103 protein-coding genes and 2 pseudogenes (1 of these 105 running past the window's edge) are annotated in these 113,747 nt (G+C 60.7%); 68 read left to right on the top strand and 37 right to left on the bottom strand.

Annotated elements, in window-relative coordinates:
• From ACTJK9_RS00245 to ACTJK9_RS00265, 5 genes and pseudogenes are all read left to right on the top strand, one after another.
• Nucleotides 1-385: pseudogene (locus tag ACTJK9_RS00245) on the top strand (type VI secretion system tip protein VgrG); the annotation flags it as partial.
• A complete protein-coding gene (locus ACTJK9_RS00250; protein WP_221399649.1) occupies nt 382-1,230 on the top strand; it encodes a DUF4123 domain-containing protein in 849 nt (282 codons plus the stop codon). The pseudogene ACTJK9_RS00245 and the gene ACTJK9_RS00250, both read left to right, overlap by 4 nt.
• A complete protein-coding gene (locus ACTJK9_RS00255) occupies nt 1,227-2,087 on the top strand; it encodes a hypothetical protein (protein ID WP_440811221.1) in 861 nt (286 codons plus the stop codon). The genes ACTJK9_RS00250 and ACTJK9_RS00255 overlap by 4 nt, the downstream gene beginning before the upstream one ends.
• On the top strand, nt 2,080-2,949 hold the full coding sequence (locus ACTJK9_RS00260) for a hypothetical protein (RefSeq protein WP_085611663.1): 870 nt from the start codon (nt 2,080-2,082) through the stop codon (nt 2,947-2,949). Before ACTJK9_RS00255 ends, ACTJK9_RS00260 begins: the two co-directional genes overlap by 8 nt.
• Before the next feature lie 13 nt (nt 2,950-2,962).
• A complete protein-coding gene (locus ACTJK9_RS00265; RefSeq protein ID WP_440811224.1) occupies nt 2,963-5,188 on the top strand; it encodes a lipase family protein in 2,226 nt (741 codons plus the stop codon).
• Between the two features lie 59 nt (nt 5,189-5,247).
• Here ACTJK9_RS00265 and ACTJK9_RS00270 read toward each other — a convergent pair whose 3' ends face one another.
• Both ACTJK9_RS00270 and ACTJK9_RS00275 read right to left on the bottom strand, forming a co-directional pair.
• Nucleotides 5,248-5,544 carry a hypothetical protein gene (locus tag ACTJK9_RS00270; protein WP_085611665.1) on the bottom strand — a complete coding sequence of 99 codons (297 nt, stop codon included), beginning with the start codon at nt 5,542-5,544 and terminating at the stop codon, nt 5,248-5,250.
• Between the two features lie 354 nt (nt 5,545-5,898).
• A complete protein-coding gene (locus ACTJK9_RS00275; RefSeq protein ID WP_221399647.1) occupies nt 5,899-6,036 on the bottom strand; it encodes a hypothetical protein in 138 nt (45 codons plus the stop codon).
• On the opposite strand from ACTJK9_RS00275, the gene ACTJK9_RS00280 reads away from it, so the two are divergent.
• Both ACTJK9_RS00280 and ACTJK9_RS00285 read left to right on the top strand, forming a co-directional pair.
• Nucleotides 6,029-6,289, top strand: coding sequence for a DUF2790 domain-containing protein (locus ACTJK9_RS00280; protein WP_064381740.1), 261 nt, complete (start codon nt 6,029-6,031; stop codon nt 6,287-6,289). The genes ACTJK9_RS00275 and ACTJK9_RS00280 overlap by 8 nt on opposite strands.
• 90 nt (nt 6,290-6,379) lie before the next feature.
• Nucleotides 6,380-6,778, top strand: a complete 399-nt coding sequence (locus ACTJK9_RS00285) for a hypothetical protein (protein WP_221399645.1) — start codon at nt 6,380-6,382, stop codon at nt 6,776-6,778.
• Here ACTJK9_RS00285 and ACTJK9_RS00290 read toward each other — a convergent pair.
• Nucleotides 6,775-7,044, bottom strand: a complete 270-nt coding sequence (locus tag ACTJK9_RS00290; protein ID WP_039768222.1) for a DUF1652 domain-containing protein — start codon at nt 7,042-7,044, stop codon at nt 6,775-6,777. The genes ACTJK9_RS00285 and ACTJK9_RS00290 overlap by 4 nt on opposite strands.
• A gap of 370 nt (nt 7,045-7,414) precedes the next feature.
• Between ACTJK9_RS00290 and eco the strand changes: the two genes are divergently transcribed.
• The 3 genes from eco to ACTJK9_RS00305 all read left to right on the top strand — a co-directional run bounded on the left by eco (nt 7,415) and on the right by ACTJK9_RS00305 (nt 8,648).
• A complete protein-coding gene (eco, locus tag ACTJK9_RS00295; RefSeq protein WP_011334035.1) occupies nt 7,415-7,900 on the top strand; it encodes a serine protease inhibitor ecotin in 486 nt (161 codons plus the stop codon).
• A gap of 20 nt (nt 7,901-7,920) precedes the next feature.
• On the top strand, nt 7,921-8,226 hold the full coding sequence (locus tag ACTJK9_RS00300) for an NIPSNAP family protein (protein ID WP_039768220.1): 306 nt from the start codon (nt 7,921-7,923) through the stop codon (nt 8,224-8,226).
• 83 nt (nt 8,227-8,309) lie between these two features.
• Complete coding sequence (locus ACTJK9_RS00305) at nt 8,310-8,648, top strand: DUF2834 domain-containing protein (protein ID WP_440811836.1); 339 nt, start codon at nt 8,310-8,312, stop codon at nt 8,646-8,648.
• Here the strand turns inward: ACTJK9_RS00305 and ACTJK9_RS00310 are convergent.
• Together ACTJK9_RS00310 and ACTJK9_RS00315 are read right to left on the bottom strand one after the other, a co-directional pair.
• Nucleotides 8,629-9,552, bottom strand: a complete 924-nt coding sequence (locus ACTJK9_RS00310; protein WP_440811226.1) for a magnesium transporter CorA family protein — start codon at nt 9,550-9,552, stop codon at nt 8,629-8,631. The genes ACTJK9_RS00305 and ACTJK9_RS00310 overlap by 20 nt on opposite strands.
• 7 nt (nt 9,553-9,559) lie before the next feature.
• Nucleotides 9,560-11,134, bottom strand: coding sequence for a RimK family protein (locus ACTJK9_RS00315; protein ID WP_440811227.1), 1,575 nt, complete (start codon nt 11,132-11,134; stop codon nt 9,560-9,562).
• A gap of 92 nt (nt 11,135-11,226) precedes the next feature.
• On the opposite strand from ACTJK9_RS00315, the gene ACTJK9_RS00320 reads away from it, so the two are divergent.
• The gene (locus ACTJK9_RS00320) at nt 11,227-12,330 is read left to right on the top strand and encodes a GNAT family N-acetyltransferase/peptidase C39 family protein (RefSeq protein ID WP_440811229.1); all 1,104 of its coding nucleotides are present in this window, start codon (nt 11,227-11,229) and stop codon (nt 12,328-12,330) included.
• A 6-nt stretch (nt 12,331-12,336) separates the two neighbouring features.
• Here the strand turns inward: ACTJK9_RS00320 and ACTJK9_RS00325 are convergent, their stop codons facing one another.
• The gene (locus tag ACTJK9_RS00325) at nt 12,337-13,482 is read right to left on the bottom strand and encodes a PQQ-dependent sugar dehydrogenase (protein ID WP_440811231.1); all 1,146 of its coding nucleotides are present in this window, start codon (nt 13,480-13,482) and stop codon (nt 12,337-12,339) included.
• Nucleotides 13,483-13,532: 50 nt separating this feature from the next.
• Nucleotides 13,533-13,874: a hypothetical protein gene (locus tag ACTJK9_RS00330; protein ID WP_163975123.1), complete on the bottom strand. Its 342-nt coding sequence runs from the start codon at nt 13,872-13,874 to the stop codon at nt 13,533-13,535.
• Nucleotides 13,875-14,065: 191 nt separating this feature from the next.
• Between ACTJK9_RS00330 and ku the strand changes: the two genes are divergently transcribed.
• On the top strand, nt 14,066-14,926 hold the full coding sequence (ku, locus tag ACTJK9_RS00335; protein WP_085611670.1) for a non-homologous end joining protein Ku: 861 nt from the start codon (nt 14,066-14,068) through the stop codon (nt 14,924-14,926).
• Nucleotides 14,927-14,968: 42 nt separating this feature from the next.
• Here the strand turns inward: ku and lpxO are convergent, their stop codons facing one another.
• Entirely contained in the window at nt 14,969-15,868 is a 900-nt protein-coding gene (gene lpxO / locus ACTJK9_RS00340) for a lipid A hydroxylase LpxO (protein ID WP_039768931.1), read from the bottom strand.
• Nucleotides 15,869-16,260: 392 nt separating this feature from the next.
• Here lpxO and ACTJK9_RS00345 point away from each other — a divergent pair, with 392 nt between their 5' ends.
• Together ACTJK9_RS00345 and ACTJK9_RS00350 are read left to right on the top strand one after the other, a co-directional pair.
• Complete coding sequence (locus tag ACTJK9_RS00345; protein ID WP_039768209.1) at nt 16,261-17,847, top strand: ABC-F family ATPase; 1,587 nt, start codon at nt 16,261-16,263, stop codon at nt 17,845-17,847.
• A gap of 144 nt (nt 17,848-17,991) precedes the next feature.
• Nucleotides 17,992-19,179: an MFS transporter gene (locus tag ACTJK9_RS00350; RefSeq protein ID WP_085611671.1), complete on the top strand. Its 1,188-nt coding sequence runs from the start codon at nt 17,992-17,994 to the stop codon at nt 19,177-19,179.
• 4 nt (nt 19,180-19,183) lie between these two features.
• Here the strand turns inward: ACTJK9_RS00350 and ACTJK9_RS00355 are convergent, their stop codons facing one another.
• Together ACTJK9_RS00355 and ACTJK9_RS00360 are read right to left on the bottom strand one after the other, a co-directional pair.
• The gene (locus tag ACTJK9_RS00355) at nt 19,184-20,221 is read right to left on the bottom strand and encodes an alpha/beta hydrolase family protein (protein ID WP_440811233.1); all 1,038 of its coding nucleotides are present in this window, start codon (nt 20,219-20,221) and stop codon (nt 19,184-19,186) included.
• A gap of 235 nt (nt 20,222-20,456) precedes the next feature.
• Complete coding sequence (locus tag ACTJK9_RS00360; RefSeq protein WP_039768205.1) at nt 20,457-21,068, bottom strand: FMN-dependent NADH-azoreductase; 612 nt, start codon at nt 21,066-21,068, stop codon at nt 20,457-20,459.
• A 127-nt stretch (nt 21,069-21,195) separates the two neighbouring features.
• On the opposite strand from ACTJK9_RS00360, the gene ACTJK9_RS00365 reads away from it, so the two are divergent.
• Entirely contained in the window at nt 21,196-22,104 is a 909-nt protein-coding gene (locus tag ACTJK9_RS00365) for a LysR substrate-binding domain-containing protein (protein ID WP_440811236.1), read from the top strand.
• Nucleotides 22,101-22,460 carry an MmcQ/YjbR family DNA-binding protein gene (locus ACTJK9_RS00370; RefSeq protein ID WP_085745773.1) on the top strand — a complete coding sequence of 120 codons (360 nt, stop codon included), beginning with the start codon at nt 22,101-22,103 and terminating at the stop codon, nt 22,458-22,460. The genes ACTJK9_RS00365 and ACTJK9_RS00370 overlap by 4 nt, the downstream gene beginning before the upstream one ends.
• Here the strand turns inward: ACTJK9_RS00370 and ACTJK9_RS00375 are convergent.
• Together ACTJK9_RS00375 and ACTJK9_RS00380 are read right to left on the bottom strand one after the other, a co-directional pair.
• Nucleotides 22,457-22,885 carry a DUF1294 domain-containing protein gene (locus ACTJK9_RS00375; RefSeq protein ID WP_039768201.1) on the bottom strand — a complete coding sequence of 143 codons (429 nt, stop codon included), beginning with the start codon at nt 22,883-22,885 and terminating at the stop codon, nt 22,457-22,459. The genes ACTJK9_RS00370 and ACTJK9_RS00375 overlap by 4 nt on opposite strands.
• A complete protein-coding gene (locus ACTJK9_RS00380) occupies nt 22,882-23,712 on the bottom strand; it encodes an undecaprenyl-diphosphate phosphatase (RefSeq protein WP_440811237.1) in 831 nt (276 codons plus the stop codon). Before ACTJK9_RS00380 ends, ACTJK9_RS00375 begins: the two co-directional genes overlap by 4 nt.
• Nucleotides 23,713-24,015: 303 nt before the next feature.
• On the opposite strand from ACTJK9_RS00380, the gene ACTJK9_RS00385 reads away from it, so the two are divergent.
• From ACTJK9_RS00385 to ACTJK9_RS00425, 9 genes are all read left to right on the top strand, one after another.
• A complete protein-coding gene (locus ACTJK9_RS00385) occupies nt 24,016-25,650 on the top strand; it encodes a methyl-accepting chemotaxis protein (protein ID WP_064596384.1) in 1,635 nt (544 codons plus the stop codon).
• 81 nt (nt 25,651-25,731) lie between these two features.
• Nucleotides 25,732-26,295, top strand: coding sequence for a nicotinamide riboside transporter PnuC (pnuC, locus tag ACTJK9_RS00390; RefSeq protein ID WP_221399634.1), 564 nt, complete (start codon nt 25,732-25,734; stop codon nt 26,293-26,295).
• A complete protein-coding gene (locus ACTJK9_RS00395) occupies nt 26,292-26,816 on the top strand; it encodes an AAA family ATPase (RefSeq protein ID WP_221399633.1) in 525 nt (174 codons plus the stop codon). The genes pnuC and ACTJK9_RS00395 overlap by 4 nt, the downstream gene beginning before the upstream one ends.
• 356 nt (nt 26,817-27,172) lie before the next feature.
• Nucleotides 27,173-27,622, top strand: a complete 450-nt coding sequence (locus ACTJK9_RS00400) for a hypothetical protein (RefSeq protein WP_064596378.1) — start codon at nt 27,173-27,175, stop codon at nt 27,620-27,622.
• A gap of 1 nt (nt 27,623) precedes the next feature.
• Entirely contained in the window at nt 27,624-28,196 is a 573-nt protein-coding gene (locus tag ACTJK9_RS00405) for an adhesin (RefSeq protein WP_221399632.1), read from the top strand.
• 70 nt (nt 28,197-28,266) lie between these two features.
• Complete coding sequence (locus ACTJK9_RS00410) at nt 28,267-29,265, top strand: hypothetical protein (protein WP_064596376.1); 999 nt, start codon at nt 28,267-28,269, stop codon at nt 29,263-29,265.
• A gap of 62 nt (nt 29,266-29,327) precedes the next feature.
• Nucleotides 29,328-30,008 carry a C39 family peptidase gene (locus tag ACTJK9_RS00415; protein WP_085611677.1) on the top strand — a complete coding sequence of 227 codons (681 nt, stop codon included), beginning with the start codon at nt 29,328-29,330 and terminating at the stop codon, nt 30,006-30,008.
• Between the two features lie 43 nt (nt 30,009-30,051).
• Complete coding sequence (locus ACTJK9_RS00420) at nt 30,052-30,798, top strand: hypothetical protein (RefSeq protein ID WP_085611678.1); 747 nt, start codon at nt 30,052-30,054, stop codon at nt 30,796-30,798.
• 45 nt (nt 30,799-30,843) lie between these two features.
• On the top strand, nt 30,844-32,148 hold the full coding sequence (locus tag ACTJK9_RS00425; protein WP_011334008.1) for a transporter: 1,305 nt from the start codon (nt 30,844-30,846) through the stop codon (nt 32,146-32,148).
• Between the two features lie 80 nt (nt 32,149-32,228).
• On the opposite strand, the gene ACTJK9_RS00430 is transcribed toward ACTJK9_RS00425, so the two are convergent.
• Nucleotides 32,229-33,554, bottom strand: a complete 1,326-nt coding sequence (locus tag ACTJK9_RS00430; RefSeq protein ID WP_039768186.1) for a sigma-54 dependent transcriptional regulator — start codon at nt 33,552-33,554, stop codon at nt 32,229-32,231.
• 346 nt (nt 33,555-33,900) lie between these two features.
• On the opposite strand from ACTJK9_RS00430, the gene ACTJK9_RS00435 reads away from it, so the two are divergent.
• The 3 genes from ACTJK9_RS00435 to nhaB all read left to right on the top strand — a co-directional run bounded on the left by ACTJK9_RS00435 (nt 33,901) and on the right by nhaB (nt 37,318).
• On the top strand, nt 33,901-34,167 hold the full coding sequence (locus ACTJK9_RS00435) for a hypothetical protein (protein WP_440811240.1): 267 nt from the start codon (nt 33,901-33,903) through the stop codon (nt 34,165-34,167).
• 284 nt (nt 34,168-34,451) lie between these two features.
• On the top strand, nt 34,452-35,741 hold the full coding sequence (locus ACTJK9_RS00440; protein ID WP_440811242.1) for a hypothetical protein: 1,290 nt from the start codon (nt 34,452-34,454) through the stop codon (nt 35,739-35,741).
• Nucleotides 35,742-35,815: 74 nt separating this feature from the next.
• Nucleotides 35,816-37,318 (top strand): sodium/proton antiporter NhaB, encoded by a 1,503-nt coding sequence (nhaB, locus tag ACTJK9_RS00445; RefSeq protein ID WP_440811244.1) that lies wholly within the window; start codon nt 35,816-35,818, stop codon nt 37,316-37,318.
• Nucleotides 37,319-37,364: 46 nt separating this feature from the next.
• Here the strand turns inward: nhaB and ACTJK9_RS00450 are convergent, their stop codons facing one another.
• The 3 genes from ACTJK9_RS00450 to gnd are packed head-to-tail and all read right to left on the bottom strand — an operon-like array spanning nt 37,365 to nt 40,671.
• The gene (locus ACTJK9_RS00450; RefSeq protein ID WP_440811245.1) at nt 37,365-38,174 is read right to left on the bottom strand and encodes an HAD family hydrolase; all 810 of its coding nucleotides are present in this window, start codon (nt 38,172-38,174) and stop codon (nt 37,365-37,367) included.
• Nucleotides 38,171-39,694, bottom strand: coding sequence for a glucose-6-phosphate dehydrogenase (gene zwf, locus ACTJK9_RS00455; protein WP_085611683.1), 1,524 nt, complete (start codon nt 39,692-39,694; stop codon nt 38,171-38,173). Before zwf ends, ACTJK9_RS00450 begins: the two co-directional genes overlap by 4 nt.
• Nucleotides 39,691-40,671 carry a phosphogluconate dehydrogenase (NAD(+)-dependent, decarboxylating) gene (gene gnd, locus ACTJK9_RS00460; RefSeq protein WP_064596363.1) on the bottom strand — a complete coding sequence of 327 codons (981 nt, stop codon included), beginning with the start codon at nt 40,669-40,671 and terminating at the stop codon, nt 39,691-39,693. The genes zwf and gnd overlap by 4 nt, the downstream gene beginning before the upstream one ends.
• 273 nt (nt 40,672-40,944) lie before the next feature.
• Between gnd and ACTJK9_RS00465 the strand changes: the two genes are divergently transcribed.
• The 4 genes from ACTJK9_RS00465 to ACTJK9_RS00480 all read left to right on the top strand — a co-directional run bounded on the left by ACTJK9_RS00465 (nt 40,945) and on the right by ACTJK9_RS00480 (nt 45,872).
• On the top strand, nt 40,945-41,127 hold the full coding sequence (locus ACTJK9_RS00465) for a DUF6026 family protein (protein WP_007957508.1): 183 nt from the start codon (nt 40,945-40,947) through the stop codon (nt 41,125-41,127).
• 210 nt (nt 41,128-41,337) lie between these two features.
• Nucleotides 41,338-43,089 carry a phosphoethanolamine transferase CptA gene (locus ACTJK9_RS00470; protein ID WP_440811248.1) on the top strand — a complete coding sequence of 584 codons (1,752 nt, stop codon included), beginning with the start codon at nt 41,338-41,340 and terminating at the stop codon, nt 43,087-43,089.
• 144 nt (nt 43,090-43,233) lie between these two features.
• A complete protein-coding gene (locus tag ACTJK9_RS00475) occupies nt 43,234-45,480 on the top strand; it encodes a TonB-dependent siderophore receptor (RefSeq protein WP_221399625.1) in 2,247 nt (748 codons plus the stop codon).
• Between the two features lie 185 nt (nt 45,481-45,665).
• A complete protein-coding gene (locus ACTJK9_RS00480) occupies nt 45,666-45,872 on the top strand; it encodes a hypothetical protein (RefSeq protein ID WP_085603949.1) in 207 nt (68 codons plus the stop codon).
• Nucleotides 45,873-45,993: 121 nt separating this feature from the next.
• Here the strand turns inward: ACTJK9_RS00480 and ACTJK9_RS00485 are convergent, their stop codons facing one another.
• The 6 genes from ACTJK9_RS00485 to ACTJK9_RS00510 form a co-directional block, all read right to left on the bottom strand.
• A complete protein-coding gene (locus ACTJK9_RS00485) occupies nt 45,994-46,575 on the bottom strand; it encodes a DinB family protein (protein ID WP_221399624.1) in 582 nt (193 codons plus the stop codon).
• Between the two features lie 16 nt (nt 46,576-46,591).
• Nucleotides 46,592-47,710: a cell division protein ZapE gene (zapE, locus tag ACTJK9_RS00490; RefSeq protein ID WP_440811250.1), complete on the bottom strand. Its 1,119-nt coding sequence runs from the start codon at nt 47,708-47,710 to the stop codon at nt 46,592-46,594.
• A gap of 22 nt (nt 47,711-47,732) precedes the next feature.
• Entirely contained in the window at nt 47,733-48,074 is a 342-nt protein-coding gene (locus tag ACTJK9_RS00495; RefSeq protein ID WP_007957516.1) for a nuclear transport factor 2 family protein, read from the bottom strand.
• Between the two features lie 51 nt (nt 48,075-48,125).
• Nucleotides 48,126-48,842 (bottom strand): helix-turn-helix transcriptional regulator, encoded by a 717-nt coding sequence (locus ACTJK9_RS00500; RefSeq protein ID WP_064381780.1) that lies wholly within the window; start codon nt 48,840-48,842, stop codon nt 48,126-48,128.
• Nucleotides 48,843-48,931: 89 nt separating this feature from the next.
• Complete coding sequence (speB, locus tag ACTJK9_RS00505; protein ID WP_221399621.1) at nt 48,932-49,891, bottom strand: agmatinase; 960 nt, start codon at nt 49,889-49,891, stop codon at nt 48,932-48,934.
• 26 nt (nt 49,892-49,917) lie between these two features.
• Nucleotides 49,918-51,009, bottom strand: a complete 1,092-nt coding sequence (locus ACTJK9_RS00510; protein ID WP_221399620.1) for a polyamine ABC transporter substrate-binding protein — start codon at nt 51,007-51,009, stop codon at nt 49,918-49,920.
• 99 nt (nt 51,010-51,108) lie between these two features.
• Here ACTJK9_RS00510 and ACTJK9_RS00515 point away from each other — a divergent pair, with 99 nt between their 5' ends.
• From ACTJK9_RS00515 to ACTJK9_RS00530, 4 genes are all read left to right on the top strand, one after another.
• Entirely contained in the window at nt 51,109-52,008 is a 900-nt protein-coding gene (locus tag ACTJK9_RS00515; RefSeq protein WP_440811253.1) for a LysR family transcriptional regulator, read from the top strand.
• A gap of 99 nt (nt 52,009-52,107) precedes the next feature.
• Nucleotides 52,108-53,574, top strand: a complete 1,467-nt coding sequence (locus tag ACTJK9_RS00520) for a nucleobase:cation symporter-2 family protein (protein ID WP_085611690.1) — start codon at nt 52,108-52,110, stop codon at nt 53,572-53,574.
• 69 nt (nt 53,575-53,643) lie between these two features.
• Entirely contained in the window at nt 53,644-54,117 is a 474-nt protein-coding gene (locus ACTJK9_RS00525; RefSeq protein WP_039768163.1) for an LEA type 2 family protein, read from the top strand.
• A 50-nt stretch (nt 54,118-54,167) separates the two neighbouring features.
• Nucleotides 54,168-54,725, top strand: a complete 558-nt coding sequence (locus ACTJK9_RS00530; RefSeq protein ID WP_440811255.1) for a GNAT family N-acetyltransferase — start codon at nt 54,168-54,170, stop codon at nt 54,723-54,725.
• On the opposite strand, the gene ACTJK9_RS00535 is transcribed toward ACTJK9_RS00530, so the two are convergent.
• Nucleotides 54,715-55,638: a carbon-nitrogen hydrolase family protein gene (locus ACTJK9_RS00535; RefSeq protein WP_440811257.1), complete on the bottom strand. Its 924-nt coding sequence runs from the start codon at nt 55,636-55,638 to the stop codon at nt 54,715-54,717. The two genes, ACTJK9_RS00530 and ACTJK9_RS00535, sit on opposite strands and share 11 nt — an antisense overlap.
• Nucleotides 55,639-55,722: 84 nt before the next feature.
• On the opposite strand from ACTJK9_RS00535, the gene ACTJK9_RS00540 reads away from it, so the two are divergent.
• Nucleotides 55,723-56,637, top strand: a complete 915-nt coding sequence (locus ACTJK9_RS00540; protein WP_085611693.1) for a LysR family transcriptional regulator — start codon at nt 55,723-55,725, stop codon at nt 56,635-56,637.
• On the opposite strand, the gene ACTJK9_RS00545 is transcribed toward ACTJK9_RS00540, so the two are convergent.
• The gene (locus tag ACTJK9_RS00545) at nt 56,638-56,892 is read right to left on the bottom strand and encodes a hypothetical protein (protein WP_007957535.1); all 255 of its coding nucleotides are present in this window, start codon (nt 56,890-56,892) and stop codon (nt 56,638-56,640) included.
• A gap of 153 nt (nt 56,893-57,045) precedes the next feature.
• Here ACTJK9_RS00545 and ACTJK9_RS00550 point away from each other — a divergent pair, with 153 nt between their 5' ends.
• Complete coding sequence (locus ACTJK9_RS00550; protein WP_007957537.1) at nt 57,046-57,363, top strand: DUF883 family protein; 318 nt, start codon at nt 57,046-57,048, stop codon at nt 57,361-57,363.
• A 55-nt stretch (nt 57,364-57,418) separates the two neighbouring features.
• On the opposite strand, the gene ACTJK9_RS00555 is transcribed toward ACTJK9_RS00550, so the two are convergent.
• Nucleotides 57,419-58,450 carry an Ldh family oxidoreductase gene (locus ACTJK9_RS00555; protein ID WP_440811258.1) on the bottom strand — a complete coding sequence of 344 codons (1,032 nt, stop codon included), beginning with the start codon at nt 58,448-58,450 and terminating at the stop codon, nt 57,419-57,421.
• A gap of 328 nt (nt 58,451-58,778) precedes the next feature.
• On the bottom strand, nt 58,779-59,048 hold the full coding sequence (locus tag ACTJK9_RS00560; protein ID WP_085646474.1) for a PepSY domain-containing protein: 270 nt from the start codon (nt 59,046-59,048) through the stop codon (nt 58,779-58,781).
• 154 nt (nt 59,049-59,202) lie between these two features.
• Here ACTJK9_RS00560 and ACTJK9_RS00565 point away from each other — a divergent pair, with 154 nt between their 5' ends.
• Complete coding sequence (locus ACTJK9_RS00565; RefSeq protein ID WP_440811259.1) at nt 59,203-60,207, top strand: FecR family protein; 1,005 nt, start codon at nt 59,203-59,205, stop codon at nt 60,205-60,207.
• Nucleotides 60,208-60,269: 62 nt separating this feature from the next.
• Here ACTJK9_RS00565 and pvdQ read toward each other — a convergent pair whose 3' ends face one another.
• A complete protein-coding gene (gene pvdQ / locus ACTJK9_RS00570; protein ID WP_440811261.1) occupies nt 60,270-62,606 on the bottom strand; it encodes a bifunctional acylase PvdQ in 2,337 nt (778 codons plus the stop codon).
• A 294-nt stretch (nt 62,607-62,900) separates the two neighbouring features.
• Here pvdQ and ACTJK9_RS00575 point away from each other — a divergent pair, with 294 nt between their 5' ends.
• Complete coding sequence (locus tag ACTJK9_RS00575) at nt 62,901-63,278, top strand: fe2+ zn2+ uptake regulation protein (RefSeq protein ID WP_085611698.1); 378 nt, start codon at nt 62,901-62,903, stop codon at nt 63,276-63,278.
• An 18-nt stretch (nt 63,279-63,296) separates the two neighbouring features.
• Here the strand turns inward: ACTJK9_RS00575 and ACTJK9_RS00580 are convergent, their stop codons facing one another.
• The gene (locus ACTJK9_RS00580) at nt 63,297-63,485 is read right to left on the bottom strand and encodes a hypothetical protein (RefSeq protein WP_007957552.1); all 189 of its coding nucleotides are present in this window, start codon (nt 63,483-63,485) and stop codon (nt 63,297-63,299) included.
• Nucleotides 63,486-63,642: 157 nt separating this feature from the next.
• On the opposite strand from ACTJK9_RS00580, the gene ACTJK9_RS00585 reads away from it, so the two are divergent.
• The 6 genes from ACTJK9_RS00585 (at nt 63,643) to ACTJK9_RS00610 (ending at nt 71,071) form a co-directional block, all read left to right on the top strand.
• Nucleotides 63,643-63,783, top strand: a complete 141-nt coding sequence (locus tag ACTJK9_RS00585; protein WP_178076145.1) for a hypothetical protein — start codon at nt 63,643-63,645, stop codon at nt 63,781-63,783.
• A gap of 262 nt (nt 63,784-64,045) precedes the next feature.
• Nucleotides 64,046-65,305: an MFS transporter gene (locus ACTJK9_RS00590; protein ID WP_085611699.1), complete on the top strand. Its 1,260-nt coding sequence runs from the start codon at nt 64,046-64,048 to the stop codon at nt 65,303-65,305.
• Entirely contained in the window at nt 65,305-66,435 is a 1,131-nt protein-coding gene (locus ACTJK9_RS00595) for a LuxE/PaaK family acyltransferase (protein ID WP_440811263.1), read from the top strand. The genes ACTJK9_RS00590 and ACTJK9_RS00595 overlap by 1 nt, the downstream gene beginning before the upstream one ends.
• Nucleotide 66,436: 1 nt before the next feature.
• On the top strand, nt 66,437-68,881 hold the full coding sequence (locus ACTJK9_RS00600) for an aldehyde dehydrogenase family protein (RefSeq protein ID WP_440811265.1): 2,445 nt from the start codon (nt 66,437-66,439) through the stop codon (nt 68,879-68,881).
• Entirely contained in the window at nt 68,865-70,154 is a 1,290-nt protein-coding gene (locus ACTJK9_RS00605; protein WP_440811266.1) for a phenylacetate--CoA ligase family protein, read from the top strand. Before ACTJK9_RS00600 ends, ACTJK9_RS00605 begins: the two co-directional genes overlap by 17 nt.
• Nucleotides 70,154-71,071, top strand: a complete 918-nt coding sequence (locus ACTJK9_RS00610; protein WP_085611703.1) for a GNAT family N-acetyltransferase — start codon at nt 70,154-70,156, stop codon at nt 71,069-71,071. The genes ACTJK9_RS00605 and ACTJK9_RS00610 overlap by 1 nt, the downstream gene beginning before the upstream one ends.
• A 40-nt stretch (nt 71,072-71,111) precedes the next feature.
• Here ACTJK9_RS00610 and ACTJK9_RS00615 read toward each other — a convergent pair whose 3' ends face one another.
• Complete coding sequence (locus ACTJK9_RS00615; RefSeq protein ID WP_440811268.1) at nt 71,112-71,645, bottom strand: hypothetical protein; 534 nt, start codon at nt 71,643-71,645, stop codon at nt 71,112-71,114.
• Between the two features lie 383 nt (nt 71,646-72,028).
• Here ACTJK9_RS00615 and ACTJK9_RS00620 point away from each other — a divergent pair, with 383 nt between their 5' ends.
• From ACTJK9_RS00620 to ACTJK9_RS00705, 18 genes are all read left to right on the top strand, one after another.
• Nucleotides 72,029-74,020 (top strand): methyl-accepting chemotaxis protein, encoded by a 1,992-nt coding sequence (locus ACTJK9_RS00620; protein ID WP_440811269.1) that lies wholly within the window; start codon nt 72,029-72,031, stop codon nt 74,018-74,020.
• A 164-nt stretch (nt 74,021-74,184) separates the two neighbouring features.
• Nucleotides 74,185-74,631: a DUF411 domain-containing protein gene (locus tag ACTJK9_RS00625; protein ID WP_007957572.1), complete on the top strand. Its 447-nt coding sequence runs from the start codon at nt 74,185-74,187 to the stop codon at nt 74,629-74,631.
• Entirely contained in the window at nt 74,631-75,065 is a 435-nt protein-coding gene (locus tag ACTJK9_RS00630; protein ID WP_221399609.1) for a YqaA family protein, read from the top strand. Before ACTJK9_RS00625 ends, ACTJK9_RS00630 begins: the two co-directional genes overlap by 1 nt.
• An 85-nt stretch (nt 75,066-75,150) precedes the next feature.
• Complete coding sequence (locus ACTJK9_RS00635) at nt 75,151-76,176, top strand: alpha/beta fold hydrolase (RefSeq protein WP_085611706.1); 1,026 nt, start codon at nt 75,151-75,153, stop codon at nt 76,174-76,176.
• 13 nt (nt 76,177-76,189) lie between these two features.
• On the top strand, nt 76,190-77,143 hold the full coding sequence (locus ACTJK9_RS00640) for a D-2-hydroxyacid dehydrogenase family protein (protein ID WP_440811271.1): 954 nt from the start codon (nt 76,190-76,192) through the stop codon (nt 77,141-77,143).
• A gap of 529 nt (nt 77,144-77,672) precedes the next feature.
• Nucleotides 77,673-79,259 (top strand): glycogen synthase GlgA, encoded by a 1,587-nt coding sequence (gene glgA / locus ACTJK9_RS00645; RefSeq protein ID WP_039768136.1) that lies wholly within the window; start codon nt 77,673-77,675, stop codon nt 79,257-79,259.
• A gap of 18 nt (nt 79,260-79,277) precedes the next feature.
• Nucleotides 79,278-81,080 carry a malto-oligosyltrehalose trehalohydrolase gene (treZ, locus tag ACTJK9_RS00650; RefSeq protein WP_440811273.1) on the top strand — a complete coding sequence of 601 codons (1,803 nt, stop codon included), beginning with the start codon at nt 79,278-79,280 and terminating at the stop codon, nt 81,078-81,080.
• Nucleotides 81,077-83,155, top strand: coding sequence for a 4-alpha-glucanotransferase (malQ, locus tag ACTJK9_RS00655; protein ID WP_440811274.1), 2,079 nt, complete (start codon nt 81,077-81,079; stop codon nt 83,153-83,155). The genes treZ and malQ overlap by 4 nt, the downstream gene beginning before the upstream one ends.
• Nucleotides 83,152-85,929, top strand: coding sequence for a malto-oligosyltrehalose synthase (locus ACTJK9_RS00660; RefSeq protein WP_440811275.1), 2,778 nt, complete (start codon nt 83,152-83,154; stop codon nt 85,927-85,929). Before malQ ends, ACTJK9_RS00660 begins: the two co-directional genes overlap by 4 nt.
• Before the next feature lie 29 nt (nt 85,930-85,958).
• Nucleotides 85,959-86,294 (top strand): DUF2934 domain-containing protein, encoded by a 336-nt coding sequence (locus ACTJK9_RS00665; RefSeq protein WP_440811276.1) that lies wholly within the window; start codon nt 85,959-85,961, stop codon nt 86,292-86,294.
• A 107-nt stretch (nt 86,295-86,401) separates the two neighbouring features.
• Nucleotides 86,402-88,561 carry a glycogen debranching protein GlgX gene (glgX, locus tag ACTJK9_RS00670; protein WP_064596299.1) on the top strand — a complete coding sequence of 720 codons (2,160 nt, stop codon included), beginning with the start codon at nt 86,402-86,404 and terminating at the stop codon, nt 88,559-88,561.
• Nucleotide 88,562: 1 nt separating this feature from the next.
• The gene (locus ACTJK9_RS00675; RefSeq protein WP_440811277.1) at nt 88,563-89,561 is read left to right on the top strand and encodes an acyl-CoA dehydrogenase family protein; all 999 of its coding nucleotides are present in this window, start codon (nt 88,563-88,565) and stop codon (nt 89,559-89,561) included.
• Nucleotides 89,558-90,316, top strand: a complete 759-nt coding sequence (locus ACTJK9_RS00680; RefSeq protein WP_039768129.1) for a PIG-L deacetylase family protein — start codon at nt 89,558-89,560, stop codon at nt 90,314-90,316. The genes ACTJK9_RS00675 and ACTJK9_RS00680 overlap by 4 nt, the downstream gene beginning before the upstream one ends.
• Nucleotides 90,313-90,912: an SAM-dependent methyltransferase gene (locus tag ACTJK9_RS00685; RefSeq protein WP_440811279.1), complete on the top strand. Its 600-nt coding sequence runs from the start codon at nt 90,313-90,315 to the stop codon at nt 90,910-90,912. The genes ACTJK9_RS00680 and ACTJK9_RS00685 overlap by 4 nt, the downstream gene beginning before the upstream one ends.
• On the top strand, nt 90,909-91,568 hold the full coding sequence (locus ACTJK9_RS00690; protein ID WP_440811282.1) for a glycosyltransferase: 660 nt from the start codon (nt 90,909-90,911) through the stop codon (nt 91,566-91,568). The genes ACTJK9_RS00685 and ACTJK9_RS00690 overlap by 4 nt, the downstream gene beginning before the upstream one ends.
• 183 nt (nt 91,569-91,751) lie before the next feature.
• Nucleotides 91,752-92,513, top strand: coding sequence for a PIG-L deacetylase family protein (locus ACTJK9_RS00695; RefSeq protein WP_064596291.1), 762 nt, complete (start codon nt 91,752-91,754; stop codon nt 92,511-92,513).
• 91 nt (nt 92,514-92,604) lie between these two features.
• Complete coding sequence (locus tag ACTJK9_RS00700) at nt 92,605-93,402, top strand: endonuclease/exonuclease/phosphatase family protein (RefSeq protein WP_440811284.1); 798 nt, start codon at nt 92,605-92,607, stop codon at nt 93,400-93,402.
• 391 nt (nt 93,403-93,793) lie between these two features.
• Entirely contained in the window at nt 93,794-94,864 is a 1,071-nt protein-coding gene (locus tag ACTJK9_RS00705) for an autotransporter outer membrane beta-barrel domain-containing protein (RefSeq protein ID WP_440811287.1), read from the top strand.
• A gap of 57 nt (nt 94,865-94,921) precedes the next feature.
• Here the strand turns inward: ACTJK9_RS00705 and glgB are convergent, their stop codons facing one another.
• The 3 genes from glgB to ACTJK9_RS00720 all read right to left on the bottom strand — a co-directional run bounded on the left by glgB (nt 94,922) and on the right by ACTJK9_RS00720 (nt 102,639).
• Nucleotides 94,922-97,153, bottom strand: coding sequence for a 1,4-alpha-glucan branching protein GlgB (glgB, locus tag ACTJK9_RS00710; protein ID WP_440811289.1), 2,232 nt, complete (start codon nt 97,151-97,153; stop codon nt 94,922-94,924).
• 2 nt (nt 97,154-97,155) lie between these two features.
• On the bottom strand, nt 97,156-100,497 hold the full coding sequence (gene treS / locus ACTJK9_RS00715) for a maltose alpha-D-glucosyltransferase (protein ID WP_440811291.1): 3,342 nt from the start codon (nt 100,495-100,497) through the stop codon (nt 97,156-97,158).
• 147 nt (nt 100,498-100,644) lie between these two features.
• Nucleotides 100,645-102,639 (bottom strand): alpha-1,4-glucan--maltose-1-phosphate maltosyltransferase, encoded by a 1,995-nt coding sequence (locus tag ACTJK9_RS00720; protein WP_440811294.1) that lies wholly within the window; start codon nt 102,637-102,639, stop codon nt 100,645-100,647.
• A gap of 216 nt (nt 102,640-102,855) precedes the next feature.
• On the opposite strand from ACTJK9_RS00720, the gene ACTJK9_RS00725 reads away from it, so the two are divergent.
• Nucleotides 102,856-103,014 carry a hypothetical protein gene (locus ACTJK9_RS00725; RefSeq protein ID WP_165369575.1) on the top strand — a complete coding sequence of 53 codons (159 nt, stop codon included), beginning with the start codon at nt 102,856-102,858 and terminating at the stop codon, nt 103,012-103,014.
• On the opposite strand, the gene ACTJK9_RS00730 is transcribed toward ACTJK9_RS00725, so the two are convergent.
• On the bottom strand, nt 103,015-103,551 hold the full coding sequence (locus ACTJK9_RS00730; RefSeq protein WP_039768121.1) for an MgtC/SapB family protein: 537 nt from the start codon (nt 103,549-103,551) through the stop codon (nt 103,015-103,017).
• Nucleotides 103,552-103,675: 124 nt separating this feature from the next.
• On the opposite strand from ACTJK9_RS00730, the gene ACTJK9_RS00735 reads away from it, so the two are divergent.
• From ACTJK9_RS00735 to mapR, 3 genes are all read left to right on the top strand, one after another.
• Nucleotides 103,676-103,924, top strand: a complete 249-nt coding sequence (locus tag ACTJK9_RS00735) for a DUF3203 family protein (RefSeq protein WP_440811298.1) — start codon at nt 103,676-103,678, stop codon at nt 103,922-103,924.
• Nucleotides 103,925-104,119: 195 nt separating this feature from the next.
• The gene (gene ccoG, locus ACTJK9_RS00740; protein ID WP_440811300.1) at nt 104,120-105,550 is read left to right on the top strand and encodes a cytochrome c oxidase accessory protein CcoG; all 1,431 of its coding nucleotides are present in this window, start codon (nt 104,120-104,122) and stop codon (nt 105,548-105,550) included.
• A gap of 131 nt (nt 105,551-105,681) precedes the next feature.
• Nucleotides 105,682-107,091, top strand: coding sequence for a GntR family transcriptional regulator MpaR (gene mapR / locus ACTJK9_RS00745; protein ID WP_039772397.1), 1,410 nt, complete (start codon nt 105,682-105,684; stop codon nt 107,089-107,091).
• Between the two features lie 60 nt (nt 107,092-107,151).
• Here the strand turns inward: mapR and ACTJK9_RS00750 are convergent, their stop codons facing one another.
• From ACTJK9_RS00750 to ACTJK9_RS00765, 4 genes and pseudogenes are all read right to left on the bottom strand, one after another.
• Nucleotides 107,152-107,898: an SDR family oxidoreductase gene (locus ACTJK9_RS00750; protein WP_440811303.1), complete on the bottom strand. Its 747-nt coding sequence runs from the start codon at nt 107,896-107,898 to the stop codon at nt 107,152-107,154.
• An 85-nt stretch (nt 107,899-107,983) separates the two neighbouring features.
• Nucleotides 107,984-110,060, bottom strand: a pseudogene (locus ACTJK9_RS00755) (putative bifunctional diguanylate cyclase/phosphodiesterase).
• Nucleotides 110,061-110,363: 303 nt separating this feature from the next.
• Nucleotides 110,364-111,833: an efflux transporter outer membrane subunit gene (locus ACTJK9_RS00760; RefSeq protein ID WP_085611726.1), complete on the bottom strand. Its 1,470-nt coding sequence runs from the start codon at nt 111,831-111,833 to the stop codon at nt 110,364-110,366.
• Nucleotides 111,830-113,747: the 3' portion of an efflux RND transporter permease subunit gene (locus ACTJK9_RS00765; protein WP_440811306.1), read on the bottom strand. 1,190 nt of this gene lie beyond the right edge of the window; 1,918 of the gene's 3,108 nt are visible here — the last part of the coding sequence; its start codon lies off the right edge, out of view; the stop codon is at nt 111,830-111,832. The genes ACTJK9_RS00760 and ACTJK9_RS00765 overlap by 4 nt, the downstream gene beginning before the upstream one ends.

Consider the following 113,747-nt stretch of genomic DNA (forward strand, 5'->3'; position numbering starts at 1 on the left):
GCATGTGAAGGTCGGCACCGGGCAGTTCGTGGAAGCGGGCACGGAGATTCACTACCACGCCGGCGACAAGGTCGTGATCGAGGGTGGTATGGAGCTGACGGCCAAGGCTGGCGGCAGTTTCGTCAAGGTCGATGCGGGTGGCGTGACCATCAGCGGTGCGGAAGTGAAGGCCAACACCGGCGGTGCGCCGGGTGTCGGAACAGGCATCGGGATTCTCGAACCCGTTATCCCGTGGCTAGCGGCCAAAGACAAGGCTGGCGCCTTGCTCGTCCCGGCTGCCGCCCAAATGGCATTGGCCAAAGCTGCGCGCAAGGCCGGTGACACCCGCTGCCCTATCTGTGAGGCCTGCCGCGAAGGCAAATGTGATCTGGGAGTCGTGGCATGAGTGATGCGTTCAATAACTGGCTGGGCGAACAGTCTCGCTTCAATCGCGTCCTGATCCTCGCTCTCGACAGCCTCGCCGAACCGAACCCGGTCACGCCGTTGTACAGCGCCGGTGTAATGCAGCGCTCGGTGCAACTCTACCGACGTACCGAGTTCGCCCAGTTCGCGTCCATCAGCCCATGGCTGACTGAACTCGAAAACTCGGGCAACGAAGCGTTCCGCAAGCTGCTGGATGATCCACAGCGTAACTGGGGCTGGATCGGCAGCATGGACAAGGCCGATCTCGACAGCCTGACCCAGCACTGGATCGCACGCATGGTCATCGATGAGGATGGCGACCGCTCACTGTTCCGCTTTCAGGACAACCGCGTACTCGCCCGTTGCCTGGCCAACATGAAAGAAACTGAATGGCCGCTGCTGCTCGGACCGATCAGCAGTGTGCTGTATTGGGATGAAGATCAGTGGAAGAGCGCGGCCAACGCCAGACCGGATCTGTATCCGGTACCGAATCCCGCGCCGTGGCTCCGTACTCCCGAGTCAGGCGAACAGGCCAGAAGCATCCTGCGTGACAACCTCAAGCGCTGGTTGCTGACTTACCACGTCGACGCCGCCGCTGCACTGGCAGAAACCCGCGTGGTCAGTGAATGGCTGGAAGAACAGATGGATTTGCTTGATGAGTGGGGCTGGCGAACCGAAGAGCAACGACAGCTGATGCTGAGCCTGCGCCTTTCGCCACCCTGCGCCGCTGACATTGCCTGGGAGCCCATCCCCGGGGAAACGCCGGAACAACACTTCGACCGATGCCAACGCGTGTTCGCGGATCCGAAAGCAGGTGCCACGGCTTGAGGACTCGACTGTGGATTGCAGTCGCGGCGGTGCCAATACTCGGTGGTTGCAGCTTCGCGCGTCAGATGGCTGAAAGCAGCGTGAGTTACTACTCGTGGGATCATTTCACGCTTGTTGCTACGGTGCCTGCCAAGTTTGGCTTCACCTCCAAGGCCCACTATTACCCGAAGGCGGGTGAAAGCTGCTTAAAGTACAGTCCTGGGCTGGGTGGAATGGTGACTCGTGAACAACAGATGTCCAATAACACGGTGGCAAAGAATGTAGCGCAGACAGTGTCCACTAAAATACCACTGGAGTTTCATATTGCAGATTGTTCTATGGAGCTTGGTGGGGTTATTTATGAAGTAAATGCGACTTATGGGCCGGACGCTTGGGACCACGGGTTGGCAGTGGCTGGGGGACTATCAGTAAGCGAAGCACCGCCAAGCGTCGTTGAAACGCCAGTTCCAGATCTTATTGAACAAAGAAGACTCTGCGCTTGGATGTTTCAGATCAGCAAGTCCAAGGCAAAACTCGACGAAATAGAAAAGCTTCTCTCATGTAAGGCCGCCGATGAACGCTGGTCAGTCTCAAAGAAAAAATACGAAAAACGTAACCCGGGTGGCTCCTTCGCAAGAAGTCAATTAGTTGGGAAAACTGTAAAAGTCGACTTTCGCCTATCCACTGAAGAGTATCCATCGGTGGGCGATACTTGGCTGAAATTTCCTGAAGGCTGGAAGCCTTGCCTTGGAGATGGGCTCAATGACCCTTATGGATTCTGCACTAAAAACAACAGAAACTTCAGAACCTTCAAAATGAATAAACGCGAGTGCACCATCTATCCTAATTGCGTTGAACAGGGAGTAGTTCATGACTAGCAAGTATTTTTCATGTGGTCCTCAAGCCGTGTTCTTCCTTGCTCTGCCATTGGTAGGTGCATGCAGCTTTGCGGGACAGATTGCTAAGGACTCCGTTGAAGGAGCTACCAGCTATTACAGCCGGGAACACTTCACGTTAGTTGCCACGATTCCTGCTAAATTTGGTTTCACATCCAAAGCCATCTACTCGCCTAAAAGTGGTGAAAAATGCGAGACCTACAGCCCAGGCCTCGGTGGAAATGTTACTCGCCAGCAACAAAATTCGAATACAACTGACGCCAAAGACATCGAGCAAACAGTATCCACAGACATTCCGTTGGAGTACCACATTGCTGATTGTTCAATGGAGCTTACGCGCGTTAGCTACGAGGTGAGCGCCAGATATGGGACGGGGTCGCTGGATAGTGATTTAGAGTTGGCTGGAGGTATTTCGGCAACATCTACAAAAACCAGAGCCAATCCAGAAGCACACGAAAGAACGGTCGAGCAGAGAGGACTATGTTCCTGGCTCTTTAAAATCAGCAATTCAAAAATAACAAAAGGACAAGTCGAGAAAATTCTGTCCTGCTATGCAGCCAATGAAAACTGGGAAATCTCCGACAATAGGTCTAAACGGCGTAAACCAGGTGGCGCAATTCAGAGAGCGGAATTGGCGAATAAAACCGTAAAAATAGAATTTCGGCTCTCAGCTGAAGAGCGCCCAGCGATAAATGACACATGGATAAAGGTTCCCGAAGGCTGGAAGCCATGCCTCGGAGAGGGACAGGATGATCCATATGGATTTTGCGGTGGACTAACTGACAAGTTTAGAACCTTCAAACTGAATGGAAAGGAATGCACGGTTTATCCGGGCTGCAATTAAAGGGATTAAATCGATGGATAAAAATGAAGCTTCACAACTGAGCGATCAGCGACGTTCGTGCCCTTTAAGAGGGAACTGGATCAGTTTCCGTTTAGTAGACGAGTTTGGAGAAGGCAAGCCATATGCGGGCCTATCCTATGAGCTTTCAGACACCGAAGGCGAAAAAAAATCTGGGACACTGGATGCAGATGGGTATGCAAAAATAGAAGGCAGTTATGCAGGCCCAGCGATTCTCACATTAAACAAAACATATAATGGCGCAGACAAATTTTATAAGTTTATTTCAGGTCGCGATTATTACAATATACCTGTAACTGAGTTTCAAGCCGCCGCTGAGCAAACACTTAGACGCCCAATCGACAGCACAGGCAAAACAGGCGCTTACCGCGCCTCGGCCGAAAAAGGCGAATATCACAACGTCGAAGTCCGCGACCTTGTCGAGTTCACCAAGCATTTGCCTCCTGCCGCCAAACTTTCCAGCCCTGTGCCCGCAGGTTGCGCCAAACTCGCCCGTGATTTCGCTGGAGACAAAGTTCCAAGTTTTGGAGTGGGCCTACTTCCTGAGAAACATTACGTTCTCGAAGTACGCGCCTTGCGCGCGTTCAGGCCACTTTTGTCTTTGGCCCCCGAGTTTAGTGCGCTGAACTTGTATCAACTATCGTTGCTCGCCACATTGAGCTACGGTGCTTTTGGTCAGACGCCAGAAAAACCTGACACAGCCCCCAAAAAAGATTTCGAGTTCACCTATCCCAAGCGCGGCACCATTGGCCATGTGCTGAATACCTGCCTTGCTTGCTTCGAAGAGCCGTCAAGTTACGCGGACTCCAAGAAACCATCGTTCCCACTGGTCGAGGATGTTCCCTATTCAAAGCGCCTGGAAATAGTGCCTTTCGACCCTGAGCTTTACCCACAAAACGACCCATCTTCCGGTGAAGAGCTGGAAACGCCAATGAGCGTGCACTTTTTCAACGATTCGAGAAAGGGCTCCACTGACTGGAAGAACACCGACACCCAGGCCTATGCCACTCACGATGACCGGGTAATTCTCATCGGTGTGAGAGGTACAGCGGAAGGCTGGGACGCCTGGCGTGATGTCGATGCCCAACAAGTGCCGATTGAGGGTGGAACGGGTAAAGCGCACCAAGGTTTCTACGAAGCATTCATGGCGTTGCGTCCATTCATCGAGCGTTACGTTCTTCGCTTCCGCACCGACCAAAAAATCCTCGTCTGCGGCCACAGCCTCGGCGGTGCCATCGCGTTGCTGCTCTCCGAATGGCTGCACCGCGAGATCACCGATGACGTCATTCTCTATACCTTCGGTTCTCCCCGCGCCGGTGACAAAGATTTTGTCGAGTCAGCGAGCGGGTTGACTCACCACCGAATTGTCAACCAGAACGACCCGGTTCCCAGCGTCCCGGCCGGCTGGATGGACACCAAAAAACCGATCTGGATCACCGGCCTCGCCGCAACGGTATCCGGCGTTCTGACGCCAGCCGCAGGCGGAGTGGTTATGGCGGTCGGTATGGGGCGCTTCGGCGGTAAGCCTTACTGGCACCATGGCGAGCAGCGCTATTTCATGCCATTGCAACTGCCCGGCCGACAGCTCTCCTCCGTTCTGTGGACCCCGGGATGCGAAGGCTATGAAGAAGCCGCCATGAATCGCTGTCTGAAGCAGCTGAAAAACAACGACACGCCAGACCGCAAGAACTTTTTGACTCAGGCGGCCAACGGCGCCGACCACAAGATGCTGGACGGCTATATTCCAGCGTGTTGGGCATCGCTTCGCCGCTGGCAGGACACACAGCAAACCGGCGGCTACATCATCAGTACGACGGAGTCCAATCGTCTGAAGCTGGAAATCGAGACGTATCGCACGGAACTGGAGAAATGGCAGCGTGAAGCCAGTGCCGAGTTCCCGGGCGGCACAATCGAAAGCCGGCCCCAGGATCGCGCTACTGCGCTGCAACGTCGCTCGACCATGTCGGACCTTCAGGATCGCCAGACAGCCATCCGCCAGGCCATTCGACACAATGAAAAAGAACTCAAAGCCCTTGAGGGTACGCTGCAAACGGTGATCACCCTGAGCAAAACCAAACTCACGATGACGGACCTCTATGGCGATTGCAGCTCACTGCCAGAGTTGCAAATCCACATCGACAGATGGGCTGAACATCGTGAGAACCAGGAGTCTGTGCGTCTCGCGCAAATTCCTTCTTCTACGTCTGCCAGCATGGCTTGAAGTGAAAACGTGGGGTTTAACGGGAAAACAGTCTGTTTCCCGTTAAATCCTTACGGATGTCAGGCAGGTGCAGTCCAGTTCAACATTTTCTGCTGCGCAACCTGCAGCAAATCACTGCCATCCTGCGTCAGCAGGTACAGCGCATGGGTGATGTGGGGAATGTCCTGGACGTCGGCGTGTTTGAAGCACAGGCAGTGCAGGGTTTCGAGCAGGTCGGCTGCGGCGCGGATACGTTGCACGGCGGCTTCGAAGAGGTCTTTTGGGTTGGCTTGGGTGTCGATGACCAGCGGTGCGCTGTCAGTGACGCCGCTGTTGAGCGGGAGGTAGCGAGCGGAGCTTAGTTTCAGTATTGGCATTGTCATTACTCGATAGGCTTCAATGACCCGCCGACACCGTGACCAAACGATGGGAGGCGGACTGTATGCAAGGCTTGGTCAACTGAGAAACCCGATCAGCTCGCCCGAAGGCGCCCCTGCACACAGCCGCCACAGCAATGTACTCCGAAGACATGAATGTCCGCGGCGCGAATCATGGCACAGATGTGTCGAGTTTTTCAGGTGACCAAACCTAAGTCGCTGATTTTGCAGCGACGCCAAACCATAACCGCCCCACTCCAGCCCCCGAAAGCAGACAAGGCATCCACCCTTGTAGGAATCCGCCGAGACTCCCCCACGAAACAATCCCGCCCAGACAGCCGGCGTTCAGCCCGGTTAACCATCGCTTAACGCCGCGGTCAAAAACTTTACTGAACCGCACACCCTCAGCCCCTGGCTGACGCCCAGTGCGGCAGGTTTGGCTTGCAACATGCCGAACTCCATTTCCGTCGCACCGGAGTCCATCATGAACATTCGTCCGTTCCTGCTCACCACCGCCCTCGCCTGCACCGCGTTTGCCGGGCTGGCCCAGGCCAATGACACTTCCAAGGCTGTTCCCTATGAATACGGCATGCCGTTGCACGTAGCCAAAGTGGTTTCCCTGACCGAGCCGCCGACGCAGGAGTGCAAGGTCATCACCGCCGACATGAAGTACCTCGACAACACCGGTAAACCGGAAGAAATCAGTTACCGGAAATTATCTGACGCGTGCAGTTTCCAAAACTGACAGAAAGCTCTGATTTGCGGCTTTGCGGTAGGCGAGCACGGGTCTCGAAGAGTATGCTCGGGCCCCTCCTCACTGCCGCAAGGATTCGCCATGCAGTTGTCGTTTCGCACGTTGTCGACCCTCACCTTCTCCCTGTGTTTTCTGTTGTCCCTGGCCTGGGGTTTGGCGCCACAGATGTTGCTGGCGATCTGGAGTATCGAGTATTCGGAGGCAGCCGGATTCGTCGCACGACGCAGCGCGGTGCTGTTTGCAGCCTTGGGGGTGATGTTTTATCTGGTGCGCAACGCGCCTGTGTCGATCGCGCGCAATGCGCTGAGTAACGGCTTTATCGTCGGCTGTGTTGGCCTGGCGGTGCTGGGGTTTGCTGAATGGCTCAACGGCCACGCCGGCCCCGGGATTCTGCTCGCGGTGCTGGTCGAGTTCGCGCTGGGCCTTGGCTTCTTGCAGGCCCGGCGCGTGACGGTCGAACTGGGTGAAACAGTCGGTTAGACGACTCGGGATCGCGGCACTGAATGATGGGTTGCCGTTTGTTGCGCAAGATCCGAGCGCAACCCGGCGATCAGGCCGTTGATTTCGCGACAGCTGTTCAAATGACTGGCATCGATGCCACTCACCTGCAGCTCAACCTGATCGGTCTGGTGATCGCCATACACCTTGACGGTCATCGACAGATCCGGGGACAGCGTGCACTGGCAGCGTTTCGGTAGAAAGCTGCTTTCAATGATGTTGCGGAGTTCCAAGGCAGACAGAAACATGGCGAAACCTCTCCTTACTGTGAGACTGCCAATCAAGTATTCACGTCGACCGATGCCACGGTTCCCACGGGTGTGTCCCCGCTGAATCCTTGGGTGTGACAAGCGGCTGTACTGCGAAATGCCCATTGGAGTGTAGGCGCCCGAACTCGGTGCGCTGCACCAAATAAACGCATAAAACGTGCCTTTCATCAGGTTGCATTCACCTCCTTGCAAATCAATGACTTGGCCAAAACGCAGGCAACTGGCCAGTTGCAAAATGCAAGATTCGATCGTGCAGGCACTGCAATTTGCAAGCGGCTGGCGGTTTGCATTCATCGCCTGCGACAGTGAGAATGCCCGTCAACCAACGTACACCCGCCAGGAGGCTTCAATGGGAAATTTCACCGTCCGCGCGACGGCCGGCCTGATGCTCGCCAGCCTGTCCACCCTCGCCCACGCCGCCAAGCTTGAAGACACCGCGCCTTATCCGAAGGCCGAAGCGGGCTTCACGCGCCAGGTCATCCACCTGCCGCAACAGGCTCAGGAAGAAAACTTCAAAGTCGAAATCCTCGCCGGCAAAACCCTCGAAGTCGATTGCAACCGCCAGCGTCTGGGCGGCACCCTCGAAGAGAAAAACCTCGAAGGCTGGGGCTATCCGTTCTACCGCCTGGAAAAAGTCAGCGGCCCGATGAGCACGCTGATGGCCTGCCCGCCCGGCACCCAGAAAAAACGCGTATTCGTGCCGGTGATCGGTGACGGTTTCACCGTGCGCTACAACAGCAAGCTGCCGATCGTGGTTTACGCACCGCAGGACGTTGAAGTGCGTTTCCGTATCTGGTCGGCTTCGGACAAGATTGGCGTGGCAATACCTGAATAATCTGCAAAGGAGCCGCAGCCTTGATTACCTGCCACGTCAGATACGTGATTGATCCCTATCAGTTGGACGCATTCGAAGCCTACGCCAAGACCTGGCTCGGCATCGTCGAACGGCTGGGAGGAACGCATCATGGTTACTTCCTGCCCTCGGAAGGCGCGAGCAATATCGCGTATTGCCTGTTCAGTTTCCCGTCGCTGGCGGATTACGAAAGTTATCGCCACATTGCACTGACCGACCCGGAAAGCACGGCGTTGGTGGCCGATCTGGTCGAAAAGAAGTTCATCATCAGCTACGAGCGCAGTTTTCTACGCCCACTGCTGCCCTGAACGCTTCAACGCCGTTGGCAACTGCCAACGGCTGATAGCTGCGCAACTTGAAATTCCGACTCATCTGCCCAAGGAAGGAATACCTGATGTCCATCGCCCTGCCCCTCACCGCGTTGATTGCCTTCAGCGGCTACACCGTCTCCGTGATGCTTCAGGCGGAACAGTCGCTGATCGACTTCGGCATCAGCCTGATGTCGCGGCCCGACACCGCGCAGGTGGTGATCGATCTCTATCTGCTGGCAACCCTGGCGGGCGTCTGGATGTACAAGGATGCGCGCAAGCGCGGGCAGTCGGGCTGGTCGGTGGTGCCGTATCTGTTGCTGACGGCGGTATTTGTTTCGGTCGGGCCGTTGTTGTACCTGGTGGTCCGGGGCCTGCAGGATCGCAAGCGTTCGGCACCGGTCATTTCGCCAGACGCCTGAGCCCGAACAGCATCCCGCCGGCCCCCAACAGCATCGCTGCCAGAAACAACGGGTACGACACCCACCACGGCGTGCCGGCGGTCATCATGCTGAATTCCGACATGCCGCCAATGCTGGCAATCAGGTTGAGCGGCAGAAACACCACGTTGATCAGCGTCAGTTTGCGCAGCAGGTTGTTCATGCTGTTGTTCATCAGGTTGCCACGGGCGTCGATCAGCCCGGAGAACACCGTCGAATAGATTTCCGCCTGCTTGTAGCACTGGTTGTTTTCGATGATCAGGTCGTCGATAAGGCCGATCGCTTCGCTGCCGAAATGCTGTTTTTCCGCGTGATTGCGCAGCCGCGTGAGCACCGCGCCGTTGCTGTGCAAGGCGTTGATGTAATAGATCAGGCTTTCGCTAAGGTTGAACATTTGCACCAGATGCTGGTTCTGCATCGAGGCGTTGAATTTCTGCTGCAACTCCCGGGCGACCAGTTTGATCACCTTCAGATGCCCGAGGTAGTGATGGATGTTGTTGAACAGCAAATCCAGCAACACATCCAGCGGCGTGTTCAGTGGCTTGCGTGTGCCAATACCGTGCAGCGGCGTGTCGTCCGTGGCGATGACCAGCAACTGACCCGGTGAGAACAGCAAACCACAGGACGACACCTCGAATGCCAGGCTGCCGCCCCCGGAATAGTTTTCCGGGCGTTTCCAGATCAGGAACAGATGATCGGGGTGAAACTCGATCCGTGACACCTCGTCCGGGTCGAGCGCCGAGGCCAGCGCGTGTTCATCGAGTTTGAAGTGACTGTGGAGCAAGTCGCGCTCGGCGGCGTCCAGGTCGCTGAACAGCATCACCTCGGCGTCCAGCCGCTCGACCCGCTGCAAGGCGCCGTGATTGAGTGCAAAGCTGTTGATCATCGGCCGCTCACCAGGCCTGGCCACGACGTTTGAGCTCGAGACGGCGCACGAATTCTTCCAGCACCAGCGAATACAGATCGTCTTGCAGGTAGGCGTCTTCGATGCCCGCGTCGAGGTTCGGGTTGTCGTTGACCTCGATCACCACGACTTTGTCGCCGGCCTGTTTCAGATCGACGCCATACAAGCCGTCGCCGATCAGGTTGGCGGTCTTCACCGCCAGTTCCACCACCGCGCGCGGCGCTTCGTGGATCGCCAGCGTGCGGCATTCGCCGTTGACGTCCTGGCCCTTGGCCTTGTGGTTGTAGATCTGCCAATGGCCCTTGGACATGAAGTACTGGCAGGCAAAGATCGGTTTGCGGTTGAGCACGCCGATGCGCCAGTCGTACTCGGTGTAGAAAAATTCCTGGGCCAGCAACAGCACCGAGTGTTCGAACAGCTCGGCGGTGGCCTCCAGCAAAGCCTGTTGGCTCTCGACCTTGATCACGCCGCGGGAGAAACAGCCGTCGGGGATCTTCAGTACCAGCGGAAAACCGAGGCGCTCGCCGACCCGTTCGAAGTCTTCGGGTCGCTCCTTGTAGAGAATTTCCGTGGCGGGCATGCCCAGTTGATAGCTGTTGAGCAGGTCAGTGAGATAGACCTTGTTGGTGCAGCGCAGGATCGACGTCGGGTCGTCCATCACCACCAGCCCTTCACTTTCGGCCTTCTTGGCGAAGCGATAAGTGTGGTTGTCGACGCTGGTGGTCTCGCGGATCAGCAGGCCGTCGTACTCGGCCAGCCTTGCGTAGTCCTTGCGTTCGATCAGCTCGACATCGATGCCCATGCTTTTGCCGACCCGCACGAAGTTTTCCAGTGCGCGGGCGTTGGATGGCGGCAAGGCTTCCTGCGGATCATGCAGGATCGCCAGGTCATATCGCGCCACTTGCGGCGAACGCGGTACACGCCAGATCTTGCGACTGAAGCCGTCCAGCGCATTGGCGAACTGATCCTCCTGATCGTCGCGCAACTTGTGCAAGGCGCCAGACTTTATACCTTCGATGTGCCAGCCGTTAGTTCGACGAAACTCAACTAACAGAATCGGACACGGGAATACTTCAAACAATTGCCGGGCCAGATCCTGCAACGGCTCTATATGGGTTCTGCCGAAATAAAGTGTCAGCGTAAAACCTTCAGTGTCGCTGTAGAGATGATGGCTGAGGGCTTTTTCCAGGGTTTTATCCAGGTCATCCAGCGCCAGACCGTAAAGGGATTTTCGGGTCAGTTCGCTGATGGTGCGTACCGACGGAATCACCTTGTGCCCTCGAGCCTCCGCCAGCAGAGAGCAATAGTAGCCGTGGCCCAGGTACTTGTAGCTGCGGCACAGATTGATCACCTGCACCCGTTTTCCCGGCTCGCTGTCGGGCGGTTGTTCGAGATATTCCTGGGCCGTCAGGATGTCTTCGCTTGGAAAGTACGAGGCCCAGTCTTCCTTGCGTTCGACGATGATCAACACTTGACTGGACGTTCTGATCTGCGGTTTTAAATAAGTTGCCGGTGGCAAACTTTGACTGGATACTTCGCGCCAATGACCCTGTACCGCTGACATAGAAATTGATCCGTTGGAGAACAAGACCTTTTCTATTAAGCACGAAGTTTTTCGAAAGTCCCGTTTCGTTACGCAACTTTTACGGTGGTCATATGAATGCTGTTTTTCGCCTGGCGGTCGTTGATGATTTGCCAGCGTTGCTCACGCTGGAGATGCACTGCTTCACCACGGACCGGCTCACACGCCGCAGTTTCCAATGGATGATCACCCGGGCCCACGGGCAATTGTGGGTGGCCGAACGCGAGGGTCAACTGGCCGGTTATGCGCTGGTGCTGTTTCATCGCGGCACCTCGCTGGCCCGTCTGTATTCCATTGCGATTGCTCCCGAGGCGCGCGGCGGTGGTCTGGGCAAGCAATTGCTGCAACGGATCGAGGCCTGTGCGCTTGAGCACGACTGCGCCTATCTGCGGCTGGAAGTGCGCACCGACAACCCCGCCGCCATCGCCCTGTACGAGCGTAACGGCTACCGGCGCTTTGCACTGATCCATGACTACTACGAGGATCACGCCGACGCGCTGCGTCTGGAGAAACGCATTCTCCAGCACCACGATTCGCGCAACATCAAAGTCCCCTATTACCGACAAACCACCGATTTCACCTGCGGCCCGGCCTGCTTGCTGATGGCCATGGGTGCGCTAAAGGCCGATCGCTTGCTGGAACGGCGCGAGGAATTGCAGTTGTGGCGCGAGGCAACCACGGTGTTCATGACGGCCGGCCATGGCGGTTGCAGCCCGCAAGGCTTGGCTCTGGCGGCTTGGCGCCGGGGTTTCGGAGTGCGATTGCAACTGAGCATGACCGGGCCCCTGTTTCTCGACGGCGTGCGCGATGCGCATAAAAAAGACGTCATGCGCCTGGTCCATGACGAGTTCATGGCGCAACTGAACGACACCGATGTCGATCAAGTCATCGGCGTAACGCTGGACTTACCCACGCTGCTGGCCAACGGTGGTCAACCCTTGGTGCTGATCAGCAGCTATCGGCTAACCCGTTCCAAGTCGCCGCACTGGGTGATCGTCACCGACTGCGATGAGGACTTCGTTTACCTGCACGACCCGGATGTCGACCACAGCCAGCATCGCCAGCCCATGGACTGCCAGCACGTGCCGGTCAGCCATGGGGAGTTCGAGAAAATGTGCCGCTTTGGTCGTGGCAAGTTGCGGGCGGCGGTGGTGCTCTACGCGCGGTCACCCGCATGAACGGGGCTACTTGAGTCCCACCTTGTACAGCGAACCGTCGGACTCATCGGTCAGCACATACAGGTAACCATCCGGCCCCTGGCGTACATCACGAATCCGTTGCTTCAGTTCGCCCAGCAAGCGTTCTTCATGCACCACCTTGTCGCCGTCGAACTGCAAGCGGATCAGCTCCTGCGTCACCAGCGCACCGATGAACAGATTATGCTGCCACGGCTTGAAGCGGTCGGCATCGTAGAACGCCATGCCGGTGACGCCCGGGGATTTTTCCCAGACATGGTGCGGCCCGACCGTGCCTTCGGCGGTCTTGCCCTTGGCTTCCGGGATCGGTTGCATGGAGTAGTTGATGCCGTGGGTTGCCAGCGGCCAACCGTAGTTCTTGCCGCGTTCGATGATGTTCACTTCATCGCCACCACGCGGGCCGTGCTCGTTTCCCCATAAGGTGCCGGTCCATGGATTGAGTGCGGCGCCCTGGGGATTACGGTGGCCGTAGGACCAGATCTCCGGGCGCACGCCGGGCTGGCCGACAAAGGGATTGTCGTCCGGCACCTTGCCGTCGGGGTAGATCCGCACGACCTTGCCTTGCAGCTTGTCCAGGTCCTGCGCGGTCGGGCGGTCGTTGTTTTCGCCCAGGGTGATGAACAGATAACCGTCCCGGTCAAACACCAGCCGCGAGCCGAAGTGATTGCCGACCGACAGTTTCGGTTCCTGACGGAAAATCACGTTGAAGTCCTTCAGGGTTTTCAGGTCGTCCGACAGGCGCCCGCGCCCCACCGCCGTTCCGGCCTTGTCACCCGCACCGCCGCCCTCGGCGTACGACAGGTACACGAGGCGATCCTGTTTGAAATCCGGTGACAGCACCACATCGAGCAATCCGCCCTGCCCCTTGGCCCAGACGTCTGGCACACCGGTGATCGGCGCAGACAGCTTGCCGTCGGCATCCACCACGCGCAGGTTACCGGGACGTTCGGTCACCAGCATGCCCTGGCGATCAGGAAGGAAGGCCAGAGCCCATGGATGCTCGAGGCCCTGGGTAATCGTTGTGACTTCAAGGGTGCCCTGCTCGCTTTGCAGCTCTTTGGGAGCGGCGGCGAATGCCGGGGCGGCGATCAGTGCACTGGCACACAGGCCGGCCAGAAGGGTTTTACGCAACATGCACGATTCCTTTTGTTCGTTTGAAGGGCTGACAGAAGCGGTTCTGCCATTCAACGGTTGCTCCCGCTGTCACGGGCTGGAGGGTTGGGGATGAAGGTGGGTGGCGTGCTCGGCACGGAGCGCAGCGGCTGACCATTGCCGATACCGCGATTCTCCAGGGTCGGCGGCCGTGGTACGGGCACCGTATTCGGCCCGCGAACAGGCGGAGCGCTGGGCTGGGTGCCCTGCATGCTGTTGGGGTTCGCCCGGCGGATCGGGCTGTTGTAGGGGTTGTTACTGTTGCCGGTCGGACTTTGTGCCAGCAGCAGCGATGTATGGCTTATTGCGCCATCGGCGTGAACCAGCCCGCCACTGAGGGCGAGCAACGCAATGCCAAGCAGGAAACGGTTCATGAACGGCCTCTTTCGGTGCGCAGGGACTAGAGCCTTCGAGTCCACGCTACGCCGTGGGTTCGCATTTGTTAACCCGTCACCGCTAAACAAGATGTAACACGGCTTGACCTGACGTTTAGCGGCCCCCAGCAAACAACGGAAACTTTTACGCCGGGCCACGGGTCACCCGAACATCACTCGGAGAACAGCACATGGCTCGGGCAATCTGGAAAGGCGCAATCAGTTTCGGTCTGGTCCACATCCCCGTGGCGCTGGTCTCGGCGACGTCATCCCAAGGCGTCGACTTCGACTGGCTCGACAGCCGCAGCATGGACCCGGTCGGCTATAAACGGGTCAACAAGGTGACCGGCAAGGAAGTCACCAAGGAGCACATCGTCAAAGGTGTGCAGTTCGAAAAGGGCCGCTATGTGGTGCTCAGCGAAGAAGAAATCCGCTCGGCACACCCGGTTTCAACCCAGACCATCGATATCTTCGCCTTTGTCGACAGTGAACAGATCCCGCTGCAGAACATCGACACGCCCTATTACCTGGCGCCGGACAAGCGTGGCGGCAAGGTCTATGCCTTGCTGCGTGAAACCCTGAGCAAAACCCGGAAGGTCGCCCTCGCCCGAGTGGTTTTACATACGCGCCAATACCTGGCGGCGCTGATGCCTCTGGAGTCGGCGCTGGTGCTGGTGAAGTTGCGCTGGCCGCAGGAAGTGCGCAGCCTGGACGAACTTGAGCTGGGCAGCGAAGTGACCAAGCCGCAACTGGCCAAGGGCGAGCTGGACATGGCCAAACGGCTGGTGGAAGACATGACAGCGGACTGGACGCCCGAGGATTACAACGACGAGTTCGAAGACAAAATCATGGCGCTGGTGGACAAGAAGGCCCATGAAGGCAAGATCGAAGACGTTGAAACCGTTTCCGCTGAAGAAGAGCGCAAATCGGCCGATGTTATTGACCTGACCGAACTGCTCAAGCGCAGCCTCGGCGGGAAAGCCCCGGCCAAACCGGCGAAGAAGACGGCCAGCAAGACAACAGCGGCGAAGAAGACCAAAAAAGCGTCGTGAAAATGAAATCGGGCGACTGTCTTTCAACAGTCGCCCGATTCGTCAGATCAGGATGAAGATCGCCAGCAGACCGCCGAAGATCGCCCACTTTTCCATGTAGTAGAGTTTGCGATTGCGCTTTTTCAGCTCTTTTCCGCGCAGGCGAATCTTGTAGATCTTGGTAAATAACCGGTTAATGCCACCGGTGCGGTCACCCGCATCGTTCGGCGCACCGGCCGCCGACATCACGGTGCGGCTGAACCAGCGGTTGAACGCCGCCGCCCAGCGATACTTCATCGGGCGCTCGATGTCACAGAACAGGATGATGCGGTTCTGGTCGGTGGTGTTTTCCGCGTAATGAATGAACGTCTCGTCGAACATCACCGCTTCGCCATCACGCCAGTGATAATTCTCGCCATCGACGTTGATGTAGCAACCGGCGTCGTTCGGCGTTTCCAGGCCAAGGTGATAGCGGTACGAACCGGCGTATGGGTCGCGGTGACGCACCAGTTTCGAGCCCGGCGGCAGCTCGGCGAACATCGCAGCCTTGATCGAGCCGATGCTCTGCACCAGTTCGGTGGTGCGCGGGCACAGTTGCAGCGCCGACGGGTGGCTGTCGCCGTACCACTTCAGGTAGAAACGCTTCCAGCCAGTCTTGAAGAACGAGTTGAAACCGACGTCGTCGTACTGGTTAGAGCGCTTGATCTCGCCGGCACGCAGCAGGTTACGACCTTCTTCACGGATTTCTTCCCAGTGGGTCTGCAACGGAGTCAGATCGGGAAAGTCCTTTGGATCAAGGTAAGGCGTGTTGGGCTTTTTCGAGAACAGATAAAGGAAGCAGTTGATCGGTGCCAGGAACGAGGAGTGATCGCTCAGTTGACGACCGAGTTTGTGGCGTACGCGACCGCGCAGGTGAACGTACGCAATGGAAATGACATATACAGCGGCAATGATGAGTTTCACGGAAATCGTCACACGTCAGAAGTGAACAAACTGCGCGCCTTTCGGGCTGTGGCCCAAGGTCTGTGGCAGTGGTCTGAAATCAAAAAAAACGTCCCGGTGGCGCATCCTTGAGCCCATGCCGGACAAGGCATTGGGTGAATGGATGGCATTTTAGCCACAGTTTGTAACCAATAGTGAACCTTCATCTGTGAAAAACTGTCTCGCGATAGCACCAACCGGCAATCGGAATGTCACCGCCCTATCGTTTAAAGAGCCAGACCAGTACAATCGCCGCCAAACTTTACGCGCCCCCCTTGGTTGATGACGGGATTGCCCCGCCTCAGCGCACTTCGACTCGGGCCAAGCGCTCCGGCTGCACCCTCGCTACTCAGCACGCTTCGCAGGAAAAACCTTTGATTTCTACAGCTAACATCACCATGCAGTTCGGCGCCAAGCCGCTGTTTGAAAACGTTTCGGTCAAATTCAACGGCGGCAACCGCTACGGCCTGATCGGCGCCAACGGTTGCGGCAAGTCGACCTTCATGAAGATCCTCGGCGGCGACCTCGAGCCGTCCGGCGGCCAGGTCATGCTGGAGCCTAATGTACGCCTGGGTAAATTGCGCCAGGATCAGTTCGCCTACGAAGAATTCACCGTGATCGACACGGTGATCATGGGTCACGAAGAGCTGTGGAAGGTCAAGGCCGAGCGCGACCGCATCTACTCGCTGCCGGAAATGAGCGAAGAAGACGGCATGGCCGTGGCCGAGCTGGAAACCGAGTTCGCCGAGATGGACGGCTATACGGCCGAATCCCGCGCCGGTGAACTGCTGCTGGGTCTGGGTATTCCGCTGGAACAGCATTTCGGCCCGATGACCGAAGTCGCGCCGGGCTGGAAACTCCGCGTTCTGTTGGCTCAGGCACTGTTCTCCGATCCGGAAGTGCTGCTGCTCGACGAACCGACCAACCATCTGGACATCAACACCATCCGCTGGCTGGAAACGATTTTGACGGCGCGTAACAGCACCATGATCATCATTTCCCACGACCGTCACTTCCTGAACAGCGTCTGCACCCACATGGCCGACCTGGACTACGGCGAGCTGCGTCTGTTCCCGGGCAACTACGACGAGTACATGACCGCGGCGACTCAGTCCCGCGAGCAACTGCTGTCGGACAACGCCAAGAAGAAAGCCCAGATTGCCGAACTGCAAACGTTCGTCAGCCGCTTCTCGGCCAACGCCTCGAAAGCCAAGCAGGCCACTTCCCGCGCCAAGCAGATCGACAAGATCCAGCTGGCCGAAGTCAAGCCATCGAGCCGCGTGAGCCCGTTCATCCGTTTCGAACAGACCAAGAAGCTGCACCGCCAGGCCGTGACCATCGAGCAGATGTCCAAGGGCTTCGACGGCAAGACCCTGTTCAAGAACTTCAGTTTCACCGTTGAAGCCGGCGAGCGCGTAGCCATCATCGGCCCGAACGGTATCGGCAAGACCACCCTGCTGCGCACGCTGATGGGCGAACTGACCCCGGACGCCGGTTCGGTGAAGTGGACCGAAAGCGCGGAGCTGGGCTACTACGCTCAGGACCACGCCCACGATTTCGAAGACGACGTCAGCCTGTTCGACTGGATGGGTCAGTGGACTCAGGGCGAACAAGTGATCCGTGGCACCCTCGGTCGCATGCTGTTCTCCAACGACGAGATCCTGAAGTCGGTGAAGGTGATTTCCGGTGGTGAGCAAGGTCGTATGCTGTTCGGCAAGCTGATCCTGCAAAAGCCGAACGTGCTGGTGATGGACGAACCGACCAACCACCTGGACATGGAGTCGATCGAGGCGCTGAACCTGGCGCTGGAAAACTATCCGGGCACGCTGATCTTCGTCAGCCACGACCGTGAGTTCGTATCGTCCCTGGCCACCCGCATCATCGAGCTGAGCCCGAACGGCGTGACCGACTTCAGCGGCACCTACGACGACTACCTGCGCAGCCAAGGCGTGGTGTTCTAAGTCGAATCGAGCGGTAAACAGAAAGCCCTGTCCTTGTGACAGGGCTTTTTTTTCGTCGAGGAAAAGATCGTTAGCCTGCTTCCTTTTAATCCAGCGCCACGCCATGATGCGGACTCTCCCACCGCCGCCCGCGAACGAGTCCTCATGTCTGCGCAGCAACAGCCACCGCAAAGCTCCATGGCGATCACCCTGCAGATCGTCTCCATCGTTTTCTATACCTTTATTGCCTTCCTCTGCATCGGCCTGCCGATTGCGGTGCTGCCCGGCTACGTGCACGAACAATTGGGTTTCAGTGCCGTGATCGCGGGGCTGGTGATCGGTTCGCAATACCTGGCTACCCTGCTCAGCCGGCCAATGGCCGGGCGCATGTCGGACACCATCGGCACCAAACGGGCGATTGTTTATGGTTTGTCGGGGATTGTGCTCAGCGGTGTGCTGACGCTGGTTTCGACGTTGCTGCAGAGCTTGCCGCTGTTGAGCCTGTCGATCCTGATTGTCGGGCGCCTGTTGCTGGGGATTGCCCAGGGCCTGATCGGCGTCGGCACCATCAGTTGGTGCATGGGCCAGGTCGGTGCCGAACACACCGCGCGCTCGATTTCGTGGAACGGCATCGCGTCCTATGGCGCGATTGCCATTGGCGCGCCGTTGGGCGTGGTGATGGTCGCCGACTATGGCTTCGAAAGCCTTGGCATTGCGCTGTCGCTACTCGCGGCCGGCGCCTTGCTGCTGATCCGCAATAAGCCCTCGGTGCCGGTGGTACGCGGTGAACGCCTGCCGTTCTGGGCGGTGTTCGGACGGATTGCGCCGTTCGGCGCCAGTCTGAGCCTGGCGTCGATTGGCTATGGCACGCTGACCACCTTCATCACCCTGTATTACCTCAATCGCGGCTGGAGCGGCGCTGCGTATTGCCTGACGGTGTTCGGTGTGTGTTTCATCCTTTCGCGGCTGCTGTTCATTTCCGCCATCGGCCGTTTTGGCGGATTCACCTCGGCGATTGCCTGCATGACCATCGAAACTGTCGGCCTGGTCATGCTGTGGCTGGCGCCCTCGACCGCGTATGCCTTGGTCGGCGCCGGTCTGGCCGGGTTCGGCCTGTCGCTGGTATACCCCGCGCTGGGCGTCGAGGCGATCAAGCAGGTGCCCAACTCCAGTCGTGGCGCCGGGTTGAGTGCTTATGCGGTGTTTTTCGATCTGGCGCTGGCGATTGCCGGGCCGTTGATGGGCGCGGTGGCGCTGAATCTGGGCTATTCGTGGATTTTCTTCAGTGCGGCGCTGCTGTCCGTGACCGGACTGGGATTGACCTTGCTGCTCAAGCGCCGGGCCATGGCGTAAACGCTCACTGATCCGCCGTCTGCATCCCCGCGCGGGTCGGCCTGCCCAAGGCATGGGAGAAGAACCGTCCGGCCTCGGAAATCAGGTTGCGGTGGATGTCTTCTCGATCGACCCCGTCCGCGTCGGTGCACAGCGCCGGCATCGCCCGGATCTGCTCTTCATTGCATGGCGCCATGAACACGAAGTGCCCTGCCCCGGCCAGCAATTTGAAGTCGGGTGCGGTCGGCAGCTTGCGCGCCAGGGCGGCAGCGTTTTTATCGAAGGCCACCAGTTTGTCGCCATCACCGCTGTAGAGCAGCACCGGCACATGCACATCAGCCAAAGTGTGACGACCAAACTTCAGGCTCAGCGGCGCCATCAGCAGCAACGCATGCACGCGCGGATCGGCCACCGGTTGCAGATCGTCGCGGTCGACAATCAGCTCGCCCTGGGTGTTGCAGGCGTCGCGGTCGTCCGGGCGCTCCTGGCAGTAACGGCGCAGGCGATCCAGATCCGGCTGCGCGCCGGACAGAATCAACGCCGTTTCGCCGCCCGCCGAATAGCCGATTACGCCAACCTGCTCGGCGTTCACGTACGGCGCGAGCATGCGGTCGCCCAGCGTGGCGGTAATGGCTTCGGAAATCTGGATCGGCCGGCCGTAGAGATTGCTCAACGTGCCGAGGCGGCTGTGATCCTTGGAGTTATCGCCGGGGTGAATCACCGCCACCACCACGAACCCCTTGCGTGCCATTGACGTAGCCAGGTCGTGCAGCGCCAGCGGCGTGCCGGTGTTGCCGTGAGAGAGCATCAGCATCGGGAAACGGCCGATGGCGACTTTGGTGTCTTTGCCGGCCTCGACCGAATAGCCTTCGAGCAGGCTCAGGTGTTCGCGGTCGCTGGAGGGATAGAACGCGATGGCGCGCATCGGTTGCAGGTCGAGCGGATCGAGGAATGTCATCTCGTGATAGCCGACGCTCCAGCGCGGGTGCTGCCCGGGCGCAGCGTGCACTGAATTCAGGCTGCCGAGCAGGCAAATCAGTAACGCTGCACAAAGACGCATCATGGGATGCCCCACCCTGTTGTTACTCAATCGAAAGATCCGTTGTGTTCGACGCCCGAAAATCCGAAATTCGGTAACCCGGCGCGGCGTTGCACTCAGACGTTGATCATCAGACTGCATAACCCGGGCCAGATTATGTAACAGTCAGAAACAAAAAACTCCGTATCTGGCCCTTGCGGAACCAGAATACAGAGTTTTTGGAGATTTGCCTGAACAGGAGCTGTTCTTTACGCAAGCCTTACGCGGCGGCGAACAGCTGCTCGCTGATCTTCGCCTGAGCGGCGCTCATGGCGTTGTTGCGCACTTCTTCACCGTAGGCCAGGCCTTCGGCACGCACGACTTCGATGTCGGTGATGCCGAGGAAGCCAAAGACCAGTTTCAGGTAGTCTTCGTGTGCCACGCCCGAAGCTTGACCGGCGTGGATGCCGCCAGCGGTGGAAACGATCACTACTTTCTTGCCGCCGCACAGGCCTTCAGGGCCGGCTTCGGTGTAACGGAAGGTCTGGCCGGCGACGGCGATGCGGTCGATCCAGGCTTTGAGCTGGGTCGGCACGGTGAAGTTGTACATCGGTGCAGCGACGACGATGGCGTCAGCGGCGATGAATTCGGCCAGGGTGGTGGCGCTCAGTTCGGCTTCGTGCTGTTGTGCGGCGTTGCGCAGTTCAGCGGTGGTGCCGGCGGCAACCAGGGTGGTCGACGAGAAGTGGCTGATGGCATCAGCGGCCAGATCGCGGTAGGTCACAACAGCGCTTGGCTCGGCGGCTTGCCAGGCTTTAGTGACTTGACTGCTCAGCTGACGGGAAGCGGAGTTGTCGCCCAGAATGCTCGAATCGATGTGCAGCAGTTTCATGTGGAATCTCCTGGAATGAATCGCCGGTGGCGACGGAATGGAGACAATCCTACCGACGAAACCAATAGCTGATTAGACGGCAACAATGCGATAGTTTGTCCCACTGATAGAACAGTCGGATTTCCCCATGCAAGACCTCAACGATCTCTACTATTTCGCCAAAGTGGTGGAGGCTGGCGGTTTCGCCGCCGCCGGCCGCTTGCTCGGCATTCCCAAGTCACGCCTGTCGCGGCGCATCGCCGAGCTGGAAGAACGCCTTGGCGCACGTTTGCTGCAACGCACCACCCGCCAATTGAAGCTGACGGCGGTCGGCGAACGCTATCTGCGTCACTGTCAGGCCATGCTGCTGGAAGCGGAAATGGCCGATGAAACAGTGGCCAGCATGTCCAGCGAGCCTCGCGGACGCTTGCGGGTTTCCAGTCCCACGGGGCTGGCCCATGAAATGCTCCCGGTGGTGATCAGCAATTTCCTTGGCAAATATCCTCAGGTGCAACTGGAAGTCACCCTGATCAATCGACGGGTCGACCTGATCACCGAAGGCATCGACGTGGCCCTGCGCGTGCGCGAACACGGCGATGAAGAACCGATGCTGGTGACCCGCCGCCTGCGTCAGGCGCAGATGGTGGTGGTCGCAAGCCCTTCCCTTATACAGGGCGTGGAAATCAATCATCCGCAGGACTTGAAGAACCTGCCGGTGCTGGGCGCCCTGGAGGCCGATCGCATGGTGCATGTGCGCCTGCTCGATCAGCACGGCAAGAGTTGCGATCTGGCGCTGGAGGCACGACTGGGCATCGACGACTTCATCGTGCGCAAGGCCTGTGTGCTGGCCGGCCAGGGTTTCACCCTGCTGCCGATGATGTATTGCGAAACGGAACTGAACAACGGCACGCTGGTGCAGTTGTTGCCTGATTGGTCACTGCCCGGCGGCTGGCTGCAAGCGGTGTATCCGCATCGGCGCGGGGTGATGCCGGCGGTGCGCGCATGGATCGATCATCTGGTCGAATCGTTCAATGCCTGTGGAGAACGGCTGTTATGAAACAAGGAAAGATGAGCGAACAGGATGTCGCGGACTTCTGCCTGGCCCTGCCCGGTGCCAGGGAAGACTACAAATGGGGTGGCGTGCGGGTGTTTTCGATTGCTGGCAACAAGATGTTCGCCTTGCAGGGACTGCGCGGTGATTCGCTGGCGTTCAAGGTCGACAAGGACCTGTTTCTCGGTCATTGCGACCGGCCGGGCATTCACCCGGCGCCGTACCTTGCCCGGGCGCAATGGATCATCATGCACCCGCCCTACCCGCTGGGCGCCGAGGAACTGCAAGGCTTGCTGCAGCGTTCCCACCAACTGGTGGTCAGCAAGCTGCCCAAGCGCGTGCAGGTCGGGCTGCTGCTTTAGAACAACGCCAGGAGGTTCGAACCGAGAAACAACTGATCGATCCAGAACACCTGATGCAAAGCCACAATCATCCAGAACAACACCTGAAACGACACCTTGCGCGTCTTGTGCCGGAACACCTGCTGGGCGATCAACGCGCCCGGCCAGCCACCGGCCAGTTCCACCGCGTGCAGGATGTTTTCCGGTGTGCGCCAGGCGTCGGCGCGCGCCTTGCGCTTGTCCGCCCAGTACAGGAAAAACGCCAGCACGCTGACCAGCCCGTAAGCCGTCAGCGGTACCAGGGAAATCCCGCGCAGCCACATCGACAATGAGCCGAACAGTGGCAACGCGCAGACGATCAGCAGCACCACCAGTTTCAATTTCAAGTGCTGGATATTGCCACCGGAAGGACCGCGATCCGGGCGGCGTGCGCGGGAGTCGCTCATGGCTTGGCTGCCGTCCAGTCGACCCAGCCGAACTGCCACGTTGCCAGAATCACCAGACCGAAGACGATCCGGTACCAGGCAAACGCCGCATAGCTGTGGCTGCCGATGAACTTGAGCAGGCCGCGCACCGCGATCATCGCGAAGATGAACGCGGTGACGAAACCGATGGCGAAGACCGGGAAGTCCGCCGGTACGAACAGGTCGCGGTACTTATAGCCCGAATACACCGCCGCACCGACCATGGTCGGCATCGCCAGGAAGAACGAGAACTCGGTGGCGGTCTTGCGCGACAGGCCGAACAACAGGCCGCCGATGATGGTCGAGCCGGAGCGCGAAGTGCCGGGGATCATCGCCAGGCACTGGGCGAAGCCGATCTTCAGCGCATCCGTCCAGCGAATCTCGTCGACCGTTTCGGCGTGCACTTCATGCTGACGCTGCTCGGCCCACAACATCACGATGCCGCCCACCACCAGCGCGGCGGCCACGGTGATCGGGTTGAACAGGTAGTGGTGAATCAAGTCGGCGAAGACCACACCCAGCACCACGGCGGGCAGGAAGGCGATCAGCAGGTTGGCGGTGAAACGCCGCGCACTTGGCTGGGTCGGCAGGCCAATGACCACGTTGAGAATCTTGCGTCGGAATTCCCAGACCACCGCGAGAATCGCACCAAGCTGGATGATGATGTTGAACGCCATGGCCCGCTCGCCTCCGAAATCGAGCAAGTCGGCAACAATGATCTGGTGTCCGGTACTGGAAATGGGCAAAAACTCCGTCAGCCCCTCTACAACTCCTAGAATCAGTGCCTGCAAGGCCGTCCAAAGATCCATCAATCCCCCAGAGAGCGATGCACAGAGGCATGCCCCGATAGTATTTTTTACGTTCACTGCGTTCAGCGTAGCTGGTTAAAGCTGTACCGATTCCGCGCGCACAGGATCCACACGAAACAGTCAAAATTCCGTGAAAAATCAATTTCGATTCAGGTTTTCACGCGCGGGGCCGAAATCCTAACAGACAAGCCGTAATAGCGCTGCCGCGTTCTACGACTTGGGTCGCGTATGCCCGGTCACCGAAACGTGGTTGGATGCTGGCGGTGGTTTATTACAAGAAAAAGAATCCGGAGTGACAGCGTTATGAACAGCTTGCGCAGTGTGTCGATCAGCCGACGCTTGTGGCTCATCTTGATTGTGGCCGTGGTCATGCTGTTGACGTTGGGCGTGTTGATGCTCAAGCAGATCCATGATGACCTCTACCACGCCAAGGCCCAGAAAACCCAGCATGTGGTGCAGACCGCCAGCGGTTTGCTGACTTACTACCAAGGCCTCGAAGCCGCAGGAACCCTGACACGCGATGTGGCACAGAAACAGGCGCTGACCGCGATCCGTGGCCTGCGCTATGACCAGAACGACTATTTCTGGATCAACGACCTCACGCCCGTGATGGTCATGCACCCGACCAATCCCAAGCTCGAAGGCCAGAACCTCTCGGCGATCCGCGACCCGGACGGCTTTGCGGTGTTCAACGAAATGGTCGCCATCGCCAAGGCCAAGGGCGCCGGCATGGTCGACTATCGCTGGCCCAAGCCCGGTGCCAGTGAACCGGTGGCCAAGACCTCTTACGTGAAATTGTTCGAGCCATGGGGTTGGGTCATCGGTTCGGGCGTGTACGTCGACGACGTGCAGGCGGAGTTCCAGGATCAGGTGATCAAGGCATCCGTGGTCGGACTGGTTATCGCGGTGATCATGGCGCTGCTGGTGATTCTGATTGCCCGCAGCATCGTTCGTCCGTTGCAGGAAACCGTGAACGCCATGGCCAACATCGCCAGCGGCGAAAGCGATCTGACCCGGAGCCTCGACACCCACGGCCAGGACGAAGTCACTCAGTTGGCGCATCACTTCAATGCCTTCACCGCCAAACTGCGCCGGGTGATCGGGGACTTGCAGCTATCCGCCAGTGCATTGGGCCAATCGTCCAGCGAGCTGGGCAACGATGCTGCGCAGGCCCAGCAACGCAGCCAGCAGCAGTCGCAGCAGATGGAGCTGGTAGCCACTGCCGTCAACGAAGTGACCTACGGCGTACAGGACGTGGCGAAGAACGCCGAACACGCCGCCAGCGAAATGCGTGACGCCGAAGCCCAGGCCCAGCAGGGCCAGATCAACATCGACGGCAGCCTGCAACAGATCGACAAGCTCTCCGGCACCATCGATCAAGCGGTGGAAGTCATCCGCACGCTGGCGACTGAAAGCACACAGATCGGCAGCGTGCTGGAGGTGATCCGCTCGATCGCCGAGCAGACCAACCTGCTGGCCCTCAACGCCGCCATTGAAGCGGCTCGGGCCGGCGAACAGGGTCGCGGTTTTGCAGTGGTGGCCGACGAAGTGCGTTTGCTGGCGCAGCGTACGCAGAAGTCCACGGCGGAAATCCAGACGATGATCGAACGCCTGCAAAACCACTCCGAAGCCGCCGTGAAGGTGATCGGCGACAGCAGCAAGGCTTCGCAGCTGACCATCGAACAGGCCGGCCTGGCCAGTGCGAGCCTGAATGCCATCGGCCAGGCCCTGCGCAACCTCAATGGTCTGAACGCCTCGATTGCCAGCGCAACGCTGCAACAGGCGCACGTGGTCGAAGACATCAACCAGAACGTTACCCAGGCGGCGGGCTTGTCTCACAGCACGGCACTGGCGGCCGAGCAGTCGAGCGTGGCGAGTGTGAAACTCGGCCAGCTCAGCGAACAACTGAACGGGCTGCTGCGCCAGTTCCGCGTCTGATCCCTGCAACAGGTGGGAACTCGTTTCCCACCTGTTTTTCGGTACAATCCGCTCCCTTCCCAACTCCCCCAAGGATCCTGCATGTCCGGGCTAGAACTGTTTGCCGCCGCCCTCGGCGTGATCGCCGTGTGGCTCACGGTCAAACAGAATCCGTGGTGCTGGCCGATCGGACTGGTCATGGTGTCGCTCTACACCTGGGTTTTCCTCGAAGTGAAACTGTATTCGGACATGCTGCTGCAGGTCGTGTATGCCGGGCTGCAAATCTATGGCTGGTGGCAATGGACGCGGGCCGGGACGATGCATGACGGGCGTGAAGTCAGCCGGCTCGACAATCGCTCGATTGCGCAGGGCCTGGCCATCGGTGCGGTCGGCAGTCTGCTGCTGGGCGCGGCCATGGCCCATTGGACCGACGCGGCGCAACCGTGGCTCGACGCAGCGCTGACCGGTTTCAGCCTGGTCGCGCAATTCTGGATGGCCCACAAACGCCTGCAATGCTGGGCGCTGTGGTTCGTGCTGGATGTGATCTTCGTCGGACTGTTCCTCTATAAAGGGCTGTACCTCACGGCGGCGCTGTATGCCCTGTTCACCCTGATCGCGGTGCAAGGCTGGCGCGAATGGCGTGCCGATCCGGCGTTGCAACGATGAAAGTGATTGTCCTGACCGGTCCCGAGTCTACGGGCAAGAGCTGGCTGGCGGCCGGGATTCAACAGCAGTTCGGCGGTTTGCGGGTGGACGAATATGTGCGCTGGTTCATCGAGCAGAACCCTCGGGATACCTGCCTGGCCGACGTCCCCGAGATCGCGCGCGGCCAGTTGCAATGGGAAGACGCAGCACGCGCGCAGCAGCCGCGCCTGTTGATTCTCGACACGCATCTGCTGAGCAACATGCTGTGGAGCCAGACGTTATTCGGCGAGTGCCCGCCCTGGCTGGAAACCGAGTTGCTGGCCCGTCATTACGACCTGCACTTGCTGCTCTCCCCGGAGCAGATCGAATGGACGGACGACGGTCAGCGCTGCCAGCCCGACTTGAGCGAACGGCTCGCGTTCTATCAGGCCACCCGAACCTGGCTGGAAACCCATCACCAACCCTTGCAGATCATTCAGGGCAACTGGCTCGAGCGCCAGCAGCAAGCCTTCGACGCGGTGCACACCCTGCTCGCGGGCTGACCCGATTTGCGGGGTGTTTGACCCGCTGTATCCCCCTGTTTTGGGGGAAAGTGTCCATTCCTGAAACACTCCTTCAGGTGCAAAGTGCCCGTCTCAAGGCCCTTCATCCCTTTGTCATCCGACTTGTTACGCCACTGAAACACCTGCGCGCAAACCCTTGGTCCAGAGCTTTGCACTGTCTTTAACGGGTTGCGCAGGCAGTGTTTTGTTTCATCGATGAAACAGCTGTTGTATCAGCCCCACGCTCAATCCACTCAACACATTGAAACTCAAAGACATTTCAAAAGCGGCACAGCTTTCGCTCTCTCCTTCACAACGCTGAACAGGCTCAGCCCACTGAAGAAGGAATTGCCGCCGTGGGGAATATCAAAAAAGCCTTTACCTGCCTTCTGCTGATCGGATCAGCCGCCAGCCCGTTTCTCAGTTTCAACGTTCAGGCCGAAGGCAATGGCGTGATCGTGCTCAATCGTGATGTCCAGCCGATCCCGATCGGCCGCAGCGGTGGCAAAGACCCCTATCCCACCACCGTCAATGCCAACCCGTCTGCCCGCATCAATTCGACGCTCAGCAATACCGAACTCAGTGATGGTGACTTTGCCCGTGTAGCCAGCGGCTCTTCCATTCGCGGCAACATCAACACCCCCAGCTCGAACCTGCCCGGCATGAACAACCTGACCAACCAGAACGGCCTGCCCGGCATGAGTGGTGGTCATGGCGGCGGTGCCGGCAGCTCGATTTCCAATACCGTAAACCGCGCGATGAGTTCCGGTCTCGCTCCGTTGACCCGCATGGCTGGAGGTCAGTGACATGAATCGTTCCCTGCTCCTGCTTGCCCTGCTCGGCTGCTCCAGTGTGATGGCCGATCCCAGCGCTGTGAACAACGCGAACATTCAAGACTCCGGTGCTCAATACCGCGGCAACTTCAACGTCAACCAGGCCGCTGGCGATCAGATGCAGCAGGCCAACGTCAAGGCGATTGCCATTGGCACCGAGTCCCACGCCAAGACCAGCGTGCAGCAGAAAATCGACACCCCCGCCGACCGCTCGATCAACGCGAGCGCCAACATCGGCGGCACCTCTTTCAGTAACGGCAACGGGATCCTTGGCGTGAACCAGGGCGCCGGGGCCAACAACCAGATGGCCAACGTCACGCGCGTCAGCATCAGTGCTGGCCCGCAGGCCGTTGACGATAGCGCCCTTTCCCAACAGAACGTGGCGTTGTTACCGAGCTCAGGAGCAACTGGCACCTCACCCGGCAGTCGCCAGGTCACGACAAGTGATCAGGCCTTCACCGGCAGCCGAGGGGTAATCCAGGTGAACCAGAGTGCCGGGGTGGGGAACCGAATGGCTAACACCCTGAGCATCCGGGTCGCTGACTGACCCAAACAACAAAAGCAGTGCAATTAGAAAGTACCAACACTTAACCAACTAATAAGCACGGAGAAACACCATGAAACCTACAATGGCCCTCAAACCACTGGTTTTCGCACTCGCAGCAGTGATGGCAATCGCAGCACAGGCAGGCGGTCGTGATGATGATCACGGTCATGGTAACGGGCACGGCAACGGTCATGGCAACCATGGTCCGAAAGGCCCAACCCTGGAACAACTGCTGCAAATTACCGCCGGCGCCGGCGCTGCAGTGCTCGATGCACAAAACAGCGATGGCAACGTGGTGAAAAACCAGGGCACCGTCAACAATGCCAACGCCAGTGACTCGCTCAATGGCTCTAACGGCAACATGGGCGCCAACGTTGCAGCCGGTGACGGCAACCAACAAGACAACGCCGCGGCCCTGGCTACTGCCGACGAAAGCTTCATCTTCGGCACCGCTGTTGCTGCCTCGAGTGCCACTCAAGTCAACAACAACAACTATGTGAAAAACTCGTCCACCTTCAATAACGCCACGCTCAACAATGCAGGCAACAATGGTTCCGGCAACATCGGTATCAACGTGACCTCCGGCAACTTCAACCAACAGAAAAACAACCTGGCAATCGCCGTATCGGGTGGTCGTGTAGCCACTGCCGCTGCTGCTGCCAACCAGTCCTCCACTGGCCTGGTCGTCGACAACAAAGGCGTGCAGACCTACAAAAAAGACACCCTTACCGGTACCTTCGCAGCCGCTGGCGTGTTCAAGGCCAAAGGCACTGCGACCATCGAAGACGATGACCACCACGGTGGTTATGGCAATCGTGGCGGCGGCCACGGCGGCAACGATGACCAGAAAGCCAAGTTCGAAGCCGTCGGTACCTTTGGCCTCGCTGGCGTCACCACTCAGCAAGTGCTGACCAAAGATGGCTGGAAAGCACCTGTTGTGAACAATGCCAACATGACCAACTCGATGAACAACTTCTCCGGCAACGGCGGAGCCAACGTCTCGGCGGGTGTGGGCAACCAACAAAGCAACTCGCTGTCCATCGCCGCAGGTTGCAAAGCCTGCATGTAATCGCGATCGAAACGAAAGCCCCGGAAACGGGGCTTTTCCTCAGTCCCAAAGGCGTATCGATCATGCGTAAGACTGCCCTCCTCGCTCTGCTTTGCTTCTGCGGCCTGACCCAGGCTGCCCAGATGCCTGTTGCTGCCCTGCCTGGCGGCACGCTCGTCTACAAGAACGTGCAAAGCATTCGTGAGCGCAAGTTTGCCGACATCGTCGAACAGAAAACCGACTTCAGCTGCGGCGCCGCCGCACTGGCAACGGTATTGCGCCAGGCTTATTGGCTCGACGTCGATGAAGAGCACATCATCAAAGGCATGCTGGTCAACGCTGACCAGGACCTTGTTCGTACTCAAGGTTTCTCCATGCTCGACATGAAGCGCTACATAGAAAGCATCGGCATGCGCGCCAGGGGCTACAAGATCCCACCGGAAAAACTCGACGCAGTCACGATCCCGGTGGTGGTACTGATGGAAATTCGCGGCTACAAGCATTTCGTGGTGATGCAGCGGGCGGACAAGGATTGGGTTTACATCGGAGACCCGGTTTTAGGACACAAACGCTACTCCCATGATGACTTTGTCAAAGGTTGGAACGGCATTGTCTTTGCCATCGTCGGCCCCGGATACGACAAGACCAATGCATTGCGCAGTCCTCCGGTACCGCTGACAGCCAAAAACACGCTGGATGCTTTCAACCCGGTCAAAGATGCTGAATTGATGGACTTCGGGTTCATACAGAGCGACTTCTTTTAATCGCCGATTACAAGAGTGGGGCTGGATGTCCCGGGAGCAGCAGATGAAAACCTCATACTGGCTGGCCGCCGCCTGCCTGGCAGCGAGCGCGTCAGGCTATGCCAATGCAGGATTCAAACCCATTGAAATCAAGGACCAGGAGCTCGCGGAGCTACGCGGTCGCTACGTCATGCCGGGCCGGATCATCAGTTTCGGCATCGTCATGAGCAGTACCTGGCGCAATGCCAGTGGAGATCTGATTGGGGCAGCCGCCTCGATGCAACTCCAGGCAGCAACGGTCAAACCCGAATTCTACGTCTCGACCATCAAGGAACACGGCAACGGCAGTACCCCGGAACTGGGCACTGGTTCGGTCGTTGGCGGTGCGGGACTCAACTCCAGCCAGGGTGTGACGCAGAGTGTGCGCGCCGCTGGCGACGGCAACTCCGCCTACAACAACGTTGCGATCAACGTCAAAGAAGCCAGCCAGGCACCTGCACTGATGCCTGCACAAGGCCAGGCCTTGATGGCCGGCCAGACCATTTCCGGCAGCAACGGTGCCGGCAGCGTCGCGGTTTCAGCCACAAATGGCGGTGTGCAAATGGCCATTCAGGCCTCCGGCAATCAGGGGACAGCCTTGCAACAGGTCGCCCAGGGCGGACTGCTGCAAAATACCCGCTTGCTGGGTAACGCGAACGTAGTCAACAACCTGACCCAACTCAACGTTGTCCTGAACAATAACGGCATGACTGCCGGCGCACTGGACTGCAACCTGACTCAACTCAGGGCACTACGCAACATCGGATATTGAACTACGCTGAGTCTCGATCATTGGGCTTAAAGGGACGGCTTATTCATGTATCGATCAGTATCACTGCGTGCTGCTGTATGTTTGAGTACTCTTCTACCCGCGGCAATGTTGCAAGCTGCACCCGACGCCGATGTAGAAGCCCTGAAACAGGAACTTCTGGAGCTTAAGCAACGATACGAAGTACAACAGAAAGCCCTGGCGGTGCTCGAACAGCGAGTCCGCCAGGTCGAAGAGCAACCCGCTTCTCCACCCCCAAAACGCTTGGCCAAATCGCCTTCGGACATGAAAGGCAACCGGGTGGCTGCGGGGACTGGGGCTGCAGCAGCGTCGGGGGGCGCCGCCGGGGGCAGTGGCGCGTCCTATGGCCAGTCGCTGGCCGACGATTCGCAACCGGCACAGAGCGTGTCCAACCTGTACGACGAAGCCAGCGGATTCTTTGGCGGTGGCAAGTTCAGCTTTGAAACCGGCGTGACCTATTCGCGCTATGACACCCGCCAGCTGATTCTCAACGGCTTCCTCGCCCTGGACTCGATTTTTCTCGGCAACATCAACCTCGACCGGATCAAGGCCGACACCTGGACCCTCGACCTGACGGGCCGCTACAACTTCGACAACCGCTGGCAGTTCGACCTGAACGTACCGGTGGTCTACCGTGAATCGACCTATCAGTCCGGTGGCGGCAACGGCGGCGCCTCCAACGTCACCACCGAACAGGACGTAAGCCGCGATCCGACTCTGGGCGACGTCAACTTCGGCATTGCGTACAAGTTCCTGGACGAGTCGGTCAACACCCCGGACGCCGTGGTTTCCTTGCGGGTCAAGGCGCCTACCGGCAAGGATCCGTTCGGGATCAAGCTGCGCCAGACCGATGCCAACTCGAACCTGTTCGTGCCTGACACCCTGCCCACCGGCAACGGCGTCTGGTCGATCACACCGGGCATCTCGCTGGTCAAGACGTTTGACCCGGCCGTGCTGTTCGGCAGCCTGTCCTACACCCATAACTTCGAGGAATCGTTCGACGACATCAGTTCGACCGTCAACCAGAAAAACCCGGGCAAGGTCCGCATCGGCGACAGCTTCCAGATCGGCGCGGGTGTTGCCTTCGCACTGAACGAGAAGATGAGTATGTCGTTCTCTGTCTCGGACCTGGTGCAACGCAAGAGCAAGCTGAAACAGGATGGCGGGGATTGGGAATCGGTGGTGTCCAGCGACGCCAACGCCGGTTACTTCAACGTCGGCATGACCATCGCGGCCACCGACAACCTGACTATCGTGCCCAACCTGTCCATCGGCATGACGGACGATGCTCCGGACTTCTCCTTCAGCCTGAAATTCCCGTACTACTTCTAACCGCAATACCATAAAAAGACCCGCTGCGATGCAAGTCGCAGCGGGTCTTTTCAGCTTCCCTGTCCAGGAAACACCGCGCCCTAGCGGATCTGGTGCTTGTGCAGCAAACGGTAGAAGGTCGGCCGGGAGACTCCCAGCACTTTGGCGGCAACACTGAGGTTGTCACTGTGGCGGTTCAATACATCGCAAAGGGCCTGGCGTTCGGCGCGGGTCTTGTAGTCTTCAAGGGTGCCCATGGGTGCCGCGATCGACTGCTGGCTGATCAGCCCCAGGTCACGGGCCTCGATCTGCCGTCCTTCGGCCAGCACCAGCCCCCGACGCACGCGGTTGGCCAGTTCGCGGACATTGCCCGGCCAGTCGTGCTTGCCCATGGCAATCAGCGCATCTTCACTGAAGCTGCGCGGACGACGGCCGGTTTCGTGACTGTAGAAATGGGAAAAATGGTTGGCCAGCATCGACAGATCGCCGTGGCGCTCGCGTAACGGCGCGGTCACTACTTGCAGCACATTGAGCCGGTAGTACAAATCCTCACGAAAGCGCTTCTTCTCGATGGCGGCCTCAAGGTCGACGTGAGTCGCTGCCAACACCCGCACATCAACCGGGATCGGTTGACTGCCGCCGACCCGTTCAATGTGTTTTTCCTGAAGAAAGCGCAACAGATTGGCTTGCAGTTCCAGTGGCAGATCGCCGATTTCATCGAGAAACAAGGTGCCGCCGTTGGCTGCTTCGATACGTCCGACCTTGCGCTGATGGGCGCCGGTGAACGCGCCTTTCTCGTGGCCGAACAGCTCGGACTGGATCAAATGTTCGGGAATTGCCCCGCAGTTGATCGCCACGAAAGGTTTGCTGTGGCGCTGCGACTGCCGGTGCAGGGTCCGGGCGACGAGTTCTTTACCGGTCCCGCTTTCTCCGCGAATAAGCACTGGCGACTCGGTGGGGGCCAGTTTACTCAGCAGTTTGCGCAGCTCGCGGATCGGTTTGCTGTCGCCCAGCAGCTCGTGCTCCGGCTGATCGACATGAATCGTGCCCTGGCCACGCAGGCGCGCCATGCCGAACGCGCGACCGAGGGTGACCTGCACCCGGGAGACGTCGAACGGCAAGGTATGGAAATCGAAAAACCATTCGCAGACGAAGTCGCCGACGTTCTGCAAGCGCAGCACTTCCTGATTCAACACGGCGATCCATTCGGTGCCGCTGCGGCTGATCAGTTCTTTGACGGCTTCGGGACGTTCCAGGTGAAAAGGCTGTAAACGCAGCAAGCCGACATCGCAGCTTCGGTCGGCGGCATTTTCCAGGCTGCAACTGTCGACGTCCCAACCCACGGCACGCAAACCCGGCAACAATCGGTGACAGTCGTCGCACGGGTCGACGACCAGTAAACGTCGTAATGCAGGCGCTTCGTTCATGACTGTTCCTTGGCGCCAAATTTTAGGAAATGATCGTAAAAACAGTCATTTGGCGAACCTGACTGTTACATTAGCAAGAATTTGACGGGGCCTTGTATCGATTGCTTATAGGTGTACAAGTGAAGCAGTTATAAGAAAGCGCTTTATTAGTTAGCTATCGACTTGATTCTTTCGCCAGGCTTTCAAAAACCGGTCGGAATATTGAAGGTATGAAAGAAATTCGAAATTTCTTCAAATTCGGTGTGACCTGCCAACGGGTTGCGTGCATCAGTACAAGTAACTCGCCGAACGGTAAGCCCAACCGACGGCACATCACTTGACTGGGCACTTAAAGAGAGAAGACCCCATGACCGCCCCGCTCCGTATCAACGAAGCTCTTTTGATTGCCAACCGCGCATTTGAACCGTTTCAATGCGTCGCCTGGGCCCCACAAGATGGCAATGGCGAACTTTGCCTCACCGTGATCGACCGCACCAACTCCCACATCGGTCGCACCCAGATCCCAAGCAGTGCCTACTCTGATCCAGCGCAACTTGAACACCTGTTGCAACAAGCCCGCGCCGAACTGAGCGAAGAAGGCTATACGTTTCAATCCTGGTCGATGCCACACTGATAGTTACGGGTAATGCGGATGACGCTCAAGTCATCCGCCCTCTTCTGTTAGTTGCCAATCTTTTTCCAACTTCAGTCTTTTGTACAACTTTCCTCGATACTTTCGCGCCTGAATACTTGGCAGGCTTGCGACTGGTTCAAAAAGACACTGTTCTGGCACAGTGCGACTCTCCACCTGTTAGTTCTGTCAGTTGTACTTGCGCGTATTCAGGGATTGAATGTCTCGCTCATGCAGTTACCCGTTCCGCCTCCCGGAAATCGGTCGACTCGCAAGGAGAAGCATGCATGTCAACCCAGACCGCCATCGCGTTGCCGACGCTAGCGAAAAACGCCGGACAACTCGACAAAACTTTTTCCAGTAATGGCGTGGCGCAGGTTTACTTCGCCGGCAGTACGTCCAGCCTGACCCAGAGCGTGGCACTTGATGCGCAAGGTCGGATTCTGGTCGCCGCCAAAGTCGGCACGGCTCAGGGCAACTGCTTCGGTCTGGCCCGCTTGCTCGGGGACGGATCGGCGGACCTTGGTTTCGGCAATCAAGGCAGCGTGATCGGCCGGTTCGCCAGCGGATTCGAAGCGACGGGCAGCAAGGTTCAGGTCTTGCCCGACGGGCGGATTCTGCTGGCAGGCCTGCACTATGAATCGGAACACTGCACCCTTCCCGCCCTGGCCCTGTTCGACGCCCAAGGCCGGCCTGACCCGGATTTCGGCGACAACGGCCGGCAAATCGTTCGCTTGCCCGGCGACCTGTCCATGGGCACCCGCGACGCCTGGTTGCCGCCGGGCGTTCCGGGCGCCGAAGCCTGCGATTTTGCGGTGCAACCGGACGGACGTATCCTGTTGATCGCCAACCATCACTTCGAACTGGCCGATCACGTCGGCATGCTGATCCGCCTCACACCCGATGGCAGACTCGACCCGTCGTTCAACGGTCGCGGCTTCGTCATGGTTCGCCACTTGCTGCTCAATACCTGGCTCGGCAGCGTGCTGCTGCAAGGAGACGGAAGAATCGTGGTGGCCGGCTCCATCGATTTCCCACAGGAAGGTCTGCTCGCCCGCTACCTGCCGGACGGCCAGCTCGATGAACGTTTTGCGGTGGACGGCTTCATGGCCTTCAAAGTCCAGGGGCACAGTGCACTGGTCAATCAGGTCATCCAGTCGGCGGAGCATTTGCATTGTTTTGGCAGCAGCCGCGATCCGATTCGATGCATGGCGCAGTCTGTCCATGGCAACGGCCGCCCTGACCTGCACTGCAACGGTGGTCAACCGCATTTGCTGGAAATCGGCTCCAGCGGCTGCCAGTGGAGCGCGGCGCAGGTAATGCCGGACGGACGCATGATCGCGGTTGGCGCGACGATCGGCGGTGTTGAAGCCGATTTCATCGTCGCCCGCTATCTGGCCAACGGCAGCCTTGATCGAAGCTTCGGTTCCGGGAATGGCTGGTTGCGCACGCGACTGGGGCGCAGCCTCGATACGGCCACCTCGGTGGCGATACAGCCTGACGGGGGAATTCTGGTGGGCGGCTATTCGCTGGATGGCAACTACCGTGCAATGGTGGCGCGGTATCTGAATCACTGATGCGAATCCGACTGCACTTGATCTTGCCCATCGCTTACGGCAACTTGCGCGCTTCTTAATACAAGGAGCAACCAATGTCCGGTTCGATGGCCCAGGCGTTCGCGCACAACTTTCTCGAGCATTCACCCCGCTGGTACAAGGCGTGCATCGTCGGGTTTCTGCTGCTCAATGCGCTGGTGCTGTGGACTGTCGGCCCGGTCGCGGCCGGCTGGTTGCTGGTGATCGAGTTCATTTTCACCTTGGCCATGGCGCTCAAGTGCTACCCGCTGATGCCCGGCGGCTTGCTGCTGATCGAAGCGCTGCTGCTGAAGATGACCACGCCCCAGGCGCTGTACGAAGAGCTGCAGCACAATTTCCCGGTGATTCTGCTGCTGATGTTCATGGTCGCCGGCATTTACTTCATGAAAGACCTGCTGCTGTTCCTGTTCTCGCGCCTGCTGCTGGGCGTGCGTTCAAAGGCACTGCTGGCCCTGATGTTCTGTTTTCTGTCGGCATTTCTTTCGGCGTTTCTCGACGCGCTGACCGTCACCGCAGTGATCATCAGCGCCGCCGTCGGCTTCTATTCGGTTTACCATCGGGTGGCTTCCGGCAACGACCCGCGCCAGGACAGCGAATTCAGCGATGACCGGCATCTGCCCCAACTGCATCACGAGGATCTGGAACAGTTTCGCGCCTTCCTGCGCAGCCTGCTGATGCACGGCGCGGTCGGCACCGCACTGGGCGGTGTCTGCACCCTGGTGGGCGAACCGCAGAATCTGTTGATCGGCCACGAAATGGGTTGGCACTTCGCCGAGTTTTTTCAGAAGGTCGCGCCGGTGTCGCTGCCGGTGCTGGTCGCGGGACTGGTGACCTGCCTGTTGCTGGAGAAACTTCGCTGGTTCGGCTACGGCACGCTGCTGCCGGACAACGTACGTGCAGTGCTCGCCAACTACGCCGCCGAAGACAACGCCGAACGCACGCCACGCCAACGCGCCGCCCTGTTGGTACAAGGCTGCGCTGCGCTGATCCTGATTGCCGGGCTGGCGTTCCATATTGCGGAAGTCGGGTTGATCGGCCTGATGGTGATTGTGTTGATCACTGCATTCACCGGGATCACCGACGAGCACCGACTGGGCAGCGCATTCAAGGACGCCATGCCGTTCACCGCGCTGCTGGTAGTGTTTTTCGCCGTGGTGGCGGTGATTCACGACCAACAACTGTTTGCGCCACTGATTCAATGGGTGCTGGCACTGCCGGCGGAGCAGCAACCGGGGATGCTGTTCATCGCCAACGGTTTGCTGTCGGCGATCAGTGACAACGTGTTCGTCGCCACGATCTACATCACCGAAGTGAAACAGGCGTTCCTGTCCGGACATATGAGCCGCGAACATTTCGAGACGCTGGCGATTGCGATCAACACCGGCACCAACCTGCCGAGCGTGGCGACGCCCAATGGTCAGGCGGCGTTTCTGTTTCTGCTGACGTCGGCGATTGCGCCGCTGGTGCGGTTGTCTTACGGGCGGATGGTGTGGATGGCGTTGCCTTACACCGTGGTGATGGGATTGCTTGGCTGGTATGCCGTGAGTTACTGGCTGTAAAAACAACAACGGGAGCCGAAAAGGCTCCCGTTTTTTTATGCCTCGATCAATGCGGCAAGATGTACTTTTCGATGGCTTGCGCCACACCATCCTCGGTGTTCGGCCCCGTCACCACGTCGGCCTGACGCTTCACCGCGTCTTCTGCCTGCCCCATGGCTATCGACAACCCGGCAACATGGAACATCGCCGGATCATTGCCGCCATCGCCAATCGCAGCCGTCTGCGCCAGCGGCAAACCGAGGTGTCCAGCCAGCGTGACCAGCGCCGAGCCCTTGTTCGCCTCGACTGCCGTCACGTCCAGGTACACCGGTTGCGAGCGCGACACCTGCGCGAGGCCCTCGACCTTCGGCAGCAAACGCGCCTCCAGCTCGATTAGCAGTTCGGTGTTGTTGCTGGTGGCCACGATCTTGTCGATGCGCTCCAGATACGGCTCGAAACTCTCCACCACCACCGGCGGATAACCCAGCCCGTGCTGCTCGCGCGGCACCATCGGCCCGTGCGGATCCTTGAGCAGCCAGTCACCACCGCTGAACACCCAGATTTCGACATCCGGCTGATCGGCAAACAACGCCAGCGCCGTCAGCGCGGCCGTGGCCGGCAGGTAATGCGCGACCAGAATGCTGCCATCCGGGTTGACGATCGTGCCGCCGTTGAACGCAGCGGTCGGCAGATCGACACCCAGCGCTTCGATCTGCTGCAGCATGGCTTTGGGCGGCCGCCCCGTGGCGAGACTGAACAGCACGCCCGCTTCGCGCAGCGAACGAACCGCGTCAATCGTGCGCTGACTCAGGCTGTGATCGGGCAGCAACAGCGTGCCGTCCATGTCACTCAACAAAAAACGGATCGGCTCGCTCATCCGAGACCATGCCAGACGCGACCATCGCGAGTCAGCAGGTCATCGGCGGCTTTCGGTCCGTCTTCGCCGGCGGCATAGGTTTGTACACTGGCGTCCTGTTGCCAGGCATCAAGGAACGGCTGTACCGCGCGCCAGCCGTTCTCGATGTTGTCGGCGCGCTGGAACAGCGTCTGGTCACCGGTCAGGCAGTCGTAGATCAGGGTTTCATAGCCGGTGGACGGCTGCATTTCGAAGAAGTCCTTGTAGGCGAAGCCCAGCTCGATGTTGGCCATGTTCAGCGCCGGCCCCGGCCGTTTGGCCAGCAGGTCGAACCACATGCCTTCGTTGGGCTGGATCTGGATACGCAGGTAGGTCGGTTGCAATTCGTCGACCTCGGTATCGCGGAACTGCGCATACGGCGCCGGTTTGAAGCAGATGACGATCTCGGTGTCGCGCACGCTCATGCGTTTGCCGGTGCGCAGGTAGAACGGCACGCCGACCCAGCGCCAGTTGTCGATCATCACTTTCAGCGCCACGTAGGTTTCCGTGGTGCTTTCGGGCGAGACGTTGTTCTCGTCGCGATAACCGGACACCGGTTTGCCAGCGCCTTCACCGGCGCTGTATTGGCCGCGTACCGAGTTTTCCCGTGCTTCTTCGATAGTCCAGGGGCGGATCGCGCCGACCACCTTGGCCTTCTCGCCCCGCACCGCATCGGCGCCGAACGCGGCCGGCGGCTCCATCGCCACCATGGCCAGCAACTGGAACAGGTGGTTGGGCACCATGTCCCGCAGGGCGCCGGTGTGTTCGTAAAAACTGCCACGGGTTTCGACGCCGACGGTTTCGGCGGCGGTGATTTGCACGTGGTCGATGTAGTGGTTGTTCCAGAACGCTTCGAACAGGCTGTTGGAGAACCGGCTGACCAGAATGTTCTGCACGGTTTCCTTGCCCAGATAGTGATCGATCCGGTAGATCTGCTTTTCCGACATGACCTTGAGCAGGCAGGCGTTCAATGCCTCGGCGGTTTGCAGGTCGGAACCGAACGGTTTTTCGATCACCACCCTTCTGAAGGCTTCCGGGGTTTCTTCGAGCAACCCGGCGCTGCCGAGACGGCGCACCACTTCGCTGAAGAAACGTGGCGCGGTGGCCAGGTAGAACACCGCATTGCCGGTGCCGCTGTCGGCGATTTTTGCCGCCAGGGCTGAATAAGTGCTGTCGTCCAGGAAGTCGCCCTGGACGTAGCTGATGCCTTTGGCGAGTTTGGCCCACAAGGCCGGATCAAGCATCTGATCGCCCTTGCCTACTTTCGCTGCCACTTCGGTGCGGATGAAGTCTTCGAGCTTCTGCGCGAAGGCTTCATCGGTAATGGCGTTATGGTCAACGCCAACGATCCGCAGGCCATCATCCAGCAGGCCGTCGCGACTCAGGTTGTACAGCGCCGGCATGAGCAGGCGCTTGACCAGATCACCGTGGGCGCCGAACAGAAACAGCGTGGTCGGTGGCGCGGGTTCTGCCTTGGATTTCCTGCGGATCGTATGGGTCATTTCTTCGGAGTCTCCACGTGGCCGCCGAAGCCGAAGCGCTGGGCCGAAAGAATCTTGTCGCCGAAAGTGCCCTGGCCGCGCGAGCGGTAGCGCGAGAACAGCGAGTTGGACAGCACCGGTACCGGCACCTTTTGTTCCATGGCCGCTTCGATGGTCCATTGACCTTCGCCGCTGTCGGCCACGGAGCCGGAGAAACCGTCGAGTTTCGGGTCGACCGCCAGGGCGTCGGCGGTCAGGTCGAGCAGCCACGACGACACCACGCTGCCACGACGCCAGACTTCGGCGATGTCGGCCACGTTCAGGTCGAAACGCTGATCTTCCGGCAGGAGCTCGCTGGATTTGGTCTTGAGGATGTCGAAGCCTTCGGCGAAAGCCGCCATCATCCCGTACTCGATCCCGTTGTGGATCATCTTCACGAAGTGACCGGCACCGGCGGGACCGGCGTGGATGTAGCCGTGCTCGGCACGGTGGTCATCGGACTTGCGGTCCCTGGTGCGCGGGATGTCGCCCATGCCCGGCGCCAGCGCGGCGAACAGCGGATCCAGACGCTTAACGGTCTCGGCATCGCCACCGATCATCATGCAGTAACCGCGCTCCAGGCCCCAGACGCCGCCGGAGGTGCCGACGTCGATGTAGTGCAGGCCCTTCTCGGCCAGGGTCTTGGCCCGGCGGATGTCGTCCTTGTAGTTGGTGTTGCCGCCATCGATGATGGTGTCGCCCGCCTCGAGCAGCGTGCTCAGGGTTTCGATGGTGTCTTCAGTCGGTGCGCCGGCCGGCAGCATGACCCACACCGCACGCGGCTTGGCCAGGCCTGCGACCAGTGCAGGCAGATCGGCGACGCCGGTAGAGCCCTCGGCGGCCAGGGTGTCGACAAAGGCGGTATTGCGGTCGTAAACAACGGTGGTGTGACCGTTGAGCATCAGACGTCGCGCAATATTGCCGCCCATGCGGCCCAGTCCAATAATCCCGAGTTGCATGTGCTGATGCTCCTTACTACAAATAAAAGTGTGTCAAAGGTTATAGCCCAACGTGAATCATGGAGCTTAGTCCAGAGCGTCGGTGTGAAGTTTCCGGGCATTGTGCCCGATCCAGACTGATAACGTCGGGAAACGTGCCGAAGACACAACGACCATGAAAAATAAAAAAGTTCCATTCACGAGCAAAAGAAATCAAAATCGGCGCCGATAGTATGTCAGCAACCGAATTCGGGGCTGAACTACAGTTGAGACACGCCATTTGCGAGGTGAGCAATGGGCACAGTACACACAGCAATGCCGCCACAAACCCTGTACGTCACCATCCGTCGTGATGAATTGCGTCAGTTGAAAGATGAACGCGACCAGCTCAAGCAGGAACTCGCGCAATTGCGCCTGCTGACCCAAGGCGCCGAGCCGCAGCCCTTGCCACGCGTACAGCGCTCGCCCCACGCCTGATCCCCGCCCGCTTCGGGAGCAGCCGTTGCTGTTCCCGACATGCTGCACCTCCTGCCCTTTTCGGCAACTAACAAAGTTTTCACATTCGCTTGTTGATACTCCCGCGCATTCTGGCCGTGCGTCTGTGCGCATGGCCTCCGTTCGTCGGGCTCATGCGTCCTTTGCATGAAACGCCCGGTGGTGGATGTAACGACTGAGCTGGAGTGCTGAATGGCGGTGTTCAAACGCAGCAATACGACTGCGACAGGTTTCGACTGGGCCGGTTTTATCTGGCTGTTCGTGTTCTTCTGGTACTTCTCCGGTATCACCCAACTGCTGATCCAGTTGACGGGCACCTCTGGGTTCACCGGGTTCCGCCAGGCCTTCGTGATGAGCGCCGTGTGGCTCGCGCCGATGCTGCTGTTCCCCAAACGCACCCGTCTGCTCGCCGCGCTGATCGGCGTGGTGTTGTGGGCCTGCTCGATGGCCAGCCTGGGTTACTTCTTCATCTACCAGCAGGAATTCTCCCAGAGCGTGATCTTCATCATGTTCGAGTCGAACGTGTCCGAAGCTGGCGAGTACATGACCCAGTACTTCGCCTGGTGGATGGTCCCGGCGTTCCTCGCGCACACCGCGTTCGCCTATTTCCTGTGGACCCGACTGCGTCCGGTATACCTGCCCCGTGGCCGGGCATTCGTCGCCGCCATGGCAATCCTGGTGGCCGTGATCGGTTATCCGCTGGTCAAGCAGACAATGCGTACCGGCAGCTTCGAGCAAGGCTTCGAGAAATTCGAAACCCGCATCGAACCCGCCGTGCCGTGGCAGATGGCCGTGGCTTATCACCGCTATCAGGAAACCCTGGCCGACATGCAGGGCATGCTGCACAGCGCGAGCAAGATCCCGCCGCTGAAAAACCTCAAGGACTCGGGCGCCAATCAGCCGGCGACCCTGGTGCTGGTGATCGGCGAATCCACCAACCGCCAGCGCATGAGCCTCTACGGTTACCCGCGCAAAACCACGCCGGAACTGGACAAGCTCAAGGATCAGCTGACGGTTTTCGACAACGTCATCACCCCGCGCCCTTACACCATCGAGGCGCTGCAACAGGTGCTGACCTTCGCCGACGAAGAAAACCCGGACCTGTACCTGTCCACGCCGTCGCTGGTCAGCATGATGAAACAGGCCGGCTACAAGACCTTCTGGATCACCAACCAGCAGACCATGACCAAACGCAACACCATGCTCACGACCTTCTCCGAACAGGCCGACGAGCAGGTGTACCTGAACAACAACCGCAACCAGAACGCCGCGCAGTACGACGGCGACGTGATCGAGCCGTTCAACAAGGCCCTGGCCGACGCGGCGCCGCGCAAGTTGATCGTCGTGCACCTGCTCGGTACGCACATGAGCTACCAGTACCGTTATCCGCCGAGCTTCGACAAGTTCCAGGATCGCAACGGCGTTCCGGCCGGTGTGCGTGACGATCAGGTGCCGACCTACAACAGCTACGACAACGCGGTGCTGTACAACGACTTCGTGGTCTCGAGCCTGATCAAGGATTACGCCAAATCCGATCCGAACGGCTTTTTGTTGTACCTCTCCGACCACGGTGAAGACGTGTTCGACTCGGTGGGCCACAGCACGCTGGGTCGCAACGAAAACAAGCCGACGGCGCCGATGTACACCATTCCGTTCATGGCCTGGGCGTCGCCAAAGTGGAAAGCCCACCACGACTGGAGCTTCGCCGGGGATCTGAGCCGCCCTTACAGCAGCTCGCACCTGATCCACACCTGGGCGGACCTGGCCGGTTTGAGTTTCGATGAACTGGATCGCAGCAAGAGCCTGGTCAGCGACAGCTTCAAGCCACGCCCACTGTTGATCGGCAACCCTTACGAACGCGAGCAGCGGGCCCTGATCGACTTCAGCCTGATGAAGCCGAAAAAACCCGCGGCCACGACCACGGAAGTGGTGTTGCAGCAGTAACAAAAAGGGCCGGAAACGGCCCTTTTTTCATATCGGCGAAACATTTTCAAATAACAATATTTATCGTTTGACACTAAATCGCACTGCCCGCCTTCGTCTTTGAGCAAACGGAATTTTTCCCTCGAAGACAAGGAGTCGGCTGCGATGTTTGCGCCCATCACCCGTTCCATGACCCTCACCCTCGGTCTGTGCAGTGTTGCACTGAGCCCGGATCTGCTGGCTGAAACCGACCAGGAAAAACAGTCGCCCTCCGCTGCGCCGGCCCTGGAGTTGGCCTCCACCAGTGTCACCGCCGAAGGCCTGGGCAGTACCACCGAAAACACCCACGCCTACACCACTGGCGCGATGAGCACGGCGACGCGGTTGAACCTGTCGATCAAGGAGACCCCGCAATCAGTGTCCGTGATCACCCGTCAGCAGATGGATGATTTCAAGCTCGGTACATTGTCCGAGGCCATGAGCCAGACCACAGGCGTCGTGGTGCAGCACAACGATTCGGATCGGGTCAACTATTCGTCTCGCGGCTACTCGATCAACAATTTCCAGATCGACGGCATGCTGAATACCTTCAGCTACATGAAGAGCGACGCCGACACCATCATCTACGATCGTATCGAAGTGGTGCGCGGTGCCACCGGCCTGACGACCGGCGCAGGCGACCCCTCTGCCACCATCAACATGGTGCGCAAACGCCCCACCGCACAATGGCAGGCTCAGGCCGGCGCCAGCGGTGGCAGCTATGACGACTACTACAGCTACGTCGATGTGGGCGGTCCGCTGGCGTTTGACGGACGCCTGCGCGGGCGCAGTGTGCTGGCCTACCGCGACAGCCAGTCGTTCCGAGACAAGTACGCCCTGCAACGGGAAGTCGGCTACGGCATCCTCGAAGCGGATCTGACCGACTCCACCGTGCTGGCCGTCGGTTACGACTACCAGGACAAGCAGGTGCAAGGCACCTCGTGGGGCACCACGCCGTACTGGAATGCCGACGGCAGCAAGGCCGGTCTCGGTCGTTCGACCAATATGGCGACTTCGTGGAGCTCATGGCCATTGCGCGACAAGACCGCGTTCGCCACCCTCGATCAGCAACTGGCGGCCGGCTGGCATTTGAAGGCGGCCTACACCCACCGCAAGAGCGACGGTGACGGCAAGGTCTACTACGCCGGCTCCGGCTTCCCGGAGCCTGACCGCAGCGGCATGACCGCGACCATCGGCCACATGATCGGCGACCAGAGCATGCGCGCCTACGACCTCAATCTGTCCGGCCCTTATTCGCTGTTTGGCCGCGAACACGAACTGATGTTCGGCTACGGCGAGGCCGAGCGCCGCTCGAACGATCCGTACAACGTTGATGGCCCGCGCGCATCCGATTACGAAAGCGTGCGCGACTGGAAATACATGGGCGGCATCAACAAGTTCCCCGACACCACCACCCGCCTGCCGAGCTTCAAGGACAGTACTCGGCAAAAGGCAGGCTACCTTGCCACGCGCCTGAGCCTGACCGACGAACTGCACGCGGTGCTGGGCAGCCGCTACGGCAGTTGGGAGGCCTCGAGCAAGACCTACGCCTACGATCAGAACCTGCAACTGACCGGCGTCGATGCCAGCAGCCAGCAACACAACGACATGTGGACGCCCTACGCCGGCCTGCTCTACGACCTGACACCGGAGTACACCGTTTACGTCAGTTACACCGACATTTTCAAACCGCAGGCCGTGCGTGACGCCAGTCGCAACTACATCGATCCGGTGGTTGGCAGCAACTATGAAGTGGGGCTCAAAGGCAGCTTGCTGGAGGAGCGTCTGAACGTGTCCACCGCCGTGTTCTGGAGCAAGCAGGACAACGTCGCCGAGGTCGATGAGTCGGTGCTGCCCGATCCGGACACCGGTGAGCAGTTCTACAAGTCCGGCGGCAAGGGCAACAAGGTCAACGGGTTCGAAGCCGAGGTCTCGGGCGAAATCCTCGATGGCTGGAACATGACCGCCGGCTATACCTACACCCACTCGGTCAACGGCGAGAAAAACCGCACCAACACCAACCAGCCCCTGAACCTGCTCCGCCTGTCCACGGCCTATCGCCTGCCGGGCAACTGGAATGCCCTGACCGTGGGCGGCGCGGTGAACTGGCAGAGCGACGTCTACGGCAACGCCAACCGCCCGGTCGGGCGCGGTGCCAATGGCCGGATCATCACCGAGCGTGCGCGAATCAGTCAGGACGCCTACACGGTGGTGAAACTGATGTCGCGCTACGAGTTCGACAAACACCTGTCCGCGTCCCTCAACGTCGACAACCTGTTCGACAAGAAGTATTACGACAACGTCGGCTTCTATAACGGCGTGTACTGGGGCGATCCACGCACCGTCACGCTAAGTCTCGACTGGAAACTCTGACGCCCTTCCCCCGCGACCTGCACGCGTCATTTGCGCGTGCAGCGTTCATCCGATACGCCCTGGAAACTTACGGTAAAACCTACACTGAACGAGCGTTAACCTCTTGTTAATGCCCTCGACGGACACTGCGCCCCGAGGCTTAGATTCATGGATGAACGGCTCCGACATTTTTCGTAGGAGGCACCATGAAAACCACGACTGCAATCCTTGCCGGTCTACTCACCCTGGCATCCGCCAGCGCATTCGCCGAAGGCGGCGCCGAGCGCATGAGACATTACTGGGCAAACTTCCCGGTTCATTCCGCACAGAGCCAGCAGGCTGAGGCGAAGACCAACGAACTCAAGGTCCCGGACGACCAGACAGCCCAGGTCACCGAGTCCTATCGCCCTTGAGCGAACGCTTTACCGATGGACCTGCGCTGGCCCGGCTCTGGCCTCGCAGATGACAGTTGGGCGCCCTTTGCGGGCGCCCTTTTTTATGCCTGCTGATCCTGGGTCGGCAGAATCCAAGACATCAGTGCCCCCAGATAAGCTCTTCGGTCCAGCCCAGTTCGGCGAAATCCTCGGCTCGCATACCGGATTCGCCGGCACAGAAAAACTCGTCCAGTTGCGGCGGTTTTACCGAGGTGCCGCTGAGCATCGCGTGGACCTGGCCACGGTGGTGGATCTGATGTTCGAACAGGTGCGAGATCATCCGCAGACGGCTGTCGTGCTGTGGCGTGTCGCGGGCGATGGTGACAATGCGCCCCAGATCGGCATCGCGCAGTTGCTCGCAGTAGGCGATCAGCCTGCGGTCGACATGGGCCTGTTCACGGCGCAAGGCCTGTGACTCGGTGAAGGGTTCGTCAGCGTTGAAGAACACGTAGCAATCGGGATGCGGTTCGTCACCGCGCAACTCACGCTCCAGCGCGTCGACGTAGAACCAGTCGCAGGTGAGGATGTGGTTGAGGGTCAGGCGGATGCTCGGGAAGAAACTGGCCCGTGGCGCCGCCAGCTCCGTGTCGTCGAGCTGGCTCCAGGCCTTGGCCAGTCGATGGTTGGCCCAAGCATTCTGATAAGCCATGGTCAGCAAATGGTGGGACAGGGGCTGAGTCATGCGGTGCCTCCGTGTTTCAGGTCTCGGCGAAGCGTTGCAGCTGCATCTCCTGCAAGCGGCTGAGGGTCCGGCGGAACGGGAATTCCAGATAGCCCTCGGTATACAGCGCGTCCATCGGCACTTCAGCCTCGATGAACAGCGGCACCTTGCGGTCGTAGCACTCGTCGACCAGCGCGATGAAGCGGCGCACGCCGTCGTCGTGCACCGACAACTGCGGCAATTCGCGATCGCCGGCCACCACCCGCTCCGCGCCATCCTCGGTGCCACGGGCGATCCGCCCTTCGCGTTTTTTCGCGCTGAGGTTCGGCACCTCGCTCAACAGGATAGCCCGGTAGGTGTCGCACAGCGCGATGAAATCCATGGCGGCGAACGGTTGCTCGCACAGGTCGGCGTAACGGCACCACAGCACCGAATCGCTGGCCTGCACCACGTTCAGGGCACGGTAACCGACCGGCACCGGTTCGCCACTGACGGTTTGCCCGGCCGCCAAGGCGTCGAACACCTGGCTCAGCGCGCTGCCCTGCCCCGGCTGAGTGACCCAGTAACGCTGCTCGATGGCGCCGGGATGCAATCGATGATCTTCGGCGCCGTTTACCGCGACCACTTGCATGTGCTGCTTGATCGCGGTGATCGCGGGCAGGAAGCGGTCGCGGTTGAAGCCGTCGGCATACAGCTGATCCGGCGGCAGGTTGGAAGTGCAGACCACCACCACGCCCTCGTCGAACATCACTTGAAACAAGCGCCCGAGAATGATCGCGTCGCCGATGTCATTGACGAACAGCTCGTCGAAACACAGCACTCGCACTTCAGCCGCCAGCTCACGGGCCAGGACCCGCAATGGATCGGCGATCCCGGTCAACTGAAAGGAACGCTGGTGCACCCAGCCCATGAAGTGGTGAAAGTGCTGCCGCCGCGCCGGCACCCGCAGGCTCTGATGAAACTGATCCATCAGCCAGGTCTTGCCGCGCCCGACCGGGCCCCACAGGTAAACGCCGGTGACCGAACGGACACCGGCGTGCAGGGCTTCATGGCATTTTTGCAAGGCCCAGACCGCGTGTTCCTGGGCTTCATCCTGGATGAAGCCCTTGTGGTCGACGGCATATTGCCAGGCGCTCAGGGGGGAGTCGAAAGTCATGCGCGGCAGTATGCCACGACGGCTACAGGGAAATATCCAGCCGAGCGATTTTGCCCTGTTCGTTGAGGCGGAACGTGTAACGCAGCTCCAGCGGGCTGCCGGGAAACGTTCCGGAGATCAGCCCTTGCACCAGTACTTTGCCGGTGCGCTGCTGGACGCCGAGCACTTCGACCCGTGGCTGATAGCGCTGGGCGGTGTCCTGCATCCAATTGGCGATGGCCTGCGGGCCGACCTGATGATGGCCTTCATCGAACACATGGGCATCCTCGGCAAAAAAACTGCCGACCCGGGAGGTATCGCGAGCATTGGCAGCATTGATGTACTCAACGATGGCCGGGGCGAGTATCGAGGTGGGATGGAACATGAGTGCAGCTCCTTTTTTCGGGTTCTGTCGCCATCCTAGAACAGCCCTGCGTCAATTCCTGTCAGGAGTGAAACGGCCGTTTTCGTCCAGTTGCATCAGCCGCTGCCAGGTGCGCAGCAGGTCGCTGCGACGCCCCGGATAGCGCTCGCCCTGCAGGCTGGCGGCGGCAATCCGGTCGGTGCGAAACGTGCGATAGGCACCGCGCAATTCACACCACGCGACGATGATCCGCACCTCGTTGAGAAAACCCAGCGCCAGCGGCCAGATCAACCGCTGGCTTTGCACCTGCTGCGCATCGGCGTAATCGATGTGCAGCTTGGCCTGATCGCGGATGGCGTGGCGGAACACGTTCAACGGCACGGCGTTTTGCGGAAAACCGTAACCCGGCGGCCCGGGCATGACGGTCGGATTGCGCAGCGCCTCCTGGGCCTGCGGGTCCAGCACCGCAGCGATTTTCGCCAGTGCATCCGCAGCCGCTTTGCTCAGCACCTCGTCGCCGCGCTGATCGACATACCGCAGGCCCAGCACGATGGCTTCGGTCTCGTCGGCGTTGAGCATCAGCGGCGGCAGAAACAGACCGCTGCGCAGCACATACCCGATGCCCGCCTCGCCATGGATCGGCGCGCCGAGGGCGGTCAGTTCGGCGATATCGCGATAGAGGGTGCGTTCGGAGATTTCCAGCTCGGAGGCCAGTGTTGCTGCGGTGACCGGGCGCTTCTTGCCACGCAGCACTTGCAACAGGGTCAACAGTCGAGTGGTTCGCGACACGGTGTGAGGCTCTGGGCAGAAAATTTGCCGGAGCTTAGCAGAGCCTGGTGTCAGAAATTGTCAGGAGCTTTCACCAGGCTCGGAGGGGATCACGCGTCGACTTTATGCCTGGCCGCGTACAGGCAAAGCATCTCCATGGCCAGGGTTGCCGCCGCCAGCGACGTCACATCCGCATGGTCATAGGCCGGCGCCACTTCCACCACGTCCATGCCCACCAGATTGATCCCGCGCAGGCCGCCAAGGATCTCCAGCGCCTGCACTGTGCTCAGGCCGCCGCACACCGGCGTACCGGTGCCCGGCGCAAAGGCCGGATCCAGACAATCGATGTCGAACGTCAGGTACACCGGGTGATCGCCGACCCGCGCGCGAATCGCGTCAACAATTGCTTCGCAACCACGGCGATGCACCTGCCGCGCATCGAGCACCTGAAAGCCCTGATGATCGTCATTGGTGGTGCGCAAACCGATCTGCACCGAACGCGCCGGATCCACCAACCCTTCCCGCGCTGCGTGCCAGAACATGGTGCCGTGATCGACCCGTTTGCCGCCCTCGTCCGGCCAGGTGTCGCTGTGGGCATCGAAGTGGATCAGCGACAACGTGCCGTGCTTGCGCGCATGGGCCTTGAGCAGCGGATAGCTGATGAAGTGATCGCCGCCGAAGGTGAGCATGGCGCTGCCGGAACCGAGGATGTGCTCGGCGTGAGCCTCGATGCTTTCCGGGATGGTGTGCGGCGAGCCGTAATCGAAGTCGCAATCGCCGTAATCGATCACCGCCAGATGATCGAACGGGTCGAACGTCCATGGCCAGTGCCGTTCCCAGGCAATCCCGGTGGACGCCGCGCGAATCCCGCGCGGCCCGAAACGTGCGCCAGGACGGTTGCTGGTGGCGGTGTCGAACGGTACACCGCTGACCGCCACGTCCACGCCGCGCAGGTCGCGGCTGTAGCGTCGGCGCATGAAACTGGTGATCCCGGCGTAAGTGCTTTCGGCAGCAGTGCCGTAAAGGCTGTCACGGGTCAGGGCCTGATCGTTTTGCACTGGCACGTCCATCGGTGTGCTCCTGTTGTTATGAAAGGCTATTGGCGGCTACGGAAAGTGGTCCACAGGCGTGTGCGCTGGCGCATGTCCTTGAGGCTCATGCTGTGGTCGGCGTACAGCCGCTCGCGCACTTCGGGTTTTGGGAAAATGTCCGGATCGCTGCGCACCGCCTCATCCACCAGCGGCATGGCGGCCTGGTTGGCGGTGGCGAAGAACAGCGTATTGGTCAGCGCCGCCACGGATTCGGGGCGCAACATGAACTCGATGAAAGTCCTTGCGGCTTCGGGGTGGGGCGCGTCTTTCGGGATGGCGAGGTTGTCCTGCCACACCAGCGTGCCTTCCTTGGGAATCCGGTAAGCGACTTCGAACGGCTTGTTGGCCTTGCGCGCCTGATCGGCGGCCATACTCGCGTCACCGTTGTAGGTCAGCGCCAGGCAGACGCTGCCGTTGGCCAGATCATTGATCTGCCGACCGGTGGCGACGTACAGCACCGAGGGCTGCAACTGCTGTAACAAGGCTTCGGCGGCGGCCAGATCTTTCTTGTCGGTGCTGTAGGGATCTTTCCCGAGATAGTGCAGCGCCAGGCCGATCACTTCCTGTGGCGAATCGAGAATCGCGATCCCGCAATCCTTAAGCTTGCTGGCGTATTCGGGTTTGAACAGCAGATCAAGGCTGTTGAGCGGCACGTCGGGCAGCCGCTGCTTCACGGCGTCGACGTTCATGCCCAGGCCGAGCGTGCCCCAGGTGTAAGGCACGCCGTAACGGTTGCCGGGATCGACCGCCGCCAGTTTTTCCAGCAGATCCGGATCAAGATTGGCGTAACCCTTGAGCCCTTCGTGGGGGATCTCCTTCAACGCGCCGGCGGCCAACCCACGGGCCAGCACGCTGGACGAAGGCACCACCACGTCGTAACCGCTGCCACCGGTGAGCAGCTTGGTTTCCAACACCTCTGAGGTATCAAAGGTGTCGTAGCGCACGTGGATGCCGGTTTCCTTTTCGAAGCGCTGCAAGGTTTCCGGCGCCACGTAATCGGCCCAGCTGTAGAGATTGAGCGTCTTCTCTTCGGCCTGGGCGGCGATGGAGACGGTAAGCAACAACGCGGGCAAACACAGCTTGAAGACGGGAGCCATGACGAACACCTGACCGAAGGAAGTGGTGGCAGGATGCGCCGTCGGATACATTCGAGAAATATCAAGTTTGTTAACCTGACTTTATCCCGGAGTAATGTGATGCTCGGTCAGCTCCACGATGTCGATCTTCAGCTTCTGCGGCTGTTTCTCGGCGTGGTCGAATCCAATGGTTTCAGTGCTGCTCAAGGCGAACTGGGCCTGAGCCAGTCGAGCATCAGCCAGCAAATGGCCAAGCTTGAAACCCGTCTCGGCTATCGGGTGTGCAACCGTGGCAAGGCCGGTTTCAGCCTGACGCCCAAGGGCGAACAGCTGTTGATTGCCGCCCGGGCGCTGTTCGATTCGATCGAAACCTTCCGCCATCAATCCAACGGCGTCGCCGGACGATTGATCGGTGAAGTGCGGCTGGGTCTGTCGGAAGCGGTCGATCAGTCGGTGCTGCAACGGGTGGCGGATGCGATCCGCCGGTTTCGCGAGCGGGACGAATCGGTGCGCATCGAGCTGATCAGCGCCATGCCCGGCGAAATGGAACGCCTGCTGCTGCAACAGCGGCTGGACCTGGCCATCGGTTACTTCTCCCAGGTGCAGAGCGCGTTCGACTACCGCGAACTGTTCAGCGAAACCCAGCATCTGTATTGCGCGCCCGGCCATCCGCTGTTTACCGACGAGGCCCCTGATGACGCGGCGTTGCAGGCCTGCGACCGGGTCGATCACCCGTATCGGTTTTTGCGCAGTGACGAGCCATTTCAGGGCAAGGTCTGCTCGGCACGCTCGGAACAGGTCGAAGGCACCCTCGCCTTCATTCTGTCCGGCAAGCATGTCGGTTATCTGCCCAACCACTACGCCCGCCAATGGCAGGACAAAGGCTTGCTGCGCCCGGTGCGCGAAGGCGAGTTGAGCTTTGACGTGGCGTTCCATCTGGCCCGGCATCGGGCGCAAGTACCCGGCGATGCGCAGAAAGCCTTTGAGCAGGATCTGCTCTGCGCCTTTGGTCGAACCTGACCTTTTGGGCAGTTTTAATGCGTTGCCCTCGTCTCCCGCTTACGGCATCCTGCGCACCCATTTTCCGACCCGGCCCCGCATTGCGGCACGCAAACCACCATGACCGTCTCTGAAAAAGCCCCGCGCAACAACGATCTGATCTACGGCCTCAACGACCGTCCGCACTTCACCGCAACGGTGTTTGCCGCCCTGCAACACGTGCTGGCCAGCTTCGTCGGCATCATCACCCCGACCCTGATCATGGGCGGCGCCCTCGGTCTGCAGAGCGAAATCCCGTACCTCATCAGCATGGCGCTGTTCGTCTCGGGCCTCGGCACCTTCGTTCAGGCCAAGCGCTTCGGCCCGGTCGGTTCGGGGCTGCTGTGCCTGCAAGGCACCAGTTTTTCCTTCATCAGCGTGATTCTCAGCGCCGGCTTCATGGTCAAGGCCCGGGGCGGCGGCACCGATGAAATCCTGTCGACGATCTTCGGCGTGTGCTTCTTCGCGGCGTTCATCGAAGTGGTGCTGAGCCAGTTCATCGGCAAGTTGCGCATGCTGATCACCCCGGTGGTGACCGGCACCATCATCACGCTGATGGGCCTGTCGCTGATCAAAGTGGCGATGACCGACATTGCCGGCGGCTTCGGCGCGGCGGATCTGGGCGCGGCCAGTCACGTGTTCCTGGCAGCGCTGGTGCTGGGCACCATCGTGGTGTTGAACCGGGTTGACGTGCCGTTCCTGCGGTTAGGCGCAATCGTTATCGGCCTGACCCTCGGCTACGTGGTGGCGTGGCTGATGGGCACCGTGGACTTCGCCAATCTGCCCGAAGTGCCGGTGGTGAGCGTACCGGTGCCGTTCAAGTACGGTTTCAACTTTGATTGGGTGGCGTTCGTGCCGGTGGCGGTGATTTTCCTGGTGTCGCCGCTGGAAGCCGCCGGTGACCTGACTGCCAACTCGATGATCTCGCGGCAACCGGTCAAAGGCCCGCTGTACATCCGCCGGATCAAGTCCGGGCTGCTCGCCGACGGCCTCAACTCGGCCATGGCGGCGGTGTTCAACAGCATGCCGATGGTGACCTTCGCCCAGAACAACGGGGTGATTCAGCTGACGGGCGTGGCCAGCCGCTACGTGGCGTTCTTCATTGCCGGTCTGCTGGTGTTGCTGGGCCTGTTCCCGATGATCGGCGCGGTGCTGCAACTGATGCCGAAACCGGTGCTCGGCGGCGCAGAGCTGGTGATGTTCGGCACTGTGGCGGTGGCCGGGATCAAGATCCTCGCCGAGGCCGGCCTGCATCGGCGCAACATGCTGATCGTGGCGATTTCCGTCGGCATGGGTCTGGGCATCGCCGCCGTGCCGGAAGTGCTGCGCGAGCTGCCGCAGGCGCTGCGCAATATTTTCGAATCGCCGATCACCGTCGGCGCGCTGTGTGCCATCGTGCTGAATATCTTCCTGCCGGAAGAATTCATCGAGCTGGAAGAAGATGACTTCGATCCGGAAGCCTCTATCCTTCAGGTCATGGAAAACCCCGACCTGCCGGCCAAAGCTGAACCCGCAACAAACGCCGCTGTCGCACAGTTGAACCGTTGATCCTGTCCGCTCCATCAAAAAGGGCTGATACCGGCAACGGTTCAGCCCTTTTTCAATGAGAGAGCATCAATGCGCCGCCTCCAAGCCGTCATCCTGTCCCTGCTTCTGCTCTCCCTCAGCGCCTGCGCGCTGTTCCCCAACCGCGACCCGGTGAACATCAACGTGGTCGGCCTCGAACCGCTGCCGAGCCAGGATCTGGAAGTGCGCTTCGCGATCAAGCTGCGCGTGCAGAACCCCAATGAAACGCCCATCGACTACAACGGCATCGCGCTGGATCTGGAGGTCAACGGCCACTCGCTGGCGTCGGGTGTGAGCGATCAGACCGGCTCGATTCCACGATTCTCCGAAACAATCGTCAGCGTCCCCGTGAGCATTTCCGCGTTCTCGGTGCTGCGCCAGACCCTCGGCCTGAGCCAGACCCAAACCCTCGACAACCTGCCCTATGTGCTGCGCGGCAAACTGGCGGGCGGGCTGTTTGGCACGATGCGCTTTGTCGATACCGGCAAGCTCAGTCTGCCGAGGGCCAGTGCCGCAACCTGGTAAAGATGCGGTAGTCTGCACGGCCCACTGTCAGAACATGGAAGTCGTGGTTTATGCAAGACACGCCCACGCTGTATACCGAACGGCTGATTTTGCGTCCGCTTGAACTCGCGGATGCCGAGGCCATCCAGCAGCAATTTCCCCACTGGGAAGTGGTGCGGTATCTGAATGTCTTCGTGCCCTGGCCTTACCCGGACGACGGCGCCCTCACCTACCTGCGTGACATTGCGCTGCCTGCCGTTGCGGCCGGCAAAGAGTGGCACTGGACGATTCGCCTCAGATCGGCGCCAGAGCAATTGATCGGCAACATAAGCCTGATGGACGAGCCGGACAACCACCGTGGGTTCTGGCTCGCCCCGGCGTGGCAGGGTCAGGGCCTGATGACCGAAGCCAGCGAAGCCGTGACCCGGTATTGGTTCGAAATCCTCGATCAACCGTTGATGCGCGTACCGAAAGCCGCACCGAACCTCGGTTCGCGAAAGCTCTCGGAGCGCAGTGGCATGCGCTTGATCCGCACCGATGAGGACGACTTTGTCGGCGGTCGCTTCCCACGGGAAATCTGGGAAATCACCCGCGAAGAATGGCGGCGCCGATTAACCGTCAAACCGTAAAACGCACGCCGGGTTTCACCCGCTCGTCGACGCTCAGTTCGAACACATCCGGCCGTGCATAGTGGCCGACCACGTCGTAGTCATAGCGGGCGCGCACCAGTTCGGCGGTGTCGATCTCGGCGGTAAGCAGTCCGGCCTCGCCGCGCAACGGCCCGGCCAGCACATCGCCCATCGGCCCGACGATCACGCTGCCGCCGGCGATCAGCGGCCGATCCCCCGGCCAGTTGGCAACTTCCACGCCCAGCTCATTCGGCGAGGCCTGGACTTGACAGGCGCTGACCACAAAACAGCGCCCTTCATGAGCGATGTGGCGCATGCTCACCTGCCACATCTCGCGCTCGTCCACTGTCGGGGCACACCAGACCTCAATGCCCTTGGCGTACATCGCCGTGCGCATCAGCGGCATCATGTTTTCCCAGCAGATCACTGCGCCGAGCTTGCCGACCTGAGTGTCGAGCACCGGCAGCGTCGAGCCGTCGCCCTTGCCCCAGATCAGCCGTTCGGTGCCGGTGGGCATCAGTTTGCGGTGCTTGGCCACCAAGCCCGCCTGCGGGTCGAAATACAGCGCGGTGCAATGCAAAGTGCTGCCGGCCCGCTCGATCACGCCGATCACCAGGTTGGCCCCGGTACGCGCCGACAGCCCGGCCAGCGCTTCGGTTTCCGCCCCCGGCACATCGATAGCGTTGGCGAAGTAACGGGCGTAGGCCTCGCGGCCTTCCGGCAAGCGATAACCCAGCTGCGTGCCGAACCCCTCGCCTTTCGGGTAACCGCCGAGCAAAGCTTCGGGCATCACCACCAGCGCGGCGCCGGACTCGATGATCGCGGTTTCCCAGCTCAGGATCTGCTCCAGGGTCTCAGCCTTGCCACCGGGCAAGGCGCCGATCTGCAGGGCGGCAACGATTGATTTGGGCATGGTGGTCACTCCGTTAAGTTCAGGTGTTGCTCATTCTCCGGCGCCACGGGATCATGAATAAAGATCGATCCACTGCTGAATGATATGAGCCAAATGAATATCGCAACCGTCGACCTCAACCTGCTGAAAGTCTTCGAAGCCCTGCATGAAGAGTCCAGCGCCAGCCGCGCGGCGTTGCGCCTGGGCGTGACCCAGTCGGCGGTCAGCGCGGCCTTGCGCCGGTTGCGCGAAGTGTATGGCGATCAATTGTTCGTGCGCACCGGCCGCGGCCTGGCGCCGACGCTCAAGGCCAACCAATTGAAACCGGTGGTCAGCGATGCCCTGAACAAATGCCGGCAAAGCCTGGCGATGGTCGACCCGACCGCCAATCATTACGAAGGACGTTCGGTCACTGTGGGCCTTTCGGATGACTTCGAGATCGCTTACGGCCGTCGGCTGATCGAGGAAATCGCCCGTCGCGCACCGAAACTGCGGCTGATCTTCCGCCAGACCCACAGCCAGATCGTCGCCCGGGCGCTGATGGAACGCAGCATCGATCTGGCAATCACCGCCGGCGGATTTGCCGAGCGGCTGCTCAGCCGTCAGGTGTTGGGTGAAGGGGGTTACGCGTGTCTGGTGGATCCGGCGAGCCTGGCGCCGGGTCAGCAGCAGATCGATCTGGAAGAATTCGTCACCCGCGAGCACCTGCTGGTGTCGTCGGGCGGTTTTATCGGGATCACCGATGAAGGGCTGGCGGCGCTGGGCCGGACTCGCCGGGTCTGCGCCTCGACCACGCATTTCGCCGCGTTGCCGCATCTGCTCAAGGGCAGCGAGGCGGTGGCGACCATTCCGACCCACGCGGCGCAGGCCATTGCCTCACTGAGCGGGCTGGCACTGCTGCCCTGCCCGCTGGCGCTGCCGCGTTACCCGATCGAACTGGGCTGGCGCACCAGCACCCAGATCGATCCGGTGGTGCTGACGGTGCGCGAAGCGATAGGCGCCAGTTTCAGGTCCGAGTGATTACTTGTTGGCCGCCATCAGACGATTGACTTCACTGCGCACCATGTTGGCGAATTCCGGCGGCGACATGCCGTCCAGTTCCGCGCGCACGAACTCGGCCCATTTACCCTTGCGCTTGGAGCGCTCGCCGAACAACCGCGCGGCCTCGCCCTTGGCTTTGCCCAGATTGTTCTGCCAGAGTTCGAACAGTCGGGATTTCTCATCTTCCAGCGCGGCGCGCTCTGCGAGGGATTTGTCGGCCAGATTGAAACTCATCGGGAATTACCTGCTGCATGAAATGGCGACATCTTACACGCTGGACGGAAACCTCTGACGCTGGTTTTTGTTCCGGATGGAAAATCGCTGCAACTTTTCAAGGCGCGCCACACTCCATTGTTCACTGTCCATTCACCTGCAAGGAGTCACCCAATGGCCCGGAAAACCGCCGTTCAAGCCGCCGAAGACCAAATCAAGGACCAGGCCTTCAGCGAACTTCAGGCGCTGATCGAAGAGTCGGAAAAACTGCTCAAGAGCAGTGCATCCCTGGTCGGCGAGGAAGCGGAGACCCTGCGCGGGCAAATCGCCCAGAAATTGCAGCAGGCGCTGGATTCGGTCACCAGCGTGCGTGACCGCACCAAACCGGCGGTGGACGCCACCGAGAGCTACATCGGCGGGCACCCGTGGCAGACCGTGGCGATTTCCGCCGGGTTCGGTCTGGTGGTCGGCTTGCTGCTCGGTCGCCGCTGAGCGCGAACAAAAAAGGCGAGCCCTCGGGCTCGCCTTTTTCATGCCCGGCAAAAACTCATTCGCCGGCCAGTTCACGCAACTGCGCCAGGGTCTGCTGATCCAGTTCGATCCCTTTGGCCAGTGACTTGGCCCGCTGCAAATGCCGCCGATCCCCCGGCAAGCGCTTGAGCCCTACCCCGTGCATCTGCCGCACCAGTTCCTGACTGCGCTCGGCAAAGCTTTGCCCGGCGGTCTTGCTCGGGTCGATCACTATCAGTAACTGGCCGGTCCACGGGGTTTTGGCACCGGGGTGATTCTTCCAGTCGAATTCGAACGAAAAGTTGCCGCCGGTCAGCGCAGCGGCGAGCAGCTCGACCATCATCGACAGCGCCGAACCTTTGTGCCCGCCAAACGGCAGCAACGCGCCGCCTTCCAGAATCGCTTTCGGATCGCAGGTCGGCTGGCCGAGGCTGTCGACGCCCATGCCCGCCGGCAGTTTCTCGCCCTTGCGCGCGGCGATCTGTACGTCGCCATGGGCAATGGCGCTGGTGGCCAGGTCAAACACGATTGGCGCGCCATCGGCCCGTGGTGCGGCGAAAGCGATCGGGTTGGTGCCGAACAATGGCCGGTCGGCGCCGTGCGGCACCACGCAAGTCATGCTGTTGACCACGCTCAGCGCCACCAGGCCTTCGTCGGCAAAAGGCTCGACGTCCGGCCACAGCGCGGCAAAGTGGTGGGAGTTGCGGATCGCCAACACCGCAATCCCGGCACCGCGGGCCTTTTCCATCAGCAGTGGACGTGCCGCCGCCAGCGCAGGCTGGGCAAAACCGTTGCCGGCATCGACGCTGACAAACCCTGAAGCCACGTCCTCGACTTTCGGCACGGCCTTGCCGTTGACCCAGCCGCTGTTGAGCGTCGAGACATAACCGGGAATCCGGAATACGCCGTGACTGTGCGCACCGTCCCGCTCGGCACTGGCGCAATTGGCGGCCAGGGTTCTGGCGACTTCGGCCGAGGTGCCGTGACGGGTGAAAATCGTTTCCAGCAGTTGAGTCAGCTCGTCCAGGGGCACCGTGGACGAGAGCGAATGATCGTGTGGCGCAGACATCTGAAGCTCCAGAGTAATTATTGGAGAGAACAACAGCGAACGGACAACCCGCCAGAGGATTAACCACGGCTGGCCGGTGGCCTGTCAACCCCGCAATGGACAGCCGATTTCCAGACAGCGGGCTCAATACCCTTCACATTCAGATCAATCCCAATCTGACACTGGCCGGCCCCGCCAGAAACCTCGTCGAATTTGCCCTCGATCACATCAATGTCGCCCAGAGCACCGGGTAGAAAGGGGCGGCCAGCTGGAGCCGATCCGAGCGTTTGATTCACGCATAAAAAATGCGCAGGCTCGACACCTGCGCATCGCTGCACAACCGTGGGGGTCAGTCTTTCTGATCGCGAAGGACATTGCCGGAGGCGCCGTCGATACGGAATTCGTACACCACCCCGTCGGCCTTGCGTCCTTCGCCTTTCCAATAACCATTGTTGTCGGCCTCGATCTCGTAGACCTCGACATAACCGGCCTTGGTTTTCACGATCTCGATGGCCTTCTCGATGGTGATCCAGCCCGCGCCCGGGCGGTCGGCCAGTGCCGCGCCTGCGCTCAGAAGACTGGCGGTTGCAACCACAGCGGCCAAGGTTCTTTTGATCATGTTTTCACTCCATTTATGGTTAATGTTCGCGGGATGTCCTGTTTTTTGGGGCGCTGCAGCGAAAAAAAGTTCCACGTTTGATGGGTAAATGCCATGACGGCTGTTCTCGGCGCCTTCCGCCCAAGGTTAGAATGCGCGAAATCAGGATGAGTCAATGACCCAGAACCCTCTCTCGGAAGCCGAATACGATGCAATCACCGATGCCGCCGCGCATTGGTGCATGCGCCTGCACGCCTTTGACTGCACCGCTGAAGAGCGCATGGCGTTCGAACAATGGCGCGATGCGCACCCGCTTCACGCGTTCGAGTATGAGGCGATGCTGGAAATCTGGGACGTCGCTGAACACCTGCCCCGGCCGGCAACGGCACCGGCCCTGCCGATTCACCCGACGGCGACCCGGTCATGGCGCCAGTACGCCGTAGCGGCTTGCGTCTGCGCACTGGCTTTGCCGCTGGCGGCCTGGACCGGATGGAACCTCGGCTGGCTGCCTGACAGCTATCAGCATTTCGCGGCCACCGACAATGTCCGCCATGTCACCCTGGGCGATGGCAGCCAGGTCGAGCTGAATCTCAACACCGAACTGACCTACAGCAATTACAAGGACGAGCGTCGCGTCACCCTGAAAAAGGGCGAGGCGTTCTTTGAAGTCAGCCACGACCTGAGCCACCCGTTCGTCGTCAGGGCCGCCGAAGGCAGGATTCGCGTCACCGGCACACGCTTCAACGTCTGGATGTATGAGGATCAGGTGAAGGTCAACCTGATCGAGGGTTCCGTGCTGGTCACCAGCAACACTCAATTGCCCGGCGATGGTCTGCGCCTGGGGCCTTCGATGCAGGCACGCTACAGGCATGGCGATTTCACTCCGCAGATCAGCCAGACCTATGCCAACGACAACGCACTGGCCTGGCGCAGCGGCAAACTGGTGCTCGACAACCTGCCGCTGAACGAAGCATTGCCGCAGATCAATCGTTACCTGGACAAGCCCCTGATGCTGGCCGACAACGCCACCGGTTCGATCCGGGTGGGCGGCATTTACAACATCAAGGAACTGAACAGCTTCGCCAGTTCTCTGCCCAAAGTCCTGCCGGTCTTCCTGACCCGCAACAAGGACGGCAACCCGGTGATCAACCCGATGCCGCAGCAACCGCCAAAAAACTGAAGGCCGTTCCCGTGAGGGAGCGGCCTTGTGCTTTTGCGGTTGTCCGCAGGTTGAACAGCTGATTACTGCGCCGCGACTTTCCCCGTTTTTTCCAGGTCATCGCGCACGGTCTGCACCTGATATTGCGGATCGGCCTCGATCTGCTGTTCGGTGAACGGCAACACACTCCACTGTTTCTTCGAGAAGGCCTCGGTCTGATCCCGGGAATACTTCGACGCCGGATCGCTGGATAACGAGAATGCCAGCAGGCCCTGGGCATGCGGTCCCTTGTCATCGAACGTCACGACTTGCAGGTAACTGGTGCCGCTAACCACTTCCAGCTTGCCGTCTTCACGGGGCACGCTCTGGATGGCGTTGTAGATGCCGAGCGTGCCCGGGCCACCGTGAATCGGCGTTTGCTGGCCACCACTGCTGACCACCTGCACATCCCCCCAGCGGGTGCTGGCGTTCAGGCCCATTTTGGCGGCAGTTTCGGCCGACGCCAGCATCGCCTCGCGCAATGCTTTGGCCACTTCGGGCTTTTCAACGGCCAGCCCGCGCGGGGTGTGCTGAGCATCCTTGGGATCGAACGCCACGCGCCAGGCCTGCGGCGATTCCTGCATCGCTTGCATGATGTTCTGGAAATGCACCAGGCCGACGCCCGACTCCAGATTCGCCCGACCATCCCACGCCTTCAGGCTGCTGCATACCGATTTCAACGCGGCCTCAGACTGCGAAGCACAGAACTTTCGCAGGTCCGGCACCACCTGAGTCGCCAGGAATACCTGATCGTCCATCACCATGTGTTGCAGATCCTGCACCGACACCGAGCCTTTCTTGCTCAGGGTCGCCAGACGATCCAGCGCAAAGCGCGAGCGCAGGCCCAATGGCTGGCCGTCCTGACTGATCAGCGGCGAGAAGCCGGTCAGCGGTTGCGCCGGGTTGGCCAGCCACGCCGAGTCGTTGGAGTGCTGGACAAAGTCCTTGCGCAGCAGCTGCGGCAACTGGCTGGAAGCGTAAATGCCCTTCTGCGCGGCTTGCGGGTCGATGTCCCAGGCGCAGGCGCTGTTGGAGCCGTCGAGCACGATCATTTTCAGACCGGCGCGCGGGTCGCTGCACCTGGCCAGTTTGTCGGCGCTGACGTTCGGAACCACCGACAGGTTCATGTACAGCGTCTGGCCCTTGTCATCCACGGCCAGGGTGTTGACCCACGGGATGCCCTGAATCGTGTGCACCGAATCCTGCAGATCCTTGAGATTGCCGGCGCGGTTCATGGCGTACCACTGCTTCAACACCCGATCGTTGTCGAGGTTCGCATCGCGAAGGCTATAGGCGAACTGATTGTCCCAATCGAGCTTGCCGGGCCATTGCACAATCGGGCCGAACTGCGAACTGTAGACATCCCGCGAGACCGGCACCACCTGACCGTCCGCCTGTTTGACCTGCACGGTGACCGTCTGCTTGTTCATCGGCAAGGACTGGCCGTCGAGCAGGTAACGGGTCGGATCCTTCGGATCGAGTTGCAGGCGATACAGGGTGAAATGCTTTGACGAATCGACGGTGTGGGTCCAGGCCAGGTGCTGGTTGAAGCCAATGTTGATCACCGGCAGGCCCGGCAGCGCCGCGCCCATCACATCCAGTTTGCCCGGAATGGTCAGGTGCATCTGATAGAAGCGCATGCCGCCGACCCACGGGAAATGCGGGTTGGCCAACAGCATCCCACGGCCATTGAACGAACGCTCGCTGCCGACCGCCACGGCGTTGCTGCCACGGTCCAGTGCGAAGCGTTGCAGGCGCGTGTCCGCCAGTTGATAGGCCCGCGCATCGTTTTCAATCTTCGCAGTGGCCTGCGGCGGAGTAGCACCCGCCAGCGCTTCGGCGAACTGGCCCACCCCGCCCTCGACCAGCAGACGACGGGTCAGCTTCACCAGGTCCTCGGCGGCGATATCGCGCACCCATTCACCCTGGCACTGTTGTGGCAAGCCCTGCTGACGGCGTTCGGCCAGATAACGGTTGTAGCCGGCGGCATAACCTTCCACCAGATCACGCACTTCGACCGGCTGGGCCTGCCAGAAAGCGTTCACTGCCTGCGGCGTGTTGAGCCACTGGAAGAACACGTCGCTGACGCGGTTCTCGCGCTCTTCGACTGTCAGTTGCTCCGGCCCGAAGTACCGCGACCGCTCGCCATTGACCGTCACGACTTCGTTGGCCAGCAGGCACAGGTTGTCCTGCGCATAGGCATAACCGATGCCGAACCCGAGACCACGTTCGTTTTCCGCGCGGATGTGCGGTACGCCAAAACCGGTGCGGCGGATATCGGCGCCGGTCTGGCCGGAAGGGCTGAACGCCTGCGCCGACAGACTCAGCCCGAGAAACAGGCCGGCAAGGGTCAGTCCGGTGAATTGCCTGGAAATAGTCACGCTCGCTCCTGATCGAAATGCCGAAGAGCGAACCGCCCGCCACCGTGAACACGTCGGACCCGGCTCGCTCTGAAATCACCCACGCGTCACACGCAATGAGCCTGTCCAGAAAACGAAGCCGTGGAAAAAAAATTTAGTCGGTCACACACCTGTTTCGTGCCGCAATCACGGGGAAAAGACAAAACCACGACAAATTTTCTACATTTTCCGCTTCATGATTTGTCGAGCTGAAACGTCTTGTTTAGGGAGAGCACGAAAAACCTTTCCTGATCAGGCTCTGAAAGGAGTAATCGCATGTACAACCCACCCCTACCATCGGAAGGTAGCCAGACCCCACAAGGAGCGCCCATGGGTTCACACGCCGACGTATTCGGGCAACGGGTCGAGCGTCACGGCAATGAACGCATCCGTATGCTGCTTAAAAGCTTCGGCCTGCGCACCAGCCTGATTCGCCTCAAAGTCATCGACACCCTGCTGGTCGCCGCCGAGGACGACCGTCGTCTGGGTGTGCGTGGTGTTCACAGCCAGTTGCTGGATCTGGACATTCCGTTGTCCTTCCTCAGCGTGCGCGAAGTACTCAAGCGCCTGTGCGCCGAAGGTGTCATCACGTTCAACGACGACAAGAGCTACAGCCTCCATCCCCAGGCTGCCGCCGTGCTCAACCACGATTGAAGCACGCAGCAGACGCTGTCAGGGCTTGACCTTGCGGCGCATCACGCCGTTGATCACCACGACCACCACCGCCACACCGATGGCGATGTACTGGAACGTTTGCTCGCTGAGCTTGCCGGCGTTTTGCAGCCAGGACAGGCCGAGCATGATCAGCAGTACGGCGACGGCAATCAGAATCGAATATATCAAGCGTTGCTTATGGGTCATTACAGGTTCCTGAACCGTTGGAATGTATCGGGTTTGTATCGGCGTCGATGCCATGCACATACCCTTTCACGGGGATATGCCGCTGCAAACGGGGTCTCATGTTACAGCCGATGAAGAGCTTTGGCTTCAGGCGGCTTTAACCATGAGGATTTTCGAAATGCTGCGTCGAATCACCTGGCTGATTCCTGTCCTTGCACTGCTCACCCTGAGCGGCTGCATCATTTTTCCCCACGGCGGCTGGCATGGCGACCATCGCCACTACGCGCCGCAAGGTCCGGGCTACTACGACCATCGTTAAGTCATGTTGCGAGAAGGATGCCAGCGTCCATTCATTCAAATGCAACAACTGATTTAGTGTCAGCCGAAATGCCCACAGGAATGTGGGCATTTTTCTTAAGACTCCCCCCATTATCTTGTCAGTCAATTCGCTCTTGCGAGTAGGCATCCCGACTTGTGCAACATCACGCAACCCCCCGTCATAGAGCGTCACAGCAATGACGTAGGAACAGTCTGACCCCGCCTCTACCCTTTGCGCTCTCTCTCGAATCTCGTGGAAGCGTATGCAAAGAACTCTCATCAATCTCTCGCCGCGGCAGGCGCTCGGTTTCTGCCTCGCCATCATGCTGTTCGAATGGCTGACCTACATGGCCAGCGACATGGTCATGCCGGCGATGCTCACCGTCACTCGGGATCTTGAAGCCGATGCCCGTCATATCCCCAACGCTTTCAATCTCTACCTGATCGGTGGAGTGTGCCTGCAATGGCTGATCGGACCGCTTGCCGACCGGTTCGGTCGACGCCCGTTGTTGCTGGCCGGTTGCGCACTGTTCGGTGCAACGTGTGCAGCGACAGTCTTTACGCCCGGTATTGAAGTTTTCAACGCATTAAGGCTTATCCAGGGCATGGGACTGGGGTTTGTGGTGGCTGTCAGCTATCCAGCGCTTCAGGAAGTATTCTGCGAAGCCGATGCGGTGCGCCTGATGGCGCTGCTCGGCAATGTTGCACTGCTTTCGCCGCTGATCGGTCCGCTGCTGGGCAGTCTGTTGTTGGAATGGCTCAGCTGGCGCGAACTGTTTCTCGGCCTGGCCCTGGTTGCCGTACTTGCATGGACCGGACTGTACGCCTGCATGCCCGAAACCATCGGCGTGGTCCGTCGTGATGGCACTCAGCAACCGCCCATGGCCTTTTCCCTTCGCCAGATCGGTGTTCGATACCTTGCATTGGCGCGCAACAAAAACTTTCTCGGGACCTGCGTTGCACTTGGCCTGATGAGCCTGCCGCTGATCGCCTGGATCGGTCTTGCACCGCTGTTGCTGATCCAGTCACTGGGGCTGACAACGCGGGAATATGCCCTGTGGCAGATACCGGTCTTTTCAGCCGTCATTCTCGGCAATCTGATTCTCGACCGGTTGCTGCCCACACGTGAATTGCCGCAATTGATTCGCCTGGCACTGTGGCCGTACTGCCTGGGGCTGCTGACCCTGGTGGCCGTTGCCATGACCGGTCTCTCCCTCACCGCACTGATTGCCGGCCTCGCGCTGTACGCCGTAGGGCTGGGCATGAGCAACGCAGCCCTGTATCGGCTGGCGCTGTTTTGCAGCGATGACAGCAAAGGACTGGTCTCGGCCGCGATCGGCATGATTTCGATTGCCGTAATGGGTGCCGGTGGATCGTTGATTGCCGCCATCGGCGGCGGCCTTCGCCTCGATTTCTTTGCGCTGTGGGCCGCGGTCGGCGGCCTGCTGTGCCTGCCCCTGCTCAACCGGTTTTTGCCTGCTGCGGCAAGGCCGACCGTTCACCATAACGATAAGGACTTCTGATGTTCCATTTCCCCCACAGCGACAAGCTCTGCGCGTTGACGCAACCCTATTGCCCGGACGCCGTGCCGGACGGGCTGTTCGATCAGGCCATGGTCGAGATCAGCCGTTTCCACAGCCTGCATACCCCGGGCTACGAACGCTGGCTGAACGCCAACGGGCTGACCGTGGACAATCTGAACAGCCTCGACGACTGGTCGCGTCTACCGCCGATTTTCGCCAGTTTTTTCAAGCAGCACCTATTGCTCAGCCCCACCGGTACCCACGCGTTGGAGCTGACATCCTCAGGCACCAGCGGTCAGAAAAGTCGCATGCGTTACGACGAACGCAGCCTGGGCGCCGCCCAATACATGGTCGAACGCATCTTTCACCATTATGGCTGGAGCAACCCGCAAACCCCGTGCAACTACTTGCTTTTGAGCTATGAGCCGGAGGGCACGATCAGCCTGGGAACCTCCTTTACTGACCAGTTCCTGTGTCGGTTCGCCCCCGTCAATCGAGTGGCCTATGCCCTGCGCCGTACCGGCGGCGGTCACGAGTTCGACAGTTTCGGCGTCATTGCCGCCCTGCAATCCTTCGCCGAAGAAGGCTTGCCCGTACGGATTCTCGGCTTTCCCGCCTTTCTCTGGCAGACCCTTGAACGCATGCGGGCCACCGGCGTTCGCGAACTGCAACTGACACCGGACTCGCTGGCGCTCTTCGGGGGTGGCTGGAAAACCCATGCCGCGCAGGAGATTCCCCGTCAGCAACTGTACGAGCGCATGCACCGACAACTGGGCCTTGAGGTCTCTCGCTGCCGTGACGGTTACGGCGCGGTCGAGCATCCGGTGCCTTACCTTGAATGTGCTCATCATCATTTCCATGTGCCCGTCTATTCGCAGGTCTTCGTGCGCAATCCGTCCGACTTCACGGTTCTGCCGTATGGCCGTCAAGGCTTGCTGAGTTTCGTCTCGCCCTACATTTCATCGAGTCCGGCCCACGCCGTGGTCATGAGCGATCTGGCTACCCTGCATCCAGGCGCCAGCTGTGGCTGCGGTCTATCTGCAGACTGGTTCGAACTGCATGGCCGCGCCGCGACCACGGCCGGCAGAAGCTGCGCCCTGGCCGCCGCTGAACTGCTGGGGAGGCATTGACATGTATCTGATCAACGGACAGCTTCACCCCGACTACCGGCTCGACGCCGCACTGGAGCAACTTCATCTGGACCTGCCACAGCGACTGGGCACGGCACTCCAGCGTGGGGCAGTCCTCGATGCGGTCGCGGTTTTCTCCACCCGACTGCACGATCCGGATCTGCCTCTTGAACCTGAACACCGTCAATCCCTGATCGAGTTCTGCCAGCCTGATGCCCTGCAGCACAAACTGCAACGTGAGCTGGGGGAGCAACCGGATGCCTTGCGCCGCATCGACTATCGCGAATCGCACTTCGAACGCTGGAGCCCGCTGGGTCTGGTGGTGCACATCACCCCTGGCAATGCACCGCTGTTGGCCTTCTGCGCCGTGATCGAGAGCCTGCTGGCCGGCAACGTCAACTGGCTGCGCCCCAGCAGCAGTGACCAGGGCCTGACCGCTCGCTTGCTCCATGCGCTGACTCAGTGCGACGCCACCGGCCAGATCGCAGGACACGTCGCGGTCATACCAGCAACGACCGAGCAAATCGGCCAACTCTGCGAACGCGCCAACGGCATTTCAGCCTGGGGCGGCGAATCGGCGCTTCAATCCATCCGCCGGCAGATCCCGGCCGGCTGTCGCTGGATCGACTGGGGTCATCGGATCAGTTTTGTTTACCTGACTCCCGAGACCGCCTCGCCAGAGGCGCTGGACGCGGTGGCGGATGAAGTCTGTCGTCTCGACCAACAGGCCTGTTCCAGCCCGCAATGGCTGCTGGTGGACAGCGATGACGAAGCTGTTCTGCGCATCATCGGCGCGGGCCTGGCAAAGGCGTTGGAACGTCGGGCCCAGCACTGGCCGGCCTTGATGCCGTCACTTCAAGAGGCGTCGCAAATCACCACAGACACGGCGATCGCGCAGTTGACCCAGAGTTTTGTCGGCCCCCCCGGACATGTCTGGAAAGCACCGGGCTGGCGGGTGATCTGGACGCATGACCAGCAACTCGCGCCCTCGCCGCTGTTTCGCAGTGTGCTGCTCAAACCACTGCCACGAACGCAAGTCATCGAGGCGCTCGTGCCTTGGCGAAACATGCTGCAAAGCTGCGCCCTGATCTGCTCCGAACACGAGACAGCAGAACTTTCGCAGATGCTGATCGCAGCAGGCGTCACGCGAATCGCCCCCGTTGAATCGATTCACGAAGGTTACGAGGGCGAACCCCACGACGGTGTCTATGCCTTGCAGCGCCTGAGTCGGCGGGTGTCGGTCAGCCTGCCGGTTGCGACACTGTCTACCTGTGCCACGCTTGATCCGCTACCGGTGCCGCCCGGCGTCGCAGGTCGCCCGATCATGACAAAGGAAACGTTTATCGCCCGCCCGATCAATCCGGCGGCCCGCCTGTACTTCCGCTCCGGGGGCAGCAGCGGCGTTCCGGTGTTGTCGGGTTTCAGTTACCGCGATTTTGATCGGCAAATGCGTGCCGCCGCCGACGGGCTGTTTGCCGCAGGCCTCGACCCGGCCCGCGACCGCGTGATGAACCTGTTCTTCAGTGGTGGGCTGTATGGTGGTTTTTTCAGCTTTTCCAAAGTGCTGGAGCTACTGGGTGTCACTCATCTGCCGATGGGCGCGCCCGCCGATGACGATTACCGCGAAATCGCCCGTTTGATCATCGAACAACGCGTCACCACACTGGTCGGCATGCCGAGCACCCTGCATCGTCTGTTTCTAAACGAGCAGTCACGATTGCGTGACTATGGCGGCATCGAAAAGGTCTTTCTCGGCGGTGAGCATCCCGGCGAACAGAGCCTTGCGTTGATGCACAGCTGTGGCGTCAGGCTGATCCGTTCGGCCATTTACGGCAGCGTCGATGCCGGGCCGCTCGGTCATGCCTGCCCGGCAACGTCTGATGGCGTATTCCATCTGATGAGCGATATTCAACATCTGGAAATCGTCGCGTTTGAAGCCGATCAGCCGGTGAATGGCGATGAAATCGGCCGTCTGGTGTTCACCTCGATAGAACGACAAGGCCAGGACGTTCAGCGATACGACCTTGGCGACAGCGGCCGCTGGATACCCGGCCGGTGTCCATGCGGGCTGCCGGCTCCACGCTTCGAGTTGCTGCAACGTCACGGCCGGCTGCTGCGCATCGGCACGGACTTCATCTGTCTGGAAACACTGGCTCGGCATCTGCAGGTCGAGTTCCAGCTGGTCCTGGAGCACGCACCCGACGGGCTGGAGCGGATGCGGTTTCGCAGTTCGCTGCCCGCCCGCGAAGTTCATGACCGCCTGCTGAATTACCCGACGCTGGCGACCCTCATCCGCACGGGACTGCTGACGGTGGACGCAGAACACTGTGCGATCGATCAGTTCGCCCGAAACAAACACAGCGGAAAGACGCCGCAGGTGATCGACAACCGCAGCGTGGTCCCGCCCACTGACTTGCAAGGAATGCAACATGAACACAAGGATTGAGTTGAACGAGCTCGTGGCGTTTGCCCGTCGCCATTCAAGCTTTTACGCAGGCCACTTCGCTGATGTGCCCGAGCACGTCACTTCGCTGGCTGAATTACCGGTGATCGATCCCGCTGCCTACTGGGAAGGCAGCCAGGATCTCGACCACTGGCCTGCACTGACCGGCTCTCTGGAAAACGCACTGGTATTCAAGACGGGGGGAACCACCAGCGCCGGCAAATTCTCGATTTTCCGGCGCCAGGAATGGCAAACACTGGTGACGGATTTCGGTCGCAGTCTCAGCGGCCAGTTGAACGCGGGCGACCGCATCGCCAACCTGTTTTTCGCTGGCGACCTCTACGCCAGTTTCATCTTCACCCACGATGCGCTGGCGCATGTGGAAACGGATATCGTCGAATTTCCGTTCACCGGTCATGTCGACTCGGCCATCCTCGCCGATGCCGTCGTTCGGCACCGAATCAATGTGCTGGCCGGACTGCCCGCCCATTTGCTGACCTTTGCGGCCTGGCTTGAGCAGCACGGGCGGGTACTCGAGGGCGTGACCACCCTGCTCTACGCCGGGGAAAGTCTGTTCCCGGCACAACTGCGACGATTGGGCCGTATCTTTCCCGGTGCGCGCATTGCGTCTCTGGGCTATGCCAGTGTCGACGCCGGTTTCATCGGCGCCAGTCAACGGGATTGCGCGTTGGGCGAACATCATGCGGCGGACAACCATAGCGTGCTGGAGATTCTCGACGAAGAAACCGGAGAGGTGATTGACGGGTGCAACCGGGTGGGACGACTGGTGGTGACCAACATGACCCGTCGCTTGATGCCGTTGATTCGCTATCCGGTCGGCGATCGCGCCTGTTGGCGAGAGCCCGGTAATGTTCCCCGGCGCAAATTCGCATTGATGGGACGCTGTGCCGACAGTCAGCGGGTTCGTGTCGGCATACTGACCCTCCTGCCTCAGGCCATCGGCCAAACCGTACAGCGGATTACCGGCAGTGAAGACTGGCAACTGGTGATCGAACAGGAAGGCACAAGGGATATTCTGCGCCTGCGCTGGGTACCGGATGCCCTGTCTGCGATGGGTGAGCAGGCAGACCGGTTACTGCACCGTGCGTTGATCGAAGCCTATCCATTGATCGAAGAGTTGAGCACCGGGCATTTGCTCGAATTGCAGATCCGGCGCTGCACGATTCAGTCACTGTCACGCCATCCTCGGTCAGGTAAACAGCAGCGTGTAGTCGATCTGCGGGTATACGACAATCTGCACCGGGAGGACCGTTGATGGAAACCCTGATCCTGCGCAGTTACCGTAACAGCGACGCCCGTGCCGTCAGCCAGCTTTTCAGAAAGGTCTACGCCAACCAATACGCTCAGCCCCATGTTTACCTGCCGCGCATGATCACGCAGAACCATGTCGGCGGGCGCTGGCATTCATTGGTGGCGGTGTCGGAGGGGAAGATTCTGGGGCACGCGGCATTGATTCGCGACAAGGAGTCGCGCATTGCCGAACTCGCACTGAGCGTGGTGGATCCGCAGAGCCGTGGCCAGAACGTGGCCACCCGACTGAGCCGGCAATTGCTGGTTCATGCCCAGGCGCTCGGATGCCACGGCGTGACGATCAAGCAGATGACCCACCATCCCTACACGCAACGGATGGCCGCCCGTCTGGGGTTTCACAACACCGGGCTGCTACCCGATCATGCCCCTTCGCCCTTTGGCGAACCGGTGCCGGAGTCGTTGGTGCTCGGCTATCTCCAGATCGACGGATACCAGCGACCGTTGCCAAGCCTCGCATGGCCGGATGGCTGCCGCGAGTTCATGCAGCAGATGGTCGACATGTTCGGGACACGGGACAACCCATCACCCTGGGTCGGCGACCCCATACAACTGGATCAGCGTTGGGGGCGCTATGACGGCGTATTGGAATCGCTTGACGACGGATTGCTCAAGCAACTGCAGCAGTTGCCGGACCATTGGCTGATTTCGATCAGGCTCAGACTCGCGCAGGGTTTCGACAGTGCCTGGCGCCAGTTGTCGACCATGGACTTCACCTTCACCGGGCTGGCGCCCGATGAAAAAGGCTCGGGATGGCTGGCCCTGTTTCATCGCGGGTTCCAGCCAGGAACGCTGACATTGCACTGTCCGCGGATGCAACGTCTGCAGGAAGACATGCGGCGTCGGGAACTCAATGTGCCATGAACGACGAGGCCCGCTCCGTTAACCGGGCGGGCCTGCGTGATCACACCTTGGCGCTGACACCCTTGTCGGTAGGAGGCTTGCGCTCCCCACCCTGACCGTAGGTCTGCAAATTCTGCAGCACATAGATGGCTTTCTTGTACTCGGGGATCAACGTATTGGCGTACTTGTTGCCCTTGAGATTGTTGTTCTGGATGGTATCCAGTTGCGTCGCGAAGTACTCCAGCGCATTGAACTTGGCGTCCGGATCCTTCTGAATGCCGAAGCGATCAAACTTGTCGCCGGCGTTGAGCAGAGTAATGGACGTGACTTCGGAAATCAGGCCACGGCTGCGCAGCATTGCACTGAGGCTGCCCAATTGTTTGGCCGAAACATTGGTGGGATCGAAACCCTTGATGTTCTTGTGCAGACCCTGCTTGTCCATCTCGGCGATGCTGATTGCGTTGGGGTCGTTGCCGACCAGAGCCAGCATCTGCTTGACCTTCACGCTTTGGGAAACCGGTTTGCTCGAGCTTCCTGTGTCTCGAACCAGCAAACCCGCCTTGGGTTGCCAGGCACCGGTATAGCCGATAGTCATGAGCAGGCTCCTTGCGAGGAAAACATGAAAAATTCCTTGTTGGACGACTTTTGAGTTGCCCGGAGTATCGGCCGGCAAACTAATGGCACCAACTCCTTTCTGCACTTTTTTACAATTTTCGTACATTCACGATACAAACCGACAACAGCCCCGGAAATACGGGACCAGAGCATTCATGACAATGTGATGAAAGTGGGTTTATCGCTCTAATGTTCGGGACAGTTAGTCCTCGTGTATCAGGCCGGATACGCTCCATCGGTCGGGATTGCATCTTTTAGGACGCAAGTACCTAAAGCTTCCCGAAGTCGCGACGATACGTTAGGAAACCTGCGCTGTTTTCCCCCCTGCCCACAATAAGAATCCCTGCTCAAGGACCGGTTTCCATGCCCGCATTCCGCACCATTCAGGCTCGCTACACGCTGTTTCTGGTTCTGTTCATTCTGTTGTTGTCGGTGCTGACCGTGGTTGGCATCAGCCAACTGGTCGCGCCCAAGCTGCGTCATACCGAAGAACAGGTGGTGCTCAATCGCATTGCTGAAGTGGCCGAGCAGATCCAGGGCGAACTGAACAAGGTCCAGGCGCAACAGCGCAGCATCACCCAGACCATCCCGCTGCTCGACAGCGCAGCCATCGACACCGTGTTGCCGGTGCTGGTGGATCAATACGGCGAGCTGAAAGTATTCGGCGGCGGCATCTGGCCGTTGCCCGGCCAGCGTGAGGCCGGACGCAACAAGTTCAGTACGTTCTGGCACCGCGACGCCTCCGGCAAACTGGCGGTAAACACCTTCTGGAACAGCGACGCAGCCCCCAACTATTACGACCAGAGCTGGTACAAGGGCGGCATGCAGACCCCGCGCGGCCAATGCGCGTGGGCCGCTGCCTATAAAGATGACGCCAGCGCCGAACCGCGCACCAACTGCGCCATGGCCATCCAGAAAAACGGCAGCGCCTGGGGCGTCTCGACCATCGACGTGACCCTGGGCTTCTTCAACGATCTGGTGGCGCGCAAGGAAAAAGACCTCAACGCCGAAATGCTGATCGTCGAGGCCGACGGCAAGATCATCAGCAACAGCTCGCGCATCAGCGGGCCGATCGTGCTGAAGAACATCAGCGAACTGGCCGGCGGTTCGACCTTCGCCAGCCAGGTCAAGGCCGGGCTGCAAAACCGCGAGCAGGCGCAGCGCGTCGAATTCGACAACAACGGTGAAGCCAGCACTTTCTTCATGCGCCCGATCGAAGGCACCCCGTGGTTCCTCGCCACCGCGCTCCCGACCAAAATGCTCACCGCCCAGCGCGACGACGTGCTCAGCAGCCTGAGCCTGTTGCAGATTCCGCTGGTGATCCTGCTGGTGCTGCTGCAGGTCTACGCGATCCGCCAACTGGTCTCGCGCATGAAAGCGCTGAAAGCCAACATCGATTCGCTGTCCAGCGGCGATGCCGACCTGACCCGACGCATCACCATCCGCGCTGAAGATGAACTCGGCGCCATCGGGCATTCTGTGAACACCTTCATCGCCTATCTGCAGAACATGATCGGCGAAGTCACCCAGGCCACCGGCGCCATGGCCTCGAGCCTCGACAACCTGCAACGCACCTCGGCGCACACCAGCCAGATTCTGCTGCGCCACGCCTCGGAAACCGACCAGACGGTTACTGCAATCAATGAAATGAGTTCGACCGCCGAAAGCGTCGCGCAAAATGCTGCCGAAACCGCCGCGTTCACCCAACGCGCCAATGAAAACGCCGACCGCTCGCGCGTGGTGGTTGGCGAAGCGTCAAGCAGCGTGGTGGCGTTGATCGACGAAGTGGCCAGCGCCACCCACAAGGTCGAAAGCATGCAGCAGGACGCCCAGCGCATCACCGAAATCCTCGGCGTGATCGGCGCCATTGCCGGCCAGACCAACCTGCTGGCGCTCAACGCTGCCATCGAAGCGGCCCGCGCTGGTGAACAGGGTCGCGGCTTTGCGGTGGTGGCCGATGAAGTGCGTGCCCTTGCCGCCCGCACCCAGGCCAGCACCTCCGAAATCAACGAGATGTTGAGCCGTCTGACCCAGGGCGTGAGCTCGTCGGTCAGCGCCATGGAAAACACCCAGGCCAGCTGCCAGTCGGCCGCCGATGCCACGGCGCGAGTCAACAGTGGCCTCGACGAGATGGCCGGTTCGGTCAGCCACATCAACAGCCTCAGCACCCAGATCGCCACTGCCGCCGAACAGCAAAGCGCGGTCACCGAGGAGATCAACCGCAGCATGGTGCAGATCCGCCACATGGTTGATGAGCTGGTGGAAAGCGGTCAGGCCAGCGAACTCAACACCCGCCAGTTGCTGGAAGCCAACAGCCGGGTCAGCGCGATCATGGGGCGGTTCAAGGTTCGCTGACCGTTTTGTCATCTTGCGCTCAGTGGCCTGTCAGCTTTGATCTACGATCATGTTGGCAGGCCTGCCTCGTATCAGTTGGAAACACTCCGTTGATGCCCGGCAGGAAAAACCGGTCAAAATGCCTTCCTTTTTTGACCGTTTCTCCTCTAAGCCGAGAGCCATTCATGCGAAACCATCTGCGTCTGGCCGCCCTGAGCGCGCTGTTCATCTCCTCCCTGGCGCAAGCCGCCGATCTTATTCCGATCGAAGTCCACCGCGACGCCAACTGCGGCTGCTGCAAAAAGTGGATCAGCCATCTGGAAGCCAATGGCTTCAAGGTCGAAGACCACGTCGAAAGCGACATGAGCAGCTTCAAGCAGCAACACGGCGTACCGCCACGTCTGGCGTCCTGCCACACGGCAATCATCAACGGCAAATTCGTCGAGGGCCATGTTCCGGCGGAACAGGTGCTGGCCCTGAGCAAACGTGACGACCTGCTGGGCGTTGCCGCACCGGGCATGCCAATGGGCTCGCCGGGCATGGAAATGGACGGCATGAGCGACGCGTATCAAGTGATCGGCCTGAAGAAAGACGGTGCCGATGTGGTGGTGGCGGATTACCCGGCCCATTGATGACGGCGGGTTATCTCGGGCTGTTTGTGGCGGCGTTCGGTGCGGCGACGCTGTTGCCGCTGCAATCGGAAGCCGTGCTGGTCGGGCTGCTGGTCAGCGAGCGCTATTGGCTTTGGGGGCTGTTGGCCGTGGCGACGCTGGGCAACGTCCTCGGTTCGCTGGTGAACTGGTGGCTGGGGCGCAGGCTGGAACGCTTTCAGGACCGGCGCTGGTTTCCGGTCAGCCCCAGGCATATGGAGCGAGCCCGCGTTCACTATCAGCGTTACGGTCACTGGTCGTTGCTGCTCAGCTGGTTGCCGGTCATCGGCGATCCGCTGACGCTGATCGCCGGGGTCATGCGCGAACCTCTCGGGCGTTTTCTGTTGATCGTCACTCTCGCCAAAGGCGCCCGCTACGGGGTGCTGGCGATGCTCACCCTCGGCTGGCTCGGTTGAACGATCGGGCCCGGGGATTGCCTGTGTTTAACGTCGCCCTAATCCGGCCGTTCCAGCATCGGCCGATTTCTTGTGGAGTTGTCCTATGTCCGTATCGCTGACCCGCTGGCTGCCCGGCCTGCTGCTGACCGCCGCCCTGCCCCTGCTCGCTCACGCCGAAGGCCCGCAATACGGCCCGCAATTGCAGGGTTTCGAGTATCCCTACACCCTCAAGCACTTTGCCTTTCAGTCTCAGGGCAAGTCGCTGCAGATGGGTTACATGGACGTCGCCGCCCACGGCAAGGCCAACGGGCGCACCGTGGTGCTGATGCACGGCAAGAATTTCTGCGGCGCGACCTGGGACAGTTCGATCAAGGCCCTCAGCGAAGCCGGTTACCGGGTGGTCGCCCCGGATCAGATCGGTTTCTGCACCTCCAGCAAACCCGATCACTACCAGTACACCTTCCAGCAACTGGCGGCCAACACCCAGCAATTGCTCAAGGCGCTGGGCATCCAGAAGGCCACCCTGCTCGGCCACTCCACCGGCGGCATGCTCGCCACCCGTTACGCGCTGCAATACCCGGATCAGGTCGAGCAACTGGCATTGGTCAACCCGATCGGCCTGGAAGACTGGAAAGCCCTTGGCGTGCCTTACCGCAGCGTCGATCAGTGGTATCAGCGCGAATTGAAAGTCACCGCCCAGGGCATTCGCGACTACGAACGCACGACCTATTACGACGGCCGCTGGAAACCCGAATTCGACCGCTGGGTGGACATGCTCGCCGGCCTGAGCAACGGTCCGGGCAAGACTCAGGTCGCATGGAACTCGGCGCTGATCTACGACATGATCTTCACCCAGCCGGTGTACTACGAGTTCAAGGATTTGAAGATGCCGACCCTGCTGCTGATCGGCACCTCCGACACCACCGCCATCGGCAAGGACATCGCGCCGCCCGAAGTGAAGGCGAAAATCGGTCACTACGAGGTGCTGGGCAAGCAGGTGGCGAAACTGATTCCTCAGTCCACGCTGGTGGAATTCCCCGGCATGGGCCACGCCCCGCAGATGGAAGAGCCGGCGAAGTTCCACGAGGCGCTGCTCGGCTGGCTGGACAAAACCAATCCCGTTCGTTGAAGAGGTAACGCTGATGGCGGTGCAGATTGCGGTGATCGATGACTGGCAGGACGTCGCGCGGGGCGCAGTCGACTGGTCGGTGCTCGACAGTCTCGGCGAAGTCACCTTCGTCCATGAGTACCCGGCGGACAACGCCACGCTGGCCGAGCGTCTGGGCCGGTTCGAAGTGATCTGTGTGATGCGCGAACGTACACGCTTCGATGACGACCTGCTCAAACGCTTGCCGAACCTGAAGCTGTTGGTCACCGGCGGCATGCGTAACGCGGCGCTGGATATGCCGGCCGCGGCCCGCCTCGGGATCAAGGTCTGCGGCACCGACAGCTACAAACACGCAGCGCCGGAACTGACCTGGGCGCTGATCATGGCCGCCACCCGCAATCTGGTGAGCGAAGCCAACGCCCTGCGCGCCGGCCAGTGGCAGCAAGGTCTGGGCGGCGACCTGCACGGCAAGACCCTGGGCATCCTCGGGCTCGGCAGCATCGGCCAGCGGGTGGCGCAGTTCGGTCAGGCATTCGGCATGCGCGTCATCGCCTGGAGCGAAAACCTCACCGCCGAACGCGCCGAACAGGCTGGCGTCACCTATGTCAGCAAGCAGCAATTGTTCGAACAGGCTGACGTGCTGTCGGTGCACCTAGTGCTCAGCGATCGCAGCCGGGGCCTGGTCGATGCCCAGGCGCTGGACTGGATGAAGCCGACCGCCCTGCTGGTCAACACGGCGCGCGGGCCGATTGTCGACGAAGCGGCGCTGATCAAGGCCTTGCAGAAACAGCGTATCGGCGGTGCGGCCCTTGACGTGTTCGATCAGGAACCGCTGCCGGCACTGCACCCGTTTCGCACCCTCGACAATGTGCTGGCCACGCCTCATGTCGGCTACGTTAGCCGCCAGAACTATGAGTTGTTCTTTTCGCAGATGATCGAAGACATTCAAGGGTGGTCAGCCGGGGAATCTATCCGCCTGCTTAACTGAGTCCCCTCGCCTTCGCGGGCAATCCCTGCCCGCGAAGCAGCACCCACTGTCTGCCCGCCAACGCAACTGTCCGCACCGCAACAGTGCGCCCGCACTTTCCCGGCGCCCGAAATCGTGACTGGTCGGTCACCATTTTGCGTCACCGAACCCGCCAGACATGCACTTCGTCGGGGCGCACCCCCTCCCGAAGCCACGGATTTCGTGAGCCTGCAACAGATTGTCGAACAATTCATCCAATTGCCCTGGCCCGCTCTAGGATCTGGCCTAGACTGGTTTTCGCGGGGTAAAACCGGCCGGTCACAAAGTCAAAAATTCGTCGAAACTTTTGCAGATCGCGGCGGGTCATCTGATAGGCAGGGCCAAAGCGACTGGTTCAAGTCTTGCAATGGCCACCTCACCCATTCTGCTTGCACGTGTTGGGTAGCGTTTTGCTCACTCATGCGTGGCGTGTTTGCGCCCGGCCACAGGACCTGGCCATGGACATCGCATGTTCAAGACAAGAATCAGATCAAAAAGACGGGAGATTCATATGATCAGTGCGGCATTGGAAATTCAGGGAGAACGGGCTCATCAGCCGATGGGTGAATCGAGCACTTTAAGCGTTCCCGGCAGCCGATCGATCAGCGTCCCGATCACCAAGACACTGACGCCGATAGCCAGTCAGAACCCCAACAAGAAAAAAGTGTTGTTCGTGACCTCGGAAATCGCCGATCTGGTGAAAACCGGCGGTCTGGGAGACGTTTCTGCCGCCCTGCCCCGCGCGATGGCACATCTGCATGACGTGCGGGTATTGATCCCGGGTTACCCGCAGGTCATGAACAGCGAAAATCCGATCCACATCATCGGCGAACTGGGTGGCCACGCTGCACTGCCACCCTGCAAGATCGGGCGCATGGACATGCCCGACGGTCTGGTCATTTATGTCTTGATCTGCCCTGAACTCTACGCCCGTGACGGTGGCCCGTATGGCGCCAACAATGGTCGCGACTGGCCGGACAACCACATTCGCTTCGCTCGTCTGGGTCTGGCCGCTGCCGATATCGCCGCCAACCTCGCGCAAATCCACTGGTGCCCGGATCTGGTGCACGCCCACGACTGGCCGGCCGGTCTCGCGCCTGCCTATATGCACTGGCGCGGGCAACGCACGCCGACCCTGTTCACCATTCACAACCTGGCCTATCAAGGTGTGACCAGCCTGGGCTCATGCCCCGAACTCGGGATTCCCGCCCATGCCCTGCAACAGGAAGGCATGGAGTTCTACGGCAAAATGTCGTTCCTCAAGGCCGGCATGGCCTATTCGAGCCATATCACCACGGTCAGCGCTACCTACGCGCAGGAAATCACCACACCGGATTTCGGCTGCGGTCTCGACGGTTTTCTCGCCGCCAAGACCCAGCAAGGTTTGCTCAGCGGCATCCCCAACGGCATCGATGAAAGCTGGGACGCCGCCACCGACCCGCACCTGTTCGCACCGTTCGCCATCGGCGACTGGGAAGGCAAAGCGGTCAATGCCGCCCACGTTCGCGAACTGTTCGGCCTGGAACAATCGGAAGGTCCGCTGTTTGCCGTGGTCTCGCGGCTGGTCTATCAAAAAGGCCTCGACCTGACCGAGGCGGTGTCGGAATACATCGTGCAGAACGGTGGCCAGATCGCAATCATCGGTCGTGGCGAGCCGGAAGAAGAACAAGCCATGCGCGAACTGGCGCTGCGCTTCCCCGGCCAGATCGGCGTGCGCATCGGCTTCAACGAAACCGACGCCCGGCGGATGTTCGCCGGCAGCGATTTCCTGCTGATGCCATCGCGTTATGAACCGTGCGGTCTGAGCCAGATGTACGCCCAGCGTTTCGGCTCGTTGCCGGTCGCGCGCAACACCGGCGGGCTGGCCGACACCATCGAAAACGGTGTCACCGGTTTCCTGTTCAACGAATCGACCGCCGACAGCTACCGCGAAGCCCTGAGCCGCGCGTTCAAGGTATTTGCCTTTCCCGAACTGCTCAACGCCATGCGCTGCCGGGCAATGGCCGCGCCATTCAACTGGTGCAAGGCGGTCGAACCCTACGCCGAACTCTACGAACAACTGGTGGCCAAGTCGCTGGGAAAAACGCACCACAAATAACCAGGGAGCTTTACAACAATGCCGTCACGGACACCTGAAAGCTGGCCCCACGGCGCGATCATGCTGGATGCCGACCACACACAATTTGCGCTGTGGGCGCCGGATGCGTTTTACGTCAGCGTCGAGCTGGGCAACGGCCAGTCGCTGCCTATGCTGCCCCAGGGCGATGGCTGGTTTGTCATCAAGACCCGCTGCCCTGCCGGCAGCCGCTACCGCTTCAACATCGACGGCGAACTGGAGGTGCCCGACCCGGCCTCCAGGGCGCAGGACGGCGATATCGACCGTCACAGCGTGGTGGTCGATCCCCACGCCTATCCATGGCAACACGTAACGTGGCGAGGTCGGCCGTGGAATGAAGCGGTGATCTACGAGTTGCATGTGGGTGCGCTAGGCGGATTCGATGAGGTCGAAAAGGATCTGGCCCGACTGGCCGCCCTGGGCATTACCGCTATCGAACTGATGCCGATCGCACAATTCCCCGGCTATCGCAACTGGGGGTATGACGGCGTACTGCATTTTGCGCCACAAGCCTCCTATGGCACTCCGGAACAACTCAAGCATCTGATCGACAGCGCCCATGGCCACGGTCTGGCGGTGATTCTCGACGTGGTCTACAACCATTTCGGTCCGGACGGCAACTACCTGCATCGCTACGCCAAGGGCTTTTTCCGCGAAGACAAACACACCCCGTGGGGCGCGGCCATCGACTTTCGCCGTCGTGAGGTGCGGGACTTCTTCATCGAAAATGCACTGATGTGGCTGCTGGAATACCGTTTCGACGGTTTGCGCCTGGATGCCGTCCATGCAATAGAAAGTCAGGACTTCCTGCCCGAACTGGCGCAGCGTGTCCGCCAGCAGGTCGACCCTGCCCGTCATGTATGGTTGACCGTCGAGAACGAACTCAACCAATCGAGCCTGCTGGAAGAAAATTACGACGCCCAATGGAATGACGACGGCCATAACGCTTTGCATGTGTTGTTGACGGGCGAAACCGATGCCTACTACGCCGACTACGCTCTGCAACCGACCGAGCAACTGGCCCGCTGCCTGAGCCAGGGCTTCGTGTTTCAGGGGCATATCACCCGCCACGGCGAACCACGCGGCGAACCGAGCGAGCATCTGCCGTCCACTGCCTTCGTACTGTTTCTGCAAAACCATGACCAGATCGGCAACCGTGCCTTCGGCGAGCGCCTGCATCAGTTGGCCGATCCGCGCGCGCTCGAGGCGGCGACGGTGCTGCTGTTGCTGTCGCCGATGATTCCGCTGATGTTCATGGGCGATGAATATGCCGCCGAGCAACCGTTTCTGTTCTTCACCAGCCACCACGGCGAACTGGCAAAACAGGTACGAGAAGGCCGTCGCAACGAGTTCGCTGCATTCAGTGCGTTCACCGACCCGCATAAGCGCGAACGGATACCCGACCCCAACGCCGAATCGACCTTCCACGCTTCGCGGCCAATGCGGTCCGGTAATGGCACACCGCGCCAGCAGGCAACGAATGAGCTCTATCGTCACCTGCTGCAATTGCGTCACCGCTACATCATCCCGAACCTGTCCGGCACCCAGGCCCTTGGCGCGCAAATGCTGGGCCGTGGTGCGGTCAGCGCACGCTGGCGTCTGGGCGATGGCAGTGAGTTGCGAATTGACCTGAACCTCAGCGGGACGGCAGTGGTCAACCCTCCACGGACCGGCGCGGTGTGGCTGTTTCAACAGCCCCCCGCTGCCGAGATGTCGGATAAGGGCCTTCTGCCCCCGTATTGCGCGCTCGTCAGCCTCACGGCCGCAACCCCTTTGCCCCCCTTGGATGGAGAGCGCCTATGAGCGATGCGCAACTGGAAATTCTCGCCAGCCGAGCCGGCCTTGCCGTCGACTGGATCGACGCCAACGGGCGAGCCCAAAAAGTCGCCCCGGCCGTGCTTCGCAATGTGCTGATCGGTCTCGGCCACCCGGCCGGCACTGCCCAGGAAATCGACGCCAGCCTGCTTGAACTGCAGCAGGTACAGGAAAATCGCCAACTGCCGCCACTGCTTACTGCCGATCTCGGCAAGGGCCTGGATCTGGCGCGCTATTTCGAACCAGAAACCCCTTGTGAGATTCACCTTGAAGATGGCTCGCGCTTGAGCCTGCGGCTTGACGCGGAGTCGATACTGCCCGGAGAGATTCCGGTCGGCTATCAGCAAGTGCACATCGCCGATCAGCAATTCACCCTGGCCGTGGCGCCGGAACGCTGCTTCAGCGTGGGTGACGCGGTGGACAGTCCGATCCCGCGCGCTTGGGGCCTGAGCGTGCAGCTTTATGGCCTGCGCCGCTCCGGCGATGGCGGTTTCGGCGACACCCAGGCCCTGGAAGAACTGGCCCGGGTGGCCGGCGAACGGGGTGCCGATGCACTGGCGATCAGCCCATTGCACGCGATGTTCAGCGCCGACACCGGGCGCTACAGCCCTTACTCGCCGTCCAGTCGGCTGTTTCTCAATCCGCTGTATGCCGCACCGGGGACCATCCTCGGCGAGCGCGCGCTGCGTGATGCGATTGACGCCGCCGGCCTGACCGACCAGTTCAAGCAACTGGAAGACCTGAAACTGGTCGACTGGCCGAAAGCGGCCGAAGCCAAATTGAAACTCCTGCAAGCCTTGTACGACGGTTTCATCAACGGCGAACACCCGCTGCATGCCGACTTCTCCAGTTTCCGCGATGCCGGCGGTGAAGCGCTGGAAAACCACTGCCGCTTCGAAGCCATCCAGGAAATGCGCGCCGTCCGTGGCGAGAGCCTCGACTGGCGCGAATGGCCGGAACACTGGCACGACCCGCGCGGCGCAGCGCTCGGCGCATTTGCCGAGGAATACGCCGAGCGCATCAGTTACTTCGCGTTCTGCCAATGGTTGATTCACCGCTGCCTGGAACGTGCCCAGACCGCCGCTCGCAGCGCCGGCATGGGCATCGGCCTGATCGCTGACCTGGCGGTGGGTGCCGACGGCGCCGGCAGCCAGGCCTGGAGTTTTCAGGACGAACTGCTCGCCTCGCTGACCGTCGGTGCGCCTCCGGACATTCTCAATCGCTCCGGACAGGGCTGGGGTATTTCCGCGTTTTCCCCGGAAGGCCTGGTGCGCAACGGTTTTCGCGCGTTTATCGAGATGCTGCGCGCCAACTTCGCCCACGCCGGCGGGCTGCGCATCGACCACGTCATGGGCCTGCAACGGTTATGGGTCATCCCCAACGGTTGCGCCCCGGCAGACGGTGCGTACCTGTATTACCCGGTGGACGACTTGCTGCGTCTGCTGACCCTCGAATCCCATCGTCATCAAGCGATCGTGCTCGGTGAAGACCTCGGCACCGTACCCGACGGCCTGCGGGAGAAACTGATCGCCCGCGCCATGCTCGGCATGCGCGTGCTGTTGTTCGAACAGGACAACACCCATTTCAAACCGATCCTCGACTGGCCGGACAACGCACTGGCCACTACCAGCACCCACGACCTGCCGACGCTCAACGGCTGGTGGCATGGCCGCGACATCGACTGGAACGCGCGGCTCGGGCTGGTCGATGCCAACGGCGAAATCGATTGGCGCCGTTATCGCGAACGCGAGCGTGAAGGCCTGCGCAGTGCCTTGAGCCAGGACCCGCAGAACTTTCGCGAGGAATCCCACGAGGCCGATCAGGTGGTCGACGCCGCTGTGCGTTTCCTCGGCCACACCCGCGCGCCGCTGGTGCTGTTGCCACTGGAAGATGCGCTGGGGCTCGACGAACAGGCCAACCTGCCCGGCACCATCGACACCCACCCGAACTGGTCGCGCCGCTTGCCGGCCACCAGTGAGACACTGCTCGACGGTGTAGACGCCGCAAGACGCCTGGAACTATTGGCGTGTGCCCGCCTTCAAGCAGCCGAGCGTGACCAATGAGTGCATTGCCTATCCCGACACTGCGCGCCACGGTTCGCCTGCAATTTCATCGCGGTTTCACCCTTGATCAGGCGGTGCCGCTGGTGCCGTATTTCTCCCGACTCGGTATCAGCCACATTTATGCCTCGCCGTTGCTCGCCGCCCGTGCGGGCTCGATGCATGGCTACGACGTGGTCGACCCGACCCGGGTCAATCCGGAACTTGGCGGCGAGCCAGCCTTGCGTCGTCTGGTCGCCAGCCTGCGCGAGCACGGTATGGGGCTGATCCTCGACATCGTCTCCAATCACATGGCAGTCGGTGGCGGGGACAACCCGTGGTGGCTCGATCTGCTGGAATGGGGACGGCTCAGCCCCTACGGCGAGTTCTTCGACATTCAGTGGCACTCGCCCGACCCATTGATGGAAGGCCAGTTGCTGTTGCCGTTTCTCGGCAGTGACTATGGCGTCGCGTTGCAGGACGCGACTCTGCCGCTGGTGTTCAACGCCGAAAGTGGCACCTTCCATGTCGAGCATTACGAGCATCACTTCCCCATCTGCCCCGGCGACTACGGCGAACTGCTCAGGTCCGCTGACACACCGAACGAAGCCCTCAGGGCCCTCGCTGAACGTTTCAGCGCGCTCAGTTATCAGACCGACGCTCGCGCGCTGGCGATTCCGCTCAAGGAAGAACTTCAGCAACTGGCCAGCGACCCGCAGATTCTGCAGGCCATTGAGCGCAACCTGACGCACTACGATTCGAAGACCGAAGACGGTTTTCAGCGCCTGCACCAATTACTGGAGCGGCAAAGCTATCGTCTGGCGAGCTGGCGCACAGCCGCGGATGACATCAACTGGCGGCGCTTCTTCGACATCAACGAACTCGGCGGTTTGCGGGTCGAGCGTCCGGCAGTGTTCGAGGCCACCCACGGAAAGATTTTCCAGTTGATCGGCGAGGGCTTGATCGACGGCCTGCGCATCGACCACATCGACGGCCTCGCCGACCCGCGCGGTTACTGCCGCAAGCTGCGCCGCCGCCTCGATCACTTGGCGCCGGGCCGGCACTTGCCGATCTACGTCGAGAAGATTCTCGGCGACGGCGAAACCCTGCCCACCGACTGGGCCGTGGACGGCAGCACCGGTTACGAATTCATGAACCAGCTGTCACTGCTGCAGCACGACCCGGACGGCGAACACGTGCTCGGTGACTTGTGGCAACGCCGCACCGAGCGCCCCGCCGCGTTCATCGAAGAAGCCCAACTGGCGCGCCAGCAGATCCTCAACGGCTCGCTGGCCAGCGATTGCGAAAGCGTCGCCCAGGCCCTGCTGCAAGTGGCACGCGACGACCTGATGACCCGCGACCTCACGCTCGGCTCGATCCGCCGGGTGTTGCAGGCGCTGATCGTGCACTTCCCGGTCTATCGCACCTACATCACCCCGATGGGCCGCTCGGCCCGGGACGAGGTGTTTTTCCAGCAGGCCATGGACGGTGCACGGCAGACATTGAGCGAAGCCGATTGGCCAGTGCTGGACTCCGTAGCCGGTTGGCTCGGTGGTCAGCCATGGCGGCGCAAACCCCGTGGGCGCTCGCGCAAAATCCTGCGCCATGCCTGCGTGCGCTTTCAGCAGCTCACTTCGCCGGCCGCGGCCAAAGCGGTGGAAGACACCGCGCTGTATCGTTCGGCGGTGCTGCTGTCGCGCAATGACGTCGGCTACAACACCGAGCAGTTCAGTGCGCCGGTCAGCGACTTTCACGCGGTGAACCTGCAACGTCTGGAGAGCTTTCCCGACAATCTGTTGGCCACCGCCACCCACGACCACAAACGCGGGGAAGACACCCGCGCGCGGCTGGCCGTGCTCAGCGAGCGCAGCCATTGGTACGCCGAACAGATCGAGCTGTGGCGCGCCCTCGCCCGACCGCTGCGCAATGACGATCAGCTGCCGTCGTCTGCGGACGAACTGATCCTTTATCAGGCGCTGCTCGGCAGTTGGCCGCTGGAGTTGCGTGACGACGATCAGGCGGGCTTCGCCGATTACGCCAAACGTGTCTGGCAGTGGCAGCAGAAAGCCCTGCGCGAAGCCAAGCTGCAAAGCAGCTGGAGCGCGCCGAACGAAGCCTACGAAAACGCAGCCCAGGCGTTCACCGAACAATTACTGCTGGCTCCTGAAGGCGAACTGCTGCGCGGAGCGCTGGCCAAGACCGTCAACAGCATCGCCGCCGCCGGCGCCCTCAACGGTCTGGCGCAAACCTTGCTGCGCATGACCGTGCCGGGAGTGCCGGATCTGTATCAAGGCAACGAGTTCTGGGACTTCAGCATGGTCGACCCGGACAACCGCCGGCCAGTGGACTACGCCGCCAGGCAGCAGGCGCTGGAGGCACCCGGGCCGGTTCAGGAACTGTTGGCGAACTGGCGCGACGGGCGAATCAAGCAAGCATTGATCGCCGAGGTGCTGCGTCTGCGCGCCGACCACACCGAGTTGTTTCGCCAGGGTTCGTACCAGACCCTCGAGGTGCTGGGCAGCCAGGCGCACAACGTGCTCGCGTTTGCCCGCGAGCATGGGGAGCGACGGATCATCGTGATCGTGCCGATCCGTTGCGCAACCTTGCTGGAAAACAGTGCTGTGCCGATGGTTGACGCGCTGCGCTGGGGCGATACGCGGGTGGTTTTACCGTTCGACGCCTCTGACGAAAATCCGAAGGGACTTTTTTCGAGCACCGCAGTCACAAAAAACAGGGAGCTGCAGGTCAGCGCCGCGCTGGGGGATTTCCCGGTCAATCTGCTTATCCAACACGTCTAGCAGCATGAGTTCAGTTCAGGAGCATTGCGATGAGTACCGACGATAAACGCATCCGCGAATTCGCCTATCAGATCTGGGAATCCGAAGGTAAACCCGAGGGCCAGGCCGCCCGCCACTGGGAGATGGCGCGCAAACTGGCCGAAGCCGAAGCATTGGCGCCGAAAAAATCGCCAAAAGCCGCCGGCAGTAAAACCGCCGGCAAGACCGCCACCAGCAAAGCGCTCGACGGCAAAGGGACAGCTGCCAAACCCAAGACAGCCACCACGACGAAGGCCAAGCCCGCCGGTGCTGCCAAAGTGATTCCTCCGGGCGAAAAAGCCACCGAGAAAAAGCCCCGCGCGCCGCGCAAGCCGCCTGCGGTCTGACGCCCTTTAACCATTGATTTGAATAACCGTGTGGCGGGTTCGCTCGCCACCGAGGGCTCGCTCGTCCTCGAAAAACACCTACCCCCCGATTTTTTGCAGGAGCACCTATGACCCGTCCAAAGAAAGCCGAGCCCGCCGCGCACGCCGAACCCTCGCGCATCCGTGAAGGCCTGCCCTTCCCGCTCGGCGCGACCTGGGATGGTCTGGGGGTGAACTTCGCGCTGTTCTCCGCCAACGCCACCCGGGTCGAGCTGTGCATTTTCGACGATGCCGGCGAAGTCGAACTCGAACGCATCGAACTGCCGGAATACACCGACGAGATCTACCACGGCTATCTGCCCGATGCGCATCCGGGACTGATCTACGGTTACCGGGTCTACGGACCCTATGACCCGGCCAACGGCCACCGTTTCAACCACAACAAGTTGCTGATCGACCCCTATGCCAAGCAATTGGTGGGCGAATTGAAATGGTCCGAAGCGCTGTTCGGCTACACCATCGGCCACCCGGACGCCGACCTCAGTTTCGACGAGCGCGACAGCGCGCCCTTCGTCCCCAAGTGCAAAGTCATCGACCCGGCGCACACCTGGGGCCACGACCATCGCGTCAGCGTGCCGTGGGACAAGACCATCATTTACGAGACCCACGTGCGCGGCATCAGCATGCGCCACCCTTCGGTGCCGGAGAATGTGCGCGGCACGTTTGCCGGGTTGATGGTCGACGATGTGCTGGAGCACATCCGCAAACTCGGGGTGTCGACCGTCGAACTGTTGCCGATCCATGCCTTCGTCAATGACCAGCACTTGCTGCACAAGGGCATGACCAATTACTGGGGCTACAACAGCATCGCGTTCTTCGCCCCGGATCCGCGCTATCTGGCCAGCGGCAAGATTGCCGAGTTCAAGGAAATGGTCGCGCACCTGCACGACGCCAATCTCGAAGTGATTCTCGACGTGGTCTACAACCACACCGCCGAAGGCAACGAGCAAGGCCCGACCCTGTCGATGCGCGGGATCGACAACGCCTCGTACTACCGCTTGATGCCGGACGACAAGCGCTTCTACATCAACGATTCCGGCACCGGTAACACCCTCGACCTGAGCCACCCGTGCGTGCTGCAAATGGTCACCGACTCGCTGCGCTACTGGGCCAGTGAAATGCACGTCGATGGCTTCCGCTTCGACCTGGCGACCATCCTCGGTCGCTATCACGACGGCTTTGATGAACGGCACAGTTTCCTCGTGGCCTGCCGCCAGGATCCGGTGCTGCGCCAAGTGAAAATGATCGCCGAGCCCTGGGACTGTGGCCCCGGCGGTTATCAGGTCGGCAATTTCCCGCCGGGCTGGGTCGAGTGGAACGACAAGTTCCGCGACACCGTGCGTGCCTTCTGGAAAGGCGACGACGGCCAGCTCGCCGACTTCGCCAGCCGCATGACCGCCTCCGGGGAAATGTTCAACCAGCGCGGTCGCCGGCCTTATTCGTCGGTGAATTTCGTCACCGCCCACGACGGCTTCACTCTCAACGATCTGGTGTCGTACAACGACAAGCACAACGAGGCCAACGACGAAAACAATCAGGACGGCAGCAACAACAACCTGTCCTGGAACCACGGCGTCGAAGGCCCTACCGACGATCCGGAAATCAATGCACTGCGCCACCGGCAGATGCGCAACTTCTTCGCCACCCTGTTGCTGTCCCAAGGCACGCCGATGCTGGTGGCCGGTGACGAATTCGCTCGTACCCAGGACGGCAACAACAATGCGTATTGCCAGGACAGCGAAATCGGCTGGGTCAACTGGGACCTGAGCGAGGACGGCAAAGCGCTGCTGAAGTTCGTCAAACGCCTGATCAAGTTGCGCCTGGCGTATCCGATCCTGCGACGCGGGCGGTTCCTGGTCGGCGAATACAACGAGGACATCGGCGTCAAGGACGTGACCTGGCTTGCGCCGGACGCCACGGAAATGACCACCGAACACTGGCATGACGCGCAGAATCGCTGCATGGGCATGTTGCTTGACGGTCGTGCCCAGGAAACCGGGATCCGCCGCAAGGGTGGCGACGCCACGTTGCTGCTGGTGGTCAACGCCCATCACGACATCGTCAACTTCACCTTGCCGGAAGTGCCTGAAGGCAGTTTCTGGACGTGCATGATCGATACCAACCAGCCATCGATCCGTGGCCAGGAGCGTTTTGAGTTCGGTCATGAGTACTCGGTCACCGGACGCTCGCTGTTGCTGTTTGAACTGCAACGCGAAGAAGAGGACTGACATGCACCTGTCCGATTACCTTTCACGGCACACGCCGGACTACCGCGATACCGCTGCACTTGGCTTGTGTCTGCGGCAAATGGTCGAGGCCGGCCTCGACCACCTGCCGTTACCCGGCAGCGGTCGTACGCTGGAGCGCTGGCAACGGCTGTCCGAGGTCGGTGGGCACGATCTGGGGCTGTGCAAACTTTATGAAGGCCATACCGATGCGTTGGCAATCATCGAACAACTCGGTGGCTCGCCGACGCCCGGCAGCACGTGGGGCATGTGGGCAGCCGAACCACCGCAAGCGCGGGTTCGGGTCAGCCGTTCGGGGCAAATGGTGCGGTTGAATGGACGCAAGGCCTGGTGCTCCGGAGCGGCAGTGCTCAGTCATGCCCTGCTGACGGCGTGGGATGAGGACGATCATCAGCAACTGGTGGCCGTGGCCCTCGACCAACCGGGTGTGACCGTCACCGATCAAGGCTGGCAAGCGGTCGGCATGGCCGCCACCGGCAGCGTCGAGGTGCTGTTCGATGAGGTCGAGGCGCAGGCGATCGGCGATCCTGGCGACTACCTGCAACGTCCGGGTTTCTGGCATGGCGGGATCGGGATCGCCGCGTGCTGGTACGGCGCCGCGAGGGAGATCGGCGAACGCTTGCGCCAGCACTGTGCGCGGCGTGAAGAACCGCACGCACTGGCCAGTCTCGGCGCCGTCGACAGCGCGCTGCACGGCGCCGCACAGGTGCTGCGCGTCAGTGCCCTGGACATCGACAGCAATCCCGGAGCCGACGCCGAGTTGTTGGCCCGGCGTGTGCGTGCCGTGGTCGAGGACGCCGCTGCACAGGTCATGCGCGAGACTGGCCGGGCACTTGGCGCCGGGCCGTTCTGCAAGGACCTGCACTTTGCCCGCCTGGCGGCCGACCTGCCGGTGTATCTGCGCCAGAGCCATGCCGAACGGGATCTGGCAGTACTGGGCCGACTGGCTGCGCAGCAACCGCGCGAGGGTTGGGCCCTATGAAGCGCAATCCGATCATCGGTGAAGGAACCTCCTTGCATGAGTGGCAGGGCTCGCGTCATCTGGCAGCGGTGGAGAGCATCGACATTCTCGACCTGGTTCCGCCGGGGTCGCGGGCCGTGGTGATCGCGCCGCACCCGGATGATGAAGTGCTCGGTTGCGGCGGGCTGTTGCAACAGCTCGCCGCGGCGGGCCGCACCCTGCAACTGATTTCGGTCACCGATGGCAGCGCCAGTCACCCTGGCTCGGAGCGCTGGCCGGTGGAGCGCCTGAGTGTGGTGCGCCCGCAGGAGTCCGCCGAGGCCCTGCGTCGCCTCGGCCTGCCCATGCATCAGGTGCAATGGCTGCGCGGCGGATTCCCCGACACTCAGGTCGCCGCGCGCGAGTCGATGCTGTGTGACTACTTGACCCGCTACCTGCAACCCGACGACGTGATCTTCACCACCTGGCGCGAAGACGGCCACAGCGACCATGAGGCTGTCGGCCGTGCCAGCGTCGAAGCGGCGTACCGCGTGGGTGCGATTTGCCACGAGCTGCCGGTCTGGACCTGGCACTGGGCGACGCCGGAAGACGCCATCGTGCCCTGGGAGCGGGCGCGCAAGATTCTGCTGAACCCGGCGCAGGTCGCGCGCAAGCGTCACGCAGTGCATGCCTTCGCCAGTCAGTTGGAGGGTGATCCCGACGCGGGACTGCCACCGGTGCTCGCGCCCTATGTCATCGACCGTTTGCTGCAACCGTTCGAGGTGGTCTTTCTATGAGCGTCGAGGATCGCTACTTCGAAGGCCTGTTCGCCGGCAATAACGACCCCTGGGGATTTCGCCAGCGCTGGTACGAGCAGCGTAAACGCCTGGTGACCCTGGCGGCACTGCCCCGCCCGCATTACCGCGCGATCTTCGAACCGGGTTGCGCCAACGGTGAACTGAGTGCCGCGCTGGCCGAGCGCTGCGATCGGCTGTTGTGCTGCGACACCAGCGCCGCCGCGGTGAATCTGGCGCGTACCCGGCTGAGCCTGTTCGACCACGCCGAGGTGCGGCAGGGTCGCCTCCCTGTTGACTGGCCTGAGGAAAAATTCGACCTGATCGTATTCAGCGAAATCGGCTACTACCTTGATCGACAGGATCTGACAGAGGTCATCCGTCGCATCGGCGATTCGTTGACGGCAGACGGTCAATTGCTGGCCTGTCACTGGCGCCCGCCCATCGATGGCTGCCCGCTCAATGCTCGCCAGGTCCATGACCTGATTCACGAACAGCTGCACATGCCACGACTGGTCCTGCATCAGGAAGCGGATTTCCTGCTGGAAGTCTGGAGCCGCGAACCGCGTTCGGTGGCCGCGCTGGAGGGTTTGCGATGATTGGCATCCTGATCCCGGCACACAACGAAGAAGAGTGGCTCGATGACTGCCTGCAGGCCGCCCTGCGCGCCGCCGGGCATCCGATGCTGGCAGGTGAACCGGTGGAGATCCTGGTAGTGCTCGACAGTTGCACCGACCGTTCGGCGCATATCGTCAGCCAGTACCCTGTACGGGCGCTGAGCATCGAGGCACGCAATGTCGGCCTGGCCCGGGCCATCGGTGCGCAACAGCTGCTTGATCGGGGTGCTCGCTGGATTTCCTGCACCGACGCCGACAGCCGCGTCGCCGAAGACTGGCTGGTGGAACAACTGGGATTGGGCACCGATGCCGTGTGCGGCACGGTCACGGTCGAGCGCTGGCATGACACCTTCGATGAAGCCGCGCAGATTCGCTATCACGGTCATTACCAGGCCTGCGAAGGACACCGGCACATCCATGGCGCCAATCTGGGCGTCAGCGCACAAGCTTACGTGCGTGCCGGAGGCTTCGAACCATTGACCTGTGACGAAGATGTGCGGCTGGTGCGCCAACTGGAGCTTTGCGGGGCCAGCATCGCCTGGAGTCATCGGCCACAGGTCATTACCAGCGCCCGTCTGGACAGTCGTGCACGCGGCGGATTTGGCGACTTTCTGCGACAGTTGGCACAGACTGAATAAAAAAAAGCGGATCAGATTGATCTGTGACGCGACGAACCGCCCGTCTTGAGCAATACTCTGCTGCGCAGCAATCCAGGGTTCGGAGCGCTGCAGGGCTATCCACCAGCCTTCACGGGTCGTACACGCCTGGCAGCATCACGGCGCGGACGACTGAGGGCGTGACACAACAAGGATGTATCACTCATGAAACCGTTATCCCTCAGCGAAAACGGCCTGCCGGCGCAGATCTGGAACAGCGCCCCGCAGCTCGACAATATTCCCGTCATCAATACCCACACCTTGGTGCCACCCGGCGCCCGTGCCGTGGTCATCGCCCCGCACCCCGGCGATGAAGTGGTGACCTGCGGCGGTTTGCTGCAACTGCTTTCCAGCCTCGGACATCCCTTGCAACTGCTGTCGATCACCGATGGCAGCGCCAGTCATCCGGGCTCGCGCCAGTGGTCGGAAAAACGCCTGAGCGTTTTCCGCCCGCAGGAAAGCGTCGAAGCCCTGCGCCGCCTCGGTTTGCCGATGCACAGCCTGAAATGGGTGCGCGGCGGTTTTACCGACAAGGCCCTGCTCGACCAGGAAACCCAACTGACTGATTTCATCGCCCGCTACCTGCGCCCCGGTGATGTGGTCTTCAGCACCTGGTGCGAAGATGGCACCGCCGATCATGAAGTGGTCGGCCGGGCCAGTGCCAAAGCGGCGCAACAGGTCGGCGCCACTTACCACGACGTGCCGGTCTGGGCCTGGCACTGGCCGGAACGCGATCAGGGACAGATTCCGTGGCATCGCGCGCGCAAGCTGCGCCTCGACACCTGGACCGTCGCGCGCAAGAGCCACGCCACCCATGCCTACGCCAGCCAGCTCAATGGCGAACCGGCGATCGGTATCGCGCCGCTGCTGCCCAAGTCGATTCTGGAGCGCATGCGCCTGCCCTACGAGATCGTCTTCGTCGATTGACAGTCCATCGGGCGCGGGCAGCCAGTCAAAGTGAACTGCCCGCGCCCGGATCAGTCGCATGAACAGGCAGTCATGATTCAGAGGAGTGAACGTGTCCAGCGATCCCAAGCGTCATGTCGTCGACGCGCAGACTTCCACCCCGTCCTCCATCCATCGCCTGAGGGTGCTGACGGTCAACACGCACAAGGGTTTCACCGCGCTCAATCGACGTTTCATCCTTCCGGAACTGCGTGAAGCGGTGCGCAGCACCTCGGCCGATCTGGTGTTTCTGCAGGAAGTGGTGGGCGAACACGAGCGGCATTCCAGCCGCTACCACGAATGGCCGCAAACCTCGCAGTACGAATTCCTTGCCGACAGTATGTGGAGTGACTTTGCCTACGGCCGCAATGCGGTCTATCCCGATGGCCATCACGGCAACGCCCTGTTGTCGAAATACCCGATCCGCGAATATCGCAACCTCGACGTCTCGATCACCGGCCCGGAACGGCGCGGGCTGTTGCACTGCGTACTGGATGTGCCGGGGCATGCCGAAGTGCATGCCATCTGCGTACACCTGAGCCTGCTCGAAAGCCATCGGCAATTGCAGTTGCAGCTGCTTTGTCAGTTGCTCGAATCGCTGCCCGACAATGCGCCAGTGATCATCGCCGGCGACTTCAATGACTGGCAGTTGCAGGGTAACGTCGCCCTCGCCCGCCGCGACTACCTGCACGAAGCCTTCGAACGCCATCACGGCCGCCCGGCCAAGACCTATCCCGCGCGCTTCCCGTTGCTGCGACTGGACCGGATCTACCTGCGCAATGCCAGCAGCCACGACCCGCAGATCCTCGGCAACAAACCGTGGACGCATCTTTCGGATCATTTGCCGCTGGCGGTTGAAGTGCATTTATAGCGCGATACTGACAGCTGTCCTTACATACGCAACGATGCGAAATTGGTCGCCAGGCCCGGTTTCGCAGACCGACTGTCGGTTGCAAAAAGTCTCTGCCTCGCGGCTTCCACAGCGATTAGCTCTACAAACAAGAACTTAGATAAATACGCAAAAACAAAAACTTGCATCACCTGTTTTGACTCGACCGCTCATCGTTCAATTTCTTGACGCAGCGGCTCGGGTCTTCTTAGCTCTACCTTACTACCCCCGGAAACACTACTCGGGGCGAACCCCAGGTCACTCGTCAAAAACGGGCGGCCACGGATTCGCCACGCTCCATTCGGTCGCCCCTCGTTCGGGGTAGGAGAGACGCCAAGGCGAGATACTGCATGCGCTAGCAAGGTAGACCTCCATGAAAACCTCACTCACCTCACAAGAGATCAAAGTTACCTTCTGCACCGTTTCAAGTTCTATCTTGCTGTGCTCGTCCATGGAGGCGCAGGCGGGCCCTGTGGCGGACGAAGCAACACCCTGGTATCGCCAGGACATTCCCGTCATGACCCTCCCCGCCACGGTCGTGACTCCGGACCCGCAACGGCTCAGCCCACAGCCGGACCTGCGCGGTACAAAGCTGATTACCGAAGACCTCGCCCCCTCGGCCTGGGAGCAGCTTTACGGTCCGACGTCCCGTCAGGCGCAAACCGACGTCCTCAGCCCGGGCTTCGCCACACCCGGCACCGGCGACTTCAAGGGGCCCGCCGTGCTGACCTTGAAAAGCAGCAGTGGGCACACCCAGCAAGTCGGCCTGATCGGCGGTGTGAATCAGATCAGGGGCAATGGCAACGGCCTGATCACCAGCCGCGCCCTCGCCGACCCGACCACCGACACCCTCAACCTGCAAGGCCAGAGCCTGGGCGCTTACTACAGCCTGATCGGCCCGCAGGGCTGGCACGTTGACTTGTCGGCCAGTGGCGGCCGGGTCAGCGGTTTCAGCCGTAACGAGCAAGGCGCACGCCTGGCCACCGAAGGCAGCGCGATGACGCTGTCGGTGGAAGGCGGATTCCCGATCGGTCTGGGTGAAAACTGGGTGGTTGAACCGCAGGCGCAATTGATCAACCAGCGCATCACCCTGGACACACCCTATGCGGGCTCGGGCAATGCGTCTTCCAGCGACATTTCATCGTGGAGCGGCCGAGTCGGTGCGCGCTTGAAAGGTAGCTATGACCTGAACGGCTTGCCGGTCGAACCCTACGTGCGCACGAACCTGTGGCACACGGTGTATACCGGCAACACGGTGACGCTGGATCAGGTGGACAAGATCAGCAGCAGCCGCAAATCTTCGACCGTGGAAGTCGGCCTGGGGCTGGTGGCGAGAATGACGCCGACGGTGAGCCTGTACGTCAGCGCCGATTACAGCAGCGACGTGGACGACAACGACCTGAACGGGTTGATTGGCAGCCTGGGGATCCGGATGCGCTGGTGAGCACCCGTATGATCGTTCCCACGCGGAGCGTGGGAACGATCAGTACGGAGCGTGGGGTCAGGCCTCGGGTTTAAGGATCAACACCGCGAGCGGCGGCAGATTCAGCTCCAGCGACAACGCTTGCCCATGACTGGCGACCTCTTCGGTGAACGCCCCGCCACCATTGCCATAGTTGGAACCGGCGTAGGTGTCGGCATCACTGTTGAGCAATTCCTTCCAGCGCCCGGCAAACGGCACACCGACCCGGTACGACTGGCGCGGCACCGGGGTGAAGTTGGCCACCACCAGCACAGGCGTGCCGTCCTTGCTCCAGCGCAACCAGGCGTAAACGCTGTTGATCGCATCGTCGCCGATCAACCACTGAAAGCCTTGCGGCGCATCGTCCTGCTCGTGCAGCGCCGGCTCTTCGCGGTAGAGCCGGTTGAGGTCGCCGACCAGTTTCTGCACGCCTTGGTGTTCCGAATATTGCAGCAGATACCAGTCCAACTGCTGGTCGTGGTTCCATTCGCGCCACTGACCGAACTCGCAGCCCATGAACAGCAACTTCTTGCCCGGATGGGTCCACATGAAGCTCAGGTAGGCGCGCAGGTTGGCGAATTTCTGCCAGCGGTCGCCGGGCATCTTGTCGATCAGCGAATGCTTGCCGTGCACCACTTCATCGTGGGAAATCGGCAGGATGAAGCGCTCGGACCAGGCGTAGACCAGGCCAAAACTCAGTTCGTTGTGATGATGGGCGCGGTAAACCGGATCCTGCTGAATGTAATGCAGCGAATCGTGCATCCAGCCCATGTTCCATTTGTAAGCGAAACCGAGCCCGCCCTGCTGGGTGCTCTGGCTGACGCCCGGCCACGCCGTGGACTCTTCGGCGATCACCAGCGCGCCCGGCGCTTCCAGTGCCACCACGTCGTTCAAGTGCCGCAGGAAATCGATGGCTTCCAGGTTCTCGCGACCGCCATGACGGTTCGGCACCCACTCGCCGGCCTTGCGCGAATAATCGCGATAGAGCATCGACGCCACCGCATCGACCCGCAGCCCGTCGATATGGAAATGCTTGAGCCAGTGCAACGCCGACGCCAGCATGTAGCCGTGCACTTCGGTGCGGCCCAGGTTGTAGATCAGCGTGTCCCAGTCCTGATGAAAACCTTCTTGCGGATTGCCGTACTCATACAACGCCGTGCCATCGAACTGCGCCAGACCGTGGGTATCGGTCGGGAAATGCGCCGGCACCCAGTCGAGAATCACACCGATGCCGGCCTGATGGCAGGCATTGACGAAATCGCCGAACTGCTCGGGCGTGCCGTATCGCGCACTGGGAGCGAACTGCGACAGCAACTGATAGCCCCACGAACCGCCGAACGGGTGCTCCATGATCGGCATCAATTCGATGTGGGTGAAACCCAGTTCCTTCACGTAAGGAATCAGTCGTTCGGCCAGTTCTGGCCAGGTGTATTGGCGCGCCACTTCGCCTAGATCATCGAGTTCACACTGCCAGGATCCCGCGTGCAATTCATAGATCGACAGCGGCGCGCTGTGCTGCTGACGCTCGTGGCGGCCGTTCATCCAGTCCTGATCCTGCCAGTCGATCTGCAACGGTGCGGCGACTTTTGACGCAGTGTCCGGCGGCAGGCTGGTGGCCAGTGCCATCGGGTCGGCCTTCAGCGGCAGGATGCCGTGGGCGCCGAGGATTTCGTACTTGTACAGTTCGCCCGCCTGCAGGCGCGGAATGAACAATTCCCACACGCCAGACGGATGTCGCAGGCGCATCGGATGTCGCCGGCCGTCCCAAACGTTGAAGTCACCGACCACCGACACCCGACGGGCATTCGGTGCCCACACGGCAAAGCGCACACCGTCGACGCCATCGACGGTTTTCAGCTGCGCGCCGAGGCAGCTGCTGAGGTCGCGGTGATTGCCCTCGGCGAACAGATACAAGTCCATTTCACCGAGCAATTGGCCAAAGCTGTAGGGATCTTCCGCGACCTGCTCGCCACCGGCCCAGCGGGTGCGCAACAGGTACGGCCGTGCGCCCTCGAAATGCCCGACAAACAGCCCCGGCGTTTCGGTAGCCTCCAGCGGACCGAGTTCTTCGCCACTGTTTTTATCGACAACAGCAACACTCAACGCGCCGGGCAGATACGCCCGGATAAACTGCCCGCCGGCGCCATCGCCGTGGGGGCCAAGAATGGAAAACGGGTCGTGGTGTTCTGCGCGCACCAAGGCATCAATGTCTTTTGCAGTGGGCAGCAATCTTTCTTTAGCGTGACCCTGTTCCCTGTTCGAGAAACTCATGACTACTCTCCACCAAGATCGGAAAAGGGTTTGAGCCCCGTCAATAACCCATACAGACCGTGCAGCGGCACGGGCAGCCAGGTGGGGCGATTTTCGGCTTCATAGGCCACTTCGTAGGCCGCTTTCTCCAGACCGAACAACGCCAGTGCGGCGTCGGCACCTTCAGGATCTTGCCAGGCATGATCAAGACTAGCTGCCGCTTGGCGATATGCCTGGAGAAATGCTTCCCGGGCTTCACGCAGATAACGCTCCGTGACCCGCCGACGCGCGGCTTCGGCCTCGGGGCTGTTGTCGACGTTGTGCACATTCAGCGCCATGGCCGCGGCATAGTCGAAGGAGCGCAGCACCCCGCTGACGTCCTTGTACGGACTGTGCTTGCCTCGGCGTTCGGCCAGTGGCCGCGCCGGTTCACCTTCGAAGTCGATCAGGTAGGCATCGCCCTTGATTACCAGCACTTGTCCCAAATGCAGGTCGCCGTGCACACGAATCCGCAGACCGCCGGCGGATTGCTTGGCCAGTTCCTGCACGTGGGCAAGGATGGTTTTCTTGTTGTCGAGCAAACGAGCGACCAGCTTCTGATCCGCCGCGTCAAGTTCGCCCTGATGTTGCTTCAGGAGCTTCAGGGCATGCTCGACCTGCGCCGCGACATCCTTGCCGGTCGCCTGGGCATCCTTGGCCGAACTGACTTGCGGCGCGAAGTCCTTGTTGTCGCTCGGCGCTGCCAATACCTGATGCATTTCCCCCAGACGCTGGCCGAGCATCCCGGCGAAATCCTTCAGCTCACCCAAGGCGTTGTAGTGCTGCGCCTGCTCGGACACGGCGTCGGCCAGTTCGTCGCGCAGTGCACGTTCGAGGTTGTTCTGCGTCCATTCCCAGGCGTCGCCCTGATTGCTCAGGTAGCCCTGTGCAATCATCAACAGATTGTCTTCGCCCTTCCCGTCCCGACGAATCACCGAGCCGAGCAGCGGTGAGATATTGGCAAATCCGGCCGCGGTCAGGTAAGCGCTCATCTCCAGTTCCGGGTGTACGCCGGAAGCGACTTTGCGGATCAGCTTGAGCACCAGACTGTTGCCGATCACCACCGAGCTGTTGGATTGCTCGGCGGACAGATAGCGCACTTCGGATTCCGCGCCGAGGCCGAGTTTTTCCAGTTGCGGCGTCGCCTCGAAACGGATCTCGCCATCACTGGACTCCAGCACCGTACCGCCCTGCATACCTTGCAGCACCGCGCGAACAAATGCTTCAAGGCTGAAGGCATCAGTAATCAAGCCGACCTGGCGAACCCGGCGCACTCGGGCCAGGGCCAGTTGTTGCGGCAATGCCGGCCCGACCTGATCTTCGGCAATGAAGCCGAACGGCAATTGATAACGGCTGGTCTGCCCGCCGCTCTGCACTTCGATTTCGCTGAACAACACCGGATGCTGCGCATCGCCGAAGCGCACGCCGTAGGCCAGTTTCACCTGTTCGATGGCAGCGTCCTTGCCGGCGAACCAGCGACGGTTCTGCAGCCAGTTCGGCAGGATCGCCTGTTCGAGGGTGGCCCGGGACGGTGCTTCGAGCAGTTCCTCCATGCGCTTTTTCAGCACCAGCGTGGTGAAGTCCGGCAGGCTCTGCGCAGGTTCCACGTGCCAGCTCGGCATCTGGTTTTCCGCCGCCAGGCCGAACCAGTAGAACCCGTAAGGCGGCAGGGTCAGCAGGAAACTCAACTGGCCGATGGGCGGGAACGCGTTACCACCGAGCATTTCCACCGGCACCATGCCGACGTAAGCCGACAGGTCGAGTTCCACCGCTTGTGCACTGCGTGACACGTTGGCTACGCACAGAATGATTTCGTGCTTGCCGTCCGGCCCGGTGTATTCGCGGGTGTAGGCCAGAACGCGACGGTTGGCCGGCGACAACATCTTCAAGGTGCCACGACCGAACGCCTTGGATTGCTTGCGCACGGTCAGCAGGCGTCGGGTCCAGTTCAGCAGCGAATGCGGATCGCCGGCCTGGGTTTCGACGTTAACCGACTGATAGCCGTATTGCGGGTCCATGATCGGCGGCAGTACCAGACTGGCCGGGTCGGCGCGAGAGAAGCCGCCGTTGCGGTCGATCGACCATTGCATCGGCGCACGCACGCCGTCGCGGTCGCCGAGGTAGATGTTGTCGCCCATGCCGATTTCATCGCCGTAATACAGGGTCGGCGTGCCGGGCATCGACAGCAGCAGGCTGTTGAGGAGTTCGATGCGGCGGCGGTCACGTTCCATCAACGGCGCCAGACGCCGGCGGATGCCGAGGTTGATCCGTGCGCGACGGTCGGCCGCGTAGTAATTCCACAGGTAGTCGCGTTCCTTGTCGGTGACCATCTCCAGCGTCAGTTCATCGTGGTTGCGCAGGAAGATCGCCCATTGGCAGTTGGCCGGGATCTCCGGGGTCTGGCGCAGGATGTCGGTGATCGGAAAGCGATCTTCCTGGGCCAGGGCCATGTACATGCGCGGCATCAGCGGGAAGTGGAACGCCATGTGGCATTCATCGCCATTCACGCCCTCGGCGTCGGTGTCACCGAAGTACAGCTGGGTGTCCTCCGGCCATTGGTTGGCCTCGGCCAGCAGCATGCGATCCGGGTAGTTGGCGTCGATCTCGGCGCGGATCTGCTTGAGGACGTCGTGGGTTTCCGGGAGGTTTTCGTTGTTGGTGCCATCGCGCTCGATCAGGTACGGAATCGCATCCAGGCGCAGGCCGTCGATGCCCATGTCCAGCCAGTAGCGCATGACCGACAGCACGGCTTTCATGACTTGCGGGTTATCGAAATTAAGGTCCGGCTGGTGTGAATAGAAGCGGTGCCAGAAGTATTGGCCCGCCACCGGGTCCCAGGTCCAGTTGGACTTTTCGGTGTCGAGAAAAATGATCCGGGTGCCGTCGTATTTCTGGTCGTCATCCGACCACACGTAGAAGTCCCGCGCCGCCGAGCCTGGCTTGGCCTTGCGCGCTCGCTGGAACCACGGGTGCTGATCGGAGGTGTGGTTGATAACCAGCTCGGTGATCACCCGCAGGCCACGCTTGTGTGCTTCGGCAATAAACCGTTTGGCGTCGGCCATCGTCCCGTAATCGCTGTGGACGCCCCGGTATTCGGCGATGTCGTAACCGTCGTCGCGGCGTGGCGAAGGGTAGAACGGCAACAGCCAGATGGTGTTGACGCCAAGATCCGCGATGTAATCGAGTTTGGCGATCAGGCCGGGAAAGTCGCCGATCCCGTCGTTATTCGAGTCGAAAAAGGATTTGACGTGAACCTGATAGATGACCGCGTCCTTGTACCAGAGCGGGTCTTTGATGAAGGTGGCAGCCTTGGGTTTCTTCGCCATTTGAAACTCCTGTTCAATTCTATAAACACGGTGAGCCGATCACTTGGCTCGCAAAACGATGAGCACCCTGTGGGNNTGGCAGGCAACCTATGTATTGAATGTTGGCCCGCATTCGCGAGCAGGCTCGCTCCCACAGGGGATCTGTGTTCAGGCAGTGATGCGCCAAATTCCGAACGGCTGATACGCCGGGTCGATCCGCATGAATTGGTACTTGCCGTGCCAGTCCCAGCGATGGCCGTTCATCAGGTCTTCGCCATGGGTGGTGGCATCGTCCGGCAGGCCCATTTCCCACAGCGGCAGCTCGAAATTCGCCTCCTGCACGTTATGTGGATCGAGGCTGACGGCCACCAGAATGAAGTTGCTGCCGTCCGCACTGCGTTTGCCGAAATACAGAATGTTGTCGTTCCAGGCGTTGTAGATCTTCAGGCCCAGGTGACTGTGCAGCGCGGGATTCTGGCGACGGATGCGGTTGAGCTGGGCGATCTCGGCAATGATGTTGCCGGGCTGGTTGAAGTCGCGGACGCGGATCTCGTACTTCTCGGAATCGAGGTATTCCTCCTTGCCCGGCACCGGCGCCGATTCGCACAGCTCGAATCCCGAATACATGCCCCACAGGCCCGAGCCCATGGTCGCCAGCGCCGCGCGGATGAGAAATCCGGGACGTCCCGACTCATGCAGGAACGCCGGATTGATGTCCGGGGTGTTGACGAAGAAGTTGGGCCGGTAGCACTCGCGCCACGGCGACTCATTCAGCTCGCTGAAATAGGTCGCCAGTTCGGTCTTGGTGTTGCGCCAGGTGAAATAGGTGTAGCTCTGGGTGTAACCGACCTTGCCCAGCCGCGCCATCATCGCCGGGGTGGTGAAAGCCTCGGCGAGGAAGATCACTTCCGGGTACAGCGTGCGGACATCGGCGATCAGCCATTGCCAGAACGGCAACGGTTTGGTGTGCGGGTTGTCGACGCGAAAGATCTTCACGCCCTCCTGCACCCAACCGACGACGATGTCGCGCAGCTCGACCCACAGACTCGGAATCGCTTCCGGTGCATAGAAGTCGACGTTGACGATGTCCTGGTATTTCTTCGGCGGGTTCTCCGCGTATTTGATCGTGCCGTCCGGCCGCCAGTTGAACCAGCCCGGATGCTGCTTGAGCCACGGGTGATCCTGGGAACACTGAATGGCGAAATCGAGGGCGATTTCCAGACCATGGTCAGCGGCAGCGGCCACCAGCCGACGGAAGTCCTCACGGGTGCCGAGTTGCGAGTGAATCGCTTCGTGGCCGCCCTCCTCGCTGCCGATCGCATACGGACTGCCGGGATCGTCCGGGCCGGCGGTCAGGGAATTGTTGCGCCCCTTGCGATGGCTGCGACCAATCGGGTGGATCGGCGTGAAATACAACACGTCGAAGCCCATGTCCTGAATCATCGGCAGGCGCGAGTGCACGTCATTGAAGGTGCCGTGGCGGGTGGGATCGTCGGTGATCGAGCGGGGAAACAGTTCGTACCAACTGGCGAATTCCGCCAATTCGCGCTCGACGTCCACCGGGAATTCCGGGCTGAGGCTCAAGTAGGCGCGGTGATCGGCCTCGGCCATCAGGTGCGCACTTCGCGAGTGCAGAAACAACGCGACCTGCTCGGTTTCGAGCAGGCCGGACAATTCGTGGTGCAAGCCGGCCAGTTGTTCGCTGAGCTGACCTTCGCTGCGCTCGGCGGCCTGCTGCACCATGGTGCGTCCCTCTTGCAGCTCGAGGCTGACCGGGACGGCGGCGGTGTGTTTTTTCTCCAGTTCGTACTGAAAACTGGCGAACTGGTCGATCCACGCCTCGATCAGGAACAGATAACGGCCCATGCGCTGCGGCTGAAACACACCGCGCCAGCCATTGTTGCCCTGATCGCTCATGACTTCGGTCTGCCAGGTCTCGTCACCCTCTTCGCGCCAGCGGATGCGCACCGCCAGTTTGTCGTGACCGTCGGCGAACACCTTGCTGGTGACCACGATCTCCCGACCAGCGATTGCCTTGACGGCAAACTGCCCGCCGTCGAGGGTCGGCATGGTGTTTTCAATGACGATGCGCGGCAACAGCAAGGCCTGCGACAGCGGCATGTGCGGGTTGTAGCTCTGTTCGGAAGGTTTTTCAGCAGTCATTGAGCATCTCTCCTTAACGCCCCAAGGACGCTCGTTTGCCTGTTTGGCGGTCACGGTCGGGCCTGGGCCCGGATGAACTCTCTCAGGTTCCGAGCGGCCGTCGCCGGGAAAAGTTCACAGGGATTTGCCGCGCTACAAAATCGGATCGATTTCGCAGTGAAGTGGTCAATCCACTTAAGCACGTCCCACGCCAAGTGCCACACGGAGGTTCACCCGATGACTATTCCGATTCCCGCTGAAACACCCGATCCGAACATCGACAAACCGACCCTGCCCGAAACCGAACCGCAACCGATCCCTGAACAGGAGCCGCCTGGCACCACGCCACCGCCCAAGGAAGAACCGCCGACGACCATGCCGCCGGTAATCGTCTGATCAGCGTAGGTCGTTGTGGTCTTTCTCGATGCGATCCTTCTCGATGTGATCCTTTTCGAAGACCCTGACGATCCGCGGCATGACACTGAATATTCCCAACGCGAGCAACGTACTGAGCACCGCCGTCGCCTCACGGCCCAGACCGGCCGCGACGCCGATGGCGGCGGTCATCCACAAACCGGCGGCGGTGGTCAGGCCCTTGACGTGGCCTTCGTCGCCTTCATGGTTCTTGAGGATGGTGCCGGCGCCGAGAAAGCCGATCCCGGCAATCACCCCTTGCACCACCCGGCTCATGGCATCGGCCTGGGACCCGGACAATTGCGGCACCAGTACAAACAGCGCCGCGCCCAGAGCCACCAGCATGTGCGTTCGCACCCCGGCAGCCTTGCCCTTGTGCTCGCGCTCAAACCCGAGAATCCCGCCCAAGATGGCCGCCATCAACAGGCGCACGGTGATCCGGGTCAGCTGCGATGCATCGCCGATGTCGGCGAATTCCGCTTGCAGTGTTTCCCACACTTCATGCCACCAGGCGTTCATCGTCCAGTCCTTGTTATGAGTTGATAAAGGATGGACAGCGCCGACCATTAATCGGTTGCGTAGAACGATCTGCTAAACCGCGCACCCTAACTGTTGAGATCCCCTGTGAAAAAAGGACAGCCCCATGCCCCTTCGTATCGATGAAAGCAATCCGGAATCGAAAGTCTGTTTTTTCACCGTGGAAAATGGTGAAGAGATTCGGATCTGCGACACGCTGGAAGTAAAGACAGATAGCGAAAAAGCCATGTCGTTCGTCGAGTTGGAAGGACGGCGCATCTACGTCACTGAAGCCGAAGCGGACGCATTGACCGTCGCAGGCGCCCGGGATGGGCGCAAACACCTGAAGGCCGACGACAGTGATTCGGTGATTTGACTGACCTCGATCAACAACCGGCGCAGAGCTCTGGGATAGGCCTCTGCGCTTTGGCCTGCGGGCTGCTTCAAGTTGTCGCAGGCGTGGCAGAACAGCCCATCTGATATGCTTTTTATTGAAATACCTGAGTCTGTTATGCAAACAGATCGGCGCTCATAGTTCCCTGGCCTGATGGAGGCTGATGAGCGAACGACCATGAGCGAACGAATCCCCGTCCGAACCGTAGAAGCATCTCCCCGGATCAAAAAAGTACCGGCGCGCCCAATGAAGGCGAAACACGCCACCAGCGACAACCAGATCTTCACCCGCAGCTTCACCGGCCTGTTCCGCACCTTGCGCATGAGCGGCGCGGGGTTTCTGTTTCTGCTGTTCTTCGGCACGGTATGGCTGAACTGGGGCGGACGTCAGGCGGTGCTCTGGGACCTTTCCGAAAGCAAGTTCCACATCTTTGGCGCGACCTTCTGGCCGCAGGATTTCATTCTGCTCTCGGCGCTGCTGATCATCGCCGCGTTTGGCCTGTTCGCGATTACCGTGTTCGCCGGCCGGGTCTGGTGTGGCTACACCTGTCCGCAGAGTTCGTGGACGTGGATCTTCATGTGGTGCGAGAAGATCACCGAAGGTGAGCGCAACCAGCGCATCAAGCTGCAAGCAGCGCCCTGGAGCCTGAACAAACTGGCGCGGCGTGCGGCCAAGCACACGCTGTGGCTGGCAATCAGCGTGCTGACCGGCCTGACCTTCGTCGGCTACTTCACCCCGATCCGGCCGCTGGCCGAAGAACTGCTGACCCTGCAGATCGGCGGCGTCAGTCTGTTCTGGGTGCTGTTCTTCACCGCCGCCACCTACATCAATGCCGGCTGGCTGCGTGAAGCGGTGTGCATGCACATGTGCCCGTATGCGCGATTCCAGAGCGTGATGTTCGACAAGGACACCCTGACGATTTCCTACGACGCCGCCCGTGGCGAAAACCGGGGCCCGCGCAAACGCGAGATCAAACCGGCCGAGGCCGGCCTCGGTGATTGCATCGACTGCCAGTTGTGCGTGCAGGTCTGCCCGACCGGCATCGACATCCGCGACGGTCTGCAAATGGAATGCATCGGCTGCGCGGCGTGCATCGACGCCTGCGATTCGATCATGGACAAGATGAATTACGCCCGTGGCCTGATTCGCTACACCTCCGAGCGTGAATTGCAGGGTGGCAAGACCCATCTGCTGCGTCCAAGGCTGATCGGCTACGTCGCGGTGCTGGTGGTGATGATCGGCGCCCTCGCCCTGGCGTTGGTCGAACGGCCGATGGTGTCGCTGGACGTGACCAAGGATCGCGGCCTGTTCCGTGAAAACGGCCAGGGCCAGATCGAAAACATCTACACCCTCAAGGTCATCAACAAGACCCAGCAGCGCCAGGATTACAACCTGACGCTGGTGGACGGTGAAGGCTTCCAGCTGCAAGGCAAGACCGAACTGAGCCTGGCGCCGGGCGAGATCGTCGATGTGCCGGTGTCGGTGGCGATGACCTCCGAGCGCCCGGCCAGCAGCTCACAGACCTTGAGCTTCAAGATTGCCGACAGTGATGAGCCGGGGATTTATAGCGTGGCGAAGAGCCGGTTTGTTGCGCCGATGAATCGCTGATCCCTTAGACTGCGGCGCAGCCATTCGCGAGCAGGCTCGCTCCCACAATGATCATGTGTACCTGTGGGAGCCAGCCTGCTGGCGAAAAAACCAGCGCCGATTTTCCAGAACGCCCCGAACGCAGGATCTAGATGAAACGCTACGAAAAATTCGCCGACGACATCGCTGAACTGATCCGCTCCGGCGTCCTCGGCCCCGGTCAGCGGGTGCCGTCGGTGCGCTACGCGAGCCAGACCTACGGGGTCAGCCCGTCCACGGTGTTCCAGGCCTATTACCTGCTGGAACGTCGCGGCCTGATCCGCGCCCGCCCGCGCTCCGGCTACTTCGTCAATACCCACGCCCCGAGCCCGTTCTCGGAGCCGGTGATCAGCAGTCAGGTCAACGAGTCCACCAAGGTCGACGTCAGCGAACTGGTGTTCTCGGTACTGGAATCGATCAAAGACCCGAGCACCGTGCCGTTCGGCTCGGCGTTCCCCAGCCCGACCCTGTTCCCGCTGCAACGCCTGTCCCGCTCACTGGCCAGCGCCGCCCGGGAGATGGACCCGCGCATGGTGGTCACCGACATGTCGCCGGGCAACCCGCAACTGCGGCGGCAGATCGCCCTGCGCTACATGGTCGGCGGCCTGATGCTGCCGATGGAAGAACTGCTGATCACCAACGGCGCACTCGAAGCGCTGAACCTGTGCCTGCAAGCCGTGACCGAGCCCGGTGATCTGGTGGCCATCGAAGCCCCGGCGTTTTACGCCAGCCTGCAAGTACTGGAACGGCTGAAGCTCAAAGCCGTGGAAATCCCCGTGCACCCGCGCGACGGCATCGACCTCGGCGTGCTCGCCCAGACACTGGAACGACACCCGATCAAGGCCTGCTGGTGCATGACCAGTTTCCAGAACCCGATGGGCGCGACCATGCCCGAGGCCAAGAAACAGGAACTGGTGGAACTGCTGAAACAGCATCAAGTGCCATTGATCGAAGACGACGTCTACGCCGAACTCTATTACGGCCAGCAGGCGCCGAAACCGGCCAAGGCCTTCGACACCGAAGGGCTGGTGATGCACTGCGGCTCCTTCGCCAAGAGCCTGGCTCCCGGCTACCGCATCGGCTGGGTCGCCGCCGGCCGCTACGCGCAAAAGATCGAACGACTGAAACTGATGACCTCGCTGTGCGCCTCGATGCCCGCGCAAGCCGCCATCGCCGACTACCTGCAACACGGCGGCTACGACCGTCACCTGCGCAAACTGCGCTACGCCCTGGAAGAACAGCAAAGCGCCATGCTCGCGGCTATCGCCCGCTACTTCCCGGCACAGACACGCGTGAGCCAACCCGCCGGCGGTTATTTTCTGTGGCTGGAACTGCCACCGCAGATGGATTCGTTGAAGTTGTTTCAGATGGCGTTGGCGCAGGGGATCAGCATCGCGCCGGGGCCGATCTTTTCGCCGACCCAGCGCTTCAGGAATTGCATTCGATTGAACTACGGCAGCCCGTGGACCGAGGATGCGGAGAAGGCGATGGAGACGCTGGGGCGGATTGTGCGGTCGTTCTGACGTTCCCATGCAACCACGATGATCGTTCCCACGCTCTGCGTGGGAACGATCATTGGAGGCTTAGCGCCCGCCGCCGAGATCGACAAAAGTCCCGGTGGCATACGAAGCCTTGTCCGACAGCAACCAGACAATCGCCTCCGCCACCTCATCCGGCCGTCCGCCCCGGGCCATCGGAATGGCCGACTCCAGCTTGCTGACCCGATCCGGGTCGCCGCTCAAGGCGTGGAAGTCGGTATAGATGTAACCCGGACGCACCGCGTTGACCCGAATCCCCTCGCCTGCCACTTCCTTGGACAGCCCGATGGTGAACGTGTCGAGCGCGCCTTTGGACGCCGCGTAATCGACATACTCATTCGGCGAGCCCAGCCGCGCGGCGACCGAGGAGACGTTGACGATGCTGCCACCCTGCCCGCCGTGTTTGGGCGACATGCGCAGGATCGCGTGCTTGGCGCAGAGGATCGGCGCCAGCACGTTGGTTTTCATGATTTTGAGGATGCGGAATTCGGACATCTCGTCGACTCGCGACTTGTGCCCGACGGTGCCGGCGTTGTTCACCAGGGCGGTGACGCGGCCCAGTTCGCTGTCCACCCGGTTGAACAGCGCGATCACTTCGTCTTCGATACTGACGTCGGCGCGCACGGCGATGGCCGTGGCGCCGCGTTCGCGGACCTGTTCGAGCACGTGGTGAGCGGCCTGTTCGTCGGTCTGGTAATTGATGCAGATCCGATAGCCTTGCTCAGCAGCCAACAGCGCGGCGGCGGCGCCGATTCCACGACCACCGCCGGTGATCACAATGACTTTATCCATGCTGGCCTTTCCCCCGATGCACACGTAACAGTCGGGGCAAGAATAACCGTCATTGCAGGGTTTTGCATGACCTGCGATTAGCGGCTCAGCTCACCGCCAATGGTTTGCCGCGCACGATGTCCTGCAGGAAGCGATCCGCCGGCATCGGATGACCGAGCAGATAACCTTGCAGTGAATCGCAGCCCAGTTGCGTCAGGAAATCCTGCTGCGAATCGGTTTCCACGCCTTCAGCCACGATGCGCAGCCCCAGCGCCTGACCGAGGGCGACGATCGCCGAGACGATGGCCGCGTCATCGCTGTCGTGTTCCAGATCGCGGACGAAACCGCGATCGATTTTCAACTCGTTGGCCGGCAGACGCTTGAGGTACATCAGACTCGAGTAGCCAGTGCCGAAGTCGTCGATGGACAGGTCGACGCCCATGTCGGACAGTTCCTGCAACACCGTCATGCTCGCATCGGCGTCACTCATGGCGGTGGTTTCGGTGATTTCCAGGGTCAGGCTGTTGGCCGGTAAATGGTGGGTGGCCAANGGCCACGCTGCTTACCAGCCCTGCATGGCAGAACTGCAACGCCGACAGGTTCACCGCAATTCGCCAGTCGGTGTAGCCCAGTACGTACCACTCGCGCATCTGCCGGCAGGCCTCATTGAGCACCCACTCGCCAATCGGAATGATCAGGCCGGTCTTCTCCGCCAGATCGATGAACTTGTCCGGCATCAGCATGCCCTGGGTCGGGTGCTCCCAGCGCAACAAGGCTTCGGCACCGACCGGACGACCGTCGGCCGCATGGAATTTGGGTTGGTAATGCAGGCTGAACTCGCCATGCTCCAGCGCCGCCCGCAAGTCCTGCAGCAATTGCAGTTGCTTGCGCGCGTTGCTGTTCATCGAAACGTCGAAGAAGCTGTAGCCGTTCTTGCCGCCGCCCTTGGCGTGGTACATCGCGGCGTCAGCGTTCATCAGCAGTTCCTGGGCGCTCTCCCCGTTGCCGGGGTACAGGGCAATGCCGACGCTGGCGGAAATCTGCAACTCATGCTCGGCGACCCGGAACGACCGGGCGATCAAGCCGACCTGACGCGCCGCCAGACCCAGTGCATCGTTGGGTTCGGTCAGGCGCACCAGCAGGACAAATTCGTCGCCGCCGATCCGCGCCAGTGTGTCGAGGCTGCGCAAGTCTTCGCGCAGACGCACCGCCACTTCGCGCAGCAACTGGTCGCCCATGTGGTGACCGAAAGCGTCGTTGACCGGTTTGAAGCCGTCCAGATCGATGAACATCAAAGCAAAACAGCCGCCCTGCTCGTTGACCTTTTTCATCGCCTGATTGATCCGGTCGTCCAGCAACATGCGGTTCGGCAGGCCGGTCAGGGTGTCGTGCAGCGCCAGTTGGGTGAGTTCGCGGTTGGCCACGGTCAATGAATGGGCCAGATCAGCCGTGCGGGCTTCCAGGCGCGCGTCGAGAATCGAGGTCAGCAGCGCGATGGCCAGCACCGCCAGCGTGGTGATCAGCACCAGATTGTCGAGGCCGTTGCCGTTCAGGCCGCTGAGTGCCGCACCGCAGAAACTGCCGTCGGGAAACCGCGCCGCCGCCATGCCGGTGTAGTGCATGCCGACAATCGCCACGCCCATGACAATCGCCGCCCCGGCACGGAACAGCCGCACGTAAGGCGAGTGCTGACGCAGGCGAAAGGCAATCCACAGCGCAGCCGCCGACGCCCCTACGGCAATCAGCAGCGAAGCGCCGAACAGTGTCGGATCGTAGTCGATGCCCGGCTGCATGCGCATCGCGGCCATGCCGGTGTAATGCATGGCGCTGATGCCGGCGCCCATGATCAACGCGCCAAAGGCCAGTTGCCAGGCCGGCAGTTTCGGCTGACTGACCAGCCACAGGGCAAAACCGCAGGACAACACGGCGATCAGCAATGAGAGCGCGGTGATCGAAATGTCGTAACCGAGGCTGATCGGCAGCTTGAACGCCAGCATGCCAATGAAGTGCATCGACCAGACGCCGATGCCCATGGCAAACGCCCCGCCTGCCGTCCATAAATGCACGGCGCGGCCCTTGGCAGTGGCAATGCGCCCGGTGAGATCGAGCGCGGTGTAGGAAGCGAGGATCGCCACACACAGCGAAATGAAAACCAGCGTGAAGGAGTAGCTACCGATGAGCATGGGAATTCTCGTGACCACCCCGCCGTACTGCGTCCGTTCTCAGCGGGGCCAAAGGCGCCGATTGTACTGATTGCGCAGAAGAATTCACTGACAAAGTAATCAAATGGCCATCAAGCCGATGAAACGCTTGTTTGATCGTCTGACAAGGTTCTAGTCCGGTGGCCAGGACACAGAACAGATCGTTCCCACGCTCTGCGTGGGAATGCCTCAACGGACGCTCTGCGTCCTGCCGTGGAAGGGACGCGGAGCGTCCCGGGCTGCATTCCCACGCGGACGCTTCGACGTGGGAACGATCAGGCTACCTCAAGGGTTCTGAGTGGTTTCCAACTGCCCATCCCAACCACCGCCCAGCGCCGCAATCAACTGCACGCTGGCGATCAAACGGCTCTGCAACACGTTCAACACACTGCGCTCGTTGCTCAAAGCCGTCGCCTGCACCGTCACCACATCGAGATAAGCAATCACCCCGGCCTTGTACTGGTTTTCGGTCAGGCGCAACGAATCCCGTGCTGCATCGAGGGCTTCCTGGCGCACGACCGCTTCGTCTTCGTACACCTTCAACTGCACCAGATAGTTTTCCACCTCGCGGAAACCGTCGAGCACGGTCTGGCGGTATTTGGCCACGGTCTGGTCGTACACGGCTTCGGTGCGGTCGACTTCGGCAGAACGGATGCCGCCGTCAAACAGCGGCAGGGTCATTTTCGGCCCTACCGACCAGAAGCGGTTCGGCAGGCTGATCAGGTTCTGCGAGGTACTGCTGCTGTAGCCGCCGCTCATGCTCAGGCTGAAGTCGGGGTAATACGCGGCCTTGGCCACGCCGATGTTGGCGTTGGCGGCGATCACCGAGCGCTCGGCCGAGGCGATGTCCGGGCGGCGTTCGAGCAATTGCGACGGCAGGCTCAGCGGAATCTGCGGGAGCTTGGGAATGTCCTGGGATTCGGCAATGTTGAATTCGGCGGGGGGCTGGCCGGTCAGTACCGCGATGGCGTTTTCGAACTGCGCCCGTTGCCAGATCAGGTCCACCAGATCACCCTGAGTGGTTTTCAGCTGGGTCTGCGCCTGCGCCACCGCGTCCCGCCCGGAAACCCCGGCGTTGTACTGGTTCATGGTCATTTTCAGCGAGCGCTCGTAAGCGGCCACTGTCGATTCGAGGAGGCGTTTCTGCTGATCGATCACCCGCAATTGCAGGTAGTTCTGCACCAGCTCGGATTGCTGGCTCAAACGCATCGCCGCCAGATCGGCATAGCTCGCCTGAGCGCTGGCCTCATTGGCTTCCAGGCCACGGCGCAATTTGCCCCAAACATCGGCTTCCCAGCTCACGCCCAGTTGCGCACTGTAAGTGTCACGAATACCGCTGGAGGAACTGCTCAGGCTTGAACTGCTGCTGCCGGTGCCCTGGCTGGAGCGGGTCTTGCCGGCACTCAGATCAATACTCGGATAAAACGCGCCGCGCGCGCTGCGCACCAAGGCCCGGGCCTGACGGTACTGTGCCTCGGACTGGGCGACGGTCTGGTTGGAGCTGTTGAGTTTCTCGATCAGCTGGTTGAGCTGACGGTCGCCATACAGCTCCCACCACGCGCCGCGCGCCAGGGAATCGCTCGGGTTGGCCTGACGCCAGCCTTCGGCTTCCTTGTACTGGGCGATTTCGGCGGTCTGCGGGCGCTGGTAGTCCGGGCCGACGGCGCAGGCACTGAGCATCGCCACGCACAGAGACAGGCTCAGCAGGCGCGAGCCGCGGACAGTGGCCAGATTGATAAGCGAACGGTCAGTCATAGCGGAGTTTCCAGAGCGGCATCGGTGCGCACGCCACGCCATTTGTTGAAACGATGGCGCAACTTGTCGAGATAGAGGTAAACCACAGGCGTGGTGTAAAGGGTCAGCACCTGGCTGAAAATCAGCCCGCCGATGATGGTCAGGCCCAGCGGCTGGCGCATTTCCGCGCCTTCGGCCCGGCTGAGCAGCAACGGCAAGGCGCCGAGGATCGCCGCCAGCGTGGTCATCAGGATCGGCCGCAAGCGTTGCAGACAGGCGCTGCGGATCGACTCCAGCGGCGCCATGCCCTGATGACGCTCCAGTTGCAGCGCCAGGTCGATCATCAGGATCGCGTTCTTCTTCACCACGCCGATCAGCAGGAACAATCCGAGCAGCGAGATCAGGCTGAACTCGCCGCCCAGCACATAGATCGACAGCAAGGCACCGACCCCGGCCGAAGGCAGCGTCGACAGAATCGTCAGCGGGTGAATGTAGCTTTCATACAGCACGCCCAGCACCAGATACACCGCCAGCAGCGCACCGAGGATCATGAACGGCTGGCTCTTCTGGGTAGCGGCGAAGGCATCGGCGGTGCCGGCCATTTTCACGATCACGTCTTCCGGCAGACCGAGCTTGGCAATCGCCCGTTCGATGGCGGCACTGCCCTGCTCCACCGTCACGCCTTCGGCCATGTCGAAGGAAATGCTCTCGGAAGCAAACTGGCCTTCGTGGCTGACCCGGTCGTCTTCCAGGCTGTTTTCATAATGAGCGAAAGTCGACAGCGGAATCCGCGCGCCGTCGGCGGTGATCACCTGGACCTGCTTGAGCGTCACCGGGTCCTGGGCGTATTTCGGATTGACCTCCATCACCACCTGATACTGGTTGAGGCTGTCGTAGATCGTTGAGATCTGCCGCTGGCTGTAGGCGTTGTTAAGCACCGCTGTGACCATTTCCATGTCCACGCCCAGGCGTTTGGCCTGATCGCGGTCGACGATCAATGTCACCTGCTGCGCACCCGCGCCTTCGCGTGCATCGATGGCGGTCAGCTCGGGCAAGGCCCGCAGCGCGGTGACCACTTTCGGGTACCACTCGCGCAGCTCACCCAGATCACCGCTTTGCAGAATGTAGCTGTACTGCGAAGTGGTCTGCTCGCGGCCGCCGCCAAATTGCAGGTCCTGGTCGGCCATCAGCATCAACTGCGCACCGGCCACCTTGGGCATTTCCTTGCGCAGGCGCTCGATGACTTTCTGCGCCGAGATATTGCGCTCCTTGATCGGTTTCAGGCGCACCAGCATGAAGGCGTTGTTGGTGCCGTTGGTGCCACCAATGAACCCGGCCACACTCTCGACCGCTTCGTCCTTGAGCACGGCGCGGCGGAAGACTTCCATTTTCGGCTGCATCACGCTGAACGACAGACCGTCGTCACCGCGCACGAAACCGATCAACTGGCCGGTGTCCTGCTGCGGCATGAAGGTTTTCGGCACGACCACGTACAGGGCAACGTTCACCCCGACGGTGATGATCAGGCTCAGCAAGGTCAGGCGCCGATGACGCAACACCCAATCGAGGCTGGTGGCGTATTTGCCGACCATCCAGTCGTTGGTGCGGCGGCTCCAGCGTTGCAGGCGGTTTTCCTCGCCCGGCGTATGGGGTTTGAGCCAGCGGGCGCAGAGCATCGGGGTCAGCGTCAGAGAAACCACCAGCGACACCACAATGGACGCGGCCAGGGTGATGGAAAACTCGCGGAACAGGCTTTCGATGATCCCGCCCATGAACAGGATCGACAGGAACACCGCCACCAGCGAGACGTTCATCGACAGCAAGGTAAACCCGACTTCCTTGGCCCCGAGGTACGCGGCCTTCATCGGTTTGACACCTTCGTCGATGTGCCGGGAAATGTTCTCCAGCACCACGATGGCGTCGTCCACCACCAGC

This window comes from Pseudomonas sp. 22082 (assembly GCF_052046055.1).
In the GTDB taxonomy this organism is placed as follows: domain Bacteria; phylum Pseudomonadota; class Gammaproteobacteria; order Pseudomonadales; family Pseudomonadaceae; genus Aquipseudomonas; species Aquipseudomonas pharyngis.

What these genes read in the sequence shown, in the direction of transcription:
- ACTJK9_RS00250 (WP_221399649.1), top strand. Translation starts at nt 382, where the DNA reads ATGAGTGATGCGTTCAATAACTGGCTGGGCGAACAGTCTCGCTTCAAT.
- ACTJK9_RS00260 (WP_085611663.1), top strand. Translation starts at nt 2,080, where the DNA reads ATGACTAGCAAGTATTTTTCATGTGGTCCTCAAGCCGTGTTCTTCCTT.
- ACTJK9_RS00265 (WP_440811224.1), top strand. Translation starts at nt 2,963, where the DNA reads ATGGATAAAAATGAAGCTTCACAACTGAGCGATCAGCGACGTTCGTGC.
- ACTJK9_RS00270 (WP_085611665.1), bottom strand. Translation starts at nt 5,544, where the DNA reads ATGCCAATACTGAAACTAAGCTCCGCTCGCTACCTCCCGCTCAACAGC.
- ACTJK9_RS00280 (WP_064381740.1), top strand. Translation starts at nt 6,029, where the DNA reads ATGAACATTCGTCCGTTCCTGCTCACCACCGCCCTCGCCTGCACCGCG.
- ACTJK9_RS00275 (WP_221399647.1), bottom strand. Translation starts at nt 6,036, where the DNA reads ATGTTCATGATGGACTCCGGTGCGACGGAAATGGAGTTCGGCATGTTG.
- ACTJK9_RS00285 (WP_221399645.1), top strand. Translation starts at nt 6,380, where the DNA reads ATGCAGTTGTCGTTTCGCACGTTGTCGACCCTCACCTTCTCCCTGTGT.
- ACTJK9_RS00290 (WP_039768222.1), bottom strand. Translation starts at nt 7,044, where the DNA reads ATGTTTCTGTCTGCCTTGGAACTCCGCAACATCATTGAAAGCAGCTTT.
- eco (WP_011334035.1), top strand. Translation starts at nt 7,415, where the DNA reads ATGGGAAATTTCACCGTCCGCGCGACGGCCGGCCTGATGCTCGCCAGC.
- ACTJK9_RS00310 (WP_440811226.1), bottom strand. Translation starts at nt 9,552, where the DNA reads ATGATCAACAGCTTTGCACTCAATCACGGCGCCTTGCAGCGGGTCGAG.
- ACTJK9_RS00315 (WP_440811227.1), bottom strand. Translation starts at nt 11,134, where the DNA reads ATGTCAGCGGTACAGGGTCATTGGCGCGAAGTATCCAGTCAAAGTTTG.
- ACTJK9_RS00320 (WP_440811229.1), top strand. Translation starts at nt 11,227, where the DNA reads ATGAATGCTGTTTTTCGCCTGGCGGTCGTTGATGATTTGCCAGCGTTG.
- ACTJK9_RS00325 (WP_440811231.1), bottom strand. Translation starts at nt 13,482, where the DNA reads ATGTTGCGTAAAACCCTTCTGGCCGGCCTGTGTGCCAGTGCACTGATC.
- ACTJK9_RS00330 (WP_163975123.1), bottom strand. Translation starts at nt 13,874, where the DNA reads ATGAACCGTTTCCTGCTTGGCATTGCGTTGCTCGCCCTCAGTGGCGGG.
- ku (WP_085611670.1), top strand. Translation starts at nt 14,066, where the DNA reads ATGGCTCGGGCAATCTGGAAAGGCGCAATCAGTTTCGGTCTGGTCCAC.
- ACTJK9_RS00350 (WP_085611671.1), top strand. Translation starts at nt 17,992, where the DNA reads ATGTCTGCGCAGCAACAGCCACCGCAAAGCTCCATGGCGATCACCCTG.
- ACTJK9_RS00355 (WP_440811233.1), bottom strand. Translation starts at nt 20,221, where the DNA reads ATGATGCGTCTTTGTGCAGCGTTACTGATTTGCCTGCTCGGCAGCCTG.
- ACTJK9_RS00360 (WP_039768205.1), bottom strand. Translation starts at nt 21,068, where the DNA reads ATGAAACTGCTGCACATCGATTCGAGCATTCTGGGCGACAACTCCGCT.
- ACTJK9_RS00365 (WP_440811236.1), top strand. Translation starts at nt 21,196, where the DNA reads ATGCAAGACCTCAACGATCTCTACTATTTCGCCAAAGTGGTGGAGGCT.
- ACTJK9_RS00370 (WP_085745773.1), top strand. Translation starts at nt 22,101, where the DNA reads ATGAAACAAGGAAAGATGAGCGAACAGGATGTCGCGGACTTCTGCCTG.
- ACTJK9_RS00375 (WP_039768201.1), bottom strand. Translation starts at nt 22,885, where the DNA reads ATGAGCGACTCCCGCGCACGCCGCCCGGATCGCGGTCCTTCCGGTGGC.
- ACTJK9_RS00380 (WP_440811237.1), bottom strand. Translation starts at nt 23,712, where the DNA reads ATGGATCTTTGGACGGCCTTGCAGGCACTGATTCTAGGAGTTGTAGAG.
- ACTJK9_RS00385 (WP_064596384.1), top strand. Translation starts at nt 24,016, where the DNA reads ATGAACAGCTTGCGCAGTGTGTCGATCAGCCGACGCTTGTGGCTCATC.
- pnuC (WP_221399634.1), top strand. Translation starts at nt 25,732, where the DNA reads ATGTCCGGGCTAGAACTGTTTGCCGCCGCCCTCGGCGTGATCGCCGTG.
- ACTJK9_RS00395 (WP_221399633.1), top strand. Translation starts at nt 26,292, where the DNA reads ATGAAAGTGATTGTCCTGACCGGTCCCGAGTCTACGGGCAAGAGCTGG.
- ACTJK9_RS00405 (WP_221399632.1), top strand. Translation starts at nt 27,624, where the DNA reads ATGAATCGTTCCCTGCTCCTGCTTGCCCTGCTCGGCTGCTCCAGTGTG.
- ACTJK9_RS00410 (WP_064596376.1), top strand. Translation starts at nt 28,267, where the DNA reads ATGAAACCTACAATGGCCCTCAAACCACTGGTTTTCGCACTCGCAGCA.
- ACTJK9_RS00415 (WP_085611677.1), top strand. Translation starts at nt 29,328, where the DNA reads ATGCGTAAGACTGCCCTCCTCGCTCTGCTTTGCTTCTGCGGCCTGACC.
- ACTJK9_RS00420 (WP_085611678.1), top strand. Translation starts at nt 30,052, where the DNA reads ATGAAAACCTCATACTGGCTGGCCGCCGCCTGCCTGGCAGCGAGCGCG.
- ACTJK9_RS00425 (WP_011334008.1), top strand. Translation starts at nt 30,844, where the DNA reads ATGTATCGATCAGTATCACTGCGTGCTGCTGTATGTTTGAGTACTCTT.
- ACTJK9_RS00430 (WP_039768186.1), bottom strand. Translation starts at nt 33,554, where the DNA reads ATGAACGAAGCGCCTGCATTACGACGTTTACTGGTCGTCGACCCGTGC.
- ACTJK9_RS00435 (WP_440811240.1), top strand. Translation starts at nt 33,901, where the DNA reads ATGACCGCCCCGCTCCGTATCAACGAAGCTCTTTTGATTGCCAACCGC.
- ACTJK9_RS00440 (WP_440811242.1), top strand. Translation starts at nt 34,452, where the DNA reads ATGTCAACCCAGACCGCCATCGCGTTGCCGACGCTAGCGAAAAACGCC.
- nhaB (WP_440811244.1), top strand. Translation starts at nt 35,816, where the DNA reads ATGTCCGGTTCGATGGCCCAGGCGTTCGCGCACAACTTTCTCGAGCAT.
- ACTJK9_RS00450 (WP_440811245.1), bottom strand. Translation starts at nt 38,174, where the DNA reads ATGAGCGAGCCGATCCGTTTTTTGTTGAGTGACATGGACGGCACGCTG.
- zwf (WP_085611683.1), bottom strand. Translation starts at nt 39,694, where the DNA reads ATGACCCATACGATCCGCAGGAAATCCAAGGCAGAACCCGCGCCACCG.
- gnd (WP_064596363.1), bottom strand. Translation starts at nt 40,671, where the DNA reads ATGCAACTCGGGATTATTGGACTGGGCCGCATGGGCGGCAATATTGCG.
- ACTJK9_RS00465 (WP_007957508.1), top strand. Translation starts at nt 40,945, where the DNA reads ATGGGCACAGTACACACAGCAATGCCGCCACAAACCCTGTACGTCACC.
- ACTJK9_RS00470 (WP_440811248.1), top strand. Translation starts at nt 41,338, where the DNA reads ATGGCGGTGTTCAAACGCAGCAATACGACTGCGACAGGTTTCGACTGG.
- ACTJK9_RS00475 (WP_221399625.1), top strand. Translation starts at nt 43,234, where the DNA reads ATGTTTGCGCCCATCACCCGTTCCATGACCCTCACCCTCGGTCTGTGC.
- ACTJK9_RS00480 (WP_085603949.1), top strand. Translation starts at nt 45,666, where the DNA reads ATGAAAACCACGACTGCAATCCTTGCCGGTCTACTCACCCTGGCATCC.
- ACTJK9_RS00485 (WP_221399624.1), bottom strand. Translation starts at nt 46,575, where the DNA reads ATGACTCAGCCCCTGTCCCACCATTTGCTGACCATGGCTTATCAGAAT.
- zapE (WP_440811250.1), bottom strand. Translation starts at nt 47,710, where the DNA reads ATGACTTTCGACTCCCCCCTGAGCGCCTGGCAATATGCCGTCGACCAC.
- ACTJK9_RS00495 (WP_007957516.1), bottom strand. Translation starts at nt 48,074, where the DNA reads ATGTTCCATCCCACCTCGATACTCGCCCCGGCCATCGTTGAGTACATC.
- speB (WP_221399621.1), bottom strand. Translation starts at nt 49,891, where the DNA reads ATGGACGTGCCAGTGCAAAACGATCAGGCCCTGACCCGTGACAGCCTT.
- ACTJK9_RS00510 (WP_221399620.1), bottom strand. Translation starts at nt 51,009, where the DNA reads ATGGCTCCCGTCTTCAAGCTGTGTTTGCCCGCGTTGTTGCTTACCGTC.
- ACTJK9_RS00515 (WP_440811253.1), top strand. Translation starts at nt 51,109, where the DNA reads ATGCTCGGTCAGCTCCACGATGTCGATCTTCAGCTTCTGCGGCTGTTT.
- ACTJK9_RS00520 (WP_085611690.1), top strand. Translation starts at nt 52,108, where the DNA reads ATGACCGTCTCTGAAAAAGCCCCGCGCAACAACGATCTGATCTACGGC.
- ACTJK9_RS00525 (WP_039768163.1), top strand. Translation starts at nt 53,644, where the DNA reads ATGCGCCGCCTCCAAGCCGTCATCCTGTCCCTGCTTCTGCTCTCCCTC.
- ACTJK9_RS00530 (WP_440811255.1), top strand. Translation starts at nt 54,168, where the DNA reads ATGCAAGACACGCCCACGCTGTATACCGAACGGCTGATTTTGCGTCCG.
- ACTJK9_RS00535 (WP_440811257.1), bottom strand. Translation starts at nt 55,638, where the DNA reads ATGCCCAAATCAATCGTTGCCGCCCTGCAGATCGGCGCCTTGCCCGGT.
- ACTJK9_RS00540 (WP_085611693.1), top strand. Translation starts at nt 55,723, where the DNA reads ATGAGCCAAATGAATATCGCAACCGTCGACCTCAACCTGCTGAAAGTC.
- ACTJK9_RS00545 (WP_007957535.1), bottom strand. Translation starts at nt 56,892, where the DNA reads ATGAGTTTCAATCTGGCCGACAAATCCCTCGCAGAGCGCGCCGCGCTG.
- ACTJK9_RS00550 (WP_007957537.1), top strand. Translation starts at nt 57,046, where the DNA reads ATGGCCCGGAAAACCGCCGTTCAAGCCGCCGAAGACCAAATCAAGGAC.
- ACTJK9_RS00555 (WP_440811258.1), bottom strand. Translation starts at nt 58,450, where the DNA reads ATGTCTGCGCCACACGATCATTCGCTCTCGTCCACGGTGCCCCTGGAC.
- ACTJK9_RS00560 (WP_085646474.1), bottom strand. Translation starts at nt 59,048, where the DNA reads ATGATCAAAAGAACCTTGGCCGCTGTGGTTGCAACCGCCAGTCTTCTG.
- ACTJK9_RS00565 (WP_440811259.1), top strand. Translation starts at nt 59,203, where the DNA reads ATGACCCAGAACCCTCTCTCGGAAGCCGAATACGATGCAATCACCGAT.
- ACTJK9_RS00575 (WP_085611698.1), top strand. Translation starts at nt 62,901, where the DNA reads ATGTACAACCCACCCCTACCATCGGAAGGTAGCCAGACCCCACAAGGA.
- ACTJK9_RS00580 (WP_007957552.1), bottom strand. Translation starts at nt 63,485, where the DNA reads ATGACCCATAAGCAACGCTTGATATATTCGATTCTGATTGCCGTCGCC.
- ACTJK9_RS00585 (WP_178076145.1), top strand. Translation starts at nt 63,643, where the DNA reads ATGCTGCGTCGAATCACCTGGCTGATTCCTGTCCTTGCACTGCTCACC.
- ACTJK9_RS00590 (WP_085611699.1), top strand. Translation starts at nt 64,046, where the DNA reads ATGCAAAGAACTCTCATCAATCTCTCGCCGCGGCAGGCGCTCGGTTTC.
- ACTJK9_RS00595 (WP_440811263.1), top strand. Translation starts at nt 65,305, where the DNA reads ATGTTCCATTTCCCCCACAGCGACAAGCTCTGCGCGTTGACGCAACCC.
- ACTJK9_RS00600 (WP_440811265.1), top strand. Translation starts at nt 66,437, where the DNA reads ATGTATCTGATCAACGGACAGCTTCACCCCGACTACCGGCTCGACGCC.
- ACTJK9_RS00605 (WP_440811266.1), top strand. Translation starts at nt 68,865, where the DNA reads ATGAACACAAGGATTGAGTTGAACGAGCTCGTGGCGTTTGCCCGTCGC.
- ACTJK9_RS00610 (WP_085611703.1), top strand. Translation starts at nt 70,154, where the DNA reads ATGGAAACCCTGATCCTGCGCAGTTACCGTAACAGCGACGCCCGTGCC.
- ACTJK9_RS00615 (WP_440811268.1), bottom strand. Translation starts at nt 71,645, where the DNA reads ATGACTATCGGCTATACCGGTGCCTGGCAACCCAAGGCGGGTTTGCTG.
- ACTJK9_RS00620 (WP_440811269.1), top strand. Translation starts at nt 72,029, where the DNA reads ATGCCCGCATTCCGCACCATTCAGGCTCGCTACACGCTGTTTCTGGTT.
- ACTJK9_RS00625 (WP_007957572.1), top strand. Translation starts at nt 74,185, where the DNA reads ATGCGAAACCATCTGCGTCTGGCCGCCCTGAGCGCGCTGTTCATCTCC.
- ACTJK9_RS00630 (WP_221399609.1), top strand. Translation starts at nt 74,631, where the DNA reads ATGACGGCGGGTTATCTCGGGCTGTTTGTGGCGGCGTTCGGTGCGGCG.
- ACTJK9_RS00635 (WP_085611706.1), top strand. Translation starts at nt 75,151, where the DNA reads ATGTCCGTATCGCTGACCCGCTGGCTGCCCGGCCTGCTGCTGACCGCC.
- ACTJK9_RS00640 (WP_440811271.1), top strand. Translation starts at nt 76,190, where the DNA reads ATGGCGGTGCAGATTGCGGTGATCGATGACTGGCAGGACGTCGCGCGG.
- glgA (WP_039768136.1), top strand. Translation starts at nt 77,673, where the DNA reads ATGATCAGTGCGGCATTGGAAATTCAGGGAGAACGGGCTCATCAGCCG.
- treZ (WP_440811273.1), top strand. Translation starts at nt 79,278, where the DNA reads ATGCCGTCACGGACACCTGAAAGCTGGCCCCACGGCGCGATCATGCTG.
- malQ (WP_440811274.1), top strand. Translation starts at nt 81,077, where the DNA reads ATGAGCGATGCGCAACTGGAAATTCTCGCCAGCCGAGCCGGCCTTGCC.
- ACTJK9_RS00660 (WP_440811275.1), top strand. Translation starts at nt 83,152, where the DNA reads ATGAGTGCATTGCCTATCCCGACACTGCGCGCCACGGTTCGCCTGCAA.
- ACTJK9_RS00665 (WP_440811276.1), top strand. Translation starts at nt 85,959, where the DNA reads ATGAGTACCGACGATAAACGCATCCGCGAATTCGCCTATCAGATCTGG.
- glgX (WP_064596299.1), top strand. Translation starts at nt 86,402, where the DNA reads ATGACCCGTCCAAAGAAAGCCGAGCCCGCCGCGCACGCCGAACCCTCG.
- ACTJK9_RS00675 (WP_440811277.1), top strand. Translation starts at nt 88,563, where the DNA reads ATGCACCTGTCCGATTACCTTTCACGGCACACGCCGGACTACCGCGAT.
- ACTJK9_RS00680 (WP_039768129.1), top strand. Translation starts at nt 89,558, where the DNA reads ATGAAGCGCAATCCGATCATCGGTGAAGGAACCTCCTTGCATGAGTGG.
- ACTJK9_RS00685 (WP_440811279.1), top strand. Translation starts at nt 90,313, where the DNA reads ATGAGCGTCGAGGATCGCTACTTCGAAGGCCTGTTCGCCGGCAATAAC.
- ACTJK9_RS00690 (WP_440811282.1), top strand. Translation starts at nt 90,909, where the DNA reads ATGATTGGCATCCTGATCCCGGCACACAACGAAGAAGAGTGGCTCGAT.
- ACTJK9_RS00695 (WP_064596291.1), top strand. Translation starts at nt 91,752, where the DNA reads ATGAAACCGTTATCCCTCAGCGAAAACGGCCTGCCGGCGCAGATCTGG.
- ACTJK9_RS00705 (WP_440811287.1), top strand. Translation starts at nt 93,794, where the DNA reads ATGAAAACCTCACTCACCTCACAAGAGATCAAAGTTACCTTCTGCACC.
- glgB (WP_440811289.1), bottom strand. Translation starts at nt 97,153, where the DNA reads ATGAGTTTCTCGAACAGGGAACAGGGTCACGCTAAAGAAAGATTGCTG.
- treS (WP_440811291.1), bottom strand. Translation starts at nt 100,497, where the DNA reads ATGGCGAAGAAACCCAAGGCTGCCACCTTCATCAAAGACCCGCTCTGG.
- ACTJK9_RS00720 (WP_440811294.1), bottom strand. Translation starts at nt 102,639, where the DNA reads ATGACTGCTGAAAAACCTTCCGAACAGAGCTACAACCCGCACATGCCG.
- ACTJK9_RS00725 (WP_165369575.1), top strand. Translation starts at nt 102,856, where the DNA reads ATGACTATTCCGATTCCCGCTGAAACACCCGATCCGAACATCGACAAA.
- ACTJK9_RS00730 (WP_039768121.1), bottom strand. Translation starts at nt 103,551, where the DNA reads ATGAACGCCTGGTGGCATGAAGTGTGGGAAACACTGCAAGCGGAATTC.
- ACTJK9_RS00735 (WP_440811298.1), top strand. Translation starts at nt 103,676, where the DNA reads ATGCCCCTTCGTATCGATGAAAGCAATCCGGAATCGAAAGTCTGTTTT.
- ccoG (WP_440811300.1), top strand. Translation starts at nt 104,120, where the DNA reads ATGAGCGAACGAATCCCCGTCCGAACCGTAGAAGCATCTCCCCGGATC.
- mapR (WP_039772397.1), top strand. Translation starts at nt 105,682, where the DNA reads ATGAAACGCTACGAAAAATTCGCCGACGACATCGCTGAACTGATCCGC.
- ACTJK9_RS00750 (WP_440811303.1), bottom strand. Translation starts at nt 107,898, where the DNA reads ATGGATAAAGTCATTGTGATCACCGGCGGTGGTCGTGGAATCGGCGCC.
- ACTJK9_RS00760 (WP_085611726.1), bottom strand. Translation starts at nt 111,833, where the DNA reads ATGACTGACCGTTCGCTTATCAATCTGGCCACTGTCCGCGGCTCGCGC.